The sequence below is a fragment of the Rufibacter sp. JT20002 genome, assembly GCF_056491185.1.
In genome coordinates this window covers 230687-346029 of the sequence record NZ_JBSZJY010000002.1, presented here as the reverse complement: position 1 = coordinate 346029, position 115343 = coordinate 230687, and the positions used below count along the sequence as shown (strand labels likewise).

Sequence of the window (115343 nt, the reverse complement as noted above, 5' to 3'; positions counted from 1 at the left end):
CGGTTGCATTCTGGATGTGATGATGCCTTTGAAAGATGGGTTTTCACTGGCGGCGGACATTAAAAAAGCGAATCCGGCCATGCCCGTGATCTTTCTAACCGCCAAAGCCATGAAAGCCGATATGCTGGAAGGTTTCAGGATTGGTGCCGATGACTACATCACCAAACCCTTTGACTCTGAGATCCTGCTCTGCAAGCTGAAAGCCATTCTGCAGCGCAAGAATACCCCCGCCTTTGCGGAGAAATCAACCGCCACCGAGTTCCAATTGGGTTCTTACCATTTCAACTTCAAAACCCGCCTGATCACGCGCGGCGAAGAAACCCAGAAACTCTCCCCGAAAGAGGCAGAGTTACTTCTCTTGTTGTGCCAATACCTCAATGACGTCCTGCCCAGGGAAGTAGCCTTAAGCAAGATCTGGAAAGACGACAACTATTTCACTGCCCGCAGCATGGATGTATTTGTCACTAAACTCCGGAAGTACCTGAAAGCAGATCCTGGCGTAGAAATCATTAATGTGCACGGAAACGGGTTCCGGCTGGTTGCTCCAGTGAACGAGGCCCAGGTTTTAACACCTTCCATTTAGGTTCAGCTTACAACAGCCCTAAAAAAAGCGTGTTTTCTGCTTTATCTTTCATAATGAGGCAAAAAACACGCTTTTACTATGCACACGATTTGGGAATGTAGGGGCAAATCCTTGTGTTTCCCTTCAAGGTGCAGGACACTAAAGGGCAACCACAAGGGATTGCCCCTACAAATCGTAAAAGTGAAAGGAAAATAGGTTACAGTTTAGGGACTGTTTTCCAAAAAAGGGCTTAAATCAGCAGATGCGGAAACAATTGGATGATTGAAGGGTATAGGGAAAGAATATTTTCAGCATCTTCACCGCTGAAAAAAAACACTGTTCAACTCACCCGTCCTCTTATGAAGCGCATCGCCATCTTCCCCGGTTCCTTTGATCCTTTCACCAACGGACACTTTGATGTGGTGCAGCGCGGCTGTGAATTGTTTGACAACATCATCATTGCCATCGGGAACAACAGCAGCAAGAACCGTTATTTTCCGGTGCAGGAGATGGTTAGCATCATTGAAGGGGTTTTCAAAGACAACCCGCAGGTGTGGGTACAGGCTTACAAAGGCTTAACCGCCGATTTTGCTAAAGAGGTGGGTGCCAAGTTTCTGCTCAGAGGACTACGCAACACCACTGATTTTGAGTACGAAAATACCATAGCGCAGGCAAACCGGCACATCAACCAGGAACTGGAAACAGTGTTTTTGATTACCTCTCCATCTCTGGCGGCCATCAACTCCTCTATTATCAGGGAAATTCACCGGTTTGGCGGAAACGTGCAGGAGTTTATCCCCTTTAGCCTTTCTTCATTGCCTGCAAATAATCCCGGATCACAAACTGAATAGAGGTGTACGACTCCGGTAGCACCTCCAACACCTCGTCTGGGGTCATGAAACGGACTTCCTCAATGAACTCCTCTGCCTGAGGTTTCATGTAGGTATCTTCCAGGCATTGCATGGTAAACCAGCTGGTTTTCTTCAGGATCTTATTTCCTTTATAAGCGTAGGAATGCCAGGTATTGGGCAGCTCACCAGTGATGGCCACTTTGATATTACACTCCTCCTCTACCTCGCGCAAAGCCCCCAGTTCTGTTGGCTCAGACTTTTTAATCTTGCCTTTTGGAAGGTCCCACATGCCCAACCGGTAGATCATCAGGATTTTTCCGTCCTTAATCACCAGGCCGCCGGCCGCTTTGATTATCTTGAACTGATCTTTAAGGTGGGCAATCAGTTTCTTCTTTTTATCGGTGACCAGTGTAAGAGACTCCAATTTCTTGAGTTTCTTAACCTCCATGAGCCGCACTAAGCGGTCAATCAAGGCTGAATCCACATCGCGGATCAGCACATCGCCCACCAGGTCCTTGGAAGTAAACTGATCGTCTTTACCGAGCACTAAATCGTATTTGTGCTTAAAGATCTTTTCACTGCTTTTTTTAATAATCAGTGGGATGTCGTTGATAAAGACATTCATGAAGTTGTCGCTTATGTAAGGCGAATAAAGAGGTACAAAATAAGAAAGAATTTTCATAGGGCACAAGCCGTGCTGACAAGGAAAAGATTACTACTATTTGTGTAATTTCGCCCATGCCACACACAGAAACCGCCGCCCAGATTGCGGCTTACCTCCTTGAAACCCAAGCAGTGCGTCTTCGGCCCGAGCAGCCGTTTAAATGGAGCTCCGGCTGGAACTCCCCTATTTACTGCGATAACCGCGTGACGCTTTCTTTTCCGCATATTCGTTCATTCATTAAAAATGCTTTAGCGCAGGCCCTTAAGGACCAGTTCCCGGGGGTTCAGGCCATTGCCGGTGTTGCTACTGCGGGTATTGCCCAGGGTGCTTTAGTAGCAGATATACTGAACTTGCCGTACTTATACGTACGCCCCGAACCAAAAAGCCATGGGATGGGCAACCAAATTGAAGGAAAATTAGAGAATGGCCAGCGGGTAGTACTGATTGAAGACCTCATCTCTACCGGAGGCTCTTCTTTGAAAGCTGCGAAAGCAGTTCAGGCTGCCGGAGGCGAGGTCATAGGAATGGCCGCCATTTTCACCTATGGTTTCAGCCAAGCCGATGAAAATTTCGCCGCTGCTGGTATCCCCACTGTGTGCCTGAGCAACTACAACGCCCTTCTGGAAACCGCCGCCACCCAGGGCTACATCTCCCAAGAAGCCATCACCACCTTGGAGCAATGGCGCCAACAACCCGAGACTTGGGGAAAATAGATTATTAAAGGAGTGATTGAGTGGAGGAGTGAATGGAAAGATAGGAAAGTGAAGAGATTGATAGGCAATAGTTAAAGCTATTTTTGCCTTATTTTCCAGATAATTGGCTTAAAACCTAATTCTACCCGTATTTCTCATTCAACCAAAAACTCAATCACTCCTTATGAAAATTGGCCTGCTCTCAGACACCCACAGTTACCTGGATGACCGTATTCTGGCGCTTCTGCAGGGATGTGATGAAATCTGGCATGCCGGAGATTTTGGGACAGCAGCAGTTTCTGAAAGGTTGGCCCAAGTAGCACCGGTGCGAGGGGTATACGGAAACATTGATGCGGGTGACGTGCGCGCTTTGCACCCTAAGAATCTAAGGTTCACTTGCGTTGGGTTGGATGTGCTCATGACCCACATTGGCGGCTACCCTGGTAAATACGCACCTGAAGTACGTGCTATTATCAAAGAAAACCCGCCAGGCCTCTTTATCTGCGGGCACTCCCACATACTTAAGGTGATGCAAGACCCCAAGCATGGCAACTTACTGCATCTCAACCCCGGCGCGGCCGGAAGGCACGGCTTTCACCAGATGCGGACCATGATGCGGTTTGAGGTGGAAGAAGGAAAAGTGCAGAAGCTGCAGGTGATAGAGCTTGGGAAAAGGGCATAAAAAAAGTGTAACCAATAGAGGTTACACTTTCAACTATCGTGTAGTAAGAGTAATCGCGTACAGTTTGCCGAAAGGCAGTAGGCGAACGAAAAAACGCAGAATTACTCAGCGGCTGCAACTTCAGCGTTGGCGGCTGGAGCGGTAGTGAAACGAGCTTTCAGCTCTTCAATATCCACGTTTTTAATTACCGGAGTAGACAACAATTGCTTGATCACGCGCGTCTTGTTGTTCTGTCTTGCTTTATTCTTACGGTCTTTTCTTTTTAATCTAGTAACTGCCATCGGTCAATATTTAAAATTGAATCGCAAAAGTAAGTTATTACTTTTACATTCTCAATAGTTCAGCTTAAAAAAACACATGATTCCTTTGATTGACCTCCGCAGCGATACCGTTACCAAACCTTCACCAGGCATGCTGGAAGCCATGTTTCAGGCCCAGGTAGGCGATGACGTGTACGGCGAGGACCCCACCGTGAACGAGTTACAGGCGTACGGCGCCAGTTTGTTTGGCATGGAAGCGGGCCTTTTCTGCCCTTCCGGCACCATGACAAACCAGATCGCTATCAAAATGCACACGCAGCCGCTTTCTGAGGTGGTCTGCGATCGTTCCAGCCACATCTATGTCTATGAGGTGGGCGGCATTGCGTTTAACTCGGCGGCCTCGGTGCAGTTGATTGACGGGGTCCGCGGCAAAGTCTCCCCAGAGCAGGTAGAGGCCTGCATCAATCCAGACAACATCCACTTTCCGGTGACCAGCCTGGTTTCGCTGGAAAACACCTGCAACAAAGGCGGAGGTTCTTTTTACACGGTTTCTGAAATTGCCGCCATTTCTGAGGTTTGCCACCGAAACAACATCGCCCTGCACTTAGACGGGGCGCGGGTGTTCAATGCCTTGGTGGCTTCGGGGGATGACGCCCGGGAGTATAGCCGTTATTTCAACACCATCTCTATTTGCTTGTCCAAAGGATTGGGCGCGCCCGTGGGTTCTTTGCTCTTGGGGCCGAAACCCCTTATTGAGCAGGCGAAACGGGTAAGAAAAGTTTTAGGCGGCGGTTGGCGCCAGGCAGGCTTTTTGGCGGCTGCGGGTCTTTATGCCCTTCAAAACAACATTAATCGCCTACAGACAGACCATGACCGGGCTACCCAGATTGGAAACGCGTTGCAGCAAGCCTCCTATGTCACCGAGGTAATGCCGGTAGACACCAACATTGTCATCTTCACCTTAGCCCCCGAGGTCAACATGAACGGTTTCCTGAGCTACCTGGAAGAAAAAGGTATTCTGGCTACCTCCTTCGGGCCACAGAAAATCAGGTTTGTAACCCACCTGGACCTCACCAATGAGATGATTACCGCCATCCTTAATGCCTTAACTACTTTCAAAGCTTAATCTACAGAATAAAAAAAACCCGCTTTCGCCTGCTTTTCATGAAAACAGAGTGAAAGCGGATTTTTTTTTATGGATGCCCTTATGCGATTAAGAACGGTTCAATTTCTGTTTGAATCCTTAAAGGCTGATTGCTTTTCCTAAAGTGCGTGGGTTAGCTCCAGTAATACATCATAATACTTTCGCCCTTGCATTTTAGCCTTTAGCCAAGCGTAGAAACTCATAGCTTGCAGGTCTTCCTGTTCGGCCGCCGGGGCAAACTGCAATAGACTCTCCACCTGCTGTAGAAAAGCTTTTCTGGTGGCCATATCTGGCTGGAGAATCAAGTGTTGAATGAGTTGCAGGAAGGAAGCTGCATTTTGGTAGCCTGGTTGAGTAAGCAAGTCTTGGTACGTACGCTGGATGGCCTTCACTTTATCAAGGGCAATGTCCAAGTTGCCAAACTCATATTGGATAATCAACTCGCCCAGGTTCTTCTTCAGCACCCATTCCCTCCCCATTATTTTAGCGCACCATTTGTCTGAATGGTGGATGTACACCAGCATGTTGTTTGCCTTATGGTAATTGTCACTTGCAAAATAAAGAAAGCTTAATCCCAAACGAGCGGTCAGCAGGTCGCGGGGCGAAAGGGAAATGGTTTTAGAATGAATCAGCTCCTCCAAAAGATGGATGGCTTGGGCCAGGTTCCTCTCAAACGCTTCATTGGCGGTTTTCAGAAAGAGGTATCTAGGGTAAAACAAATTAAAATAGCTTCTGCCCTGCCCTTCCAGCACCCCATACATCTCTGCCAAGTATTGATTTGACTGAGAGAATCTACGGTTACGATAGAGTACGTGGGCAATCATGTACAGCAACCTGGTTTTATAGAATTGGTGCTGTGGCTTGGAAAAACCCAGATGGGGAGCCACGGACCGGTAGCGCTCTATTATATAAGGTTCAAAGGAGTAATAATCCTGCCGGGCCAACACCGCGGTGCGGGCAATGGACATCAGTTTGAAGAACAAGGCGGGCCGCTGACTTACTGCCTGAGTAAGCCCATAGGTTTGCAGAACAGTTTGGATGGTAGCCCCAAACTCCAGGTCCCTGCCCTGTTGACGGGACAGTTCAAGTCGTTTGGAGATAATGCTACTGGCAATATTGGCCCGCTCCTCTTCATCGGCGGCGGCTTTGTTCTGGTTTCGTTTTTGAATGATTTCCTCCAAATCGTCTGCAAACTCACTGTCTGCCTTCTCTATTTGAAGGTTATACACTGAATTCAGAAGATCAAACTGCTCATTGGAAGAGGCCAAATGCTCGGCTTTTCGGAGCAGGTTCCAGGCCAACCGGTCTGCCCTCGCGTCAAAAAGGTAGCGTGCCATAGAAAGCGCCCCCAAAATGCTGGACCCCGCCGTAGGGTCTTCCTGCATGCGCTTCAAGACAATGAAGTCGGTAAGATGCTGCATAAGTCGTTTCCGGAGGGCGTAATACGCCGATGGGTTTTCCTCCTCCGGATACAGCTTGGCCATGATTTGCTGCGGACTTAGTTTTTGTTTCTGAAGCAACACCTTAAACAACTCTACATCCTTCCTATCCTTCTGTTTCCGGTGGCGCTTCATAAAAGACGCAAACTCCTTCACATCTTCTGGAGAGAGGGTAGAGATGGTAATCTTCAGGTCATCCATGGTTTACTGTCAGAGATACTCTCTCCTATAAGCATTAATTATAAGTATTATAACAAAAGGTTAATTCACTGAAATTCAACATAATAAAACTAAAAACCACCCAATTCCAAAGTAAGGATTACTTAAATATAGCATTTATTTTATTTTATACAAACCTACCTTCACTACACCCTTATGTGACCTAAAACCAAAGCTTTATGAAAAAAACGCTACTCTTGTTCTTTGTTCTTTTCTCCTGTTTTGCCGCGCACGCGCAGGACATCATCATCAAGCGGAATGGGGAGGAAATCAACGCCAAAATTCTGGAACTAACCCCTGACTTAGTGAAGTACAAGAGAGCAGATTACCTGGATGGACCAATCATCTCCCTTCTGAAAAGGGAGGTGTTCATGATCAAGTATGCCAACGGAACTAAAGAGACGTTTACCTCTCCTACTCCCGCTATTTCCAACCCTTCTCCGGCAAATGGCATACCCGACAATGACCCCGCTTTCCAGCCCCCGGTGAAGTTGAGCGGCCCTAGGTTTGGGTTTACCATCATCTCTGGTTCCTTGGCAGACAGAGCCCGTGAGGAGTTCGGGGTTAACCCTTTCTTAACCCAGTTTGGCTGGCAATTTGAAACCAAGTTGTTTACCACATCTAAGGGCTTGACCGGTTTAGGAGAAGTGATTCCTTTGATTGGAGGCCTTGAACAAGGCAAGTTCATCCCCAGCGTGAATGCCTTGGTTGGGCTTAGAGGACCTAAAGGCTTTGAGTTTGGACTGGGGCCAAACTTATCTCCTGCCGGGGCGGGGTTGGCGTTTGCCCTGGGCACCAACTTCAAATCTGAAGGAATCAATTTCCCGGTGAACCTAGCCTTTGTTCCGAGCAAAGGCGGCATGCGATTCAGTTTGATATTCGGGTTCAACTCCAGAAAACTATAAACGACTTTGCTACTAAAATCATGAGAAATTTTACTCGAGTATTGGGGATTGTCCTGCTTTTCATTTGCCAGCATGCCCTAGGACAGGACGTGATTTTGAAAGTATCTGGCGAAGAGATAAAGGCTAAAGTAAAGGAGATTACCCCGGCACAGATTCATTACACCCAACCAGAGATGTACGCTGACAGTGTACTCTCACTAGCTCGAAGCGAGGTGTTTATGGTAAAATTCGCCAATGGAGAAAAGGAACTAATGCAGCCGGTCACTCCTAGTTCTAACTCCGACACAGTGGTGTTATCTTCTTCTGATCTGTACCAGTTAGGGCAGAAAGATGCCAAACTTTACTACAAAGGGGTGAACGCAGTCTTAGGTTCTATGGGAGCTACTCTCTTATTGGGGCTTCCGGGCACTATATTGGTGGCCGCCATTCCGCCCAAAGTGAACCCCAAGGAAGTCCCCAACCCTACGCTCTTGTCCAATCAATATTATCAAAGTGGTTACCGGGCCCAAGCTCATAAAAGAAAAATAGGGAAAGCTGCCATAGGGGCAGGACTTACGGTCCTTACTCTTGTCACCATCATGACCTCTGCCTCGCTAACGCAGTAAAAAGGTATTAGAACTCTTGGAGAAAAGGAGCCGATATGTTCGAAAAGATCAATAGGCGCATTCAATAAAATTGCAGAAGAGTCAGTCCTTATTTTACAGGTGTTTTCTTGGAAACGCTTCTAAAACAAGGACTGACTTTTTGCCTTTTGTATTCACACAAAGCAATTTTGTTTTAATTGTAAGCCTCTTCTCATAAAACTTTGCTTAGAAGAAAGAGTTCGAAAACCTATTTCGGAAAATGAGGGATTCATCTTTCTGTTTTTCCCTCACTTTTATAAAACAAAGGCAAAAACAATATAAAGTTTTTGCTATCTTTTGTGCTACTTTGCTCTGGTACCCCCCTATCCTGCGATATTCCTGGCTCCTGATTAAAATTGCATAAAGCGATTGTATTTCTATATGCGTGTGTACCTCCGCTTTTTTTTGGTGATGTTGGTAGGGTTGTTCCTGTTGAGTGGTGGGAGCCTTCCACTGAAAGCGAAACCCGTCCGGGATGCTGGAGAGGTACGGTCGCCCAAACTTTCCTGGCCAGTGGGCAAGCATTTATTATCCTCCTTTTCGCTTCCCTACCTTTTCGCCGGACCTGATTCTACCTCCTGCGTACTCCCTTTTACCCGCGCCGGGAACCTTATCTTGATCCAGGCTCGCGCCGATACCACCTCCGGGAGCTTCATTCTGGATTCCGGGGCCCAAAACCTGGTACTCAATATTACTTACTTCCGGGATTACCCCAAGATCAAGGACTCCAATGCCCAAAGAACCAGCGTGACGGGCTCCTCCCCTATGGTGGTAAAAACCATTGTCAAGAATTTCACCCTGGGTACGCTCCAGTACACCCGGGCGAAAGCAGATTTAATCAGTTTGGGGCACTTAGAGAACACCAAGGGTGTTAAAATACTGGGGCTGCTGGGAATGGAGTTGTTCAGGCAGTGCGAAATGATCATAGACTATGAACGAAGCTTGATTTACCTGCACAAAATCGGCAAAAAAGAAAGTGAGACGTACCGCAGCACCCAATTGCAGGACACCTCTTTGTATAACACCATTCCCATTGACCTGAAAGACAACCGCATCATTGCCCATACCGAAATGGCTGGCAAGAAAGTTGATTTCATCATTGACTGCGGGGCCGAAACCAACATTCTGGACAGCCGTCTGCCCAATAAGGTGTTTGAAAACGTAGATATTACGGGTAGGGTTATGCTAAGTGGAACCGGTAACCGGAAGATAGAGGCTCTGCGCGGTACTATGAAAAACATCAGGTTTGGCAACCAGGACATTGCCACCCTGCCAGTCCTGATCACTAGCCTAGAGAATACCTGTTTCTCCTACAATGGGTGTATAAACGGGGTATTAGGCTTTGACTTCCTGTCAGCTAATAACAATAAAATAGGCTTTAATTTTGTGAAGCGCGAATTGTATATATGGAAATAAACACACACCGAGTTACCTGGCTAAGGCTGCTGATTACCTGCTGGTGCGCTATCTTATTGGTAGTTACCCAGCAAGGAGAGAGCTTTGCCCAGGCCTCGGGTAAAAAGTACTCCGTCAAAGACGGAAAAATGATTATTGAACTGAACAAGCACATTTCCACGGCAGATCTTGACACTTTCCTGGTGCACTTCAACCTCACCGATATTGGTATAAAACATTTCTTCCAGACCAACTCCACCGACTCCCTGCGTCAGCAAGGTTGGCAATTGGAGCAGAACAACAACCAGGTGGTGGTGTTCAGCAAGCCGCTGATGGTGTTTGAAGACATCAAGGATCCGGTAGACCGCATTATTTTCAGCGGCAAAGATTTTAAGGAGAGGGCCCTTTACCCCGTCATCAACCAGAATGTGGTTTTAGGCTATAACCGGTTTAAAAACAAAAAGACTTTTCCTGAGCAAGACTCCATCGTCACCTTTTACCTCCGGAATGCTTTACAAGCTAAGAAGGTGTTTCTTGCCGGAACTTTCAATGAGTGGTCCTTAGATAGACAGGCCATGGTTAAAACCGATAGTGGTTGGGTTGCCCGCGTACCCCTGAGGGCCGGTAAGCACTGGTACAAGTTTGTAGTGGACGGTAACTGGACCATTGACACCGATAACCAGCTGCGGGAGAATGATGGCGAAGGAAACGTTAATTCTGTTTATTACAAGACCAACACGGTTTTCAGGCTTCCGGGGTACTTGAATGCCAAACGCGTTTTTTTGGCGGGCTCTTTCAACAACTGGCGTGAACGTGACCTCCTGATGACCAAAACCGCCAAAGGCTGGGAACTGCCCCTGTATTTAGCCCAGGGCACCCACATCTATAAATACATTGTGGACGGAGATTGGCACCATGACCCCACAAACCCAGAGACCGTTCCCAATGAACACAACAGTGTCAACTCCATCCTGCGGGTTGGAAAACCCCGCTTGTTCAAGTTAGACGGTTACACCTCGGCCAAGGAGGTATTTTTGGCGGGGTCTTTCAACAACTGGCGTGATTTTGAGTTGCCCATGAAGAAAACCCCTACCGGGTGGGAGCTACCGTACTCTATTGGGCCAGGAAACTACTCCTATAAGTTTAAGGTGGATGGCAAATGGATTCTGGACCCGGCCAACTCGTTGAAAGTGGACAACTCCGAAGGGACAGGTAACTCTTACCTCATTATCTCCCCCAACTATACTTTCCGGTTAAAGAACTACGGCAAAGCCAAAGCGGCCTACGTTGCTGGGGACTTCAACAATTGGGACCCTAAGGCCCTGCTCATGAGAAAAGAAGGCAATGACTGGTTTTTTGATGTCCACTTACCTGTAGGCAAAAACCGCTATAAATTCTTTGTGGACGGAGAATGGATCATTGACCCAGGCAATAAACTTTGGGAACAGAATGAGTATGGCACCGGAAACTCCATCATTTGGATAGAACAGTAGTTGCTTACATTTAAGGTATTTACCAGGCAGACGTTCACTGCTTTAAGGTCATTTTGCGCAAAACACCCATGAAACAAAACCTTGCCGCTGTACTCTCTTGCCTTCTGCTGAGCGCCTGTACTGTTACCCAACCAGAGGTGAGACCATCCTTAGAACAACACGGGCTCATCACCTTCCAGGATCCTTTGACCCAATCTCTGTTCGCCGATAAGGCCTCTACCATTTCCGAGGAGAATATCCAGCGAATCCTGAGCCGCCCGTACCAGTTACCCGAAACGCTGCGGGTTGCCTTAGTGAACCTGGAAAATGCCTCGATGAAAAGGTACCAATGGAATGATGAAACCTATCAGAAAAGCCAGCAAGCCTATACCGATCTGCTGGAGGATCAGTTGAAAAGATCCGGGAAGGTGACCAAGGTAACCATTGTGCCTGATTTACTGCTGCCCCAGCCCACCTCTTTCACCGGACTGCGGGAAGCTGCCGTAAGAATGCAGGCCGACATGGTGCTCGTTTATTCCACTACCCACGATGTGTACGCCCAATACAAGCTGTTTTCCAAGTCAGACATCAAAGCCTTCGCCACCACCCAAGCACTCCTTTTGGACGTAAGAACCGGCATCGTTCCTTTTTCTGCCATTATCACCAAAGACACCCTCAGTCAGAAAAAAGAAAACGAGGTAGATCAGCAGGAAGCCAGGAGACGCATCCAACAAGAGGCCGTGCTGCTGACGCTCCAGGAAATGGGCCAGCGGCTGCAGGACTTCCTTAAAAGGAACTAAGCTAGCCCAAAAAGCTCCCTCCCAGTAAAGGTCTTCTGCCGGGCTCCTATTAGACTATGGCATTTTAGATCCTGTTTTCCTAAAACCGCCACAAAACGGAGAACTGGGTTCAAGGCGCTTGACTTTCTTGGTAAAGCCAAACATTTTCCCGCCCGTTCCAATAATTTAGAGTAACTTTGCAGTCCATAAGACAAACACTACTTATGGCTTCTGCTAAATACATTTTCGTTACGGGAGGTGTGACTTCTTCACTAGGGAAAGGCATTATCTCCGCTTCATTGGCTAAACTTCTGCAAGCGAGAGGCTTCTCAGTAACCATCCAAAAATTTGACCCTTATATCAACATTGATCCGGGTACGCTTAATCCTTATGAGCACGGCGAGTGCTATGTAACCGAAGATGGGGCAGAGACCGATTTGGACTTAGGCCACTATGAGCGTTTCCTGAATACCCCTACTTCTCAGGCCAACAACGTAACTACCGGCCGAATTTACCACAACGTTATTACCCAAGAGCGCCAGGGTGCTTACCTGGGCAAGACGGTACAGGTAGTGCCTCACATCACCGACGAGATCAAGCGCCGCATGCTTGCCTTGGGCGAAACCGGTGAGTTTGACGTGGTCATTACCGAGATTGGCGGTTGCGTAGGCGATATTGAATCGTTGCCTTTTATTGAATCGGTGCGTCAGTTGCGTTGGGATTTAAACCCCAATGACACCGTGGTGATTCACCTGACCCTTCTGCCTTACCTGAAAGCCGCCGGCGAGCTGAAAACCAAACCAACCCAGCACTCGGTGAAGGCCTTGTCTGAGTCTGGCGTACAGCCCGATATTCTGGTATGCCGTTCTGAGCACCCTATCCCTGCCGAGATGCGCCGGAAGATTGCCTTGTTCTGCAACGTGGCTACTAACTCCGTGATTGAGTCTCTGGATGCAGACACCATCTACGATGTGCCGTTGCTCATGAAAAAGGAGAAGCTGGATGAGCGGGTGATCAAGAAACTGAAACTCACCAGCCGCCAAGAGGTGGACCTTGACTCCTGGAAAGAGTTCTTGGGCCGTTTAAAGAACCCTACGGAAGAAATCACCATTGCCCTTGTTGGGAAATACGTGGAGCTACCAGACGCGTACAAGTCCATTATTGAAGCCTTTATCCATGCAGGCGCGGCCAATGAATGCAAAGTGCACATCAAATCCATCCAGTCTGAGTTCATCACCGCCGAAAACGTGCACATGCACTTGGAAGGCATGAACGGAGTTCTGGTAGCACCAGGCTTTGGCGAGCGCGGGTTTGAAGGTAAACTGGAGGCCATCCGCTACGTGCGTGAAAGCAACATTCCGTTCTTCGGGATCTGCCTGGGTATGCAGTGCGCCGCCGTGGAGTTTGCCCGTAATGTGCTGGGCTTGAAAGATGCCGCTTCTACCGAGATGAACCCTACTACTCCTTATCCTGTTATTGACATGATGGAGGAGCAGAAGAACATCACCCAAAAAGGGGGTACCATGCGCTTAGGCTCCTATATCTGCGACCTTAAAAAAGGCTCCAAAGCACACCACGCCTATGGCAAGAGCCATATCTCTGAGCGTCACCGCCACCGCTATGAATTCAACAACCAGTACCTGAAAGCTTTTGAAGACGCCGGCATGGTGGCTTCGGGTATCAACCCAGATACTGGCTTGGTAGAGGTGATAGAGTTGCAGAACCACCCTTGGTTTGTGGCGGCCCAGTACCACCCAGAACTGAAAAGCACGGTGCTGGCCCCTCACCCACTGTTTGTTCGGTTCATCAAAGCGGCCATCACACAGTCTAAAAACAGAAACAAATAACCCTTCTTATCACTTATGGATAAAAATTCCGCAATAGGCATGGGCCTAATTGCCGCTCTCATACTGGTGTACAGTATTTTCTTTATGAAAGGTCCGGAGCAAAAGCCGGCAACACAAGCATCTAAACCAACTACGGCTGCGGCCGCAACCAAACCTACCATCAATGACTCTGTGGCTACTGCTGAGCGAGTGGCTCAGTTAGGGCCTTTTGGAGCCCTGGCCACTGGTCAAAACCAAACCGTTTCCCTTGAAAACCAGGTGTTGCGGGTATCCCTGGGCAGCCAAGGAGGTAAGGTAGAGGAAGTAGAACTGAAGAACTATAAAACCTGGGACAAAAAGCCTCTGATTCTGTTTGACACCCAGACAAGCCAGCAGGAATTCAGCTTCCAGACCAGAGATGGCCGCACCGTTAGTTTGTCTGACCTGTTTTTCCAGCCATCCGCGGTTACTAACCTGACCGTAAATGACAAGCCAGCAAAGTCCATCACGTTTACTGCGCAGGTGGCGCCGGGCCAATCTATTGAGCAGGTGTACACCTTGCAGGAAGATGCTTATCAAGTGGGCTACCAGTTGAATTTCCGGGGTATGGAAAGCCTGGTGGCGCAACAGCCGGTCATGCTTACCTGGACAGATCAACTGAAACGCCTGGAGAAAGACATCAAGCAGAACCGCAGCCACTCTACCATCAACTTCTACACCGCTGACGAAAGCTTTGACAACCTATCGGCCAGCGCCACCGAAACGGAGACCGAGAAGTTGGAGGAGCCTGTGAAATGGGTGGCTAACAAGCAGAACTTCTTCACGGCTGCCATCATTGCCCAGAATACCTTTGCCAACGCTGAGGTAAGCAGTACTTTGAATGAAGCAGACACTACGCAGGTAAAAACCTTGAAATCCAGACTGTCTATTCCGGTACAGGATGTTTTGGGAGGTAAGGCTACCTTCACGTACTTCTTCGGTCCTAACGACTATGATGTATTGAAGAATGTTACCGAAGGGTTTGACAGAAACTTGGAACTAGGATGGGGTATTTTCTCCTGGGTGAACAAGCTCCTGATTATCCCTGCTTTTGACTTCCTGGAAGATTTTGTACCGTCTTATGGTATCATCATCATCTTGCTGGTATTGTACATTAAGCTGATCTTAAGTCCGCTGACCTACAAGTCATATATCTCCATGGCCAAGATGAAAGTGTTGAAGCCAGAGATTGACGTGATCAAGGAGAAGAACGAGGGGGACATGCAGAAGACACAGGCCGAGACCATGACGCTCTACTCTAAAATGGGCGTGAACCCAATGAGTGGCTGTATCCCTATGTTGCTGCAGATGCCTATCCTGTTCGCAATGTTCAACTTCTTCCCTAACTCTATTGAACTTCGCCAGGAGCCGTTCTTGTGGGCGCATGATCTGAGCACGTATGATGTGTTCGCGCAGCTGCCGTTCACTATCCCGTTCTATGGAAACCACGTGAGTATGTTTACTTTGTTGATGACAGCGTCTACCATCCTGTACACGTGGTCTAACAACCAGGTAAGCACCGTGCAGGGACCAATGAAGTTTTACTCGTACCTGATGCCTGTTATCTTCATGTTCGTTTTGAACAGTTTCCCAGCCGGTCTGAGCTTCTATTACTTCGTGTCTAACATTGTTACTTTCGGGCAGCAGGCCTTGATCAGACGCTTCGTAGACGACGCTAAGATCCGGAAGAACCTGGAAGAATATCAAGAGAAGAACAAAGGGAAAGAGCCGAAAGGCGGCTTCCAGAAGCGCTTGCAGGAAGCCATGAAAGTGGCCGCTGAACAAGAGGCAAAACGTAAGAAAGGCACTAAATAAGAACATCACCCCTCATACAAAAAAAGCCCGGTTAAGCCGGGCTTTTTTTGTTACTAGTCGACAAACACGAAACCATAACTCCCTTTATTTCACATGGATTATACAACATCAACTACAAGGCAACTTTAATAAAAATCGCTTGATCTGAAAAGCTTTAGGGTCCTTGGGATTGCTCATCAAACCAGGATTACCCCATTGTCAAGGGACCTCTGCAAAGCTCCTTTCTCCCTCTTGCATTTAAGGATTTAGCTCAAACATCCATTTTAGGCCCTCTTAGACAAAACATGGCTTGAAACTGATATTTTAGGTTCTTAAACCTAGTAAGAACACCAAAACAAGCGTTTAATTACCAGATTTAGATCAAAGTTTCAACTAGTTCAAACCTTGAGAATTGCCCTTAGTGAAAGATTAATCCAATCTAGGTTTTAGGCTCAGAATACCCGAAACAGCCTCATAACAGGGGACTCAGAACTTAAAGGATCAGTATCATCAAGGCTCTTTCCCGAAAGGGCTAAAAAGATAAAGATCAGGCTTCTACCCTATTTTTCTTAAACCAGTCAACAAACCCAGATTTTACCTGAAAATGGGGATAAATAACCTGAAAGTGTTAATAAGTCGGGGTTCAAAGTCACTTCAAATTACCTTATCTTTGTAAAAGCGTATGCTTAATCTTGTAGTTCAACGTCAACCCTGGCCAAACACAGATGAAAATCACTTATTACGGACAATCTTGCTTTCTCTTCGAAATTGGAGACACCAAAGTACTTTTTGATCCTTTCATTTCCCCCAACCCTTTAGCCTCAGAGATTGATCTTGATTCTATTGAGTGCGACTACATCCTGCTCTCCCACGGGCATGGTGACCACGTAGCAGACGCTGAATACCTTCTGAAGAAAACCGGAGCTACGCTTGTGGCCATCTTTGAGATTGTGAGCTGGTATCAGAAAAAGGGCATTGAGAACGTTCACCCTATGAACACCGGCGGCAAGGTGCATTTGCCTTTCGGGACGCTGAAAATGGTGAACGCCATCCACTCCAGCTCTTTCCCTGATGGCACGTACGCCGGCACTGCCGCTGGTTTTGTGATTGAAAGCGCCGAGAAGACGTTTTACTTTGCCGGGGACACGGCCCTGCACATGGACATGAAACTGATTGGCGACCGCTACAAGATTGATTTTGCGCTGCTACCTATCGGTGACAATTTCACCATGGATGTGGAAGATGCATTGGTAGCCGCCAATTACGTAAATACAAAAAGAATCATCGGGATGCATTATGATACCTTCCCGTACATAGAGATTGATCATGTGGAGGCCCTGGAACTAGCCCGGCGCCAGCAGAAGGAATTGATTTTGATGGAGATTGGTCAAACCATAGAACTGTAACCTGTACAATGGGAAAGATAATTGCCGTTGCCAACCAGAAAGGTGGAGTAGGGAAAACCACTTCGGCCATAAACCTGGCAGCCAGCTTAGCCGCTTTAGAATATAGAACCCTGTTGGTAGATGCTGACCCGCAGGCCAACGCCACCTCAGGCATCGGGTTTGACCCGAAAGACATTGAGAACAGCATCTACGAGTGCATGGTGGACGGCGTAAAAACCGAAGACATCATCCTGACCTCTCCTATTGATTTTCTGGACCTGATCCCTTCGCACATTGACTTGGTAGGGGCTGAGGTGGAGATGATCAACCTGCCTAACCGCGAGGAGAAAATGAAGCAGGTGTTAGTGCCTCTCAAAGAGAAGTATGACTTCATCATTATTGACTGCTCTCCTTCTCTTGGTCTTATCACGGTGAACTCCCTGACTGCCGCTGACTCGGTGATCATTCCGGTGCAGTGCGAGTACTTCGCCTTGGAAGGATTAGGAAAGCTCCTGAACACCATCAAGATCATCCAGTCGCGGTTGAATCCAGACCTGGAAATTGAAGGCTTGTTGCTGACCATGTATGATGTGCGTCTGCGCCTTTCAAACCAGGTGGTAGAGGAAGTGAAAATGCACTTCCAGCAGATGGTGTTTGACACCATCATTCCAAGAAATGTGAAGTTGAGTGAATCTCCTAGCTTTGGAGTACCGGCCATTCTCCACGATGCCGAAAGTAAGGGAGCCATCAGCTACCTGAACCTGGCACGTGAAATTGTGGAGAAGAACGGTGTGGCAGTTGCCCAATAGTACCATAAGACTAAAATACCTACATGTCTGATAATTCAGCCAAAAAGAAAGCAGGAGGCCTTGGAAGAGGCCTCAATGCCCTTATCACAGGGCAATATGATCGTAAAGCCCCAGCAGAATCAACAGAAGAAACATCATCCACCCTTAGCGCTGTCAACACCATCGCAGATATCAAATTAACCCAGATTGAGACCAACCCTTTCCAGCCGCGTACCCACTTTGACCAAGTGGCGCTGGAAGAATTGGCTGAGTCTATCCGCATTCAGGGTATTATCCAGCCCATCACGGTCCGGCAGTTAAGTGCCGATGCTTATCAGCTTATTTCGGGGGAGCGCCGTTACCAAGCCGCCAAGCTTGCTGGATTAGAGACTATTCCTGCGTACATCCGCAAGGCCGATGACCAGCAGATGCTGGAGATGGCCTTGATTGAGAACATTCAGCGGGAAAACCTCAATGCCATAGAGATTGCCTTGAGCTACCAGCGCTTGCTTTCTGAATGTAACCTGAAGCAAGAGGAACTGGGTGAACGCGTGGGCAAGAAGCGGACCACAGTTACCAATTATCTGCGCTTGCTAAAGTTACCGCCAGACATCCAGATTGGGATCAGAGACAACCTGATTTCAATGGGTCACGCCCGCGCCGTCATCAACATTGACGACGTGGAGAAACAGCTGGAGGTGTACCGCAAGATTGTAAACGAAGAACTGTCGGTGCGTAAAGTGGAGGAATTGGTGCGTAACATCAACCTGGCAAACAAAAAGCCAGACCCACAGACCAAACTAGATCTTCATCCGTTAGAAAACGAAGTGAAACGCGTGGAATCAAGATTGTCTTCCTATTTTGGAACCCGTATTCACGTGAAAGCCTCTCCAGAGGGCAAAGGGGAAATCAAAATCCCGTTTGTGTCTGTAGATGAGCTGAACCGTATTCTGGAAATCTTAAACTACGCCTAACATGCGGCAGCTAGCGGCCCTGTTCTTCTTCCTAGTCCTTTCATGTAGCTATTCTTTAACTGCCTCGGCGCAAGTAATTACTACCGGACCAGATTCTGTTCAAGTTGCTACTTCTCCCGTAGTTTTAGATAGTACCAAGCTTGGTCGCCCAAAACACTTGAAGGAAGCCATTGGAAGATGGAGTAAGCCTGCTCAAGCTGCTTTCTATTCTGCCATTCTACCTGGTTTGGGTCAGGTTTATAACAGAAGTTACTGGAAAGTTCCGCTTATTTACGCTACTGGTGCCGTTATAGGCTACTTCATTTATGACAACAACCGTAAGTACCAGGGATTTCAGGAAGCCCTGGATATACGGCTTGATGGCAATGCTGAAACTGTAGACCAGTACGCAGACAGCAACACTTATGCCGTAGGAAGACCCAATGATCAGGGAACTATTAACCTTCGTAGATCCCGGGACTTTTTCCGGAAATACCGTGACCTGGACATTATCCTGGGAGTAGTAGCTTGGGGCCTTAACGTCATGGAGGCCCACGTGCATGCTCACCTGAAAGCCTTTGATGTCAGCGATGACTTATCTCTTGAGTTAAAACCCACTTGGCAACCTATTGCCGGTACCCCCTCTTACTCGGCTGGTTTTTCCCTCCAACTGAACCTTAAATAAAACTATGCGCATATTACTCATTGGGTACGGCAAAATGGGCCAGACAATTGAGCGTTTGGCTTTGGCCAAAGGTCATGAGATTGTAGGGGCCCTTACCGTAGAAGATACCGGTAAACTATCTTCCTACACGGCCGATCAGGTGGACGTAGCCATTGAATTCACCAGCCCCGATGCGGCGGTTGGCAACATCTTAACCTGCTTTGAAAAGAAAATACCAGTAGTGGTGGGTACCACCGGATGGTTACAGCAGTTGCCTCTCATAAAGGAGAAGTGCCAGGAGCAACAGGCAAGCCTTTTCTATGCCTCTAACTTCAGCGTGGGCGTGAATCTCTTCTTCCACTTCAATGAATATGTGGCCAAAAAGATGCAGCAGTATCCTGAGTATGGCGTGCAGGTGAAGGAGATTCACCACGTGCATAAACTGGATAAGCCCAGCGGAACAGCCCTATCTATAGCTGATGGCATTCTGAAGCATTTTCCTGAAAAACATGGATGGGTAAATGAAGTCTCTGACGAACCAGAGCTCTTAAGCGTAGTTTCTGAAAGAGAAGGTGAAGTTGTGGGGACTCACATTGTGCAATACACCTCAGAAAACGATACCTTTGAGCTACACCACATTGCCCAAAGCAGAGAAGGGTTTGCCTCCGGCGCTCTATTGGCAGCCGAGTGGTTACCCGGTCGCCAAGGTATTTACGGAATGACCGACCTGCTACAACTCTAAAACTAGACTGCATGAGCATCCGTTTTTGGACCAAGACCGACACCAAGCCTAAAAAGAAAAAAGGCTTTTTCAGAGAATGGGGAGACGCCATTCTTTTTGCCGTTGTAGCGGCCACCCTTATCCGGTGGGCTACCTTTGAGGCGTACACCATCCCTACTCCGTCTATGGAGAAGTCTTTGTTGGTGGGTGATTACCTTTTTGTGAGCAAACTGCATTATGGGCCCCGCACGCCCATTACCCCCTTGCAGGTACCTTTGACCCACCAAACCATCTGGGGCACCAACATTCCTTCTTATTCAGATGCCATCCAGTTGAAGTCTTACCGATTGCCAGGTTTCACTTCCGTGAAGAACAATGACGTGGTGGTATTCAACTGGCCGGCAGATATCAACCACCCTACTGACCTTAGGATGAATTACATTAAACGCTGCATTGGCATTGCGGGTGATAAGATTCAGATGCGAGACATGAAGGTGTACATCAATGATAAGATGGTGCCAGAGCCAGATCGGGTACAATACGCCTATGGCCTGTTGACCACCACGCCCATCAACGAGAAGTTCTTCAAGGAAAACGACATCACCGATGTACAGATGGCGTTTGGCGGGGTTGGCTACGTGATCAACACCACCCCGGCCACCGCCGAGAAACTGAAAGGCTTTGACTTTATTAAGGAGGTGGTTCTGTACAAAGACAGCATTGGGTCTGTTAGAGCAGATGTTTTCCCGTTCAAACCTTCCATGTACCCTTACAACAAGGACAATTTCGGTCCTTTCATCATCCCTAAAGAAGGCATGACCGTGGACATCAACCCGCAAACCATTCCTTTCTACGAGATGGCAATCCGGAAATACGAGGGATTTGAGAAAGAAGCGGTTGTGGTCTCTGACGATAAAATTTTGATCAATGGGCAGGAGATAAAGCAATACACCTTCAAGCAGAACTACTATTGGATGATGGGGGATAACCGCCACAACTCAGAAGATTCACGGTACTGGGGCTTTGTTCCCGAGGACCACGTAGTTGGCAAGGCGGTTCTGATCTGGATGTCTGCTGACCCCACTGAAACATTGTTCAACAAAATCCGCTGGAGCAGAATTTTCAAAGGCATTGAATAAACCCTCACTGTTTTGATGTCATTTTGTCCAAAACAGACCTAAAAAGCACCTGATTTAAAAAGAAAAGCCGGCTAAAATTTAGCTGGCTTTTCTTTTTTGATAATTTCTTAAGCTTAAAAGAAGAATCAGACATTCAGTTTAGGGACCAATTCTTTAAAACGGGCTCTAAAAGCACTCTAACCCTACCACTCTATTTCTGGCCGGCCATGCTCGCGCAGATAGGCGTTTGTTTTACTGAAATGCCGCGTACCAAAAAAGCCTTTGTCTGCTGCGAACGGTGACGGATGCGCCGCTTTCAAAACCAAATGCTTTCTTTCGTCAATGATCAAGCCTTTCTTCTGGGCATAAGCTCCCCATAAAAGAAACACCACATGCTCTTTCAGATCAGATACCTTTTGAATGACGGCATCGGTAAACTCCTCCCACCCTTTTTTCTGATGAGAGCCTGCTTGGTGTGCCCTTACGGTTAAGGTGGCGTTCAACAACAATACCCCCTGCTCTGCCCACCGTTCCAGGTTGCCTGACCTTGGAATAGGCTTGCCCAAATCTGCCTCTATTTCTTTAAATATGTTTAATAGAGAGGGTGGGGTGCGCATGCCTTCTGCCACCGAGAAAGCCAAACCATTTGCTTGGCCTTGCCCGTGGTAAGGGTCTTGCCCCAAAATCACTACTCGCACTTTGTCAAAGGGGCATTCTTCAAAGGCGTGGAATATTTGTTTGCCCGGCGGATATACTTCTATAGAACTGTATTCTGACTTCACAAACCCAATAAGGTTCTGAAAATACGGTTTCTCAAATTCATCTTGCAGCACCTGTTGCCAGCTACTTTCTATTTTTACCTGCATATGGGAGGTATCAGTTAATGGTTTTTAGCGTATTTTTACTTTAGAATCCGGCTGGCAAAACTAAAACGCCAGAAAGCCTGTTCCATTTATACCAAATTAAGGCACGCATGGATACGAAAACAACCCAAGGAGTCACTGTCAACGTCACGACAAATTACCTCCCTGACTATTCCAGTCCGGCACAACAGCACTTTGTCTTCGCTTACAAGATTACTATCCAGAATAACAGCGAATTTACAGTAAAGTTATTACGCCGCCACTGGCATATATACGATTCAAACAACGAGGTACGGGAAGTAGAGGGCGAAGGCGTAGTAGGCCAGCAACCGGTACTGGAACCCGGCGAAAGCCACCAATACGTATCGGGCTGTAATCTCAAAACCAGCATTGGTAAAATGGCCGGAACGTACCTGATGGAACGTTTGGTAGACGGCCGTCAGTTTTACGTGACAATACCTGAGTTCACGCTCATCATTCCTTATAAACTAAACTAATCCCGCTTCTGGCTTTGCAGCACGCCGCCATGATCTACAGGTACGCCTCCTTCTGGTGGCGTTCGGGGAATGCGCATGGTCTGCACTCCCCTTTTGTTTTCAATTTGTATTGCCACATCATTCATCATGAAGGCCACTTTCTGGCGTATGATGCGGTGGAATCTTTACGGGAAGAGCTCTTACAGGACCAAACCGTACTGAATGTCACTGACTTTGGGGCAGGTTCCCACTCGGGGGCTACCCGGCAAAGAAAGGTAGCTGACATCGCCCGTACTGCTGCCAAGCCAGCTCGTTTAGGACAGTTGCTGTTCCGGTTAGCCAACCATTTCAAACCCGCCACTATCCTGGAACTTGGCACCTCTCTGGGGTTAACCACGGGGTACTTAGGCCTGGCCCGAAAAACTGCTGACCTGTACACCTTTGAAGGATGCCCTGCTATTGCTGGTCAAGCCCGTAAAAATTTCCAAAAGTTGGGATTAGAGAAAGTGCAGTTAGTAGAGGGCAACCTGGACCAGACACTTTCTCAAACGCTCAACCACCTAGACAAAGTGGATTTTGTGTTCTTTGACGGAAACCACCGCTACGAACCCACCCTTCGGTATTTTGAGCAATGCCTGGCCAAGGCCCACGAGGGCAGCGTATTCATTCTGGATGATATTTATTGGTCTGGGGAAATGGCGCAGGCCTGGAAAAAAATAAAGCAGCACCCGCAGGTGCTGCTCACTGTTGATCTCTTCTACATAGGTCTGGTCTTTTTCAGGAAAAACCAACCCAAACAGCATTTTACGTTAAGGTTTTAACCCGTTCAGATAAAATCCTCTTCGGGCCTGTATTTAGGAAAACAGGTCCAAAGGGGATTTTACTATTGCTACCGGATTGCCTCTCTTATCCTGATCAGGCGTCGCATCAAACCTTCTAATTGCGCCAGCGGCAGCATATTAGCCCCGTCTGAACGTGCGGTCAAAGGTTCTGGGTGAGTTTCAATAAACAAACCGTCTGCTCCAACGGCGATGGCGGCTTTGGCAATGGTTTCAATCAAAGCGGGCTTTCCGCCGGTCACCCCAGATGATTGGTTGGGTTGCTGCAAGGAATGTGTCACATCCATGACCACCGGAATCTGGTTTTCACGCATAATGGGAATGTTCCGGAAATCCACTACCAGATCTGAATACCCGAAAGAGTTTCCTCTGTCTGTCAGGATCACGTTGTCGTTACCAGATTCTTTTATTTTCTCAACGGCAAACTTCATGGACTCCCCTGAAAGAAACTGTCCTTTTTTGATATTTACTACTTTGCCGGTCTGGGCAGCGGCAATCAGCAGATCCGTTTGGCGGCAAAGGAAAGCCGGAATCTGGAGCACATCTACGTACTCAGCAGCCATCGCAGCTTCGTGCGTCTCATGGATATCGGTCACAGTTGGCACTCCGAAGGTCTCACTCACTTTGGCCAAAATCTTAAGGGCTTTCTCGTCTCCAATCCCTGTGAAAGAATCTTTTCTGGAGCGATTGGCTTTGCGGTAAGATCCCTTAAAGATCAGGGGTATTTGCAGGCGGTCAGAAATCCCGACAAGTTCTTCGGCGATGCCCATGGCCATGTCTTCTCCTTCAATGGCACAAGGACCCGCCATCAGGAAGAAATTACCGGAGGCGGTATGCTGAAGCTTAGGAACAGTAATCATCATAAATATTCTAGCTTAAAATTCTATAAGGTGGTATTCTTACAAAAAGACCGCAAAACTCCTGAGTCACCCATCATCTCAGCTAGTAGTTTCTAAGCCGTTTAGACAAAACAGCATGAAAATAGCGAGCAAGATTAAACAAGGTGGTGAAGTTTCCTTCCAGTCCTTTCGTCTAAGTTCTCAAAAGTACTGAATTCTACGCGATAAACTGCGGCCGCTCCCGGCGTTGTAACACCATAAACAACTCCCTTCCCTGCCTTGGCTTAACAGAGTTTTTGCAGGGCTCAAAATGCTGGAAGTGAAAATACGGCTCAAAGTAAGCCTGGTATTCCATGGCTGAACCTCCAAACGATGGGCCTGGGTTCTGGAACTCCTCTGAAAACAAGACTCCCACCAGTTTGCCTTCGGGCTTCAGGATCTCAAACATCTTTCGGGCATAGTGGGAACGCAGCTCTCTGGGCAACGCGCAAAAGAACGTTTGCTCTAATACCAGATCGTACTGCTGCGGCGTTAAAGAAAAGAAATCTTGCTGCAACAGATGATCATGGGGGAAAGAAGGAACCCGTTCCTGAAAGTTGCTCAAGGGGCCTGCGGCAAAATCCAGGAGATAGACCTTGGCAAACCCGTTCAAGTGCAGGTATTCTGCTTCGTAGCCGTTCCCGCCACCCGGAACAAGTACCTGTAAGTCTTTCTCTTTCAGTTGGTCAATATAGGACTTTAATGGAGGGGTGATTTCGCCAACATCCCATCCGGTGCGATTCTGCTGATACCTTTGCTCCCAATATTCCTTGTCTAAATTGTCTTTTTCACTCATGCGCTGAAGTAAGTATTTTACCGGCTTATTTGCAAAGGATAGATAGAAGCGTATTTTTGTAAGAATAGGTATTGCCCAAAAACCCTTAAACACTCTTAATCCGCTATGGCGACTGAAACACCCGAAAAGGATAGTAACCGCAAATTGTTAGTAGTAGGCCTAATTATAGTGCTACTCAGCATTAACGGTATCCTTATCTACATGCAGCAACAGAAAACTCAGGAGAACGAGGAGCAAAAGGAAATCATCAAGGTGAAGAGTACTGAATTGGAAAACCAAATCAAAGTGTACGAAACCCTTAAAGCTGATTATGAGCGGCAAAGCGCTGAACTAAGCGCCATGGGCCTCACCAATGACTCTCTTGAATCCAGAATTGCCGCCATCAATGCAGATCTAGCCCAGTTACGGTCTTTCAGAAACAGCTCGTTCACAGTGGCCGACCAGAAGCGCTTCCAACAGCGCGCTCAAAACTTGGAACTAGCCCTTCGCAAGAAAGACGAGGAAGTTGCCAAATTGCAGGACGATAATGAGGAGCTGTTCACCGAGGTAAAAGGTCTCAAAACCACCCAGAACAAACTGTCTGATTCTATCACTACGCTCTCCAGCAACAACAAGGAACTGGCCGAGAAAGTGAGCCTGGCTTCCAAACTGGAGGCCCAGAACATCATGGTTACGGTCATCAACGCCAAAGGAAAAGAGAAAGAGGAAACCGATGAAGAGTACAAAGCCAAACGGGTAGACAGAATCAAACTTACCTTCCGGTTAGGGAAAAACGAAGTAGCTCCTAAGGAGAACAAGGAAATCTTAATGCGTTTGATCGAGCCAGATGGATCTGCGCTGTACAACCTTGCTACGGGTTCAGGTACGTTTGAATTTGAAGGCAAAGAACAGTTCTACACCGCCAAACGCGACATCGTTTTTGACAACACCCAGCAGCAGGTTTCTTTCATTTATTCCAAGGGCACTCCTTACAAAACTGGCAAGCACCTGATCGAAATCTACTCAGATGGTTTTTTAATTGGCACCACCTCTTTCACTTTGAAATAGGGTTTTCAGTCTAGTTTCATACAAACGGCCCCTAAACGTTGAAGCGTTTAGGGGCCGTTTCCTTTTAGGGTGTGCTACGAAAGAACCCTATCAAATGAAAAGCCCCTCTTATGGGTAAGAGGGGCTTTTCATTTGAATGACTATATTAGATACTAATCAACCAACACGCGGCGGTCCTGGATCACTTTGAAGTTTTCAATCATTTTGATTGCTTCCGGAATGTCTTCGGAGAAAATAGTGATAAATGAATTTCGCTCGGCATGTTCCAAGGCATAGGCAATGGCGACCATTTCCTGCTCAATTACTTTAAAGTTTTTGTTAGGATCCACCTGCATGATGCCTTCTATCACGTTCCGGTTGATCTCTTCTGCGGTGCGACCTCTTAAGTCTCTATCAGAGCGGATGATGATTTCGTCAAACATCTGAGCGGCCATTTTTCCTAACTCCACCATGTCCTCGTCACGGCGGTCACCTACCCCAGCCACAATGCCAACCCGCTTCCGGGCGTCTACATTCTGTAGGAAATCAGCGACCCCTTTCATACCAGCCGGGTTATGCGCGTAATCCACTAGTACCTCAAAGGTTGGGAATTTGAACATGTTCATTCGGCCCGGAGTCTTGGTTGCCGAAGGCACAAAGGTGCGCAGGGCGGTTTTGATTTCCGAGATTTCGAAACGGGAGATATAACCAGCCAAGGTGGCCGCCAATACGTTCTCAATGTTAAACTTGGCGCGTCCTCCAAAGGTAAGCGGAATGTCAGCCACCCGGTCGACCCGAATTTTATAGGTGTTCTTGAAGATGGAAATGAACCCGTTTTCAAAAACCGCCGCCAAACCACCCTCTGCCACATGCTTTAAAATGCGCGGGTTTTCCTCATCCATACTGAAGAAGGCCACCTTGCATTCAAGCTCCGCCGCCATGTTGAAGACATTGTCATCATCGGCGTTGAGAATGGCGTACCCTGTTTTGCTGACACTCTTAGGCACAACTGCCTTCACCCGGGCCATGTCTTCCAAGGTATTGATGTCGCGGAGACCCATGTGATCTTCGGCTACGTTGGTCACAATCCCGATGTCACACTGCTGGAAGCCCAATCCGGAACGCAACATCCCACCTCTGGCGCATTCCAACACCGCAAAGTTGACGGTAGGGTCGCGCAACACAAACTCAGCACTTTTTGAACCCGTGGTATCCCCTTTCTCCACCATAGTGTCCTGTATGTAGATACCGTCTGTGGTGGTGAACCCCACCTGGTACCCTACTGATTTCACCATGTGAGCAATGAGCCTGGTGGTAGTGGTTTTCCCGTTGGTACCCGTAATGGCAATGATTGGAATGCGGGAAGGGCAATTGTCTGGGAAAAGCATTTCAATTACCGGGTCCGCCACGTTACGGGGCAAACCTTCTGTAGGGGCCACGTGCATCCTAAAACCGGGGGCAGCATTCACCTCAATAACGGCTCCCCTAGCCTCGGGTAACGGAATGGCAATATCTGAGGTCACCACGTCAATCCCACAGATATCCAACCCTATGGTTCCGGCAATCCGCTCGGCCATTAAGACGTTGTAAGGGTCAATTAAATCAGTTACGTCAGTGGCCGTACCTCCGGTAGAAAGGTTGGCGGTACTTTTCAGGAACAGTTCCTCACCGTCTTCAATAACAGTGTCCAAGGTATAGCCTTTGCTTTCTAGGATGCCGTTGGTGTCTTTGTCTACCGTGATTCTGGTCAGGACCTTTTCGTGCCCTACCCCGCGGCGTGGATCGGCGTTCACCTTGTCAATCAACTGCTGAATGGTAGAAATTCCATCGCCAATTACCATGGCGGGGGTCCGTTTGGCCGCGGCAATAAACTTTTTATTGACCACCAGTAAGCGGAAATCATAGCCCCTGATGAATTGCTCCACAATTACGGCCTTTTCTGCCTTGGAGTACTTCAAAGCTGCTTCAAATCCCGCTACGGCATCATCCCAATTGTTGATGTTGATACCAGCTCCTTTTCCGTGGTTTCCGTCAAGGGGCTTGGTCACGATCGGATAGCCAAGGTACTGGACGGCTTCTCTTAGCTCGTCCAGGTCATACACAATCTCGCCTTTAGGCACCGGCACCCCGGCTTCTGCCAGCATGTCTTTGGTGGCACTTTTATCGCCGGCGATCTCCACTGCAAAAGCCGCCGTCCGGCAGGTCATGGTGGCCTGGATTCTTTTCTGGTGTACCCCGTACCCTAATTGGATAAGCGAACTTTTGTTAAGCCGGATATAAGGGATACCCCGGGCAACTGCCTCTGACACGATGGAGTAGGTACTAGGCCCTATGTGTTCATCCTCCCTTATTTCGTGCAGTTCATCAACATCCGGGGTAATGTCATATGGTTGGTTATTGGCGAGAGCCGTCGTTATTCTAATAGAAGCATGGGCGGCGTACTCTCCTGCTTTTTCTTCCTGGTAAGAGAAAACCACATATTCAAATCCTGGTTGGGGAGCTGGATACGTTCGGCCGAAGCCCGAGTTCATACCGCCCAGAGTCTGAAGTTCCAAAGCCACGTGTTCTACCACGTTGCTTAGGGGCACCCCTTCTTCTCTCACTCTTCTAAGGTAACCACCTTCCTCTCCGTGCGTGCTACGGTGTAGTACCATGCCCGGGAACATGGTTTCTAATCTCTGAGCGAATCCTGGGATATCTGTGGTGAGCACACCAGCAAAATTGTCCATGTCCAGTTTCAGCACTACAATTTTCGGGTGTTTTACAGACCAATAGTTTGGTCCACGCATAATGCGTAATTCTGCGATTTTCATAGATTATCTAATCTAATATGAATGCGGGGTTGTGTTGTAGGTTTAAATTAGTTCAAGCGTGTATGTATCTCCTTTCCCAAGAAGATGCACCTTCAGGTCTCTCATGGTGACAGGAACTCCTTCCTCCACCTCGTATATATTGCTACGTGTGCTGCTTCGTCCGTCAACTAAAATAACCAGGCCGCTTCCTATTACTTCCATCTCCTGCCCCTCCTTCACTACAATGCCGGTATCTTCCTCCAGGCCTACGCCAATGAAGGTAGGGTTGGTTGCCAACATTTGAGCCATGCGTACTATACGGCCTCTACTAATAAAGTGGGTGTCTATGGCAACATCATCCAGTAATTCAAGCCCGGCGGTAAGGCTAACCGACCCCTTAATGAAATCAGAACCCTTCCTTCCCTGATAGATCATTTGGGTAGACATAGCCGCAGCTCCGGCACTGGTACCGGCCACTACTATGGAGTCATTATAGTACCGTTCTTTTAAAACCCGCATGAAATCGGTACCACCCAGAATGGACGTGAGTTTAAGTTGGTCGCCACCGGTGAACATAATACCTGCTGCCTTCCTGACAAGTTCTAGATATTCTTCTTTACAGGCGTCTTCCCGGGTCCGGATATCTAGCACCTGTACATTCTTCACCTTTAATTCAGAAAATACTTTCACGTAAGACTCCCCCATTTCTTCTGGGATGGAAGAAGCAGTGGGAATAACTATAACCAGCGGATTTGATCCTTTTAATTCCTCTACAAACCGTGACAGGATTTCGGTTTTCTCAAAGTTGGCATTGCCTGAATCCTTTGACTCTTCCTCCGGCTCCTCACCCTTGTTTTCCGCTCCCCCTATGGCGATTAATGTTCCTTTGGGAATTGGGCGCTTTATGGCTTGAGGTGGATTAGCACTCTCTGATGTTTCTTTCTTTGACTGTTTTTTGCTCATATAACTGCAATTTCTGTATGTCAAAACCCTCTTAAGGTATTTCTTATACTTCTTCCTTACTCGCTTTAATTAACAAGAAAATTCGATTGGTTTCTTTTCGGTCAGGGCTTAGGAAAGATGTCTCGACATACGGATTTACAAGCCAAAAGATTAGGTATTTAAAATATATGGGATTTACCGAAACAAGGTGCGTTAACTACTTACAGGAAATTTTTAAAATGCAGGTATAAAAATATGGGATACCCTAAAATATACGTACTTGGTTGAAAAAAGTGCAATAGATTTTCCTAAAGAGAGCCCCATATTGATAATATTAAAAATTATTACATCACTCAGGCTAGTCTGGCTATTTGTTATGAAAGTTTATTGTGGGGCAAGAACCAAGTTATAATCTGCAAAAACCTGCTATGCTTTGTAACACAGCAACTTATACTAATTTAGATTTTATAAAGGATTATAAGTGACAATTAATTTAATAAAAACGATGATAATATGCCGGTAATTACTAATGAATGCTAGACCTGGATTTCCCTACTAAATGGAAATTCTTTACAGTAAACAAATAAGAAAGTTTAAATTAAATATTGGGGAAGGAGAAGGTTGGAAAACCCAAGGAGGAAGGTGTTTTGATCATAAAAAAAGAAAGCCTGCTAAAAACTAGCAGGCTTTCTTGGGATGAGGTAACGAGCGGATTCGAACCGCTGTACGAGCTTTTGCAGAGCTCTGCCTAGCCACTCGGCCACGTTACCGTGATTGGGAGTGCAAATATAGTCAGGAACTGTTACTATCCCAATTTTGAAGCAAATTTTTAATAAGAGGCATAAAAAAAGAGCCTCTTTGCAGAGGCTCTTTCCTGTAAATAAGGCAGTTACCTACCCAAAAAATTATTCAGCTGATTCAGTTGCGTCAGCATCAGAAGCACCAGCAGATCTGTCAGCACGGGCTTGGGCAGCCGCGGCTAATTTTCTCTCACCAGCTTCTTTCTCACTTTCCATCATTTGATCTTTCAAAGCAGAAAGAGCATCAAGATCACCTAAGGTAGAACGAACTTCGTCTTTCTTAGGAGCGGCCGGTGCAGCGGCTGCTTTAGGAGCACCAGCGGCAGCCGGAGCATCTTTCTTCTCGAATTTCTTACGCTTGGCATCTTCTGGCTGGGCAGTGTGTACCGCAGTGTGAGACAAGATGATCTTACGATCTTCTTTAGAGAACTCAGTTACTTTGAATTCTACTTGCTCACCTGCTTCTACAGAAGTTCCGTCTTCTTTAGAAAGACCTTTAGGGAAGGCAAACCCTTCAATACCGTAAGGCAGTTCCAGTGTAGCGCCACGGTCAGATTTCTCTAACACAGTAGCTCTGTGTACTGAACCTACGTTGAATACAGTAGCGAATGTATCCCATGGGTTCTCTTCCAGTTGTTTGTGACCAAGGGCCAGACGACGGGCAGCAGCATCAAGCTCCAGAACCACTACGTCTAATCTGTCACCAACTTTCACGAACTCAGATGGGTGCTTAATTTTCTTAGTCCAAGACAAGTCAGACACGTGAACCAAACCGTCTACGCCTTCTTCCAACTCAATGAACAGACCAAAGTTTGTCAGGTTTCTAACCACACCAGTGTGCTTAGTTCCAACGGCATACTTAGTCAATACATCTTCTTTAGTCCAAGGATCTTCGGTCAGTTGCTTAATGCCCAGAGACATTTTGCGCTCGTTACGGTCCATTGTCAACACAACTGCCTCAATTTCGTCACCTTGTTTGATGAAGTCTTGTGGGTTGCGCAGGTGCTGAGACCATGACATTTCTGACACGTGGATCAAGCCTTCTACGCCTGGCATCAGTTCTAAGAACGCACCGTAATCGGCTACGTTCACGATTTTGCCGCTCACGCGTGAACCAACTTCCACCTCGGCAGGAAGAGCATCCCAAGGGTGAGCAGTCAATTGCTTCATGCCCAAAGAAATACGTTTCTTGTCGTCGTCGAAATCCAATACTACCACGTTTACTTTCTGGTCTAGCTCCAACACCTCTTGCGGGTGGTTGATGCGGCCCCATGAAATATCGGTGATGTGCAACAGACCATCTACACCACCAAGGTCGATGAACACACCGAAGTTGGTCATGTTTTTGATCACACCTTCCAGTACCTGACCTTTCTCAAGGTTGTTCAGGATGGCGGCACGTTGCTGCTCAAGATCTTTCTCGATCAACACTTTGTGCGATACTACTACGTTATCAAAAGCGGCGTTGATTTTCACCACTTTCACTTCCATCTTACGACCAACATAGATGTCGAAATCGCGGATAGGTTTCACGTCAATTTGAGAACCTGGCAAGAAGGCTTCTACACCGTAAAGGTCGGTGATCAAACCACCTTTGGTTCTGCGTTTCACTACACCTTCTAGTACAGTGTCGTTCTCCAAAGCGCCGTAGATCATTTCCCATGCCTTCACGATTTTGGCTTTCTTACGGGACAGGATCAATTGACCGTTAGGATCTTCCTGGTCTTCAATGAATACCTCCACCTCGTCACCAATTTTCAGATCCGGCATGTCACGGAATTCAGAAACTGGAACCAGACCATCAGACTTAAAGCCGATGTTCAGGATCACATCGCGATCAGTGATACCAACAACGGTACCTTTGATCACTTCCTCTTCCTGAACGGTGTTCAGGGTGTCGGCATACATTTGCTCTAGTTCAGCTCTCTGCGCAGGAGAGTAGCTTCCACCAAAGCCCTGAGATTCGAATTGGTCCCAGTTAAAATCATCTACATTTGCCATATTGCTATGCTGGTTCACGAAATATAACGCCTAGGCACAGAACCACTTACCTTTGCGTAGCTTCTTTTACATACCCGTTTTCCAACTCAGAAACCGGAGCATTCACCTTGAACGCGGCGCGAAGGTACAAATATTTGCTTAAATAATTAGGATAGCCCTTGTGAATTTCTCATGATCTTCCTGATTATCAACCAGATCATAGCAATTCTAAAAACAAGCAGGGGTTTAGAGGCTGTTTTGTAGAAAACTGGCCCTAAACCCCTGCTTGTTATTTAAAAAGGTTGGTTACTTATTTTCTTTCAGCTGGCGGAGCACTTCCTGCTCCTTTTCTGGCGCGAACGTGATCAGTATTACCCCGTTTCTTCCTTCCTCTTTAAACCTCTTTTCAGCTTCCGGGCCTTTTAGTACGTCAATGGATTTTATCCACTCGGGATTGATGCTGGAGATCTCTTCCTTGGTAGCCGCCACTTCACCCGTCTGGGTTTTGACAAGGTATAAAGGTACCGGCAAGGCTAGCCCGGTGCTTCCATCCAGGTTGGTGGCTACTTCCTTTTCTGAAGCGTTTTTTTGATTTTCAAGTTGATACAAAGCGGCCTGTTCTTGCTCTGGTTTTAATTCAATCAGCACTACCCCGTTCTTTGCATGGGCCCCAAACTGTTTTACACCCTGGTTGCCTTTCACCACCGAGATAGCCTTTATCCATTCAGGCTTGAGGCTTTCCATGGCACCTTTACTAATCGCCACGTTGGAAGAACCTGTTTTCAGGTAATACAATGGGTTGCCGGTAGAAGTCACCTTCACGACGGAATGGTTTTTCGCGCCTAGGGTTTTCTTTCCAGGAAGCAAGTCCTGTGCATCAGGTCTAAAAGGAAGAAAGGCCACTAACGCTATGGTAAGGCTGAGTAAAAAGGGCTTTTTCATGAAGGTGACTGTAGTGAAACGTTAGGCTCGGGCTTTATCCCTTAAAAAAGGAATCCAGGCGTGGTCTGTATCCTGGATGCTGTCCCGCAGAAAAGAAACCAAAGATGGTTTAAACGGTTTTGAGGTTAACTTCATGGATACTTCCTCGGGGGTACGGTCTCCTTTTTTGGAGTTGCAGCGGGCGCAGGCGGTAATGAGGTTGTACCAGGTGCTTTCCCCGCCTCTTGACCGGGGCAGCAGATGATCCAGCGTAAGGTTTCTGGTGGACCCGCAGTATTGGCATCGGTTCCGGTCACGGCGCATGATGTTCTGGCGCGTGAGGGAGATGCCTTTGTAAGGTACCCGCACGTAGCGGTGCAGCCTGATCACCAAGGGCCGTGGATACGTCTGGCGCACGGTGCGTAACACATTTAGTTGGTCTTCCGCAATAAGTTCTGCTTTCTGGAGATAAATCAAGACAAAAGCCTTATGCAAACTGCATGTGGCTATGGCGGAGTAATCTTGATTAAGTAAAAGTACCTTATCATTCATACGAAATCCTGCTCAGTAGATCCTTCTGTAAGATACGGAAAATAACCTTACAACAGATTTTACTAACTGATTTTCAGGGCTTCGTGTTACAAGAATTTACTCAGGAAGGATCCGTTTGATGATGCGGAGCTTGTGGGAGTAGCGTTTACGGTCGCGGTTATAGATGCCGTGGTGATCCAGTTGGTCTATGCGCACCTCGCCAGAAGCATGGATGATCTTCTGGTCTTCCAACACAATGCCTACGTGAATGATGCGTCCCTCCTCATTGTCAAAGAAGGCGACATCGCCGGGACGGGTCTGGCTCACGAAATGCACCTCCTGGCCATGCTCCACCTGCTGGTAGGCATCCCGCCGAAGCTGGTACCCGCAAACCCCGTACACCTGCTGCACAAATCCTGAGCAGTCAATGCCGAAAATAGATTTACCACCCCACAGGTACGGCGCGCGTAGAAATTGTAAAGCCATTTTCTGCAGGAAGTTTTCACGGTAAGGCAAGCCAGGATTGGAAGCCCGACCATTGTACAGCATCCGGTCCTCTCCCACCCGTATGCTCATGCCATCAAAGAAAGGCAACACGCTTCCAAGACCAATGGGCGTCACGGCGTCATTTCCGCTCACGGTCTGCACAATATCCATGGAACGAGCATGGGTGGTTTCTCGCCACTCTTGAAAATAGGCATCAGAAACCGGGAAGTGTTGCTTGAAGTCTATCCAGCCCTCGTAGTCATCGGCGGCGTTTTTCACCTGAATCCATTTCTCCTGGGTTTGCATCACCTCATAGCACTCGCCGAAAACCAATTGGGTGATCTGTTCGCTTCTGTCAGAGGGTTCCCGGCGCACTGGCACCAGACTTAATTTGCAAATCCCGAAGTTCAATGTAGTAAGGAGTGAAAGAGTGGTTGATGGAATAAGTGAATAGCAGGGATAGGGTTTGCCAATTTTCAGAAGGAAGGCACCCCCTAATGATTTTGGTGCCGTTTAAGGAAAAGAGGCTTGAAACAGTTAGTAGCGCTCACGAGCCATTTCGCGTTTGACATCGCGTTCTTTGATGTCTTCGCGCTTGTCATAGAGCTTTTTACCTTTAGCCAAGGCAATCTCTACTTTCGCGAAGCCACGGTCTGATATGAAAAGTCTGGTTGGGATAATCGTGACGCCTTGCTCCTGGGCCCCTTCTTTCAGCTTCTTTAACTCACGCTTGTTTAACAGCAGTTTGCGGTCACGGGTGGGTTCGTGGTTGTAGTGGGTTCCCTCGGTGTACTTAGAGATGGTGACCTGGTGCAGCATCAATTCGTTTCCGTGGAAAGTACAGTAGCCGTCTGAAAGGTTTACGTTCCCTTCCCTGATGGATTTGATTTCGGTGCCCCGCAGCATGATGCCGGCGGTGTATTTGTCTAGAAACTGGTACTCATAGGATGCCCGCCGGTTAGAGATGTTCACCGTTTTCTGCAACCTGTCTTTCTCTCTTGATTTCGCCATTTAGTTTCTACTGTTCGTCAAAAGTCGGTTGATCTTCTCTTTTTTCAAAATTTTTTGGCCGGTTTGCCCGGTGGCCACCAGCCGTTGGCCTGCCTTTACGGTGATGTCACATCGTAGTTCGTTCTGGAGCAAGGTTTTGAACGTAGCCTCAATGAATAACATCTCTCCCGCAAACGCTGGGCCGTGGTGGTCTATGTGCACCATGGTACCAATGCCTTCTTCATCGGCCTCCTTCATCTCCAGCACAAACAACCGCGAGGCCCATTCCATCGCTTGCGCCAAGGCAAAGGTAGAGCAGACCGGGTGCACTAACCCTGCTTCAAACCGGGCAAAATCAGCTTCGGTCACTAGTTTCTGGTACTGTTTGGTGTCTCCTGCTTGAAACGGGTTTTGCATAAATGGTTTAATCTGGGACCGAAGATTAAAAAATTCTACGCATATTCAGCCCCGTACGTCTACATATCCTGTATTCCAATGAAAATGTCACTTCTGGGACTAGGCTTGCTTTTCCTAGGCTCCACCTTGGCATCGGGCCAAGCGAAAACCGATAAATTCCTTTCCCAACTTCTAGAAAAGCACCCCAAGAAATTCAAAACTCTGCTGGAGCAACCCGAGAAATACCGGATTCAGATTCTGTATACCCAAATAGACCGGGACAAGAACAATACGCCTTCCTTCAAGACGTACCGCTACAGGGTAAACGCGCAGGAGTACTTCAACCCGGCCAGCACGGTGAAATTCCCCGCCTCTCTGATGGCCCTGGAGAAGATCAACACCTTGAACATTGCCGAGCTCTCTAAAGAAACCGTGATGCTCACCGACAGTGCCTTTCAAGGTCAAACAAAGGTGCTGATGGATTCTACCTCCGCCAATGGGTTTCCGTCCATCGCTCATTACATTAAGAAGATTTTGGTCACCAGCGACAATGATGCCTATAACCGGCTCTATGAGTTCATTGGTCAGGAACCTCTGAACGAGGGGCTCAAGGCCAAAGGTTATTCCAGTGTGCGGCTGCCCATCAGGTTATCCAGGTTTCTGCCCATTGAGTTGGACCAGTACACCAACCCCGTCCGGTTTATGCAGGCTGGGAAAGTGGTGTACCAGCAAGGATTGGTAAAGAGCACCAAAAGCTACCAAAATCCCACCCCTATTTTGATGGGCAAAGGCAACATGACCAATGATGATAAACTGGTGATGGAACCCCGCAATTTCGCCTTATCCAATACGTTTGCCTTAGAGGACCAGCACCAGATGCTGCGGGCCATTCTCTTCCCTACCTCGGTTCCGGCCAAAAACCGCTTTAATCTAACCCAGCAAGATTACCGGTTCCTGTACCAATACATGTCGCATTTGCCGCGCGAGACAACGCACCCCCACTACCCTGAGAAGGAATACCCCGACTCCTTTGTAAAGTACCTGCTGTACGGCGGCCCAACCCGGACCGAGAGAATCCCTGATCATATCCGGATCTTCAACAAGATTGGCCAGTCATTCGGGTTCCTAACGGATAACGCTTACATTGTGGATTTCAAAAACAACGTGGAATTCATGCTCACCGCCACGGTACACGTCAACGAAGACGAGATTTACAATGACGGTAAATATGAATATGACACCATCGGGTTTCCGTTCCTAAGGGACCTGGGCCAGGTGGTGTATGAGTATGAATTGCAGCGTAAACGGAAACACAGGCCAGACTTGAGCGGTTTTAAGCTCAGTTATGACAAACCTGCCCAAAACTAACCAAAAAGCAAAGGCCCCGCCTGAAACCAGGTGGGGCCTTTGCTTTGAAAGAAGTTCCTTAACGGCTACCGGTTGAGCTGCCGTCTACATCTCCTCCATCTTCCACGCTGATGTTCCCTCTGCGGCCACTAGCACTAGGAATTACTCCTGGGCTGTTTTCAATGTAGCTTGGGTCATCGTTCACATCCGTAGGCAGGGGCAGTTTCCCGATGGCTTCCGGCACACGGCCAGCTTCTGCTTGGTTACTTACCGTATTCTGATTGTTGTCCAGGTTTTTATTTTTTTCGTTCTCCATGTCAGTTCAGCTTAGGTGAAAACTCATTTAAGGTAAATACGGGTAAGTCACCAGAACGGATACCAGTTTAAGTACGAAAGAACTCAAGGCAACCTATCTAAAAGCGTTTTAGATCTATTTTGGGCAAACCAAGCTTAAATTAGAATAGCGGTAACTTTTAAATCCTACTAACCATCCTAAATCACTTCTCGGGAAAAGAGCAGCGGTTCTCCAATGGCTAACTCTTCCAGGTTGCCAGGAATTTTACCTGCCGCTTCCATTTGCTTTAACCAGCGCACCGGTTCACTGATGGGTTCATCAGACAAATCAAAGGTGCCGTAATGCATAGGAACCAGGGTACTTCCCTTCAGGTCTGAAAAGGCCTGTACTGCCTCAGCGGGGTTGGTGTGGCTGGGCTTCATAAGGAAAGCCGGACTGTAAGCCCCTACCCCTAGTAGGCAGGTATCTATTTTGGGGAACAGCTTCTGGATTTCCTTAAAATGCTGGTCATAGCCAGAGTCGGCACCAAAGTACAAGGTGTGCTCGGGAGTCTGCAGCAGAAAACTGCCCCAAAGGATTTTGTTGTTGTCCGTAACGCCCCGTTTGTGCCAATGGAAAGCCGGCAGGTAGAAAGCCTTGGGTTGGTTTTCCGGCAAGGCATACTGTTGGTACCAACCGGCCTCGTACACGGGCATATCCGGAATCCATCCTTGAATTAGCTCCTTCATTTTCAAAGAAGTCAGGACAGTGAACGCGTGGGTTCTGCGTAAGGCTTTGAAGCTTGCTTTGTCGCAGTGATCAAAATGCCCGTGAGAGAGCAGCACATAGTCAATATGGGGCAATTCTTCGGGTTTTACCGGAAAAGGCACTTTCCGCTTATGGGTAGTTAATCCGTAGAACAAAGGATCTGTCAGGAAAGAAACGCCGCCTAACCGAATAAAAAATGTGGCGTGCCCTAACCATACTAACCCATCCTGTTTACTCTTGAAAAACTCCCGCGGGTCTAGCACCGGCGGCAACCAGGTATCCTGCTTCTTTTCATCTTTCTGCGGATTGGCTGATAACATCCAACGCAGAGCCAAGGCCATGGATTGGTTTCCTTGTTTGAATTCACTCTGAAACTGTCCGTTCCGGACCAGGTTGCCTTTCCAGTCTGGACGGATGATGGGGAGATCTGGGTTGTACAAAAAGCTATCTGCCATATTAAAATTATACTGAACTAAGAAACAGCACCTCTTAGCAAGGCACCCACAGAAGTTGTTCTACCTAGAAATAAGGCAGTATGTTGTTTAATTCTATGTACATACCTTCCATTTTCTTTACGTAAATCAATAAACCCCTTTATTGCATTCTACTGCATTATTTCTAAATTATATCAAAATCCTTACTCTACTCACTAATTCAACCGCACATGAAAAAACTCTACAAACTGTTCCTTTTCTTTTGTGCCTTTTGTTGCATGGAAGAACTGGCTGCCCAGAACCGGCAAATAACCGGCAGGGTGTTGTCCTCGGCAGACGGCACCCCGGTGATAGGAGCCAGTGTGGTGGTGAAAGGTACCACCAACGGCACCAACACCGATGCTTCAGGGAATTACACCCTATCTGCCCCCGCCTCTGCCACCACCTTGGTGGTCTCTTTCATTGGTTTTACAACCCAGGAGGTACCTATTAACGGAAGAACCACAGTTCCTATTTCGCTGCAGCCCGATGTGCAGGTATTAAATGAGGTGGTTGTGACCGCCTTCGGCCGCGAGCAGGAAAAAAGAACTCTGGGCTACTCGGTGCAGGAAGTAAGCGCTGCCCAGATTGCCCAGACCCAAAACCCCAACGTGGTGAATGCCTTGCAGGGCCGCGTGGCCGGGGTGCAGGTGTTGGGGGCTGGCGGAACACCTGGCGCAGGTTCCCGCATCCAGATCAGGGGGATTAACTCCTTAAACCCTGGTGCCAACAACCAGCCATTGTTTGTGATTGACGGGATTCCCATCAGTAATGAGACCATTGCCGGTAACCAGTTGCCCAGCGCCGGTACGGTAGCCACCGCCGAAGCAGGCGGAAACGAGCAGTCTTTTGCCTTCACCAACCGGGCCGCGGACATCAACCCCGAAGATGTGGAGAGCATGACGGTCTTGAAAGGGGCTGCCGCTACCGCGCTTTATGGTATCAGGGCGGCCAACGGTGCTATTATCATTACTACCAAGAAAGGCCGTGCCGGAGCAACTACTGTGAATTTCAGCTCGAACTTCGGGATAGACAACATCAACAAGACCCCTGAGTATCAAACCAGGTACCGTGAAGGCCTGGGCGGAAGACTGAGATACACTACTGCAGGTGCTCCTAACCGCTTCCAGACATTTGGTCCGCCCGTGACAGATGAGCCTTTCTATGACAACTTCAAAAACTTCTTCCAGACAGGCACCCGGTTTGACAACAACCTGAGCGTTTCTGGGGGGAATGAGAAAGCCACCTTCCATACGTCTGTCTCTCACTTCAATCAGGAAGGAATTGTGCCCAACTCTGACTGGTCCCGTAGCACGGTCAAGTTGGGCGGCACCGTCAATGTCTCTCCTAAAATTGGGGTAACGGGTACCGTGAGCTACAGCCAATCAGGTGGAAACAAAGCTGCTTCCGGGGACAAAGGCATCATGTCTGCCCTCACGTACCACACCCCCACGTTTGACGTGAATGACTACATCAATCCTAACGGAACCATGAAAGTGTATTCTCCGGGCGTGATTGACAATCCTCGTTACCTGGCCGAGCACAGCACCTTGAAAGATGATGTGAACCGTATCATAGGTAACATTGGCTTTAACTATGACTTTCTGCCCTGGTTGCGGTTAAACTACAAAGTAGGTGCTGACTTGTACAGCGACAGCCGCCAGCGCCTAGTGCCTGGCCCAATCTTCCCGGGTGCACCAACGCTGGATATTGCCGCCGGTACCGGTGGGTTCTTAGTAGAAGAGCGGGTGAATTACCGCGAGCTGACCTCCAACGCTTTCTTAACCGCAGAGCATGATTTTTCAGATGACTTCCATGGTTCCTTGATGCTGGGTAACAGCGTAGAAAGCCAGTTTTCTGATATCTTGAACACCCGCGGCGAGCGTTTTGGTGTGCCCCTGTTCTACCACTTATCTAACACCTCCAACATTTTCACGAGCAACGCCATTAGTGAACGCCGCGTGATTGGTGCTTTCTTTGACGCGAAAGTTGATTATAAAAACATGCTGTTTGTCAACGTAACGGGCCGGAATGACTGGACTTCTACATTACCAAAAGAGAGCCGCTCCTTCTTCTACCCTTCCGTGAGCACCAGTTTTGTGTTCAGTGAGTTGCTGGGTCTGGAAGACAACCGGTTCCTGAACTATGGCAAAGTAAGAGCTTCCTGGGCTCAGGTAGGGAAAGACACCCAGCCATACCGGGTAGGTACATATTTTGGTTCAGCAGCAGGTTTCCCATTTGGGGCAAGAAACGGGTTTGTGGTCAGCACCACTCAGGGTGATCCAAATCTGAGACCTGAAAGAACCACGTCCATTGAGTTTGGTACCGAGCTGCAGTTCTTACAAGGCAGGCTTGCCGTAGACGCTACCTGGTACAGAGCCAACAGTAAAGACCAGATCCTGGCCATTCCTACCAGCGTTACGTCTGGGTTGCTGAGCTACATCAGCAATGCTGGAGAAATACAGAATACCGGGGTAGAGTTGCTCGTTTCTGGTTCACCAATCAAGACAAACAACTTCAACTGGGAAGTGATCCTAAACTGGTCACGTAACCGCAGTGAAGTGGTGTCCATCAATGAGGCGGTAAGTGAAATCATCTTCCAGGATGACCGTATCATGAACAAACTGGTAGTAGGTGGTTCGGCGGGTGATTTGTATGGCCGTGTATTTACCCGGGACGACCAGGGCCGTCTCATCATTGGCGCCAACGGCTTTCCCATTTTAAGTCCAGCTGCCCCGCTGGTGAAAGTAGGCAACGCCCTTCCAGATTGGCAAGGCGGCATCACCAACACCATTTCTTATAAAGGAGTAAGCTTGACGGCTTTGCTGGAGGTTCGCCAGGGCGGAGATGTGTATGATGTAAGTATGCGTAACCGCATCCGGAACGGAATTGACGTTAGAACCGGTAACCGCTATGAGCAATTAGTTTTCAACGGGGTAAAAGCCAACGGTGAACCAAACACCACCCCAGTTATTTTGGATGAAAACTTCTACCGCAACTCTGGTGGTTACAATGATGCGGCAGATGTACTGTTGCAAGATGCCTCCTGGGTACGTTTGAGAAATGCCCAGCTCGCTTACACCTTACCAACTAGCCTCATCGGGAAAACTCCTTTCAAAACTATCAGGGTCAGCGTAACCGGTAACAACCTGTTCCTGATCACGCCTTTTGAAGGCTTTGACCCAGAGACGCCTACCTATGGTGCTGGCAGCAATGCCCTGGGCTATACCGGCTATGGTATACCGGCAGTGAGGAGCTATGTTTTTGGTTTAAACATCACACTTTAATTTTTACATGATGCTTAGTTTTTCTAGACGATATATTTCCATTGGGTTGCTGGCTTTGCTTCCCATGGGCGGCTGTGATTCTTTCCTGGACATCAACGATGACCCAAACCGGGCAGCGGCGGTCAGTTCAGATGCCTTGCTCTCCCCTGTTCAGGTAACTACCGGCACGGCCCATTATGAACTGGGACTCCATACCAGTCTCTTCACGCAGCAAATGGCAGCTTTTCCCTCCGGTCCTCAACAGATTGACCGGCATATTGATGTCCGGAGCAACCGGGCCTGGAACATGATTTACCTGAACAATCTGACCAACCTTAACCTCTTGGTACAGCAAGCCACGACCGAAGGCTCGTCCCACTACGTAGGCATTGGGAAGATTTTACAGGCCCTGAATCTGGGATTACTGGCTGATGCCTGGGGAGCTGCTCCTTTTTCTCAGGCATTTCAAGGTGCTACAGAGTTAACGCCTGCCTATGACCAGGAAGAACAACTGTACATCACCATCAACCAACTGCTAGATGAAGCTTTAGTAGAACTGGCGAAACCAACGTCTACCCTGCGTCCCGGCGCCGATGACCTTATTTATGCGGGAACCATCGCCAAATGGATCAAAGCAGGAAATGCCTTGAAAGCCCGTTATGCTATTCACTTAGTAGAGAAACAAGGCACAGCGGCGGCTACTGCGGCATTGGGTTTTGTAGCGAAGGCGTTTGAAAATAACACCGATGATCTGCAGATCGTGTACAATGACAAAAACCTGAATCCCTGGAACCGTGAAATTGCCATAGGAATTACCACCGGTAACTTCATTATTGCGCCTTCTCAAACCCTGATTAACTTGATGAATGGCCTTACCTACGCCAACTTGATTGATCCACGCCTGCCGTTCATGGCTGACAGAGGAACTTCCACGGCTAATTACGCGGGATATAGAAATGGAGCGGGCACCGGAGGAAACACTAATCTTACCGGCAATACTTTCTATGCCAAACCAGCTTCACCGGTATTGATGGTCACCTTCAGTGAGATGAAATTCATAGAGGCGGAAGCCCGCTTTATAGCAAACGGAGGCACCCGCACCTCTACAGGCAGCACCGAAGAAGCGTACCAGGCCTACTTGGCCGGTATAAGAGCCCACATGGACAAACTGGGCGTAGGCGCCGCGGACCGGGAAGCTTATCTGACAAACCCTCGGGTAGCTGTTGGAGCCGCAAACCTTACTTTGTCCCTGATCATGAAAGAGAAGCTCATTGCCCTGTACCTCAACCCTGAAGCTTGGGTGGATGTACGCCGCTATGACTACTCACAGTCTATCTACCCTACTATGGAACTTCCTTCTGAGCACAATCCTGCCTTAAATGGCCAGTTTATCAGAAGAGTTCTTTACCCTGAGTCTGAAGCAGCCCGCAACGCCAATAATGTAAGCCAGGTAACAAAAGGCCTAGCCGAGAAAATGTGGTGGGATCTATAATCTTTCAAAAGAACAACGAAATGAAAAAAATAGCTTTATATACTTGTCTGCTGGCCTTTGGGGCTATGTCATTGACGTCTTGCTATGATGAACCAGATTTCATTGCTGACAATACCACGCCTACGGGCTTAGGCAGTGCTCCGGTCAGCGCTAATGATTTGTTTGACCTGGCTACTAATACCACCATCTCTACAACTAATAACGCCAACACCCGGCAATACGCGCCAGGCACCGAAATCAGATATGAACTACAATTCTTCTCTGAGTCTCCGGTGAAGGAAATCAACGTGTACCAAACAGTGGGTACCACTGCCAGGACCAAGGTAAAAACCTACCCGTACGCGCCCGCCTTCTCCAAAACTGACCGCACAGACACCCTGGTGGTTTCCTACACCGTTCCACAAGCGCCGGAGGGAACCAACGTAAGAATAGAAACCGAGGTCCTGAACCAAAATAACCTGAACGTGATCAGAACGCTTTGGATCAGAATCAGGCAATAGGCCTACACCGGGACAAAAAGCAAAAGGGCTTCCATTTCTGGAAGCCCTTTTTTGTAAGAACAAGTGATATCAGTTTAGGTTAAGTTTTTCCGAAAGGGTTCCTAAACTACCTATTAATGGAAGAACAGGTACGCGAGCCAGATAGCTGCCACAATCCCAACCAAATCGGCAATGAGGCCACAAACCACCGCATAACGGGTATTCCTGATGCCCACTGATCCGAAGTAAACGGCCAGGATATAGAAAGTAGTTTCTGTGGAGCCTTGAATAACCGCTGCTACGTTCCCCACGAAAGAATCTACCCCATACGTTTTCATGGCATCTACCATTAACCCTCGGGCTCCGCTGCCGCTCAAAGGTTTCATCAAGGCCACCGGAAGAGCGGGTACAAAATCAGTGTTAAAGCCAAGCCAGCCAAAAAGAGCGCCTATTCCATTTACCAGAATATCCAAAGCACCAGACGCTCTGAATACCCCAATAGCCACCAACATAGCCACCAAGTAGGGAATGATGGACACGGCTACGCCGAAACCTTCCTTGGCGCCTTCAATAAAAGCTTCGTACACGTTCACCTTCCGCACCAAAGCAAGGGTGATAAAGGAGATGATCACTGAGAAAAGGATGATGTTACTGGCTACAGAGGAGATAGTAGCAATTCGTTCCTGAGAAATAGTGCTGAAATAATAGATTAATCCACCTATCAGAAGACCCAACGTTCCTAGGTACAAAAGCACTACACGGTCTAATAAGTTGATGCGCTGGTAAATGGCTACTGCTAGTAGACCTCCCAAAAGGGAGAAAAAGGTACCCAGTAAAATAGGCATGAACACCGCTGAAGGATCAACGGAGCCCATCTGCGCCCTGAACACCAACACACTGATGGGAATTAAGGTGAGTCCCGCGGTATTAAGCACCAGGAACATGATTTGGGCATTGGAAGCGGTGTCCTCGCTGGGGTTCAATTCCTGCAACTCTTTCATGGCTTTCAGCCCAAGGGGCGTAGCAGCGTTGTCCAATCCCAACATGTTCGCCGAGAAGTTCATCAGGATAGATCCAAACACCGGGTGGTTTTTGGGCACCTCGGGAAAAAGGCGGTTAAAAAACGGACCTACCGCTTTGGCGAAAATAGCAATGATACCGCCGCGCTCTCCTACTTTCATCAAACCCAACCACAAGGTCATCACCCCAGTCAACCCTAGGGAGATCTCAAAACCAGTTTTGGCACTATCAAAAGTACTGGACACCATTTTCTGGAAGATCTCTACGTCTTGAAAGAAAATAAGCTTAAACAACGCAATGCAGAAGGCAATCAGGAAAAATGCCGCCCACAAATAATTTAAAACCATGCGAGATGAATGTGTGAAAGGGTGATGGAGAGAATGCGTGACTATTTATTTACTCTTAGGCGGAGCCAGTACTTTTCCGCCTTATTTGAAGACAAAACGAACCGAAAGATACACAGCCAAAAAATAAAAACCGCAGGTCCGTCTTTCCAGACCCGCGGTTTTGAAGAAAGGAATGTTTCAGAACCTTGTTTTAAGCCTACTTTCCCTTGGGCTTGAGTGGCAGCTTCGGGGCCAGTTTTGAAAAAAACCTAAAAAGGGTTCATCAAATTCGTTCTACTCCTAGGCCTGCTTTCCCGTTGGGGCGCATAATGCCTTTTTCCAGGAGAAACCCACCTGAGACTACATCACGGGCCAGGTCAAGGCTACCATCCAAGTCTATGAAACGGGTGTTCGCGCAGGAGAAAGCGGCGTGCAAGGCGGCTGAGATGCTGATAATGCTTTCATCGTTACAGCCCCACATGAGGTTAATATTAGCCTGCTGGGCGATAGTTGCGATCTGCCGGGCGGCATACACGCCACCACACTTCATCAGTTTGATGTTGTAAATGCCACAGGCACGGGGCGCAGAAGCCAAATGAAAGGCATCTAGAGGAGTCAGAAGCGACTCGTCAGCGGCCACAAGGTCTTTCACGGCCTCGGGAAGCTCCCGCAGGTCATCTATCATAGCTGCGGGCAGCGGCTGCTCAATCAATTCGATGTCCAAGGGTTGAGCCTGCGTGCAGAAGGTAGCCAAGTCATAAGTGGTCCAGCCTTGGTTAGCGTCTATCCGAATGGTGATTTTGTTTCCGTAGGCTTCTCTTAATTTCACCAAGCGTTCCAGGTCCTGCTCTACGGTTTCGCCTACTTTCACTTTTAAGTGCGTAAAACCACGGCCTACGTATTCCTCGGCTTCCACCAGGGTCTCCTCCACGGACTTAATCCCAATGGTAATGGAGGTGGGCAGTGATTCCAGGCGTTGCCCCAGAAAAGTCACCAGAGGCACGTCCAGGTACTTGCTGAAGGCATCATGCAGAGCAATGTCCAGGGCGGCGCGGGCGGCGGGGTTGTGGGGCATGCGCTGGGGCAACTCGTCGCAGATTACTTTGAAGCCGCGGAGGTCCCGACCAATAATCCACTCCAGGTTTTCGGGTTGGAGTACGGCCAAGGTTTCAAAGAGCTTCTCTCCCACTACTTCTGAACTGGGGTTTCCGGCCCCAATTCCCACCAGTCCGTTATCGGTGATAATTTCCACGATGACATTCTCCACGGCGGAAACTGTTTTAAAGGCAATGGTATAGGGACGGGTTAACTCCAGATTGGCTTTCCGGACGTTGATTTCCTTTATCTTCATACGGTGGTTTTCTCTTTCTCCAGAACTTCTTTCACCAGCTCAATGATGGGCTCCACGCCATCTTCCAGGGGAAGAATCACGGGTAATCCCAACTCAGCCTGGTATTCTTTCTGGTACTGGCGGGCCTGCTCCAGGGTAAGGCCAGCTGTGTTCAAAGTCACGGCCATTACTTTGGAGCCATACAATTCTATTAACTGGATCTCGGTGGACACCGGCGGGATTTTGATCCCCAACTCCTCGTTGTCATCAAAGTACACGCGGGCGGGCGCGTGTTGCAGCACCACGTACTTCATCTGCCCAGAAACTAAATACTCAGAACCGCAGGGGCCACTGGGGTTCCGGAGGGCGGCCTGTCCTTCCACGAAAAACACATCAGGTTGGTGTTCTTCGTAGCTGGCCAGAATAGCGTGCTCCAGTTCGCCGGAGACAAAGTCGTTGTAGGTAGAATCCAGGATAAAGCCTTTGCCGCGGCCCTGCATCCAACCGGTTTGGCCGGTAAAGATCATCTGGGCTTTGAGGCCGGCTTTCTCGGCGGCTTGCGTGAGTAGGCGGGTGGTGGTCCGCTTGCCCATCCTGACATCGGTGCCCAAGACGGCAATCCGGGGAGCCGGAATGTCCTTGATGTTGCCGGTCCAGAAATGCAGTTCGCTTTTAGGTTTTGGTTTGCGCACGTCTATCAGATTCACCCTGTGTTCCTGCGCCAAAGAAGCCAGTTCGGGCATGTCACTCAGGTATTCATGCAGGCCGCTCACAATGTGCATTCCCTGCCGAATGGCTTCGGAGATGGTCTCTTTCATGCTGGCGGGTAGTTTTCCGCCTTTGGGCGCAATGCCTACCAAACAGTACTGGGCTTTTTCGGGGCTGTTTTCCAGGAAAGTGGCAAGATCTGCATAGACCGGGATGTTCCGTTTTTTTCCGTCTACCACTTCGCCGGCGTCTTGCCCGGCCGACTCTGCGTCAATCACGCCAATGATGTTGAAACGCTCGGTTCCCCTGATAAGGCCGTGCGCGGTTTTCGCCGGATACTGTTTCAGCAATCCGTCGGTAAGGATAATGGCATTCCCATCCATTTCTAATAGGGGTTTAAAAGAAGATGAAGTTTGGCTTATGTACGCTGTTTCCGAGGTGATTCAAAGAAATCACCTCGGAAACAGCGTGTTATTTAGAGAACCAGCCCGTGGAAAAGGGCAGGTTTGTCTTTGGTCAAATCGAAAATGAACCCGTTCACGATGGCGTAACGCACCTGCCCCTCGGGAGTTTGTAGGGTAAAATTGGCGCCCCGATCCAAGGCAAGACCGTGATTTACCCGGCCAGAAACCCCCACCACATTCAAAGGCAGTTCCACTGGATTGGAGCTGGAAGGCATTCTTTCCAACTTCACGGTGGTGTACCCGGCCGTCAGTAATTCCAGGGTACGCTCCGGGGTCAGGGCCTCGGTGTTGGCGAGCGGCGTTTCGTAGACTTTTCCGGGCACCAGGTACAGTCCCTCGGCCTGAAGTTCTTCATAGCCGCTGAACACGCTCATGTCCCCAATCTCTTCCACGGTGCTGCGGTGATAGAAGCCCTGCGGAATGTTGGCCGTGGCCTCGTTTCGGTTGATGCCTACGTCCAGCAGGGTGTCGCGGCCTTTGTCGCGGTAACGAACCTTGCGGAGGACTACATCATACAGGTAGCGTTCGTTTTCCGGAATCTTGAAGTAATCTTTGGTGGAGAACTTCTTGTACCCGCCCTCCCCGATCAGTTGCAGCGCCGAAAGAATGGCCGCGTAGTTCAACTGCCGGATGTACTGCTTCTCAGGGTCCCCGTGGTACCCACCCGATTCAATTAAAATAAGGCTGGTGCCCCACTTCTGGATGTTGTCACCGAAGGCGCGGGGTTCGTGCTCATCAGAATATTTGGCCACCTGCCCGGGAATGAACTGCTGGATGCTTTCATTCATCCCCACGATGGTCCGCATGGCCCGCTCGCGCACCTCGTTCACCGTTTGAGCGTGGTTGAAGGCCGGCGCCAGGAAAGAAATGGTAGCCGGTTTGCCGGTGTTGCCAACGGTGTAAAGCCGGCTTTGGTCGTGCAGGTTGAACCCAAAATCAGGCTTGATGCTATCGCGCAGGCTTTTGAGCAACTTGGCCTCGGGGCTCTGCAGGCGCAGGGCATCGCGGTTCAAGTCAATATCTAGAGCATTCCTACGCCGGAACACCTCGGCCCCGTCTGGGTTGAGCATGGGCACGAAGTAGAGGGTGTTGTTTTTCAGGATTTCCTGCCGCAGCGGGTCCAGCTCATCTGACTGTTGCAGAAAGTTGAAGATGTCCAGCAGGGCCATGGTGGCGGTAGACTCATCGCCGTGCATCTGCGACCAGAGCAGGACCTTGTTTTTCCCGGTTCCGGCCTTTATGAGGTAGATATCGCGCTGCTCCACCGATTTGCCCACCACCTGCACCTCGAACAAGGAGTTTTGGCGGAGTTTCTCTAAAAGCGGCACTAAATCTCTGTGCTTGAACCGGCGATGGGTAATACTGGCCTCTTTGAATTTTGCGTGTTGGTCAAAGACCTGCCGCATCATTGGGAGCGGGTCCTGGCTCTGGCCGTACACCTCGCTATTATGGCTTTGGCCACCCAGAAGTGTCATGAACGTAAAAATAGATATGAGGGATTTTCGCATTGTACCACAGTTTTTAGGTGGTGGCAACCCAGCAACGCTACAGGAGCAAATATCTTGTAGGTGCAACTAGGCTATTCTGCCGGTCAATGTAAGTACGAAATCCGGGTTCCGGAAAAGTTTTCGTCAGAAATTGCCCTACCTCCTTGCTATGGAAAGCCAGCCAGTGGTTTACAGGTACTTTTGAAATTTCCTGCTAAAAAAGGAATCCTGTTATAAGAGCATTTTACAGAAAGAAGGCCTGAAACCGGGAGAGCCTTACACTTTTAACCGGGGGTCTGGACTGGCGTATTGCGTGGTGAAGTCTCCGGCCAGGTACTGGTAATGGGCGGCGATGGCTATCATGGCAGCATTATCGGTGCAGTACTCAAAGGCCGGAATGTAGACGTTCCAGCCGTGGCTTTGGGCGTACTCCTGCAAGGTTGCCCGTAAACCCGAGTTGGCCGAAACTCCGCCTGCAATGGCAATCTCCTTTATCCCCAATTCCTTGGCGGCCAGCACCAGCTTTTTCATGAGGGTCTGAATCAAGGTCCACTGGATGCTGGCGCAGATGTCAGGCAGGTTCTCCTGGACAAAGTTGGCGTTGGCGGCGGTGTTCTTCTTTACAAAGTTGAGGATAGACGTTTTAATGCCGCTGAAAGAGAAATCGTACCCGTCCATGTTCACGATGGGAAAGGGAAACTTAGCCGGGTTTCCGGTAGCCGCCAGCTTGTCCAGCATGGGTCCGCCCGGGTACGGCAAGCCCAACAACTTGGCAGATTTATCAAAGGCCTCGCCTACAGCATCATCGGTGGTCTGGCCCAGCACTTCCATGTCCAGGTGGCTGCGCACCAGCACAATCTGCGTATGGCCGCCGCTCACAGTCAGGCACAGGAAGGGGAAGTTGGGCTTAGGATTGTCAATGAAATGAGCCAGGATATGGGCTTGCATGTGGTTCACTTCAATAAGCGGCAGATTGAGGCCTAACGCAAAGGATTTGGCGAACGAACAGCCTACCAGCAAGGCTCCTAAAAGTCCTGGCCCGCGGGTAAAAGCTACGGCATCTAATTGGCTTTTTGCTATATTTGCTTTTTGCAGCGCCTGAGAAACCACAGGAATGATGTTTTGCTGGTGAGCCCTTGAGGCTAACTCTGGTACCACTCCGCCGTATTGCTCATGGATTGCCTGCGTGGCTACAATGTTTGACAGCACCTGGCCGTTTTGAATGACGGAAGCCGAGGTTTCATCACAGGACGATTCAATTGCTAATAGTGTAGGGTTCATATTCCGTTGGAGACGCAAGACCAAGAAGAAACGCAAGAAAAAAAGAAAAACTACCCGCAAGTTATAGCAAAAGCTCTGTTAAAAATAATCTTGGGCGTGCTAATCGTGGTGGTTTTGCTGGTGGGAGGTCTCGCCCTGGCTTTGCGTTTTCCGGCCGTTCAAACCAAAGTAGCCCAAAAAGCCGCCAGCGTTCTCTCCGAAACCATCCACCACCAGGTCACTATTGGGCGGGTTGACATCCGCTTCTTTAAAAGTGTTTTGCTAAGCGAGGTACGGGTGCAGGACCGCCAGAAAAAGACCCTCTTTTACGTGGGCCAAGCTGATGCCGATATCAGCTTCTTCAACCTGTTCAAGCCTAACAAACTGCACATCGCCTCGCTTACCCTCACCCGTCCCGAGGCGAACCTCATCAAATACGCAGGCAAGGACACGCTGAACATGAGCACGTTCATCACGGCGCTGTCAAACCTGGTCACCAAAGACACCACCAAGGCCAAAACGCCCTTTGACTTCAAGATAGAAGAGCTTGTTCTGAAAGATGGGCTCTTCACCTACCACAACTACAACAGCCCGCGTACCAGCTATGGCCTGGACTACCAGCACATGGACTTGGAGCGGATTAACGGCCGTTTTTCAGAAATCGATATCAAAGGAGACACCATCCACACGGTGGTGACCAGCCTCACCACCATTGACCGGACGTCTAAAACCTACCTTAAAGACCTGGACACCCACATGACCTTCGCCCCTACTTTCTGGGAGTGGGACCGCCTGAACCTGCGCGTGAACAATAGCCACCTGGCCAACTACGTGCGCTTTGACTACCGGATCTTCTGGAATTTCAAGGAGTTCAATGACAGCATGAACGTGACGGCTTCCTTTGACAGTACCTACGTGACCTCAGATGACATTGCGTTGTTTGCCCCCGTGCTCAAAGACTGGAACGAACAGGTGCTGCTCTCAGGTAAAGTGAAAGGAAAGGTGAGGAATTTCCATGCCGAGGACGTGGATATCCAGTACGGGCAGTACACCCACATCACCGGTGACATTGCCGCCGACGGGCTTCCTAACTTTAGAAACACCTTCGCCGATCTGCACCTGAAACGCAGCACCATCAATGCCCGCGACATAAAGAAGTTTCTTCCCAAGAAGGCCTATGACATGGCGGCCCGGGCCGGTACTGTGCGCTTGGAAGGGGAATTCACCGGATTCTACAATGACTTTGTGGCCAACGGCGCCTTCCAAAGTGCCTTGGGCAACGTGGTGTCAGATATCAACCTCAAATTTGACAAGAACAACATAGATCGCTCGGCGTACCGCGGGTACCTCAGGACCACTGGATTTGACGTAGGTGGCCTGCTGGGCGACCGTAGCGTGCTGAAACGAGTGGCCATGGATGGCCGGGTACAGGGCAGCGGCTTCAGTTTGGCCTCGGCTCGCCTAAACGTAGATGCCACCATCAACGCCCTGAACCTGAACAATTACAACTTCAGGAACATTGTGGTGAACGCCGACCTGAGCCGCCAAACGTTCAATGGAGACCTCAGCATCAATGATCCTAACTTGAAGCTTTCGGCCACGGGGCAGATCAACCTGCAGAATAACCGGCAAGTGTTTGACCTGCGAACAAACGTAAAAAGTGCCGATCTGCGCGCCTTAGGGTTCACCAAGCAAGGCGTTGTTCTTTCCACCAACGCTGATGTAGATTTCACCGGCATTCAACTGGATGAGATAGCAGGCTTGGCTAACTTTAAGAACACCACCCTCACCTATAGCGGCAAAACAGTCAACATAGATTCGCTCACGGTGGAGTCACACTTCCATGATGGCATCAGGGAGCTGCACGTGGGCTCTGAGGTGCTGGCACTGCAGGCAGGCGGAAATTTTCTTTATTCCAGGTTCTTCCAGGATCTGCAAACGCTGTATGAGGAGTACCGCCTGAACCTGGAAAACAACCCGATCAAAATTGAAAACTACTACCGACGCAAATCGGCAGCACCGCCTGCTTCCTATGAGGTGGATCTGGATGTGCATCTGCGCCGCATCAACCCGGTGCTGCACGCCTTTGCCCCGGACATTTCCATCTCTGATTTCTCCACCATGGAAGGTACCTTCCGGAATGGACCTACTTCGGTGTTAACCCTTATCAGCCAAATAGATACCATCTATTACGGAAAGAACGAGTTTTACCAAAACAACCTGGAAATCACCTCGTCTAAACTTTGGAATACCCCAGACGTGCTAGCCAACGCCATCATCACCTCTGAGCGGCAGAAACTAGGTAGTGCTGGCGACACCGAGAAACTCTACGTGGAAGGTGTTTGGAATGAGCGCCTCATCAGCTTCTCCAGCAACATCGCCCAGACCGGTACCACCAATCGCGCCACCATCAGCGGGAACGTGTCCTTTGAGCGTGACCAGATTCAGATTGTCTTCAACCGGTCTAACATCAACGTGCTGGACAAAGTCTGGAATATCTCGCCTAATAACACCATTGTGTTTGATGATGGGGCCGTGCGCTTTGACAATGTTACGCTCTCTAACGGTCCCCAGAGCGTGAACATTTTTGGGGTACTTTCCAGAAATCCACAGGATTTACTTACAGTAAGCCTTGCCAATTTCAGGCTGGAGAACCTGAACCCGCTCTTGCCCGACAAGATTGACGGCCGCCTGAACGCTGAACTGCAACTGAGAGACCTCTACAACGAAATACAAATGACTTCCACCCTGGCTGTGGACACCTTCATGATTGGAAATCAGCTGATAGGCAACGTGGCCGGAACTACCAATTGGGAAAGCCGCCAAGACCGCATGAACGTGGATTTGGGTATCAGCCGAGATAACAAGAAAGTATTGTCGCTTACCGGTACTTATACCCCCAGCGGCGGAAACCAAGAACTTGACTTATTAGCCGTCTTGGATGATGCCCAGTTGAAATTGGTGGAACCGGTGCTTAAAACCATCATGTCAGACCTTGGCGGAACCATGGATGGACGGGTCCGGATCTCAGGGAGACTGACGGGGCCCATCTTGAAGGGCTCCGTGATGGTGACGGATGGCTCTTTTGTCTTCAACTATCTCAATACCAAATACACCTTCTCTGACCGGGTCTTCTTCACCGAGAACGACATCTCTTTCCAGAATGTACGCATCAGGGATATTTATAACAACACGGCCGTTCTAAACGGGGGTATCTTCCATGACGGATTCCAGAACATGGTGCTGGACCTAAGAGCAAGGTTTAACCGGTTCATGGTCCTGAACACCACCCGCGCCGATAACCCCTTGTACTACGGCACCGCCTTTGCCACCGGCGAGGTCACCGCTTTAGGGTCCACCTCTAACCTGCAGGTGAATATTACGGCTCGCAGCGAAAACAACACCAACATAGCCATCCCGCTGGACAATACCACCTCTTTAGAGCGACAGAACTTTATCACTTTCGTGAACAACAACCCGGCCAAGCAGGACTCTGCGGCAGCCGCCACCCCCATTGTGAAAAGAGGGGTGGATCTGAGCGGAATCCGGCTGAACTTCAACCTGGATGTAAATGAGAACGCCTACATTGAATTGATTTTTGACGAACGAACCGGCGATATCATCCGGGGCAAAGGACGCGGCAACATCCGAATGGAGATTGATACTCGCGGCGAGTTTGCCATGTACGGGAACTACGAGATTGTGCAGGGACGCTACAACTTCACCATGCTGGGCGTCATCAACAAGGAATTTAACGTGCGGCCGGGCGGCACCGTGACCTGGAACGGGGACCCACTAGACGGACTCCTGAAGATCACCGCCACCTACACGCAACGGGTGTCGCTTGCTCCCATCCTCGCTGATCTGAGCGAACAGCAGCAGCAATCGGCGGCGGCCCGTTCTCGCTACCCGGTAACGGCTGTAATGGACCTGGACGGACCTTTGACTACCCCGCAGATCAGGCTCAACCTGGAGTTTAATGATACCCCGAGCTTGCTGGAAGACCAGATTACCCGGTACCTCAACAACATCCGGAACGATGAACAGGAGCTTAATCGCCAGGTATTTTCCCTTCTGGCTTTCAAGCGCTTATCGGCTCAGGATGAATTACAGGTGGGTCTTGGCGTTGGGGATTTGGGCAGCAGTGTGGGCGAGCTTTTCTCCAATCAGCTCAGCTATTGGCTTTCGCAGATTGACACCAACCTGGAGGTGGACATTGGGGTAAGCGGCTACGGAAACCAGGTACTGGACGATGTACAGCTTCGGTTAAGCTACACTTTCCTGGAAGGCCGCCTAAAAGTAACCCGCGAGGGAAGCGTGAACAACAACCGCTTGGGGAACAACCGGTCCACCGCCGCCGGAGACTGGGCTGTGGAATACTACTTGAGCCAAAGCGGGCAGCTGCGGTTACGTGCCACCTATGAGACCACTCCCCGGGACTTTGAGGCCAACGCCACCGCCAGTCGGCAAACCGTAAGTGTGCTCCACCAGGCTAACTTTGACCGATTTGGCGAGATTTTCCGCCGTAGAAGACTCAGTAAACGCGCACAACGGGCCGCGGAAAGGGAGCAGATGCTACGCCTGGAAGATGACACCCCTACCACCATCCAAGACCTGTAGAAAGGATGTTTCGGTCTTGGATTAAGCAAAACAGGCTTAAAACTCTTTCTATTTTTAAGGGAATTCGCAATTTAGAAGATAGAAGTTTACAGTACTTCACCGGCATTCAGCACATCCCTTACTAACGCTGTTTAAGCCTTGTTTTTGTAGAAATTAGGTTAAAATAGTCGGGGCGGCCGTTCTTCTTCTAAATTATTACTATTTTTGCCGGCACACGTTTCTATGGCTGCAAAACCGCTTAAACATACCCGCAAGAAAAAGCTCGGCAATTACCCGCATACCATGGTGATCTTCAGTATCACGCTGGCTTTGTTTGTAATTGGGTCCTTTGGGCTTCTGCTCATCCATGCCGGCAAGCTCTCTAACCTGGTAAAACAGAACATTGAGGTGCAGGTGTACCTTGACCGGGAGATTTCGCCCTTAGAAATTGAAAAGCTCCGGAAAACGCTGGCCCGCAAAGAGTACATCGCCTACGAGGAAAGCAAACCGCAGGTCACCTTCATGTCTAAGGAGCAGGGAGCCAAAGAATTCATTGACGAAAGCGGCGAGGATTTCCTTACCTTTTTAGGCGAAAACCCTTTGCGTGATGCCTTCATCCTGCGCATCAACCCAGAATTCGCGACCTCGGCCCAGCTGAAAAACATCAAACAGGACCTCCAGAATACACAGGGCGTGTACGAGGTTGATTACGTTGAAAGCCTAATTGACTCCATCAACCATAACCTGAGACGCATCAGCATTGTGCTGCTGGCCTTTGCCGGGATTCTGGTACTGGTGGTGATCATCCTGATTAACAATACTATTAAGCTAGCCCTTTTCTCGCAGCGTTTCCTGATCAGGAGCATGCAATTGGTGGGCGCTACTTCTTTTTTCATCCAGCGACCATTCTTGAATAGAGCCACTTTCCAGGGGCTGGTGAGCGGGGCGTTGGCCTCTCTCCTGCTGTATGGTATGCTGCAATATGCCTACCATGAAATCAGTGAGTTGTACCTGCTTCGCGATGAAAAGCAGATGCTCATTCTCATGGCTACCCTGCTTGTTTTAGGCGGCGTACTGGGCTTTTTCAGTTCTTACCGGGCGGTGAAGAAATACCTCCGCGCTTCATTAGACGATTTATATTAAGAGATATCCTTTATGGACAACAAGACCCCCACTCCGTTTTCGTTCGGGCGACGCAACTACCAGATCATGCTGGTAGGATTAGTTGTAATGGCTATTGGCTTCATTTTGATGGCCATGGATTCAGAGCCGTATGGTTATGGTTTTCTGGGCCTCACCTTGGGCCCCATTGTATTGGTAATTGGTTTTATCATTCAATTCTTCGCCATTCTGGCCAAACCCCGCAAGAACGTTTAAATGAGTATCTGGCAAGCCATCATCCTGGCCATAGTGGAAGGGTTGACGGAGTTTTTACCAGTATCTTCTACCGGGCACATGGTGATCGCCTCCAGCCTGATGGGAATCAGTTCCTTTGAGTTCACCAAGATGTTCACCATCTCCATTCAGTTTGGGGCCATCTTGTCGGTAGTGGTGCTGTACTGGAAGCGGTTTATCAATTCATTTGACTTTTATAAAAAGCTGATGGTAGCCGTGATCCCGGCCTTGGCCATTGGCTTTGTGTTGAAAGACCTGGTGTACTCCATGTTGGAGCGCATTGAAATTGTCGCCATCAGTCTTTTGCTGGGCGGTGTCCTCCTCATCTTTATTGATAATTTGTTCAAGAAGCCCGAAAGACCGGTCACCACACCAGGCTATAGACATGCTTTTGTGATTGGCCTGTTCCAATGCATTGCCATGATCCCCGGGGTGTCCCGTTCGGCTTCCTCTATTATTGGGGGGCTCGCCCAAGGCATGACCCGCAAAGCGGCCGCTGAGTTCTCCTTTTTCATGGCTGTACCCACCATGTTGGCCGCTACCGCTTACAGCGTGATCAAAGACCTTCTGCACCTAGAGATTTCAGACGTGGTAAAGTTTAACCTACCCAAGATCCAGGCTGGTTTTGCAGCAATTAATTCCCAGGAATGGCAGGTGCTGTTGGTGGGCAATGTGGTTGCTTTTATTGTAGCCATGGCCGCCATCAAGTTCTTTGTTGGCTTTCTAACCAAATACGGTTTCAAGCTGTTTGGCTATTACCGCATTGTGGTAGGGCTGGTGATTTTGTTTTTAATTTCCATGGGGGTTGATTTACAATTAATCTGATGCAGGAAACTCCTTATGACTTTGAGGCCGGGGCCATTCTCCTTATAGACAAGCCCCTTACCTGGACTTCTTTTGATGTGGTAAAGAAAACCAAATTCGCGCTCCGCATCAAAAAGATTGGACACGCCGGTACCTTAGACCCGCTTGCTACGGGACTCCTCATTCTGTGCACGGGTAAGTTCACCAAACGCATCGAAGAGATTCAGGCCCAGGAAAAAGAGTACACCGGAACCTTTGTTTTAGGGCACACCACCCCTTCTTTTGACCTTGAAACCGAGATTGACAGCTCCTCACCTACCGATCACCTAACGGAGGATTTACTGCGGGAGACGGCTGCCTCTTTCCTGGGGGAAATAGACCAGACCCCTCCCATTTACTCGGCCGTGAAAGTAAACGGCGAAAGAGCCTATGCCTTGGCCCGCCGGGGCGAGGATGCGGAGATCAAATCTAAACGCATCACTATTAAGCAATTTGAGCTTACTTCTATAGAGGGCAACCAAGTCCACTTTAAGGTAGTATGCTCAAAAGGCACTTATATCCGGAGTTTAGCCCGGGATTTTGGGCTTAAGTTAGGTTGTGGCGCCTATTTGTCAAAGCTGGTCCGGACCCGTATTGGGGACTATCGGCTAGAAGATGCCATGGACTTAACCCAGCTACAGGAACTCCGCGCAAAACAATTGGCCCACCATGATCGTCATCCGGGAGCTTAGCCAATTTCCTTCCCTTTCGCATGCCGTGGTTACCTCCGGCACGTTTGACGGCGTCCACATCGGTCACCAAAAAATCCTTTCCCGGTTGATTGAGACCGCCCGGCAAAACGATGGGCAGAGTGTGGTCATTTCGTATTGGCCCCACCCGCGCACCGTTTTGAACCCCAATGATGATTCGCTGCGCCTGCTTTCCACCATTGAGGAACGCATTGAAGCGCTTCGGGCATTTGGGGTGGATTACCTTTTGTTACTTCCTTTCACGAAAGAATTCGCGCAGCTCACCTCTGAAGAGTACATCCAGCAGATCTTGATTCAGGCCATTCAGGCCAAGAAGCTGGTGATTGGGTATGACCACCGTTTTGGGAAAAATCGGGAAGGAGGCTTTGATTACCTGCAACAGAACGCCTCCCGCTATGGCTTCACCGTAGAAGAGATTCCGCGTCAGGACATTGATGCCGTGGGCGTGAGCTCCAGCAAAATCAGAACTGCCTTGGAACACGGTGATGTGAAAACTGCTGCCCGTTATCTCGGTCGGCCTTATTCCCTGACCGGCACCGTAGTCAAAGGAAAACAATTAGGACGCACATTGGGGTACCCTACGGCTAACTTAGAGCCCCAAGAGAAATTAAAATTAGTGCCCGCCCAAGGCATTTATGCGGTTACAGTCCAAACCCCAACCGGCCTTTACAAAGGCATGCTGAGCATCGGCACCAACCCTACCGTGCAGGGTACCCACCAGACCATTGAGGTGAATATTTTTGATTTTTCCGCTGACCTTTACGGTCAAGAAATCACCCTTTTCTTTGTTTCTTACCTTCGGCCTGAAAAGACCTTTGATGGGCTGGAAGCCCTCACCCAACAGCTTCACCAAGACAAATTAGAAGCCTTACAAGTGTTAGGATAACCCGCGTAAATCCGTAACTTCACCTCAGGCTTTCACGAAAAAGGAAGTGGGGAAGGAAGCCTGGAGTTGGTTCGTTATCTAACACAAGACTGTTCTATGTTCAGAAGCATGCTAGCTGTTTTGGGCGGAGTCGCCATTGGCGTATTTACCATTAGCTTGATTCAGGCCATGAGTCAGCAGTTCTACCCCGCTCCCGCACAGATCAATGTTCCGGAAGTAGATATGGCAAGTGGAACTCATCCGGGCTATCCAACCAGTGGCTTGCTTTTGAACTTAGCCGGTTATGCTTTTGGCTCTTTTTTCGGAGGCATGGTGGGGGCTAGGGTCACGCACCACAAACTGGTTCTGCATGCTTTGCTTGTGGGAATTCTACTGCTGGGCTTAGGCTTGGCCAACCTTTTGCCTGCCTCTTACCCGCTTTGGTTTAAGATAGTCGCTTTCCTGCTCTTCCTGCCCATGGCATATTTCGGCGGGATGATGTCGGCGCGGCGCATGCTTTAACATCAGGCTGATTTAGACCCGTTTTCTTGAAGAGAAGCTTATAACAGGAATAGAGCCATAGGGCTCATCCTCCCATAAAATAGTTAACCTCCACCACAGAATCTATCCTACTCTTATGATCAATAAAGTAGTGCAAGACGCAGCCTCGGCTTGTGCAGACATCCCAGACGGTGCCACCCTCATGCTAGGCGGATTTGGCCTGTGCGGCATCCCCGAGAACGCAATCCAGGAAATCCTGCGCAAAGGCATCAAAGACCTAACCTGTATCTCCAACAACGCCGGGGTAGATGACTTTGGCATCGGGCTGATGCTGCAGCGGCGCCAGGTAAAGAAAATGATCTCCAGCTACGTGGGTGAAAATGCTGAATTTGAGCGCCAGCTGCTTTCCGGAGAGTTGGAGGTGGAGCTGATCCCGCAGGGCACGCTGGCGGAACGCATCCGGGCGGGCGGCGCCGGCATCCCGGCTTTCTTCACCCCTGCCGGCTATGGCACTGAGGTAGGCGAAGGCAAAGAAAGTCGCGAGTTCAACGGCAAAATGTACCTCATGGAAACCTGGCTTAAAGCCGATTTTGCTTTGGTCAAAGCCTGGAAAGGTGATACGGCCGGCAACCTCATCTACAAAGGCACTGCCCGCAACTTCAACCCCATGATGGCTACTGCCGGCACCATCACCATTGCCGAGGTAGAGGAACTGGTGCCCGTAGGGGAACTGGACCCCACCATGATCCATACCCCCGGCATCTACGTCCAGCGTATTTTCCAAGGCAAAGACTACGAAAAACGCATTGAGCAAAGAACGGTGCGGCAAGGCTGATGAAGGATGGGTTAGAAACCATTTGGTGTTTACCACCTCTTTTCATGAAATTACCTTAAAAGCATATACAAGGTGAACGCTCCTTAGCCGGTAACCTTAGAAAATTATCCGTGCTTAGCACAATCAAAATCAGCGCAACAAAGATGGCATTAGATAAACACGGCATTGCCAAAAGAATAGCAAAAGAACTGCAGGAAGGCTTTTATGTAAACCTTGGAATCGGGATTCCTACCCTGGTGGCCAATTACATACCCGAGGGAATGAACGTAGTGCTGCAAAGCGAAAACGGATTACTGGGCATGGGCCCTTTCCCTACCGAGGAGCAAGTAGACCCAGACCTGATCAATGCTGGCAAGCAGACCGTCACCACGTTGCCGGGGTCCGCCATTTTCAGCTCCGCAGAGAGCTTTGCCATGATCAGGGGGGAACACGTGCACCTAACCATTCTGGGAGCCATGGAAGTCTCTGAACGGGGCGATATTGCCAACTGGAAAATTCCCGGTAAAATGGTGAAGGGTATGGGCGGGGCCATGGACTTAGTGGCTTCAGCTAAAAACATCATTGTGGCCATGCAGCACACCTCCAAAGACGGGCAGTCCAAGTTGTTGAAAGATTGCAGTCTTCCCATCACTGGTTTGCGGTGCGTGAAGAAGATTGTCACTGATCTGGCTGTTTTGGAAGTGACAGAAGACGGGTTTAGATTGTTGGAGCGTGCCCCTGGGGTGAGCGTGGAGCAAATCAAAGCCGCTACCGAAGGGAAATTACTGGTGGAAGGTGAGATCCCTGAAATTAATGTGTAACTAATTTTGTTACCCATCAGCAAAAGGCCTATCCTAGCAGAAGCTGTTTTGCTTTTTTTGCCTGATTTACCTGAAGGAAGGCAAAAATCCCGTATACGTTCACCACACCCTAGCTAAAAAGCATTTGTAACCTTGACAAAATGCCTCTCCATTTGCCTTATCAAACAGGCAGGAAGCATTTTCGCATGAATTTTATTGAAGATGAGTGAGAATACCGAACATAAATTAATCCTTCGTCAGCTTACCATTTCTGATTACAAGGAAGTAAAACAAATCATGGAGCTGGTTTACACCAACATTGGTGGATCCTGGACCCAAAAAGAATTCTCTTCCCTTTTAAAGCGCTTCCCCGAAGGCCAGCTTTGTATTGAAGACAAAGGAAGGGTGGTAGCAGCCGCGCTAAGCCTCATTGTGCAATACTCTGAGTACGGTGACAAGCATACCTACGAGCAGATTGTGGGCGGCGGAAAGTTTGACACCCATGATTCTGACGGGGACACCCTTTATGGGGTAGACGTGTTTGTGCACCCAGAATACCGCAACCTGCGCCTAGGCCGGCGTTTGTACGATGCCCGGAAAGAACTTTGCGAGAACCTGAACCTGAGAGGCATTATCCTTGGTGGGCGTATCCCTGGCTACAAGGAGCACTCTGATAAGATGACTCCCGGCAAGTACATTGAGCAGGTGCGCAACAAAGAGATCTACGACCCAATCCTTACGTTCCAGTTGAGTAACGGCTTCCACGTACGGAAGATCATCAGAGGGTACATGCCGCAGGATAAGGAGTCAAAAGCCTATGCTTCTTTGCTGGAGTGGATCAACGTCTACTACGAAGAGAAAGAAACCCTGGTGGGTGGTACCAAGCGAGTTGTCCGGATTGGGGTAATTCAGTGGCAAATGCGCCAAATGACCTCCCTGGAAGACTTTGAGCAGCAGGTGGAGTTCTTCGTGGATACTGTAAGTTCCTACAAAGCCGACCTGGTGATGTTCCCAGAGTTCTTCAACGCCCCGTTGATGGCCCTTTCTGACGAAACCACCCCCTCTGCGGCTATCAGAAGATTGGCGGGCTACACCGATGGCATCAGGGAGAGATTGATTCACCTGGCCTTGGCGTACAACATCAACATCATTGCCGGCAGTATGCCAGAGTACATTGACAACAAACTGCACAATGTAAGCTATCTCTGCCGCCGCGATGGTACCTATGACAAGCAGTACAAACTGCACGTAACCCCAGATGAATCACAATATTGGGGTATGCGCGGCGGAAACAAGCTGAGTGTCTTTGATACTGATTTCGGAAAAATAGGCCTGCTGATCTGCTACGACGTGGAATTCCCAGAACTGGCCCGTATGTTGTCTGACCAGGACATGAAGATCCTCTTTGTGCCATACCAGACCGATACCAAGAATGCCTACCTGCGGGTACGTCACTGCGCCCAGGCCCGGGCTATTGAAAACGAATGTTACGTGGCCATCACGGGTAGCGTGGGTAACTTACCACGGGTTGAGAACATGGACATTCAGTATTCGCAATCGGCGGTGTTCTCCCCTTCCGATGTGGCTTTCCCGCACGATGCCATCATCGCCGAAGCCACACCTAACACCGAGATGACGCTCATAGCCGATTTGGACCTGGATTTGTTGAAAGATCTTAATACCACCGGTAGCGTGCGAAACCTGAGAGACCGCCGGAAAGATCTTTACAACTTGAGCTGGTTGCACCAGAAAGAAGACGATTTAACCGAGATTTAAGGAAAACAGCATAAAAAAGGAAGGCCGGTTTGTACCGGCCTTCCTTTTTTATGCTGTTCCTATGATGTAATCTAAAAGCTTTAATGATACTGAGTAATCCTAACCTTAACGGAAAGAGCTAGTTCTCGTGAGGCGTCTTCGCTCCTGCCCCAAGGCTATTAAGAACGCCAGCAGGAACCCTCCTACAGCCCCAAAAAAGAGATACCACTTCAGCTTTGGTCCGGTGGGGTGTAACAATGGGGCGAAGCCTACCACCACCTGTACCGTCTCCAGTTCTTTCAGCTGGGCCTCTAATTTAGTTTGGGTCTCAAACAGTTCGTTGCTTTGTTTGTAGAGGTTGGTGGGGTCCAAGGGTTCACCATAGACAAAGCCGTTGGCGGGTCCTCTCAATGTCACCGCGGCTTTTTTAATGCTGTCAATGGAAGCAATGTCTTTTTTCAGCTTGGCAATTCTATCCTGCAGCAACTCTTGTCTCGCTTTGATGCTTCTGGAGAAATACGGGTTTCGGTTAAAATAACCAGTAAGCGCCTCCTGAAAGGGAGCAAAGTATTGGTTGTCGTACAACTCAACGTCTAACCTGAAAGGCACTCCAACTAAAACACTGTCTGCCTCTATATCTACCGCAGCGGTATTGACATACTTTATGGCTTTGATGTTGGAAGCGTTCTCGGGGCTAATCTGCAGGTCATTGGCGACTTGCTCCCGGTTCCCGTCCAAAACCAAACTAGCCAAGCGGGTAACCTGCTCCTCAAAAAATTCATTCCTAATTTCGGCCGGGGCAATGGTGAGAGAAGACCGGTAGAAAGGCCGTTTGGATTTAAACATCATAAATCCCAATCCAATCCCCAGTAAAGTAATTGCTAGCACCAAAGGCCACTTGCGTAAAAGCATGAAAAAGGTGCTTTGGAAAGCGCTTAGCACCTTTCTCAAGATAGAGCCTAGTTTCCGGAAAACTACTCGTAAGTCAATTTCGTCGTTGATTCTTTCCTCTCTCAGAGTTGGTTTGTCCATGGGGCGCTTCATTGTACTACAGCGCTCAAAAATAGAAAAATCTGGCAAAATGTTTCCTAAAAGCTTTGCAGGCGCCGAGCCGCTGAGTTTGGTGCTTCGGATTATTAAAGAGTACCTTTACCTTCGGTTTTATTAGGCCCTTTGCTTATGGTTCAGGTGAATTTCTTTAAAAGGCTGATAAACCCTAATTTGTTTTAGTGCACTTTTTCAAATTCTTGCATTAAATAGCGGCTCTGGGTGAATCGCTTTGATTAGACTTAAAGACCTCCCTTTGATAAAGATACTGGACAGCGGCAAAGACTCTATTGGTGGCAAGATCTTAAAGAATCTGGCCTCCTTGGGTTCTTTGCAGTTACTCAATTTTCTTATCCCATTGGTACTCTCGCCGTATCTGGTGAGGGTGATTGGTCTTGAAAACTTTGGCCGAGTAGCAGTAGCCCAAGCCATCATCACTTATTTCAACATAATCACCGATTACGGGTTCTACATCACTGCCACAAAGGAAATCTCGCAGAACCGAACGAATAAAGAGGTAATTGGCGCCCTGTACAATGAGGTGCTTACCACCAAATTCGTGCTACTGGGTCTCAGCTTTTTGCTGCTGTCGGTACTAGTGATTCTTTTTAGCGGACCGGAGACCAATCCCTTCCTCTATTTTCTTTCGTTTTCATTGGTGATTGGCCAGGCTGCTTTTCCGGTATGGCTTTTCCATGGATTGGAAGACATGAAGTATATCACCATCGTCAACACGGTTTCTAAGGTGTTTTCGGTGATTCTGATTGTGCTGTTAATTACCGAACCCGAGGATTATATCTTCATCAACTTTTTCCTTGGGGTGGGCACCATTTTGGCAGCCGGGGTTAGCTTGCTGTTCATCAAAAGAAAATACGGCTTGGTATTTTATCAGGCCCCTTTCAGCAGGGTTAAGCACCACCTAAGGGAAGGAAAAGACATTTTCATCTCCAATTTCGCGGTGAATCTTTATTCTAATTCTAATATTCTTATCCTGGGGCTTTTTGCCAACGTGCAGGTTGTTGGGTTCTACAGCGTGGCCGAGAAAATCATCAATGCTGTACGGCAGCTGTTGGGCGTATACTTCCAGGCCATTTACCCTTCCATGTGCAACCTGGTGGACAAATCGAAAAAGGAAATCCTGGAGTTCACCCTCCGTCTGCACCTTCCGTTTTCCTTGGGCATTTTGTTTTTGTGCGCTTGTCTCTTCTTTTTTTCTGAGCAACTGACCATCTACTTCTCCGGCACTTCCACCCCGGAAATCATCTATTTGATTCAACTATTAAGCTTTGTTCCTTTTATTGTAGCCCTCAACATACCGTCAAACCAACTGCTGCTCATTTATGACTACAAGGAAAGTTACCGGACTACCCTGCTGTTAGGCTCTTTCCTAAACCTTCTGTTAAACTCGGTTTTGAGTTATCTTTACCAGGCCCAGGGCACTGCTATTGCTGTCATCCTCACGGAAGTCTTCATCACCGGTGGGCTGATCTTTGTGCTAGAAAGAAAGAACCCGGTTTATAGCTTCCTTTTCTTAAAACAGCCCCTAAATGGAATGTAAAACCTGATGGTATTTTGGATAGGCTTTGTACACAAGGAGCGTTTAGCTTCTAATTATAGCCATGCCAAAGTTTAAAACTACCACCAAATCTTACCCGGCTTAAAAACTGAAATGTTGTATTCCAATAAAGAGAACACGGCGGGCGTGGTGGTACTTTACCACCCGGAGGTGGAGGTCCTCACCAACATTGCCTCCTATTTGCTCGAGTTGGCCGTTCTTTATTGCATTGATAATTCAGAAACCAAAAACTTTTCGCTAGTAACTCAATTACAGACAGAGCCCAAGATCCACTACTTCGCAAACCAAGGAAATGAAGGGTTGGCAGCAGCTTTAAACCAAGGGGCTTCACTGGCTATACAAGGTGGGTATCAGTGGTTATTAACCATGGACCAGGACAGCAAAGCCGATGCAAATATGTTGAGTTTGTTACGAAAAGCCCTGCAGGAGAAAGACGATGAGACTATTGGGATTGTGGCTCCCTTCCAACTTGACAAAGACAACCAGCACCAAACCTTGAAGGAAACGGTAGAGCAGGTACCTGCCGTTATGACCTCCGGAAACCTTCTAAGTCTTGCCGCTTTCTCCCAAATAGGGCCTTTCAGAACCGATTTCTTTATTGATTACCTGGATTATGAGTACTGCCTCCGGCTGAGGCTACATGGTTTTAAGATATTACAGGTACAGAAAGCCATTTTATACCACCAAGTAGGAGAAATCACGTTGAATTCTCTTTTAGGAACACAGGTCACCGCCTCCAACCACTCCGCCTTAAGACGTTACTACATCACGCGCAACAGGCTACAGGTAATAAAAATTTACGGCAAGCATTTCCCTGATTTTGCCAAACAAGACACGTTGGACCTGCTCAAGGATGTGGTCAGAATCACCTTCTTTGAGAAAGATAAGTTGAAGAAGCTCCGGTATATGGCGTATGGGCTAAGAGACTACAGAAAGAATAAATTTGGCAAGTTCAGTCCTTGATAGGCTGGAGCAATATTTTCCCCTTTACGACCTGGTTTCATTAACTTGACCCTCTACTTTTGCCTTACTCCTATCCTTCGCGAACAAACCTCATGAACACCCCTTCCGGACAGCCTTGGGTAAGTATCATTGTTTTAAATTACAATGGCTTTGAAGATACAAAGGAGTGCCTGGAGAGCCTTTTCAAGCTGGAGTACTCCTCTTTTTCCATCATTGTAGTAGACAACGCCTCCCCTGATAAGTCACTTGAGAAAATCAGGGAATGGTTGCAGAAGGTTGATCTTTCAAGAGTTGGAGCAGACAAGGTTACTGGTTCCTTTGAAGCCTTCCATCACCAGTGGGAGTTTGAAAAAAATAGGGATTGGCCGGAGGTCTCTAAAGAAAAAGCATTTGTGACCACCCTTCAGGTTGGCGAAAACCGAGGCTTCTCAGGCGGCAACAATGTGGGAATCCAGTACGCGCTCCGTCAGTTCTCCCCAGACTTTCTTTGGCTCCTGAACAATGACACTGTGGTAGCCCCGGATGGTCTACACCAATTAATTCAAAAAGCCTCAGCTGATCTGTCCGCCGGAAGCAAGATTGGAATTTGGGGCTCTAAACTCCTATATTACCATCAACCCGATACGATTCAAGCCATTGGGGGAAAACTAAACCTTACGACTTTCACCACCAGCCACATTGCTGAGGGCGTAAAAGACACTCCCTCCAAAGCTCTGGAAACTCCGACCCCAGACTATGTGGTGGGGGCTTCTCTTTTTGTATCCAGAAAGTTCATTCAGGAAGTTGGTCCCCTGAGCGAAGATTATTTTCTTTACTTCGAAGAACTGGACTGGGCTAAAAGGGGCCAAAAAGCAGGATTTTCCCTTGGTTGTGCTCCTGACAGCAAGGTGTACCACAAAGAAGGTAAGTCCATTGGGTCCAGTTCAGCAGGTAAGCAAAAAAGCGATCTCGCAGACTTTCACGGAATTAGAAGCAAAATCATTTTCTTCAAGAAGTTCTACCCAGAGAAGACTTTCCGACTTTACTCGCTTCTGTTGGCTTCTGCCCTGCTGCGATTTGGTAGGTTTCAGTTTAAAAGAGGCTTGAGGGTACTCCGTTTGATAGGGCGCACACCATGAAAATGACATTCAACCCCAGAATCTCCGCTTCCTATACCCTTCTGGTGTTCTTTATCATTGCGCTTTTGTTTAGCGGTTTTATAAAGAATTTCCTTTCTTTTTCAGCCCTTAGCTTGGGGACAGTGCTGGTGGACTTTTTAGTAGGGGTTCAGTTACTGTACACCTTATTAGCAATTGCCTATTACTATTACTCAGGTAAGAAAATTGACAAAGAATACGTCTTTTTCGCCGCTTTCTGGCTTCTCTTGTTGGTTTTAACCTTAGGCAAGCTCTTCTTCATAGATAACAATCCGGTGCGCGAAAGGGTATTAGGGTTGCGCAATAACCTCTTCTACTGCTTTCCAATCCTCTATATTCCGGTTCTGCTCAAAAAGGAAAAACACGTAGCCAAAAGCATCCATTTTCTTTTGGGGGCGGGCTTCCTCCTGTGCCTGTTTGCAATCTTCCAATACACCTTTGCGGCTAAATTACCCCTCTCCTTTCTGGCCCTCAAAGGGGAAGGCGCTTTCAGTTTCTATGAGCAGGAAATCGTTAGGCCTACTGCTCTATTAGGGAATACCATCATCTTCGCCAGTTTCACCTTGATCCTGTTCTGCCTCGTTTTTACTAAATACACCGCCAAAAGAAAGAAGAGGTACCTGCTCTTTATGGCCCTCATCCTTACGGCCAATATCATGACTTTCACCAGAGCCACCTTGGTTGGTTTTGTGTTGTCTGGGGGCGCTATTCTGGTCTTGTACTACGGCAGGTTTACTTTGCTTTACACCATCAAACTGGCATTTGTCTCCACCTTCCTGCTTTTACTAACCATTCTGCTAGGGTATCACTACAAAGACACATTCTTGGTGAAACGGATGACCGGACGGGAGATGAGCACCATTTCCTCCAATGAGGGACACTTCAGCATGATTGATAACTCCATCCTCTACCTGAAAGAACATTACTTGGCGGGCTCAGGGGTAGGATCACAGGGGCCCAGCGGGGATCCCGAGAAAGTCATCATCACCGATGGGTACTGGTTTCAACTGTTTCTGGAGAACGGATTTCCTTTGGGTTTGCTGTACCTGGCCTTTTACCTTCTCTGCTTTTACTATGTGTTGGAGGCTCTCTTCAGAACCGAGAATGTTCTCCTTAAACAGCTCTGCTTAGCCTTCATTGGTACCACTGTGTACTTTTACGCCGCCTCCTTCATCAACTCGGCCTTCATTGGCCGTGTTAATTTCATCTTATACTGGATTCTGTTTGGCTTAATCATGGCCCAGCGGCTGATCACTAAAAAGATACCCGATGCCCTCGCTAGTCATTGATGCCCGGATGATCCACGCCTCGGGCATTGGAGTCTACCTGAAGAATGTCATTCCGGCGCTCACCTCTTACTTTGAGGTGACGCTTTTAGGGAAAGTAGAGGAGCTGAGACCTTTGCAATTAGTGCCAGAGAAGGCCATCATTCCTCTGGATTCCCCCATTTATTCGATACAAGAGCAGTTAAGCTTATTTGCTAAGATCCCAGCCTGTGACCTTTTCTGGTCGCCTCAGTACAACATTCCCCTTTTGCCCATCAAAGCCAAAAGAAGGGTCGTGACCATCCATGACACCTACCACCTAGCGTATAAACACACCCTTTCCTTAGCGCAAAAGGCGTACGCCACCCTCCTGTTGAACGCCGCGGTAAGGCGCTCAGACAAGGTAGTCACCGTTTCACACTTCTCTGGGCAGGAGATCAGAAAATACACCCACTGCCCCGCAGGGAAGATCGAGGTGGTGTACAACGGAGTAGGCCATCGCCTGTTTAATCCCGATTCTCCTGAAAACGGAGCCAAAACGCTTTGGGAACACCTTCCCTCCCTACCCCAGAAGTACCTGCTGTACGTGGGCAATGTAAAACCGCACAAGAACCTGATCACGCTGCTGAGAGCCTATGCGCAGCTTTCCCCCGAGATCCGAAAACAATATTGCTTGGTGATAGTTGGAAAGAAGGAAGGCTTCATTACCCCTGACACAGAAATTGAGCGATTTCTAAAGCAGGAACCTTCCGTAGCGCCTCATGTCCAGTTCACCGGATTTGTCCTTGATAGCCTTTTGCCATTACTCTATAAATACGCATCTTTGTCAGTTTTCCCGTCTTTGTATGAGGGATTCGGCCTTCCGCCGCTTGAGTCTATGGCGTGTGGTTGCCCGGTTTTGGCCTCTACTTCGGCCAGTATTCCGGAGGTTTGCGGACAGGCGGCTTTGTATTTCAAGGCTCTTGATGTGCAGGACCTCACGAATCAGCTGGAGAAGGTATTACGCAGTGAAGCATTGCAAGGTGATTTGAAGCAAAAAGGCTTCCTGCAGGCAGGGAAATTCTCCTGGGAAACCTCGGGGAGAGAGCACCTGCAATTGTTTAGAGAACTTACAGCGGCGGTATAGCCCAAGTACGCTTTTGAATTATTTTCCTGAAAAGAGAAGCGAACGCAGATAGATCAGAACCAGTCAATTAAAAGTTTGTGAAAGTAGCGATTGTACATGAGTGGTTCGTAGATTATTCTGGGTCTGAAAAGGTGGTAGAGCAGCTACTGACGGTATTCCCGGAGGCTAGCTTGTTCTCGGTGATTGACTTCATGCCTCAACATCTGCAGAAGCACATCTTCCACAAGCCGGTAACCACCACGTTTATCCAAAATCTCCCCTTTGCCCGGAAACATTACCGAAATTATTTTTTCCTGATGCCCCTGGCCATGGAGCAACTGGATGTATCGGGTTTTGATGTGGTTATTTCCAGCAGCCACGCCGTTTCTAAAGGGGTTCTGACCCACGCAAACCAACTCCATATCTGTTATTGCCACTCCCCCGCCCGGTATGCCTGGGATCTGTACCACCAATACCTCAAGGAAACCGGGCTCACCAAAGGACTTAAAGGATTCTTGGCGAAACTGATCCTGCATAATTTCAGAAGCTGGGACTTGGCCACCGTAAACCGGGTTGATTGCTTTGTCGCTAACTCCAACTACATTGCCCGCCGCATAAAGAAGACCTACAACCGGGACTCCACCGTCATTTATCCTCCGGTTGATATTGAGCACTTCACCATTGCGCCGGTAAGGGAGAACTTCTATCTTACCGCCTCCCGGATGGTGCCTTACAAACGGATAGACCTGATTGTGGAAGCCTTCAAAGAGATGCCAGAAAAACAGTTGGTAGTCATTGGCGAGGGCCCCGATTTCCAGAAGATAAAAGCATTTGCCTCACCTAATGTCACCTTGTTGGGGTACCAGCCCTTCGAAGTACTGAAGAATTACATGCAACGGGCCAAGGCGTTTGTTTTTGCCGCCGATGAGGACTTTGGCATCACACCCGTGGAAGTGCAAGCCTGCGGCACCCCGGTCATTGCCTTCGGGAAAGGAGGCGCCTTAGAGACCATTTCTCCGACCTTTGGCACTTTCTTTTACTCCCAGGACAAGGACGCCATCAAAGAGGCAGTACTTAGGTTTGATAGGGTAAATTTCCCGTATGACAAACAAACCATTAGGGCATCTGTAGAAAAATTCAACCAAAAAAGATTTCAGGAAGAGATACGGAAGTTTGTTTTAGAGAAATACGATGAGCTTAAGCAAAGTTTCTAAAGAGAAGAATCGTTTCTGGGAAGAGGCTTACGTGTATTTGATTTACCTCTATTCTGTTTTCCTTCCTTTAAGATTTAGCTTTAAAAACGTTGCCTTATTCCTGCTAATCGGGACCTTTATTTACCAGGCTATAAAAAATAAAAGCTTCCCTACTTCTATCTTCCGAAAACATTCTTACAAAGCTATTCTTACCTATTTGGCCTTTTGTGTGTTTTCATTGCTTTACACCCAGAACCAGAAGGACACTTTACAATTCTTAATATTACAGAGTTCTATTTTTGTTCTTCCTATCCTCTTTTACAAACAACTTTCTGCAAAACAAATCCAAAACGCTTTATTGCTTTTCTCCTTTAGTTGCTTCCTCCTTACGCTTTACGCTTCCGTGCTCACTGGCCGGCAATATATGGCGGAGATGCCGTCAAATACTCAGACCTTTTCTACTTTTGACTGGGTGTTTGTCTCCTATAATTTACCACAAAATATTAAATTTCACGCGCCCTATTACAGCTTGTATATAGGAGTTTGCTTGCTCATCCATTCCTGTTTTCTTTACAACAAGAGGTATTCAGAGGATAAGGCAAGCTACTTCCTTCATCTATTTCTTTGGCTATTTTTCTTTGGCTTTTTAGCTCTCCTTTCCTCCAGAACCGCTTTAGTTTCCACTTTAGCTGTTCTTCTATTAGTTATTGCTTATCTGATGGTTAAGGCAAGAAGGTACTTACTTCTACTTTCAGTGGTGCTCGTCACCGCTGGAGCCAGTATTTTGATCTACCAGAAAGTAACGTATCTGCAGATGAAACTAAAGGAAAGTGCCGGGGTCTCTCAACGAAAGATGATGTGGCTTTCTGCTTTAGACATCATCCAGGAAAACCCAGTTTTAGGTATTGGGACAGGAGATAACAAAGAAGCACTGACAGAAAGCTACAAGAAAAACAATTTCATTGAGGGTACTCAAGAAAGGTTTGATGCCCACAACCAATACATTGCTCTTGGCATTTCAATGGGCATTCCTGGGGTTCTGGTTTTTATGCTTATTTTGTTCTTGTTATTGAAAGAAGGGTATACCCAGAAAAACTTTATCCTCTTTTCCTTTGTAGCCGTTTTTGCTCTTTGTTGTCTTACAGAATCATTGCTTCAACGGAGAGATGGTGTTTTACTTTTTTCTTTCATTGTTTCTTTGTTACTCATCTCAAAAAATGAGCTCCAATCTACTCCTAATAGTAACAGCAGGAAGGCAGAGGAAATACCAAGTTAATTCTTGTAATTACTTCGGCAAAGAGAAACCATACAAGACATTTTTAACCCATTTTTCGAATTACAAAATAATAAAAGCTAACCATGAAGGCTTTCATTTTAACTCAAAGAAGTCATTCTGATTCTCAGAGTAATTTAATCTAAATTCGATAATTTATTTCCTATTTGCTGCCTCTTTTCCAAAACGAAACACAAAACCTACACCTAAGCTACCCTAGGCTCCAAGCTTAATTCATTTTTGAAATTGCTATCTTCGCAGCATTAGCAAGAATAGCATGAGCCAAGACAAACCTTCTATCCCTAAGGGCACCCGCGATTTTGGGCCAGCCACGGTGGTAAAACGCAATTACATTTTCTCCGTCATCAAACGCACCTTTGAGAAGTTCGGGTTTCTCCCCTTGGAAACACCAGCTATGGAAAACCTCTCGGTGCTTACCGGAAAATACGGGGATGAAGGAGACCAATTGATTTTTAAGATTCTCAACTCCGGCGATTTCCTGAGCAAGGTTTCCGGCCAAGACCTGGAGCAAGGCTACAAGCCGCTCACCCGCAAGATTTCTGAAAAGGCTTTGCGGTATGATTTAACGGTGCCTTTTGCCCGCTTTGTGGTGATGAACCGCAACGAGATCGCTTTTCCGTTTAAGCGGTACCAGATCCAGCCGGTTTGGCGCGCCGACCGTCCGCAGCGGGGCCGCTACCGTGAGTTCTACCAGTGCGACGCCGATGTGGTGGGCACCAACTCCCTGCTTTGCGAGGCCGAAATCATTCTCATGATTGATGAGGTTCTAAGCTCCTTAGGCCTGGAAGATTTCACCATCAAATTCAACCACCGGGGATTGTTGGCCGGCATTGCCGAGGCCATTGGGGCTAAAGGACGGGAGGCTGACCTGTGCGTAGCCATTGACAAGCTAGATAAAATCGGGCAGGAGGCCGTCAACCAGGAACTTCGGCAGAAAGGCATTGCCGAAGAGGCGGTGGGTAAACTTCAGCCGATTTTCAACCTAACCGGTGACATTGCCGATCTGCTTCCGCAGTTAGACACCTTGCTGCAAGACTCAGAAGAAGGAAAACGGGGCTTACAGGACATCCGCAGCATGTTGTCGTTCTTGGAGAGTTTTTCCATAAAGAAGGCAAAAGTACAGCTGGATGTGACGTTGGCCCGCGGCCTCTCTTACTACACCGGCTGCATTTTTGAGGTGAAAGTAAACAACGTGCAGATGGGCAGCATCAGCGGCGGCGGCCGTTATGATAACCTAACCGGCATGTTTGGCTTACCAGGTGTATCTGGGGTAGGTTTCTCCTTTGGGGTAGACCGCATCTTTGACGTATTGGAGGAATTGAACCTGTTCCCGCAGGAAAGCCAAACAATTACGCAGTTGCTAATCGTGAATTTTGACGAGGCCTCCATGCGGTACTCCCTACCTGTGCTACAGACCTTGCGGGAAGCGGGTATCTCGGCGGAGTTGTACCCAGAATCAGCCAAACTGAAAAAGCAGATGGCGTACGCCGACCAGAAAAAGATTCCGCATGTACTCCTAATTGGGTCAGAGGAAATCGAGAGCGGTTTGCTGAACCTCCGGAACATGCGGAATGGCCAACAGGAAAAACTTCCCTTGCAGCATATTGTAGAGATCCTTCAACATAATCCCACCGCTTGATGGCCGGACAGCACCTAGTTTCACTGGAACCACTCTCCCTGAGTAATCTAAAGGATATCCTGAAAAGCAGGGCTACCCTGGCGCTTTCAGAGGAAGTGGAAGCCCGGATCAAAGCCAGCCATGCCTACTTGCACCAGCATTTGGCCTCTTCGCCAAACCCGGTGTATGGCATCAACACTGGGTTTGGGGCGCTGTGTAACACCAGCATCTCTTCTGAGAACCTGGAGACGTTGCAACGAAACCTGGTGATGTCGCATGCGTGTGGCACCGGGGAAGAGGTTCCTGCCGAGGTGGTGAAACTGATGCTGTTCTTAAAGGTACAGTCGTTGGGATACGGGTACAGTGGTGTGCAACTGAGCACGGTGCAGCGGTTAATGGCTTTCTTTAACCGCGAGGTGTACCCAGTCGTGTACCAACAAGGCTCTTTGGGGGCAAGCGGCGACTTGGCTCCCTTGGCCCATTTATGTTTGCCCTTGATTGGCTTAGGAGAAGTACGTTTCCAAGAATTTAAGCTGAAAGGCCACGAGATTCTGGATATCTTCAGCTGGGACCCGGTCAGGCTACAGGCCAAGGAAGGGCTGGCGCTGCTGAACGGCACCCAGATGATGACTGCTTACGGGGCATTGATTTGCCTGCGGGCACGCCAAGTATCGGCGGCAGCCGAGGTTCTAGCAGCTCTCTCCCTGGATGTTTTTGATGGGCTTAGCGCTCCGTTCTTCCCCCAGATTCACCGGGTAAGGCCCCACGGAGGACAAGTGAGAACGGCAGCCCGCATCCTTCATCTGCTGGGAGGCAGTGAGCTACAGCAGAAAGAGAAACTTCAGGTACAGGACCCCTACTCTTTCCGGTGTGTGCCACAGGTGCACGGTGCAAGCCTTGACGCACTTGAATACGCTGAAAAAGCCATTACTACTGAGGTAAACTCGGTTACCGACAACCCCAACATTTTCCCTGAGGAAGAACTGATTCTTTCGGGCGGCAATTTCCACGGGCAGCCTCTGGCCTTGGCTCTGGATTTCCTGAGCATCGCTTTGGCAGAATGGGGCAGCATCTCAGAACGCCGTACGTTCCAACTGCTTTCGGGGCAACGTGGCTTGCCGCAGTTCCTCATCCAGGAACCGGGTTTGAATTCTGGGCTCATGATTCCGCAATACACCGCCGCCTCCATCGTTAGCCAGAATAAGCAACTGTGCACCCCCGCCAGCGTAGATTCCATTGTTTCCTCTAACGGGCAGGAAGACCACGTGAGCATGGGGGCCAATGCCGCCACCAAAGCCTACAAGGTGGTGGAGAATGTGGAGCGGATTTTGGCCATAGAGTTGATGGCAGCCGTGCAGGCCCTGGAGTTCCGGCGCCCGCTTCGTACCTCAGCGGCGTTGGAAAGGTTAGTGGAAGCTTACCGGGCTCAGGTTGCCCCGTTGGACCAGGACCGCGTTTTGCAGCCAGATATAGAGAAAAGCATCAAATTTATCCAGGACTTTCCTTTTGAGGAGTTGATGACGTGAGAAACAGGTTTGCACTTCTGCTGTTTTGGTTAGGGGTTACTATCAATGGCTGGGCCCAACAGGCCCCTTGCTTTCTCGCTTTTAAGCAGTCGTCGCCTAACCAACCTGTGGAAACCTTCTGCGTTGGGGAAACCATCATCTTCAAGGATAACTCCGGCAGGCCCAACGTTACCGAGTTTTATGACTTCGATGATCGGGATGGAGTTAACCCAGACCAATTACCTACCCATGTTTTCAATACTCCGGGAACCTACAGGGTTACTCAACTAACCGGGGTGGGCAACCTTTGTCCCCGTACGTTTGTGGTAAAAGCCGCCGCCCCGCCTTCGGCGCCGGTCATACAGAAAATAACTCTTCAAGGGACAACGATCCAGCTTCAGCTGCAAACCTCAGGGGTAAATGACCTGGTAGTGGAAAGTGCTTCTTCCCCTTCGGGCACCTTTACTGCATTGGAAAACTTAACCAATGTACCGGCGGGTTCAAGTCAGCATACCATCAACACGAACCTGGCCTCGGGTTGCTTTAGGGTACGAGTGACCAACATCTGCTCAGGCCAGGAAGATATTGTCTCCAACACGGTTTGCTCCCAAAACCTGACAGTGTCTGCAGGAGACCGGCAGAATGTACTCACCTGGAGTAACAACCCAAGTCCGGGTACCGTCACCGGGTACCAACTGCTGAGAGGCGGACAACTCTACCAAACGCTGTCTGCCTCCCAAACCTCCTTTACTGATGTGCAGGTTGCTTGCGGCCGTCGGTACACTTATCAATTAGTCGCTTTATTACAAAATGGAATTGAGAGCGCCTCTGTACCGGTGGAAGTTGAAACGAGAGGCACGACACCACCAGCGGCTCCTTTTCTGGTTGCCAGCTTTGACCTACAGAACAGAGTTACGTTAGAGACGATAGTTCCACCGCAGGAAACCTTTCTGGAGCAGACCCTCTACAAAAGCCAGAACGGAGGCAATTACAGCTCGATTTTAGAAAAACAGCCCAAAAGCACTTTGGATGCTGCCTCCGCAGGAAACCTTTCTGTTCCGGTTTGCTACCAAGCCGTTTACACAGATTCCTGTAATCTTACCTCACCTAGAAGCAACACTGCGTGTCCTACCATTTTAACGGCAGTTTTGCAACCAAACGGAGGCGTCCAACTCACCTGGAGCCCGTACGAAGGTTTTCCCCAAGGGGTGGGAACTCAGACCCTGCAATTGCTGGATGAACAAGGAAACGTGTACTGGAGCACCCAGGTCAGCGGTCAAAACTATCTGGATGCCCAACCCCAAACCCGGTACCAGCGACTGACATATAGGCTACTCTCAAACGCCCAAAATGAGCCGTACCAAAGTTTTTCCTACAGCTTTTCCATAGACCAGGGATTTCAATTCACTTTCCCAACGGCCTTTACCCCCAACAATGACGGTTTGAACGATGTATTCCGGCCCGTGGGTGCACCCTTCGCCTCCTCCTTCATCCTACAAGTCTTGAACCGGTGGGGCCAGATTGTTTTTGAAAGCAAAGACCCCAAAGCCGGTTGGAACGGTACGCACGGCGGCAAGCCCTCCCCTCCTGAAACCTACATCTTCCGGATGGAGGCCGTGGATGTAAATGGCAAAAAGATCACGCAAAAAGGAACCGTCACCTTGATTCGGTAATGGGTTTAAGCCTGTTTTCCGGAAAACACCACCAAAGCAGGGACTCTGTTTCCTTCCAATTTCAGCAGCTTGCCGGTGGGTACAGGACCAGGCAACAACATTAAAGTAAATCCTTTACTTTTGGACCCGGAAACAACAGCAGCCTGGTATCTTCTGCCGTTGTTTCCCCGTTAAGCTGATAAACTATAAAAAGAGAAAGTTATGTTTGACATGTTCGGGATGATGAATAAGGTGAAGGAGATGCAGGCCAAAATGAAAGAGGCCCAGGATAATCTCAAGCACATACAGGTATCTGCCGAGGCCGGAGCCGGCATGGTGAAAGCAACCGCCAGCGGTGACCGCCGGTTACTGAAAGTGGAGTTTGACGAATCGCTCATGAACCCCAATGACAAAGAAATGCTAGCAGACCTGGTGGTGGCTGCCGTGAACAAAGCCTTGGACGAAGCCGGAGAACGCGCCAAAGAGGAAATTAAAAAGAATACCGAAGGCATGCTTCCCAACATCCCTGGTTTAGATCTGAGCAACTTTGGCTTATAATTCCCCTACAGTGGCGGTGGTCATCCTCAACTGGAACGGCCGCCGTTGGTTAGAGCAGTTTTTACCTTCGGTCCTGCAATACAGTACCGGGGCCGATGTAGTGGTGGCTGACAACGCCTCCACCGATGACTCCCTTCCCTTTCTTCAGCAGCAGTATCCGCAGGTAAGAACCATCTGCTTGTCTGAAAACTATGGATTTTGCGAAGGGTACAACCAGGCTCTGCGGCAGGTGGAAGCCACCTATTACGTGCTCCTTAACTCAGACGTGGAGGTGACTTCCAATTGGCTAAACCCTTTGGTAGAGTTATTGGAAAACAACCCCAAAATCGCCGCTTGCCAACCTAAAATTAAATCCTTTCACCAACGCACCCATTTTGAACATGCAGGAGCGGCCGGAGGTTTCTTAGATGCCCACGGGTATCCTTTCTGCCGGGGCAGGGTATTTGACACCCTAGAAGAAGACCAAGGCCAGTACGATGATGTGGTTCCGGTATTCTGGGCCACCGGGGCCTGCCTCTTTATCAAGGCAAACGCTTACTGGGAAGTCGGTGGACTGGAAAAGGAATTCTTCGCCCACATGGAAGAAATTGACTTGTGTTGGCGGTTGCAGAACCTGGGCTACCACATTTATTATCAAGGACACAGCACCGTGTACCACGTGGGTGGTGGCACCTTGCCCAAAGCCAACCCCAAGAAAACCTTGCTCAACTTCAGGAACGGGGCTGCCCTTCTTTATAAAAATTTGGCCGATCAGGAGTTAAATAAAATTTTGTACACCCGCTTAGTTTTAGACGGAGTAGCTGCCACGCAGTTTTTCCTGAAAGGCGAATTAAAAGAGGTGCAAGCCATTTGGAAAGCCCACCGTCAATTCTTTGCCTTGAAGCCTTATTTAGACACCAGAAGGGAAGAGATCAAAATCAAGAAGCCCACGTCCCAGTTAACGGGCTGGAGTCAACAAAGTGTGGTTTGGCAGTATTTTGTGAAAGGGAAAAAGAAGTTCTCCTCTTTAGACATCCCAAACGGTGCTCCGCTCCCGGCGTAGGTGTTTGCGCACATTAAGCCAGAAAGCCATGATCAAGTACACCAACACAGGTGACCCGAACGTTAGGAAAGAAAGGTAGATAAAGTACAAACGAATGCTGCTGGTCGCGAAACCTAACTTTTCCCCTACTTTGGTGCAGACCCCAAAGGCTTGGCTTTCCAGGAAATACTGAATATTTTTCATGGTTTGAAAAGTTAAAGACCTAAGATAAATAAATATACAATTTCTACCGTAACTTTCCCATTGAAAAGGCTCCATTTGAGTCTGGTAACGTTTCTATACGTTTGTTGTTGTTGTTAAGATATGCCTTTATTGCCTCCCCGCTCCCTTTCCGCTTCTGGTTTCCTGCTTGCCCTCTCCCTTCTTTCTGGCTGTACCCTTTCTAAAATGGCTAAAAAGGCCGAGAAAGGCCAAACCATTACCGCCCAACCAGAGACCTTGATGGTACGCGGAAACCAGGTACCCGTAGAAGTACAAGCCCAGTTGCCTAAAAATCTGCTTCGGGACAAGTACCGCTACGGCATCAGGGTGTATTACAAGGCAGAAAAAGGCGTGGAAGAGCATGTAGGTTCTTTGGGCTTTGATTTCGGAAACTACAATTTTGTGGAAGGCAAACCCACCATGGGAAGCTCCTTTTCATTTCCCTACACTCCTTCCAAGATAAGAGGGCAGCTAATGGCCCAGGGAGTAGTCACAGATCCTAAAGGACGTAGGAAGTACACCAAGAGCAAGGTGCTGGCGCAAGGCATTATTACCACGCCGCAACTGATCCAGACCATGCATGCCCCGGCCTATGTTGAGGAAAACTTCAAAAATGAGGCTCCGGGTCCTTTGCGTTTCCCTATTTACTTTGACCAGGGACTGGCCACATTGCGTCACGGGTACGGCACCAACCTGCAGTTACTGGAGGATTTCATCAAATCAAACCAGAAAACCCAAAAAATAGAGATTCTGGCCATGCATTCCCCGGACCAGATGGAAACCACCACCCGTAACCTGGCTACCAGGAGAGCAGTGGCGGTGGAACGGTTCATTAAGCAGAAGATTGAAACCGAGGTCTACAACAACACCGTGGCAGCCATTGATTTTGACACGCGTACCCTCCAGAAAAACTGGGATGCCTTCATTGCCCGGGTACAGAACTCAGCCCTTCCGCAGGAGCAAAAACAGCAGATCCTAGACGTGGTGAACGGTCCGGGTTCTTATGATGAGAAGGAAACCCAACTGCAGTCCCTTCCCTCCTATGATTACCTGGAAATGTACGTGTACCCGGTGTTGCGTTACGCCGAAGTCACCATTGACTACCAGCCTAACCTCAGACGCGACTACGAGATTTACCTGCTGGCCAAAAAGATTGTAGAGAACCGGGCCAACGCCGATGCTCTTACTGCTGAGGAAATGCAGTATGCGGCTAACCTCACTCCTCTGCTGGCTGAGAAAAAGCGCATCTATGAATCTGCCGTGGAAACGTACATGAACTGGCAGTCTTTGAATAACCTGGGCATGGTGTATTTTGAACAGGCCCAAAAGGAACTTAGACCGAAGGTGAAGCAGAAATTACTGGAAAGCGCTATCCTAAACCTTCGGTACGCGGCCCACCGCAAGCCAGAGGCGCAGCAGTTTTATAATTTGGCTGTAGCCCACCACCAGCATGGCGACGTCTTGGAGGCCCTGCAAAGCTATGATTACGCCATCAGGCAAGGAGGCTCGTTGCCCATCCTGCAGCAGGTTTTCTCGGACAAAGCAGCCCTGGAGTTAAGCGTAGGCCAGTACGATGATGCCGTGCGCAGCCTCTCCTTTGCCGGTAAAGGGTATGCCGCCCAATTTAACTTGACGCTCCTTTATTTCTTAAAGGAAAACTACGAAGGAGCTGCAGAGTTGGCCCAGAAGCTACTGGCTGAATATCCGCAGGATGCCAACTCCCATTACCTGATGGCCGTGATTGCCGCCCGAAGTCAGAAAGAAAACCTCATGGCCCAACACCTGCAGCAAGCGGTTAAAATTAAACCAACTCTGGCGGGCAAGGCCATTGACGACCTTGAATTCAAACAATACCAGAAAGGGGCAGCTTTTGCCAAGGCCTTGAAACAGTAGAGCCTCGTTTACCGCCCTCTTCCTGAAAACCGAACCCAAAACAGAAACCAAATTCATTGATTTTCCCTTAAGGCAGATGCGTTTTTTTATTTGTGCCGCATGTCTTAATTTTACCCCTTAGATAGACGAAGAAAAATCTTACTATGCGAACCATACAATTCAGAGAGGCATTGCGTGAGGCAATGAGCGAAGAAATGCGCCGCGACCCAAAGGTGTTCCTGATGGGCGAGGAAGTTGCCGAGTACAATGGTGCTTACAAAGTGAGCCAGGGCATGCTGGACGAGTTTGGGCCAGAGCGCGTGATTGACACGCCTATTGCCGAGCTGGGCTTTGCCGGTATTGGAGTAGGTGCCGCCATGAACGGTCTTCGGCCTATCATTGAGTTCATGACGTTCAACTTCTCATTGGTAGCCATTGACCAGGTGATTAACTCCGCCGCTAAAATTATGTCTATGTCTGGCGGGCAATACTCTGCCCCAATGGTGTTCAGAGGACCAACCGGTAACGCCGGCATGTTGTCTTCCCAGCACTCTCAGAACTTTGAGAATTGGTATGCCAACACCCCAGGTTTGAAAGTGGTAGTTCCTTCTAACCCTTATGATGCCAAAGGTCTGTTGAAGTCGGCCATCCGTGACAACGACCCGGTGATCTTCATGGAGTCTGAGCTTATGTACGGAGACAAAGGCGAAGTGCCAGAAGAAGAATACCTGATCCCGATTGGAGTTGCCGACACCAAGCGCCAAGGCAAAGACGTGACCATCGTGTCTTTCGGTAAGATGGTGAAACTAGCGCTTCAGGCCGCTGAAGAGTTAGCCAAAGAGGGCGTAGACGCTGAGGTAATTGACCTGCGCTCAGTACGTCCTATTGACTATAAAGCCATTATTGAATCTGTGAAGCGTACCAACCGCTTGGTGGTGGTAGAAGAAGCATGGCCATTGGCCTCCATTTCCTCTGAGATCGCTTTCCACGTGCAGCACAACGCTTTTGATTACCTGGATGCCCCGGTGAAGCGCGTGACCGCCCGTGACGTTCCGTTGCCGTACGCCCCTACCTTGATTGAGGCTTCTTTGCCAAACGTGAAGCGTATTATCCAAGCCGTGAAAGACGTAACTTACGCAAAAGCGTAGTCTGCCTACAATAAACCACAGGAGCCGACCTTTATAGCAATGGTCGGCTCTTGCTTTTACAGGCATTTCACGCTTGTTTTCTTAAAAGAGCCCTTAAACAGGATGATCCAAAATTATTTAAAAGCCTCTATCGCCGCTGCCTTTGTGTGCTTGGTTAGCTTGGCTTCTTGTAACGAAACATCTGAGTTACAGGAGGTGGTGTTACCCGTTCCGGCCGAGGAAACGGCTGGTTTCCCCCGGGTTCCGGTGAAAGTAGACACCACGCTTAACCTTAGAGTACTTTACCGCCCTGATAACGGCTGCGGACGTTTCTCCCGGGTAGATTCCGTTAAATCAGGCTTAAGGACCGACATTACCATTTACGCTGCCTACCCCGCAGAAGACCAAGAAGCCGTCTGCGCCGATATCTCTAAACTGGTAACATTCTCCTTTAGGTACAGGCCTACCGCCCCGGGCATCCACCGGTTCCGTTTCTGGCAAGCTGACAATTCTTACCTGCTTGACTCAATAGAGGTAAGATAGAAAGTAAAAGATAACACCAAGGCCCCGTTTATCCGCTGTTTTATTATAAAGGGCGGGTAAACGGGGCCTTGGTGTTTTACCTAAGGTTAGGTTAACGTAAGCCGGGCGATGTAATGGTCATCCTCTTCCTGTAAAAGCAATTCGGCATGGAAGCCCGCTTCCTCTGCGTACTGCTGCAGGAGATCGAAATCAATGAAAAGCCAGGGGAAGGGATCAGTCCTCTCTTCGCCAAACTCCATCATGTAAGTTAGTTCTCCGTAATAGGCGCCATTCAGGTCCAACAGCACAGACCCGTCTTCCTCTTCGTAGAGGTAGAGAATGTCTGAGGACTCAAGCAGGATTTGTCCGCCGGGCGCCAACCAATTTTTACAGGTAGCCAGGAAAACAGGCAGGTTCTCCAGGGTACCCGCCAAGCCTACGCCGTTCATGAGCAGCAGAAGCGTATCATGGGGCTTAGGATCCAGGGTAAAGAAATCCCCCACCAGAATGTTTTCCACGCCCCGGGCTTTCTGAACCTGGGCAGCTCTTTCCGATATTTCCAAGGCAGTTACCTTTAATCCTTTCTCCTGAATGGCCAAGGCATGTGAACCAGCCCCCGCCCCGATGTCCAGCACGCGGCCCCGCGCTTCCTGCAAGGCAAACTGCTCACGCTCGGGCATCTCTGAAAAGGAGCGGAAAAGGTAAGCGGCGGGCAGTTCATCGGCTTCCATCTGGTCTGAGTACACCATGATAGTGGCGTCTTTGTTTCCTTCCCAAAAAGCTTGGATGGCCCCACCCATGGGATCTGGTTTTTCTTTCAACATGAGGTCTTTCGTAAAACCCAAAAGTACGCAATATGGGGCAGGCAGAGGTACCCTCCCGGGTTAAAACCTTTATTCAAAAAATTCTCAGAATTAGATTACAACGTGCATTAATCGCCACTCATCGAAAACAGGCGGGTTAGCAATATGATTTTAAGAATTTTAAGTCCGTCTTTGTTTTTTGGCGGCTTCTAATGGCCAATTCAAGATCTAATAGTAATTTTAAGACTGACCGTAACCGGAACCCTCTTATATTTAGGAAATCACCGCATTTGCGTCTCGCAAAGGAAGTGCAGACACCCCAGTCCTCCTTCTGGAGAGGAAAACCTATGAAATTAATCACGACCATCTATACAGTTATTGGCGTCATCCTGGCCATGTTCTGTATTGTAACCTTGGGCTATTTACAGCAAACCCGGAAGGTAAAAAAGAGCATAGAGGATGTACTGTACACCTCCAGCGTCATCAGGGAGGGCGAACGAGCCCAGAAACTGATTCTGGATATGGAAACCGGTCTGCGGGGTTACCTGCTGACGGGGCAACAACCTTTCCTAGAACCCTACTATGAAGGACAGGAAAAATTTGCCGCCAGCATCTCCCACCTGGATTCCCTTACCGAGGAGTACCCCGAGCAGAACCGGTTGGTTCACCAAATCAAGGCAGATGCCCAATCCTGGCTCACCACCTTTGCCGTTCCGTTGCTAAAAAGCAAGGAACAGGAAAAAACCAGCCCTGCCCATAAAGCACATTATGATTCTCTCTTTAACTCCACCGCCCAGCAAGGCACCGGTAAACGCATCATGGACAAGGCCCGCCAACGCTTTGAACTGATTAAAAAAGAGGAAGAACAGATAAAAGAAACCAGAGTGGAGGAAATGAACACTTCGCTCCTGCGGACAAACGAGATTGCCGTTGGCTTAACGCTTTTAGCTATTCTGGCGGGTGGGTTTATGGCCTTTATTTTGGGAAGTACCATCAAAAAGCGTTTCCGGCGCATGAATGACCTGGCCAACAGCATTGCCCAAGGAGATTACAGTGTTTCTCTGGTAGACAAACGGAACGATGAGATCAGCAGCCTTACGCAGTCACTGAACCAGATGGCGGGCAAACTGCAAACCAGTTTCAACCACCTCACCAAGATGAACAATGAGCTGGACCAATTTGCCTATGTGGTTTCCCATGACCTGAAAGCTCCCCTCAGGGCCATCAACAACCTGGCCGAGTGGATTGCGGAAGACTTGCAGACAGATGACCCAGACATTATCAAGAACCTATCCATCCTGCGCGGCCGGGTGCACCGAATGGAAAACTTGATTAACGGGATTCTGGCCTACTCCAGGGTAGGAAGACAAACCTTGCCTTCTACCAATTTCTCTGTGAAAGAGGTTCTAAAAGAAACGCTAGACAACCTGGCTCCCCCGGCTACCTTTAGCATCCGGACGCTGACGCCCCTCCCTACTTTAACCGGAGAGCGCACCCTATTCTACCAGGTTCTGTCAAACCTGCTCAGTAACGCCATCAAGTACCATCACACCCAGAACGGCAGCATAGAAATCAGGGCCAAAGAGCTACCCGACTTTTACCAGTTTGAGGTGAAAGACGATGGACCCGGCATCCCTAAAGAATACCAGACCAAAGTTTTCGGCATCTTCCAGACCATGGAGGCCCGTGATGTAAAGGAAAGTACCGGCGTAGGGCTTTCTATTGTGAAGAAGATTGTAGAAGAAAAGGGCGGCCAGATCTGGATAGAATCAGAGAAAGGAAAAGGAACCTCTTTCCTGTTCACCTGGCCAAAAGCCCCGATTAATACCCCCACTTCAAACCCCATAGACTCATGACGCCCGCGAAACCTACCTGTGAACAGCAACTGGATGAACTCAGAAAGGAATACGAGGAATTCGCTTACATCGTGTCCCATGACCTGAAAGCCCCTTTGCGGGCCATCAACAACCTCTCTGCCTGGATTGGGGAAGACTTAGCCGATAGCCTAACCCCTGATGTCCGGAACAACCTCCAATTGCTGCAGAACCGGGCCGAACGGATGGAACGCATGATCACCGGGCTCTTAGACTTCTCCAGGGTACCACGGTATGACCTGGAAGTGCGGGAGATAAACCTAAAAGAACTAGTAGAGCAAGTAGCAGCCCAGGTGGGGCAAAAGCACCCAATGGTGCTTCATGCTTCTTCCCTTCCTACGTTCAGAACATATGCCAAAAAACTGGAACAGGTGTTCTACCATTTACTCCAAAACGCCGCAACCTTTAATGACCAGGAAACCCGTGAAATCTGGGTGGAAACGGAAGAACAGGAGGAGGTGTATCAGTTTAAGGTGAAAGACAACGGCATCGGGATTTCAGAGGATGCGCAGGGAAAAGTATTCAAGATGTTTTACTCGGTGCAAGCCAAAGACCACCATGAAGGTCTTGGCGTGGGTCTTGCCCTTGCCCGCAAGATTGTCCGGTTTGTAGGCGGTACCATTTGGGTGCAATCGGTGCTGGGGCAAGGATCAGAATTTATCTTTACCTGGCCCAAAGCCGTTTAAGCAGGCTAATTGGCAACAGCAATTTATTGAAGACTATCAAAGGAGCAACCTCTGTCCTCTTAACGGGCGCCTGGTTCTCCCACTAAAAAGACAACATGGAAGAGAAAGAAGTAAACATTCTACTGGTTGAAGATGACGAGGTAGATATCATGAATGTGCAGCGGGCATTTAAAAAGAACAACATCACCAATCCGCTCCACATTGCCCATAACGGCTTAGAAGCCCTTGAAATGCTCCGGTCGGGGTCCATACCCATGCCTCCCATTATTATCCTGGACATTAACATGCCCAAAATGAACGGCATTGAATTCTTGCAGGAAATCCGGAAAGACCCTTCCCTAACCCGCATCAGTGTCTTTGTGATGACCACCTCCAACGAAGACAGTGATAAAATTAACGCCTACAACCTCAACGTAGCAGGCTACATTCTCAAGCCTTTATCGTTTGAGAAGTTCCTAACCTCTGTTGCTACACTAAACAGATATTGGAAATTATGTGAACGTCCCTAAGCAGAGTGCAAGAAATTGTGTATTTTTAAAGCCCCCTCTGCTTACCCTTATTTCTAAAACGTTTTGAAAACTACACACGCCCATATTCTGCTAGTGGAGGATGATCCGCAGGATGTAGCCTCCACTAAACGCGCTTTTCAGGCCCAAGGCATAGAAAGCCCTATCCATGTTGCGATCAATGGAAAAGTGGCGCTGGATATGCTGCAAGGAAGGGGCATGCCGGCACTAAACCCAACCCCAAAAATCATTTTACTGGACCTGAACCTGCCAGAGATGGGAGGTCTGGAATTCCTGAAAGAACTCAGGAAAGACCCCAAACTGAAAGCCTGCAGCGTTTTTGTCATGACGGGGCAAAGCTCAGAGAAAAATGTGTTGGAGGCGTATGACTTGAATGTGGCCGGCTACATTGTAAAGCCTTTCCAATACAACTCGTTTTTAGAGGCAATTGCCACCCTTAACTCTTTCTGGAATCTCATTGAATTACCCAACTAACGATTTCCCTCTCATGGAGCCCGCCGTAAAGCTTCTGATTGTTGATGACGATGAGGTGGATCGCATGATTATTAAGCGGTCTTTGCGGACGGCGCAATTGGAGGCATCCATCAAGAACTCCACCCTGGGTTCAGAGGCACTGGGTCTGTTGGCCCAGGAAACATTTGACTTTATCTTCATCGACTTCATGCTCCCCGATATAAACGGGCTGGAGTTGTTGCAGAAAATACGGGAAAACGGCATCACCACCCCGGTCCTGATTGTCACCTCACAAGGCGATGAGCGCATTGCCGTAGAGGCTATCAAAACTGGGGCTTCTGATTACCTGCCCAAAACCCTGCTTACCCCGGAAGGTATTTCCAAAAGCATCCGGTCGGCCATTCGGTTGCACAAGATAGAGCAGGAACGGCTCCAGACCCAGGAACAGCTGATAGGCACCCAGAAGCAACTGGAAACCGTGATTAACGGGGCTCCTATCATTCTGTGGGCCGCAGACCAAAACGGGATCTTCACCATGGCGCGCGGAAAAGGCCTTTCGCTCATCGGAAGAGAAGAAGCCCAATCGGTGGGCAGTTCCCTTTTTGACATCTACGCCGATTACCCTCCCATCATCACGTGTGTGAAGCGGACACTCAAAGGAAACCAGGCCAAGTGCACGGTCAATATTCGGGGCGTTTGGTTTGACTGTCTGTTCCTGCCCATGAAGCAGCCTAACGGCACCGTCAGCGGAATCATTGGGGTTTGCTATGACATCACCGAGCGGATCATGATTGAGGAGCAGCTTAAGCAGGCGAAGGACGAAGCCTTGAGCATGGCCCAGGTGAAAGAGCAGTTCCTGGCCAACATGAGCCACGAGATCAGAACTCCCATGAACGGAATTCTGGGTTTAAGCGAGGTTTTGGCAAAAACCCCTTTAAACGAACACCAGAAAGAGTACCTGCAGGGCATCCACGCTTCGGCCAACAACCTCATGGTTATCATCAATGACTTGCTTGATTTCTCCAAGATTGAAGCCGGCAAGATCACCTTTGAGGTTATTCCATTTAACTTAAAGCAAACCATCAAACAGTTGTTGGACATCTTGGAAATCAGGGCGAAAGAGCGGCACAACTCTTTAAAACTCCTGTTTGACCACGAGATTCCGGAGATAGTGGAAGGCGATCCGTTCCGGTTAAGCCAGATTCTAAACAACCTGCTGGGCAACGCCCTCAAGTTCACTGAGAACGGCTCGGTCCGCCTGAATGTGGAGGTTATTGCCCAGGAAGGAAACCAACTACAGCTAGAGTTTTCGGTTAAAGACACCGGCATTGGTATTCCGCAGGAGAAACTGGAAACCATTTTTGAGAAGTTCACCCAGGGCAGCAATGACACTACCCGTAAGTTTGGCGGTACTGGTCTGGGCTTGTCCATTGCCAAAGAACTCATTGAAGCGCAGGGCGGGCAGATCTTTGTGGAAAGCGAAATGGGCCGCGGCAGTACGTTCCGTTTTGTGCTGCCTTTCCAGAAAGTAGAGGAAAACCTTGAGCAACCGTTTAAAACAAATTCACCGGCAAACCTAAGCAATCCGGTGCTACGGCACGCCAGAATCCTGCTGGCCGAAGACAACTCTGTGAACCAGATGTTGGTGAAGAAGGTGCTTCAAGACCAGGAAGTAAACCTCACCATCGTGAACAACGGGCGCGAGGCGTTAGAGGTGCTTCAGGAGCAATCCTTCGACCTCATTCTCATGGACATGCAAATGCCCGAGATGGATGGGTACGAGGCCATGCACCACATCAGGGAAGAGATGCGGGCGCACAAAGATATCCCTATAATTGCTCTAACGGCCCACGCCTCGCAAGGAGAAACCCAGAAGTGCCTGGCCGCAGGCGCCAATTCCTTTATTTCCAAACCGTTTAGGGCCGAGGATTTATTGGATCAGATCACGGGTTTTCTTCAGGCCAAAAGATCGGATACTATTTCAGAGGAATCTACTTCTGAGACGGAGGAAGTTCAGATTGACTTGACTTACCTGCAGAACTTCGCCAATGGTAACCAAGAGTTCATGCGCGACATACTGCAGCTGTTCATTGACCAGACCCCGCGCCTGGTACAGGACCTGGCCAACGCGGTTTCAAATTCCAATTGGCCCGAGACCAGAACCCTGGCGCACAAGATAAAGCCTTCCATAGCCTTGGTGGGTATCCGGCAACTGGAAGACCTGAACAACACCATTGAACAATCTGCCTTGAACCGCACCAATACCGAGGCTTTACCAGCCTTAGCCGAGCAATTGGTTTCATTGGTGAACCGGTCTATCCGGCAGTTGAAAGTGGAACTGAAGAACCTTCAGGCGAAATTGGTTTGATGCATCTTCTGGTTTAGGGTAAATATACAGGAAATTGCCCCTAAACTACTTACACTCGTAAGCCAATGGTCATTAATACGCAACTAGCAGCCACCTTTGAACTACTTGAAAAGCAGCGGGAGGAATTCAGCCGTTGGGTGGAAAGTGCCCCTGAACCCACCCAGCACCAAAAACCCGCAGAAGACCAATGGTCGGCGGCTCAGGTGCTGTACCACTTGGCCAGAGTAGACCAACAGGTGGTGCAAGGCCTTGAAAAGAGGTTAAACAGTGGCAAACCCTTGCGGCCCCGCCGATTGGGCACCTGGGTAAGGTCTTTCCTGCTGAACCTTTTCTTGCGGCTTCCTCTAAAATTCAAGGCCCCGGCTGCCGTAAGCGAAGTACCTGAGCAAGTGGTGGTGAAAGAGGTAATCAGGCAATGGCAGGAAACCCGTGAGCGGCTTCGGGCACTTATTTCCGCATTCCCAGACCAGCAGTTAAACAAAGAAGTTTTCTTTCACCCCAGATCGGGGATGATCACCCTGCCCCAGACCCTGCGCTTCATGGTAGAACACACCGAGCACCACCGCCGGCAAATGAAACGGCTTCTTTCTTAGCGTGCCTTTCTTATCTTTGCAGCCCTTTTGCGGAAAAACCGCGTATTTACGTTAACCACAAACTCGCTACACCCCATGGCTGATACCACCTCGTCTAAAGAAAACTTCATGCGCGAAGCCATCCGGCTGTCCATCGAAAAAATGAGAGAAGGCAAAGGCGGTCCGTTTGGGGCCGTGGTAGTGAAGGACGGAGAAATCATCGCGCGTGGTTTTAACAACGTCACGTCCAGTAATGACCCCACCGCCCACGCCGAGGTTGACGCCATCCGGAAGGCTTGCCAGACTTTAGGCACCTTCCAACTTACCGGTTGCGAACTCTACACCAGCTGTGAGCCCTGCCCCATGTGCCTGGGTGCTATTTACTGGGCTCGCCCTGATAAAGTGTATTATGGCAACACCAAAGCAGACGCCGCCTCCGTAGGTTTTGACGATGCCTTTATCTATGAAGAACTGGAGTTGCCCCTGCATTCCCGCTCGCTCTCCATGGAACAGCTCCTGCGAGAAGAAGCCTTAGAAGGCTTTAAGGCCTGGGAGCAGCACGAAGGAAGAACCGATTACTAATGGTGTTTGTAAGGTTCTTTCTGAAAACTAGCCCCTAACCTTGCAGATATCTTTAAGCCTCTTCCTAAGAAGAGGCTTTTTAGTGCCAACCAGTTAGAGATAGCTTTGCACTCCTACCCTACCACGTAATTGCCGTAAGAATAGGACGACCTAAAAAGACGGCCTATGAAACTTACATACCCACTCCTATTCGCCTTTATGCTTTTCACCTCCTGCGGCGGAAACAACACTGATTCTTATGTAAAAGCCCCCGGGGGAGAGAAAACTACCAAAACGAAGGTACTGGAAGCCGGTGCCGATGTCCTGCAAAAGAAGACGCCGCTGTCCAAAATAGATGCCTACCTCAACGGCTTCCACTTCTACAACGGCAACATTCAAGGCCAGATGGAGGCGCATCACTACGTTACCCAACTGAACGAAGACCTGCACCAAGCCGTGATGTATGACGGAAACGGGCCCAATGCCAAGCTGATGGGCGTGGAATACATCATCTCGGAACGGCTCTTCAAAACCTTGCCGTTAGAAGAGCGCAAACTCTGGCACAGCCACCACTATGAGGTAAAATCAGGGGAACTGATTGCGCCGGGCATCCCTGATGTAGCAGAACACGAGTTAATGGAAAAACTGGTGAGCACCTACGGCAAGATCATCCACACCTGGCACACCGACCGTGACTTGGAACTTCCCTACGGCAGTCCCATGGTCATGATGGGTTTCACCAAAGACGGGCAATTAAAACAAGAATTAGTAGCTGACCGAGACAAACGTTTTGGAGTGTCTATGATGGAGAAACGCAAACAGCGCGAAGACATACCCATGCCCAAGGTAGTGGAAGGAGCTAATGCCTGGGAACAAGGAGACGTGCGGCAACTTCAGATCACCAACAAGTACGAAGCGCCCGAGCACCAGCACTAACGTTTTAGGTCTGGTTTCTAAAATTCAGGTCTGAATCATAAAGCCTACTTGGGTTCATAGATCCTGAACTGTCCGCTGCAATGGAGCAAACTCATCATATAAAGCAAGCCTCCGTAATAACGGTCGCCCACGGTATGAGGAACCGGTAAGTTCCAAAGCGCCTCGACAAACTCTTTGGCCATAGGATGCGTGGCAGCCAAACTTACAGTAGCGTTGGTAGACACCAACCCCGCAGATGGGCCGGGACTTACTTTTTTCCCGTCAAGCGTGTAGATGTGTCCATAGCTGGTGAGTCCCTCAGAAGCGAAGAAGGCATGTATTCTGTTGCTGAGTTCCTGCTCTCTGGGGTCTTTCTGCCACCAGGCCCAATCGACGCTCCAGTTCATGGCCGTACGCCAGGAGTCATAGGCAAAGTGATGCGAATTGGGGTTGAAGGGCGTAGTCACCTGCTTGCCGTCAAATTGCGCGTAATCAGGGGCTAAGCCGGTCACCGGGTGCGTGGTTTTATGGAAGAAGGCCCGGCTGGTATCAGCGGCGGCTTTCCAGAAACCCCGGTCCTGATCTGGTCCCCACAGCGCCCACAGTTCATAGAATGCGGGTAAATGGTACGATGGATCGGTGAACTTGCGGCCTTGGTTTGTAGGTACGAAGAGAATCATCTTGTGCTGCTCATTCACCATGGGACCAGAGGTCTGCGGCCCGAACTTGGTGGTACCAGAAGTCTCAGGATGGTGCCGCATGGTGGTCAGGATCTTATGGGCCCACTCCTTATAGTTGTAAATGCCTTGGCCATTACCCCATCGGCCGGAGGCAAAATACAGGGCGGTCACAAAGTACTCTTCCCCATCCGGAGCCGGTCCTTCTGAATTGCGCGTGCCATCAGGCTTCACCGACCAGGCAAAATACCCTTCGGAGGGGTGCCCCGGCTGATCCATATACATGTGCGTCATGGCATAGTTCCAGAGGGCATCAAACTCGGCTTTCTTGTCCATTTGCACGGCTATCATCATCCCGTAAGACATGCCTTCACTGCGCACGTCTTTGTTGTACACGTCATAGATGTAAGCTAGTGGTCCTTTCTCGTTCTTACCCGCACCAAAATAGATGGCCTGCGTGGCAGAGTCTCCCTGAAATAACTGCTGATAACCAGCTTGTAGCTTCCGTTGGATTTCTTCCTCTGCATGCTCGTTTTCTTTAAAGAGATTCCGGTATTGCTTGGTAGCGTAGGCTCCTTTTCCCTTCCCTACTTTCTCAGTTTGTCCAGCGTGAGTAGAGGAGTTTGCCCCAGGAGTACAGGACATCACCGATACCAATAGACTACAACCCAACATAAGAGGAACAGCAGCTTTGAGCCACATAGTACTAGAATTGAACCTGGACAAATCTGCTTTCATAGGATAGATGTAGTATGGGTAAGACCCCGAAGATTACTTAAGCCTCCTTGAAGACAAAATCTCCTTATGCTTTTTGGGGCTATTTTCCGAAAGATAGCTTAAAAACAGAAAGGCTCGCACCGGGGTGGTACGAGCCTTTCTCTAAAACCTTATTGATGTAAAGGAGCGACGATTAACGGCGTCCCATCATGCTGCCTAACTTGGCAAGTCCGCCTTTAGTGCCGGCCATCTTGTTCATGCTGCGCATCATCTTACGCATATCATTGAACTGCTTCATGAGGTTGTTCACCTGCTGAATGGTAGTTCCTGAACCTTTGGCGATACGGTTACGGCGGCTGCCGCTGATCATATCTGGGTTCTGCCGCTCTTCCTTGGTCATGGACTTGATGATAGCCTCAATTGGCTTGAAGGCACTCTCGTCAATTTCCACGTCTTTCAGCATTTTGCTAACGCCTGGGATCATACCCACTAGGTCTTTGATATCACCCATTCGCTTGATTTGCTCCAACTGCGACAAAAAGTCGTCAAAGTTGAACTGGTTTTTGCGGATGTTCTTGTTGATACGCTTGGCTTCTTCCTCGTCAAAGGTTTGCTGCGCACGCTCCACCAGGGAGATTACATCACCCATCCCCAAAATACGCTGGGCCATCCGGTCTGGATAGAACAGGTCCAAAGCTTCCATTTTCTCACCGGTAGAGATGAACTTGATTGGTTTCTCTACTACGGCTCTGATGGAAAGGGCGGCTCCACCTCTTGAGTCACCGTCCAGTTTGGTCAACACCACGCCGTCAAAGTTGATGCGCTCGTTGAAGGTTTTGGCGGTGTTCACGGCATCCTGACCGGTCATGGAATCCACCACGAACAAGGTCTCGGTTGGCTTGATGGCCTCCTTGATGTTGTAGATCTCTTGCATCATCGCCTCATCCACGGCCAAACGACCAGCGGTGTCAATGATGACTACTTTCTTACCGGTTCTCTTGGCGTGCTCTACCGCGTTGCGGGCAATGGAAACCGGGTCTTTGGATTCACGCTCGGCGTAGAACTCTACTCCCACTTGGTCGGCTAGCACGTTCAGCTGGTCTATCGCGGCCGGACGGTACACGTCGCAGGCAGCCACCATCACGCCTTTTCCTTGTCTTTTCAGGAAATTGGCCAGTTTACCGGTGAAGGTGGTTTTACCCGATCCTTGCAGACCGGCAATCAGAACAATAGCCGGGGAACCGTTGATGTTGATGTCTTTCTTCTCGCCACCCATCAACTCGGTGAGTTCCTCGTGCACAATTTTCACCATCAACTGGCCCGGGGAAACCGCAATCAGAACGTCACGGCCCATGGCTTCGTCCTTGATCTTGTCGGTCACGGTCTTGGCCACCTTGTAGTTCACGTCGGCATCTACCAGGGCGCGGCGCACTTCTTTGATGGTCTGGGCAACATTGATCTCGGTGATGCTGCCTTGGCCTTTCAAGGTCTTGAAGGCACGGTCCAGCTTGGTACTTAAGTTCTCAAACATGTGTGGTATATGACTGAGTTATGTAAAATTCAATGTATGACAAAGACAAAAATAAGCAGAATTTGCCGAAGTTCACCATCTTTTACCTAGAGGTACGTATATTCGGACTTAACTATACAGTTGCTGAACCGCAAATCTGTTTTTGTGCTGTTTTCTGTTAAACATCCCAGATACGGTTTCCGTTCGCTTCTTATCCTGTAATACCTGAAGACAGAAAGCTTTTGAAATCCGCTGGCACTCAAACTCCTCAATCAGCCTTATTGATCACGTATTACTGGCCACCCTCCGGGGGCGCCGGCGTGCAGCGTTGCCTTAAATTTGTGAAGCACCTGCCCGAGTTCGGGGTGAAGCCCACCGTAGTCACCGTTGATGAAAAGCAGGCCTCCTACCCCGTGCTGGACCAAACGCTGCTGGCCGAGGTCCCGGCGGAGGTACGCGTGATCAGGACTTCTACCCGCGAGCCGTTTGAGTTTTATAAGAAACTGACCGGCAAGAAAGACATCCCGTTCGGAGGCTTTGCCAACACCGGCCAGGAAAGCTGGAAACAAAAGCTGTTCAAGTTCCTGCGCGGCAACCTGTTTATCCCAGACCCGCGGGTGGGCTGGAACAGGTTTGCTTTTGCCGCCGCTAAGAAGGCCATCCAAGAACAACAGGTGAAAGCGATTGTCACCTCCAGCCCGCCGCACTCCACCCAGCTCATCGGGTTGAAGTTGAAGAAGCAGTTTGCCAGCCTCCGCTGGATTGCCGATATGCGCGACCCTTGGACTGACATCTATTATTACCAGGACCTGAACCATACTGCCCTGGCCCAGAAACTGGATGCCAGATACGAGCGTGAGGTCCTGGAACAAGCCGATGCTGTAGTTGTGGTCTCTGAGGACATGAAGCGCCTGTTCCTGAACAAGTCCACCACCATTGACCCCAAGAAGATCCACGTGATCCCGAACGGGTACGATGAAGCCGACTTTGTGCACTCCTCCATTCCTTCTAAAGAAGAGTTTATCATTACCTACACCGGCACGCTTACCGAAGCCTACAATGTGATTGGCTTCTTCCAGGCGGTGTGTGAAGTCATGACCAAAAACCCGCTCATGCGCTACCGCCTACGGTTTGTAGGGAAAGTATCCGCTGAGATCAAGCACCAGATTGAGGAAGCCGGGTTGCCCTTGATCACCGAGTACATTGACTACGTGCCGCACGAAGTATCTATTAAGTACCTCATGGCCAGCACTGTCCTGTTCATGGCCATCCCGGATGTGCCCAACAACTTCGGGATTCTGACCGGCAAGCTGTTTGAGTACTTAGCCTCCAATAAACCCATCATCTGCATCGGGCCCATCCACGGAGACGTGGACAAGATTCTTGACGAGTGCGGGGCCGGACGGGTGTTCCATTATTCGGGGTATGAGCTGATGGTAGATTACCTCATGCAGCTGAGTAAAACCTGGAAGGTGAACCACAACCTTGATCTGCCTTTCATCAACTACACTCAGTATTCGCGCCGTTCCCTTACTGAGCAACTGGCAAAACTAATTCACCAGAAATAGAGCCGTTTAGGGGCTGTTTTGCCGAAACTGCCCTCAAAACCATACTTAAACCTGAAAAGGCCGCGTTTTAAACCGTGTATAACTTCTTTGAATACGTCCTTTTCCATTTCCAGCGGCTGTACCACCTGCCTTCTCCCCTGGAGGTAAGCTACGGCTTGGACGGTAAAAGCAGGGTGCAAATAACGGCTACTTCAAGCACCTTTTTTGAGCAAGAACAGCCCCAACCCGTGCAGGTAGTCTGGAAAGAAGGACAAGGCACCAAAATCCCCCTCTTCTTTGATGAGTCTACTGACCAGCCCTGGTTTACCCAAAATGAGCAGGGACAGGTGATTGTCCAGTATGATTTGGTGGCCTCGGCCTTTTACCTGTTAAGCGGCTGGCAGGAATATTTCGGGAAAGACCGTGACCGGTTTGGCCGGTTCCCATACCGAGCTTCGTTGCAAAACCGGCATCGGTGTATTACCAAACCCTTGGTGAACTACTATCTTGAAATTCTCAGCGAAGCAGTTGAACTAGCCTACGGGCAAACGGTTTTGCCTAAACTATGGAACGGAAAACCCTTTGCTACCTGCCTCACCCATGACGTGGATTACCTGCAGAGCGCCTGGAAAGTAGCCGGCAAACCCGCCCTGCAAAAAGGGAACTTGGGTACCTTTTTGAAGCTGGCCCAGCAGAAATTCACCGGAGAAGATGCCTGGTTTAACCTGCCTCAGGTAGAAGAGGAACTGCAGAAACTAAATGCCAAAGGCACCTTTTTCTTCCTCCCGGAAGCTGCTCCTTTTGAGGGACACCCCAACGCTGATTATGACGTTTCCGCTCCGAAAATCCAAAAAGAGATAAAAAGGCTAGCTGAGCAAGAACACGAGATCTGCGTTCACGGAAGTCACGGCACTGGGATCAAGCCTCGGCAACTTCAAGCAGAACTGAAGAAGCTTCCCTTACCCGTGCAAGGAAACCGCTTTCATTACCTCCGATTTGATCTTGTGAAATCACCGGCTATTCTGGAAGAACTTGGCTTCAGCTATGACAGCAGCTTGGGCTTTCCAGAGCATTATGGATTCAGGAACAGCTACTGCCATCCTTTTAGGCTATATGATTTCAAGGCCCGACGTATGTCGAAGACCTGGGAAGTTCCCCTGAATTTGATGGATGTGACCCTAAACCACCCCAATTATCTGCAGCTTTCCCCGATGAAAGTGTTGCCCGCCATAACGCCTATGTTGGAGGAAATAATCCGGTTCCATGGCGTTTTCACGCTGCTGTGGCACAATGAAAATTTCAGTGACTACGGCATGCCAGGCGGACGGCAGATCTTTCATGAAATTACCCAGTTTCTGCAGCACCGGCAGACAAGTTTTCTAACCATGGGTGAGGTGGTGCAATTCTAAGCCTACAACTCAGCTTCACTCATTTTGGGGCATATAGCGAAAGCCACGGCAGAAGCTGTTATTTTTGCCCGCAGGCCGAGGCTGTAAATGGCCTTGTTTTAGAAAAGCAGCCCCAAAACGCCGCACGCACTCCATGGATGTCATCCGAAAGCAGGGTTATCTGAATACCATCATCTCCACTGTGGGCATGGTGGTGGGCTACCTGAATACAGTTTTAGTTCTCCCCTATTTCCTGGGTGATCCGGACAAAGTGGGGCTTACCCGATTTCTGCTAAGCGTATCACCCATGTTCGCGCAGTTTGCCGCCCTAGGGTTCACCAATACCAGTGCCCGCTTTTTCCCCTACTTCCGCGACCGAGACAAACAGCACAACGGTTTCCTGTTCCTGATGCTGGCCATTCCCATGCTGGGTTTCGCGGTGGTGACGGTTTTGTTCCTGCTCCTGAAGCCGGCGGTCTTTGAGGTGTACAGGGTTACCTCGCCGTTGGCGGTGGAGTACTATTACTACATTATCCCGCTCAGCTTTTTCACGCTGCTGTTCCTGCTCTTGGATGCGTACCTGCGGTCGCTCTACAAAACCATTGTGCAGACTTTCCTGCAGGATTTCCTGGTACGCATTTTCACCATGGCCTGCGCGGCGCTCTATTTCTGGGGATGGATAGACTTTCAGTGGTTTGTGATTCTGTTCATAGCGGCCAATTCCAGCACGGCTTTGATTTGCATTGTGTACCTACTGTGGCTTCGGCAGTTCTTTGTGCGGCCCGGCCGGAACATGTTCCAGATCGTGCCCATCAAGGAAGTGGTGCAGTACGGCTTGTATGCGTTCCTGGGGAACATCTCCGGCACCATCGTCACCTTCACTGATACAGCCATGATCATGATGTACCGGAGCCTGGCCGATGTTGCGTTCTACACTACAGGCTACTTTATCACCAGCGCTATTCTGGTGCCCTACCGGTCCATGAACAAGATTCTGAGTCCGCAGGTAGCCGATCTGTTCAAACTGCAGGACATGGCTGCCCTGGCGCAACTCTACAAGAACATGACCCGCGTGAACCTGCTCATTGGCTTGCTGCTGTTTTTGGGCATCTGGTGCAACGTAGACAATATCTTCGCCTTCATGCCCGCCGAGTACAGCGCCGGCCGCTACGTGATTCTGTTCATGGGCATAGCCCGTATTTTTGAATTGGCCACCGGCCTGAATGCCATGATTCTGGTGACCTCGCACAAGTACCGCTATGACCTTATTCTGAACGTGCTCATGGTCATTCTGGTCATCTTCACCAATTACCTGCTTATCCCAGAATACGGCATCAACGGCGCCGCTTTCGCCTCTATGCTGGTCCTCATCTTCATCAATGTTTTCCGGGTGGCGTTTGTGGGCTATTTTTTCAAAATGCAGCCCTTTGGGTGGGACTCCCTGCTGCTGCTGCTGATCGCCGGGGCAGCTTACCTGGCTTCATGGCTTCTTCCCCAACTTCCTCACCTGCTTCTGGATATTGCCGTGCGTTCCATCCTGATCACAGCGGTGTACGGAGGATTAGCCATCGGCCTGAAGGTCTCGCCAGAACTGATTAATGGGTTGGTCAAACTTAAGGCAAGATTCATTTAGTTCACTACCTTCTGTTGTAAATACCTTCTATTAAGCTATATTCCAAAAAAATAATATTTCTTAATTCTACCCAGCTTACTAAGGATTAAACATTCTATCTCCTGTACCCTATAATGAAAAGAATTGCCCTGTTGTGTGTTGCCCTCTTCGTACTTATTGCCCCATCTTTTTCCCAGACCTCGGTAGAAAAACTCATTGCTCACTTTCCCTTTGATGGTAACGTAAGAGACGTTAGCGGCAATAATCACCAGGCCACGATAAGGGGAGCCACCTTAACAACAGACAGGTTCAACACCCCCAACCGCGCCTATTATTTTGATGGCCTTGATGACAATATTGTGTTGGGGAGCAGTTTTGACCTTATACCCAAGACCATCAGTTTCTGGTTTAACGCCCACACCATAGATGCAAGCTCCAGGGTTATCTACGCCTCTGATAACCCAGATTTAAACTATGGCATCACGGCGGTGGAAATTAAAAAAATTGCCGGCCTTCCTAAATTAGCCACCCATATCACCAGTTCAAGAGACACCGCTAATGTTGTGGTTAACACCTGGCATTTCTTCACCATTACCGTGAACGAAGATTCTACCCACTTCTACCTGGATGGGGTTAAATTGAAAAGCAGAGAGCGGACCGGGTATCCAAAATCAGATACGGGGGTACCGCAAACCATTGTGGGGTCACATAGACAAGGGAACACCGGCAGTCTTTTTTTCCACGGCAAGATAGATGATGTAAAGATCTATAACCGGGAACTAACAAAGGAAGAAGTGAAAGTCTCTTACCTCGGGCTCTCCATCAATTTAGGCGAGGACTTCTGTATCAAAACGAATCAGATAGGCTTGGTGCCAGCCATGGGTTTTGAAAGCTATTTATGGAGCAATGGCTCAACAGAGCCTACTTTAAGGGTGACCCAACCAGGCAATTACAGCCTCATTGCTACAGATAGACTGGGAAACAAATATTACGGTGAAATAAAGATTTCCGCCTGCCCTCAGCCTGATTTTACCTACACGTTTGACTGCAAATCCAACACGTTCACTTTCTCCCCCATCCTGAACTTTCCCTATGATCGTTTTCATTGGAAATATGACCAGCAGATTGTACCCAATATTTTATCGCCGGTGCATAAATTCTCCACAGAAGGGGTAAACCAGGTTTCATTGAACGTGTATTATAAAGGAGAAGAATACACCATTGACAAGTTCATAAACTACACTCAAAGTGTAACTCCTTACCTGGGCAACGACACTACGCTCTGCACAGGGAATACGCTTACTCTTCAACCCGAAATTCTAAAAGGCACTGCCCTTAAATGGTCAGATGGCTCTACTGGAATATCTCTGGTTGTTTCTTTGCCGGGCACCTATTGGGTAGATGCCACCCGGGGAGATTGCGTCATCAGAGATGAAATTGTAATCAGCAACACAACCTGTCAGGAGGAAACTATAAGACAGGTGATGATTCCGAATATCTTTACCCCGAACGGCGATGGACAGAATGATTTCTTTCTAATACAGAACCTTAACGCTTCTGTCAAAAATAAATTAACAGTCTACAACCGCTGGGGCCAACAAGTATTCCATTCCCCTGATTACAAAAACGAATGGACCGGTTCTAAACAGGAAGGCGTGTTTTACTACGTGTTAACCTTGGGCGAAAAAGGTGACGTTTACAAAGGATGGGTGGAAGTAATAAGGTAACCTTTCCTTTTACCCGATTGATAGAATAAATGCGGCCTGTATCTGTAAAGATCTCAGGCCGCATTTATTTTACCAGGTTCCAGATTTCTTGATACATGAACATCAGTCATAACGTGATGTCAATTGCCTCAGCAATCCCAGCAGCTCTGTCTCCCGGCGTTGTTCCGGATAGTTTACTTTAATAATATTCCTTGCGGTTAAGGCTCTTTGGCTATTGTCAGAGGTAAGTGCCGTTTTCACCAAGGTTTCCAGCAGTTCCACATTTCTTTGGGCCAGTACATAGCCGCTGCCTTGAATGATATCTGCCATACCTCCTACCTGGCTTACCACCGGTACGCAGCCACACAGCATACTTTCACTGAGTGCATTGGGGAAGCCTTCAGACATAGACAATTGCATATAGAAGGTATGTGCGCTGTAGACGGCTCCCAAATCATGCAGAGACATTTTGGGCAGCAGTTTCACGTTGGCTGGTTGTTCCGGAAACCGGAAGCCGGCTGGCGCTCCTACGATGGTGAAAGTAGCCTCTGGCACCCGGTTAGCTACCTCCAGAATCAAATCCAATCCTTTGAGCCGTTGGGTGAACCGCATGTCTAGGCCCGCACAAACTGTGAGGAAAGCGTTTGGCTGCCTCAATATGGTTGGGACAGGCTGCCAAAAATCGGCATCATAGCCGTTGTAAACAGTAGAGTGCGGGGTCTTGAGGTTAGGGCAATGGAAGCGGAAGCCCTGGTGCGGAAAGTCGCTGGGCTGATAAGTATAGTCCTGCCACACCAGCTTTTCGTGCACCGGCGCGATATGCGCTGCTAACTCATACGACCAGCGGGCGAACTTACCTAAAATAGGATTGGAGAAGACCCCGTAGCCAATGCTAGGGAAAGACACACAGTCAGTGCCACCGGCCACGATCAGGCAGGGCTTTCGGGCCAGTTTTCCCAAAAGGGCCGGAAAAAAGGAATGGTATCCGGCAAACATGCAGACCAAGGCTTCGGCTTGCCAGATGTGATGCAGAAGAAAGAACATTTGCCCGAGCCACACCAAAGGCGTCTGCCACTTTTTGGCTGGCAAAAAACCTTTGTGCCGAACCTCGTACTGCTGCTCCATCAGCCGCAGGTCTTTCACTACAAATGAAGACTGGGCAGGATAGAAATAAAGCAGAACAGGTTTACGCGCCGACATGGGTAAAAAAGCAGTTAACGGCCTACAGCCACTTGGAGGATAAGTCCTGCAGTTTTAAGTCTACTTTAGATTTGGGCTGCACCTTCTCCGGTACCAGACGCTGCTTCAGAACCATCCATTGGTAATCTTCCACCTGCGAGAAAAGCGAATAGCTCTCCAGTTTGTGCAGGTACAAACCAGCGGCGTAGGTGTTGCGCAGCAGCTCATCGGTGTGGATGGGTTGGTCAATTACCTGTAGCAACTCCGGTTGATGCTCGCGCACCCACGTCAGGTACAACGGGTGCGGAATATTGATGGTCACCACCGATTTAGGGTGCAGGTGCTTCGCAATGACCTGAAACAGATTGGGGTGCTGTTCCAGCGGAATATGCTCAATCACATCGGGTAACACCACAAAGTCAAACTTCTCCGGACGCTGGAAATCGGTCATGTCGGACACGGCGAACTCTACGTGGTTGAACTGCTGGTTAAACCGGCGGGCCATGTCAATGCTCTTCGGGCTGATGTCTACGGCCAGGACTTTCCCCTGCGGCGTGGCTTTGGCCAGCAAGTGCGTCACGGTCCCGATGCCGCAGCCAATCTCCAACACCCTTGAATCAGACTTCAGCCCTGCTTCTTTCAGGTTTTTCAGAATAGTCCGGTGCCGGATGTGGATTCCTTTTTGGAACTGCTGCTCGGTGTATTCGTCGTAAAAATTTGATACTGACATAGTCTTTCCCGTGGCTCTTAAGCCCTTACTTCTTCAATGCGTAAATGCGTTCAATGATCTCCACTACTTTAAGTCCTTCCAAAGCATTGGTGGTGGCGAAAGTTTTGCCTTTGAGGGTGTCAATCACGTTCTCGAAGATGAAGTGGTGATTGGCGGCACTACCTTTGTAGTGGCCGTAGTCGTTGGCGGGGCTGCTAGGCGGAAGTTCGGGCATAACGTAATCCTGCACGTGGCAATATTCTACCTCGTTCATGTACTGACCGCCTACCTTGATGCTCCCCTTCTCCCCGATGATAGTCATGCTGCTTTCAAGGTTCGTGTCCCAAACAGCAGTGGAATAGTTGAGCGTACCGGCGCCTCCGTTCATGAAATCAAAATGGATGAGGCCACTGTCTTCAAAATCAGTCAGGTGCTGGTGGTTGAAATCCATGAACCGGCCGTGAATGTTCTTGATATCCCCAAACAGCCAGTACATGATATCAATAAAGTGGCTGAACTGGGTGAACAAGGTACCGCCATCCAAGGCCTGGTTTCCCTTCCAGGTACCGGCTTTGTAGTATCGGTTGTCACGGTTCCAGTAGCAGTTGATCTGTACCAGGAAGATCTCGCCCAAGCGCTTCTCAGAAATCATCTCTTTAAGCCACAGCGAGGGCGGACTGTAACGGTTCTGCATCACGCAGAAGACTAGCTTAGACGTCTGCAGTGATTTGTAGATGATGCGCTCGCAGTCGGCTTTGCTCAGGGCCATGGGTTTTTCGCAAACCACGTGGCAGCCATTTTCCAGGGCCAGCATGGCTTGGTCGGCATGGAAGCCGTTGGGCGTGCACACGCAGATAACATCAGCCTTTGGGCCAGAAGCTAGGTACTCTTCCATGCTGGTGAAGAAAGGCACGCCAAAAGGCTCCACCTCATCCAACCGGGCCGGGTCGGTGTCTACCATGGCCACTAATTCTCCCTCGGGATGGCGCTGTACCATGGTGGCGTGGCGCTTGCCAATGTGGCCCGCTCCTATTACTGCAAACTTTATCTTTTCTGACATTAGATGCCTTCTATTCGTTTTAATCTCCTTTCCCGGAATTTTGCCCGAAAACGGAGCTCATTTGTTTCTTTAATGTAAGCTGATGCCGAGGGTAGAGTTAGCTTTTAAAGAAGTTCACCACCGCCTCGGCAATGTATTGTTGTTGCTCCTCGGAGAGTTCTGTGTGCATGGGCAGGGAAATCACCTTTCCGCATAGCTCCTCAGACACCGGGAAATCACCTGCTTTGTAGCCCAGATAAGCATAGGCCTCGTGCAGGTGCAACGGAACCGGGTAATAGACCATGCTGGGGATTCCTTTCTCTTGCAGATAAGCTTTCAACGCATCGCGCTGGTCGGCTGGCACCTGTAAGGTGTACTGGTGGAAAACATGGCTGCTGTAGGTTGCCAGGGCCGGAATCTTAATCTGCTCAACCTCCGCAAAGTAGGCATCATACACTCCAGCCGCTTTCTGACGGCGGTAAATGAAATCATCCAGTTGGGTGAGTTTCACATCCAGCAAGGCGGCCTGCAGGGTGTCTAAGCGGGAATTAACGCCTACGAGGGAGTAGTGGTATTTCTTGTGCTGGCCGTGGTTGGCAATTTGCTGCAAGGTTTTCGCCAGTTCCTCGTCCTGCGTGAAAATGGCCCCACCATCGCCCATGCAGCCCAGGTTCTTGGACGGGAAAAAGGACGTGGTTCCGATATGCCCGATGGTTCCGGCAAAGGAAGTTCCGCCCTCAGCATCCACGTACTGGGCACCAATGGCCTGGGCATTGTCTTCAATCACAAATAACTCCTGCGCGATGGCCAGGTCCATGATCTCCTCCATAGGCGCGCACTGCCCAAACAAGTGCACCGGCATAATAGCCACCGTTTTCTCTGTAACCGCTAAACGGGCTTTGGCCGGATCAATACAGAACGTATCAGGTAGCACGTCTACAAACACGGGCTTTAAACCCAGCAAGGCGATTACCTCGGCAGTAGCCACGTAGTTGAAAGCAGGTACAATCACCTCTCCGCCCGCGGGTAAGTCCAAGGCCATTAACGCGATTTGCAGAGCATCGGTGCCATTGGCACAAGGAATTACGTGGTTCACCTGTAAGTACTGGGCTAGGTTAACGGCGAAGGTTTTCACCTGTGGTCCGTTGATGAAAGCGGTACTGTCTACCACGGCTTGCATGGCGGCATCAATCTGGGGTTTCAGACGCTGGTATTGACCTTTCAGGTCTACCATCTGGAGCTGGTTCATGGATTCTGTTGAAAAGACAAATATAGGTTTTGTGAAGAGAACCATGTGCACGTTCGTCGGAATATTCCCATGTTCCTTTGGCAATTCTATTCAACACCAAACTCCACATAATACAATTACCATCTCCCTACAAGGAGTCTTATAATTAATGTGAAACCTCTAAAATTTAATCTCGTTTAACATAAAACCAAAAATTAATAGGGAAACAAAACAGACTTACGACTATGAAAATGTACAATAACTTAAAAAAACATACGCTATTTGTAGCGGCCTCCTTCACGTTGGTTTTTACCCAATTCTCCTGTGCCCGTACTGACAGTGCTAACACTTCAACCGGAGTTTCCTCTACCTCCTCTAGTTCAGCTGCCGTTTCTGACACCTATGGACAAACTAACCAAAGTGCCGGAATGACTAGCTCTCATACCAGTGGGTTAGATGAAAGCAAAGTCGCCTCTTACACTTCTACTGACATCCGGAAGGCCTATGAAGACTTCGTAGCCCACGTAGAGGCGCATAAAGCTGGCTTCAGCAACAACGACTGGGATACCGTTGAGAAATACTGGAATCAGTTAGATGACCGTAAAAACGCAATCCAAGACCAGCTGACCGACAAAGACAAGTGGGAAATTGCTAAAGCCAAAACCAAATACGTGGCCATAAAGAACGCCAACAAAGCTGGCAACACTGCCGGTAAAGTTGGGTCGGATCTGAAAGAAGTAGGGAAAGATATCTCGAACAGCAAGGCTGGAGAAGCCACCAAAGAAGCTGCCCATGATGTAGCGGTCGGTGCCAAAGAAGTAGGAAAAGACATTTCCAACAGCAAAGTTGGGGAAGCTACCAAGGAAGCAGCCCATGACGTGGCCTCCGGAGCGAAAGAAGTAGGCAAAGACATTTCTAACAGCAAAGTAGGAGAAGCGACAAAAGAGGCAGGTAAAGATGTGGCTTCGGGTGCTAAGAAAGCCGGAAAAGCAGTAAGCAAAACTGCTAAGAAAGCTGCTAATAAAGCCGAGAAAGCTGTCAAAGACGACGATAATGACTAAGGCTTCCATAGAGTAATTGAAGCAAAGAAGCCTTTCCGTTTGGAAGGGCTTTTTTTATGAATGCTGTTTAGGTCTTCTTTTCAGTAAAGGCACCAAAAAGCGCCCTTTACTTCCGCAAGTACATATCCAACAGCAACAGCCGGTAAAGATCAAATAAGCGAAGGTGAGGTTTCCTGGAAACTAGGTTGCGCTTCAACAAAGGGAAAAGCCACTGCCGGTTTTCCTGGAGAAGGGTTCCTATCTTCCACTTTTTGAGTTTTCGGTAGGCCTTGAACAACTTGGAGTCCTCGCCCACTTGGTAGCGCTGGTGAAGCAAAACCAGGTTATGGATGGCCTGTTGCGTTTTAAGGAGGTACACCTCACTAGGCTCCAGTCCCAGATGCCAAACCGGGTTGTCAATGTGCAGGACAGGAATGTTCTTCTGCTTCAGCCGCCAGGCAAACAAAGTGTCTTCGTGGCCATAACCCTGTATTTCGTTATGTGGAAAGTGCTCCAGAAAAACCGATTTAGATACAAGCAGATTACTGGAAAACACCCGTTCATAAGGGGCTTTTTGCCGAAGGTGAGCCGCCTCTTCCTCGCGTGCTTTGCCGTACACCCAGCGCAATTCTGAACCAGGAGTTGGAGGTTCCTTTTTGTAAGCCACTCCGCCAACCACTACTCCGCTTATTGCCGTAGCCAGATACCGCTGTAAAAAATCTGCATGCACCGGCAGTACGTCATTGTCCAGGAAGAGAAGGTATTGGTACTGTGCTTCCTGGGCAAGCCGGTGCCTAATTTGAGAACGGCCTAGGTTCTGAGGCAGTTTTAGGTAAACCACCTCAGAAATTGATTGCAGGGATTGGTTCTGGTCTAACGTGATTTGATTTGAACCATCGTCATAGACCCTTATTTCAAAAGTAATTGGAAGAGAAAGGGCCTGCTGGTGCAGGGTCTCCACTAAAGGGAGAATGTTTTGGTTGTAAACGGGGATGAGAATGGAAAGCTCAGATAACATCTGTCAGCGAGAACTGTTCGCGGGCAGAATCCAGAACGCGGCCCTTCTCGCACTTCAGAATACGGCGAGGATAACGCTGCAGAATGTGGTGGTTGTGGGTGGCCATCAAAACCGCTGTCCCGCTGTTGTTGATCTCCTGAAACAGATCCATGATGCCTTGGGTCACATCGGGGTCCAAGTTACCGGTAGGCTCATCGGCAAAAAGAATGAGCGGCTCATTTAATAATGCCCGGGCGATCACCACACGCTGTTGCTCCCCACCCGAAAGCTGGTGAGGCATTTTGTTAGCCACGGCATCCAAGCCTACCCGCATCAATACCTCTGATATCCGGTTTTTGATTCTGGACTTATCGTTCCAGCCGGTGGCTTTGAGCACAAACTTGAGGTTATCGGCTACGGTACGGTCAAAGAGCAACTGGAAATCCTGGAACACGATTCCAATCTTTCGCCGAAGGAACGGCACCTGGTTCCAAGTAAGGGAATGGATATTAAACCCAGCTACCTGCGCGGTGCCCGCTTTCAGGGGCAGATCAGCGTATAGGGTTTTCAGCAAAGAACTCTTACCACTTCCGGTACGGCCTACTAAGTACACAAACTCCCCTTTCTCAATGGTACAGGTGACATCAGCCAAAATAGTATTGACATCCTGAAAGATAGAAACTTTGTGCAGCAGGACCACTGGGTTAGACGAGAATTCCATAGCAGGGTAAGAGAAAAAGGTAAACACTGCCTAACGGCAGCAGGTAATCATAATCTAAAAACTAAGGATACTCTGGTAGGTATTCCAAAGCGCCCAATTCAAGCATTCTCCTAAAGAGAGGCTTAAATCTCCAATTTCTGAAGTTTTCCAAACTCCAGCCCGGCAATTACGGAGGCTAACTCTTCCTCCTTGCTTTCCAGGCCGTAGCGGTCCAGGTTTTTCAAAGGGCGGTCGGCCCGGAAGTAGGCAATCAGCACGAAGTTCTCATCGCGCAACTGAATATAATCCGGAATCTTGGCCTTGCCTTTAACTTTGATGATGTACACTTCTTATGAATTAAAAATTAGAAATTAAAAATGATGACATTCAGAAAGGGCGCGGCCTACTTCTAAACCCAACCATCTCTAATTTCTAACTTTGAATTTTTACTTGATTTAGGCGTTCACTTTTTTGTGGTCAGCCAGGAACTTCGCCAGACCGCTGTCAGTCAAGGGGTGGTTCAGAAGGCCGGTGATCACGTTTAATGGGCAAGTCACCACATCGGCGCCAATCTCGGCGCATTTCACCAAGTGCATCACGTGACGAACAGACGCGGCCAGTACCTCAGTTGCGAACCCGTAGTTCTGGTAGATGTTCACGATCTGGTCAATCAAGTCCAACCCATCTGTCCCGATATCGTCTAAACGGCCCACAAATGGAGACACGTAGGTAGCACCGGCTTTAGCGGCCAAAATGGCCTGACCCGCTGAGAAAACGAGGGTGCAGTTGGTTTTGATGCCTTTGTCAGTGAAATATTTAATGGCCTTCACGCCGTCTCTGGTCATGGGCACTTTCACCACAATGTTAGGATGAAGCTGGGCTAGCTCCTCTCCTTCTTTCACCATGTTCTCGAAATCAGTGGCAATTACCTCCGCGCTGATGTCTCCGTCTACAATCTCGCAGATGGCTTGGTAGTGCTTCATGACATTGTCATAGCCTACAATGCCTTCTTTGGCCATGAGCGATGGGTTGGTGGTGACGCCATCCAACACGCCTAAATCATGGGCTTCGCGGATTTCGTTCAGGTTAGCGGTATCAATGAAAAATTTCATAGTTCTAATGTGTTTGGATCACAAATCTAGTTCAATCTTGTTTAAAACCGAACCACCCTATGAAGTATTTTACGCTTCCTTACTAAGGCTAAAAGGCCCCTTGGAATTCTGCTGTATGCAAAAGCAAGCCAAGGGCTTAGGAAAGGCTTTCCAAATAGAAGCTCTTTCTTTTCTAGGTATTTTAAGGGACTTTCGCCAAAAAGGTCTCCAAAACATGTTTAGTCTTGGCTGCGCTCAAGCTCAATAAAGAAAGTGGTACCCACGTTTTCCTGGCTTTCCATCCAGATTTTGCCTTGGTGCAAGTCAACGATCTGCTTCACGATAAAGAGCCCCAGACCGGTGGTTGATTCTCCTTCGGTGCCTTGCCGCTTGGCATTGGTGAACTTATCAAATACGGTAGCTTTCAGCTTATCAGGTATCCCGATGCCGTTATCACTGATCTGAAGCAGTACTTTGTTGCCCTGCTCGGTTAAGGAAATGCTTACCCTACCTCCGGGTTTGGTGAATTTGACCGCATTAGTAAGCAGGTTTTCCAAAATTCTGGGAAACTTTTGTTGGTTGATAAGGGCATAGACCGGCGAGTCAGGATGAACAAAGTTTACCTCAACCCCTTTCTTTTTTGCATCTATTCCCAAACCGGCCAGTTCTGCTTGCACAAAAGTGTTCAAATCGGCTTTCTCCAGATGGACACTCTGGTTCATGTCTCCTATGAACAGCAAGTCTTTAATGATGGCGAAGGTCTTTTTACAGGTTTCGGAGATCAAATTCACAAACGTGAGATTTTCCTTCTTATCACCGCCTACTATTTCCTGGGCATTCTCCAGATTTTCCTTCAGGTATTCTGTTAAAAGGCTGATGTTGTTGAGGGGATTCTTTAAGTCATGGGCGACCATGTGCAGAATGGTTTCCTGGGCTTCGTACAATCTCTTCAGATTCTGTTCCAAAGCTTTTCGTTCTTTGATATCCTCCACTATGGTGTACCCCAAGGTAGTATCATTGTCCTTGAAAATCATGGAGGTAACCTGTACCCAAAGGCCGCTTCCGTCCTTCTTCAAAAGACAGGTTTCAATTTGAAAGGAAGGGATTTTCTTTGTCCACAGATTGTCTTGCAGGTCAAGCCAATGGCAAACGAAATCTGGATGGGCAAAGTCAATCACCTTGGAGCCTACCAGTTCTTCTTCTGAGTAACCCAGCATGTTTATCAAGGCTTCATTTACCTGAATGATTTTCAGATCTGGGGCAATGATTTTATTTCCAAGCTTAGACTGACTGAAGATGGTCTCAAAACGCGATTGACTCTCTTGATACCTAACTTCAATAGCGATTTGCTCCTTATGCCTACAAAGCGCCTCCCCTGCGTCTGTCCGCAATTGCCTGTTCTCTAACCGAAGAAGCCGGTTCTCTTCCTCCAAATGCCGGAGTTTGTCATTAATGATTTCCTCGTGTTCGGCCTGGGTAGACATAGGGTTAGTTTAAGGTAGGTTTTAGGAGAAAAGCAACTCCCAGAAATAACTTGTAAGCGAATCTAGGACACGCCCAATGGTAATGGTCACGCACCTAAGAAGTTTCAGATTATCTGTTAGATCTGTGCGTCACTTGGTTACCCCCATTAGCTGAAGTTGCGTTTTCAGAGGTGAATACGGCTTTTGTACTAAATTGATGCCTTTACTGTCTTCCAAAGCCAACAAAATACCAATGCAGCAAGGGGTAAGCTGATCTTTTCCCAAAATCAGGCAGCAACTTCTTTGGCTTAAACTTTAGAAGGCTCACAAAGAAATGAATTCGTTTAAAGGCCTAATTTAGAAAAGAGCCTTAAATCACGCTTGAAGAAGTAGAAGGTATAAAGAAGCGGAAGAGAATCCGTTGGGGTATGGGCAAAAAAAAGCGGCAAACCGAGTATCGCGCCGCTCAACCACCTACCCTTGCTCCCTTCCGGGCCTGGGGGAGTTCAGCAGGAGCTGGCCGTACCGATTTGCCGTTGCAAAGATACGAAGCCTTTTATTCAGCGCAAGCTGTTTTTAGCTTAATTTTATGAAATTGGCCCAACAAAGAGGTAAGTATCCTAGTTATCAGGGAGGTTAATTTTGAAATAGGCCACCATACCTTATTATGGGGTGTTTTTAAGCTTCCTTTGGCAAACAAGTTTTCCCTCTCCCCGCCCCTTCTTATTTTAATGTATGAAAGGCTTTGCTCGTGCACCGCTCATGAATAGATTTAGTTTACTGCTTCTGCTCTTCCTACAACTTACCTTAGCGTCAAACGCACAGGTGGTCTTCCATTCATTGGAAGAAGCCACGGCCTATGCCCAGAAGAACAGGCCTGACCTCCATAACCAGGAGCTTGCTCAGCAAGTAGCAGAACAGCAGGTGATAAGGTCAAAGTCGGCTTTATACCCACAGGTAAAAGCAACAGCAGCCTTTGACGATTACCTGGCACTGCCAGTACAGTTGATTCCGGCGGAATTCTTGGACGGAGCACCGGGTGAGTTTATTGCGGTGCAGTTTGGCACCCAATACAATCTTTCCTTCGGGTTAGAGGCGGCCTTGCCCCTGGTGAATGCCCAAGCTTGGAAAAACCGGCGCATTGCAGAGGCCGAACTGCAGTACAGCCAGTACAGACAGCAGGATGCCCTGCAACGCGCCGCCGAGGAGATTGCCAGGGTTTACTATCTCTGCCTCCTTAGCCGGGAAGCCATTCTGTTGTCTGAGGAGAACGCGCGCGTGAACGATACCTTGGTCTTAACTTCTGAAGAACGGTTCAAAAACGGATTGGTGGAGCCGCTGGAAGTAAACCGATTGAAGGCCCTGCAACTAGAAAGCCGGCAGCAGCTTTCAGACAACCAGACCACGTACAGTAACAATCTTTCCCGCTTGAAAATGCTTTGTGGCCTGAATCCAGGGGAGGAACTCCAACTCACCGAGGCGTTGAGCGACCAGGCTCTTTCCGCTGCCCCTCTTGCCACCCCAGTAGAGCAGTTAGGCTTGTACCGGGCTCTGCAATGGCGCATCCGGTCGGCCGAAGAGGAAAAGTTGAAACAGAAATTGAGCTGGCTACCTGAAATCTCGGCGTACGGCCGGTTCACGCAGCAGGCACAGCGCAATACTTTGAATTTCACAGACTCAACTTACCCTTGGTACCAGGTGGGCTTATTGGGTCTTAGGGCCGATTGGGTACTGTTCAGCGGCTTCAACCGCTCGGCGGAACTAAGACGCGCCACCCTGCAGAAGCAAATGGCCGAAAATGAATTGAAGCACTTTTCTCTGCAAGCCAGCCAGGAAGCCCAGGAGATCACCGATAATTTCCAGAATGCCCGCCAAAGCTTGCAGACCTACAAACAACATTATGGGCTTTACCAGGAAAACTATGAACTAGCCCGCTATAAATATACGCAGGACGTGTACTCCGTAGACCAATTGCTTCAAGTCTATACCGAGAAGCTCAAGTCTCAGAACCTGTACCTGAGTGCCATGGCCAATTATTACGTGAACCGGGCACTTCTGCAAATTAAACAGCAATTTGCCCAACCAGACCCTTCGCTCCCAGATGAAAACTAAGAACAGAAAGTACCTGGCTTTTACTTTCGTAACACTGGCTTTCAGTACCACCGCCCTGTTGTACTGCAACCAGAAACCAGAAACAATTACCCCGGAAATAAAGCCCCTAACCGAAGCCGTGTATGCCTCGGGGCACGTGGTCTCAGACCAGGAGTACCAGATCTTTGCCCAAGCAGAAGGAGTGTTGGTAAAACAGTTGGTGCAGGAAGGGCAACCGGTACAAAAAAACCAAGCCTTGTTCGTATTGGAGAGCCCCCAGCAAAACGCCCGTACCCAGTTCGCCCGCGAAGCCTACAACATGGCCAGCACCAATTACCGCAACAACAGCCCGGTTTTGAAAGAAGCCCAGGCAGCTTTGCAGGCGGCCCAGGCCAAACGCGCCTATGACTCCACCAACTTTGTCCGGTACCGGAACTTGCTGCAAAACCGGGCGACCTCCAAAGCCGAGTACGACCGCTTTGCCTTGGCCTATGAAAACAGCCGCAATGAATACCAAGCCCATCTGAGCCGCTACAACAAACTGAAAAACCAACTCTACCTGGATCTACAAAATGCCCAAACCAACTTACAGGTGGCCCAGGAGGAAAGCGGAAACTTCACGGTGCGCAGCAGCATCAATGGCACGTTGCTGAAACTGCTCAAAGAACCCGGTGAACTGGTGCGCCGCAGCGAACCTATTGCCGTTGCTGGACAATTAAATCAATTCTATTTAAAACTGCTGGTAGATGAGCTGGACATCCAACGGGTAAAGGAAGGCCAGAAAATATTGGTAAAAATAGACGCTTACCCAGACAAAGTGTTCAACGCCCAGGTGGCAAAAGTCTACCCCATGGTAGATCCGCAGAATCAATCCCTGCGGGTAGACGCCACGTTAACCGAGACGCTCCCGGGCTTTTACTCTGGCCTGGCGCTGGAAGCCAACATCATCACCCGGCACAAAGCTAAAGCCCTGGTTATTCCGCGGGCTCTGCTCCTGCCCGGCGACTCAGTGGAAATCCTCCAGGATGGAAAACCCACCAAGGTGAAAGTGGTTAAGGGCGTGGAAACGCTGAACGAGGTGGAGATCTCCAGAGGGCTCACGGCACAGACCCAACTGGTAAACCCATAAGGTATGAACTTAGCTTTTAGGATAGCCAAAACGCACCTGCTGGCCAAGCCCAAGCAAACAATTGTGGCCATGCTGGGAGTCACCTTCGGGATTGCCATGTTCATCACCATGGTGGGCCTGATGACGGGCTTGAACGACTTCACCGAGGAACTCACCATGACCTCTACCCCGGATATTAGGATGTTCCATGATGTGACCGAGCCCCGGCGTAGCATTCTGGAGGAGCAAAACCATGAGGGGTTGGTGGTGGTCCATCACCCAAAACCCAAGCAGGAAACTCCCAAAATCAGGAATGCCTTTCAGATTGCCGAGCTGTTGCGCAAAGATCCAACAATTATGGGAGCCGCGCCGCTGTTGAGCACACAGGTATTTTACAACTACGGTCCGGTGCAGTTGAACGGGGCTTTGGCTGGGGTAGACATCCTGGAGGAAGACAAGCTGTTTAACCTCCGCCAGAAAATTAAGTCCGGTAGCTTGGAGGATTTGCTGGAGTCTCAGGACGGCATTATCATGGGCACGGGTCTGGCCAAAAAGCTAAACACCCGCAATGGAGACCGTGTGGTGATTACTACGCCCCAGGGCTATACCATGACTTTAAAAGTGGTGGGTACCTTTCAGATGGGCCTCGGGTCTATTGACAATTCTAAAGCTTACGCCAACATTGGTACGGTGCAGAAGATCCTGCAGAAAGACCAAAGCTACGTTACAGACATTAACGTGAAACTGCGGGATCTTAACCAGGCCAAGGCCAAAGCCGAAGAACTGCAGCGCATCTACGGGTACAAAGCCGAGGATTGGGAAACTGCCAATGCCACCTTTCTTACCGGCTCCATCATCAGAAACATTCTCACGTACTCGGTTTCCATTACCCTGCTCATTGTGGCCGGATTTGGGATTTACAACATCTTGAACATGACCATCCACAACAAGATGAAAGATATTGCCATTCTCAAAGCCACCGGGTTTGCCGCCAAAGACGTGCGCAACATCTTCCTGATCCAGTCTATGGTGATTGGCTTGCTGGGTAGTGTGCTAGGGCTAGCCGTTGGGTTGGGCCTCTCCTATTTGGTTTCACTGGTGCCCTTCAATGGCGGCGACATTGTGACCATGGACACCCTCCCGGTGACGTTTAACCCTAAGTATTACCTGATCGGGTTAGTTTTTGGTAACGCCACCACCGCTTTTGCCGGGTATCTCCCCAGCCGGGTTGCGGGGCAGGCAGATCCTATTGAAATCATAAGAGGTCAGTAATCGGTTAATTTTTCCACGCTTTCTCACCACATGAATCCCATTCTAAGAACCCAAGGACTGAACAAGTATTTCTATGAGCCGGAGAAATTTCGGGTACTCACGGATATCAATCTGGAGGTGAACAAGGGGGAATTTGTCTCGTTGGTGGGGAAATCTGGCTGTGGTAAGTCTACCTTATTGTACTTGCTTTCCACTATGGACACCGACTATGAAGGCTCTCTGGAGATTAACGGTGTCACGCTTACGGGCAAAAAGCAGAATGAACTGGCGCAGTTCAGAAACGAGTACATTGGGTTTGTTTTTCAGTTCCACTTCCTGCTGCCCGAGTTTACAGTGCTGCAGAATGTCATGATTCCGGCCCTCAAGCTTGGCAAATACCCCGAGAAAGAGATTGAGCAAAGAGCGCTGGGAAAACTGAACCTCCTGGGGGTGGAAGAGCAGGCCCATAAAGCCGCTAGTAAACTCTCGGGCGGACAGCAACAGCGGGTAGCTATTGCCCGGGCCCTCATCAATGACCCCAGCATCATCATGGGCGATGAACCTACCGGCAATCTAGACAGCCACAACACCCATATCGTCTTCGATATTTTTCAGCAGCTAACCCAGGAGTTTGGCCAAACCATTATCTCAGTGACCCATGATAACGAGTTCGCCGCCAAGTCGGATCGTATTCTGGAGATGAGCGACGGGCAGATTATTAGCAACATCAGAAACAAGGTGTAGGCTTTGCGGTGTAGTAATTCGTTTTGCACTTCTTTTTTAAAACAGCTCTAAAGCTCACTTACCCCTTTTAACCCTAGGAATAAAATTCTGGCTTCAACCCCAAATACCCATCAAAGAAAAAACCCGTTTAGAAGTTGTTTTGGTGAAAACAAAGCCTAAACGGGTATTAAGAATTTCTGGTGAAGAGGAGGTTATTCAGCTCTGAAGCCTCTTATATTTTCAAACGTGATGTTCAGGTTCCGGCTAGAACCACTTTGCTTCAGAGCGTTTCCGGCCCGGTTAGGGAAAGAGTATTCTGGCACGTAGTATTCCAAACCCAGTTTCAGATTGGCTACTGATCCGGTGAGCACTTTGGAGGTGGCATTGTATTGCAAGGTGGCAGTTCCGTCTAAAACGGTGACACAGCCCGGCGACATGGCCCCGCTTCCGTCAGAAAAGGTCTGG

General features: G+C 49.0%; 103 protein-coding genes, 1 tRNA gene and 1 other RNA gene (2 of these 105 running past the window's edge). 67 read left to right on the top strand and 38 right to left on the bottom strand.

The features are described from left to right. Together ACW9SV_RS10950 and coaD are read left to right on the top strand one after the other, a co-directional pair. Positions 1-583: the 3' portion of a response regulator transcription factor gene (locus ACW9SV_RS10950; protein WP_479556802.1), read on the top strand. It extends 155 nt beyond the left edge of the window; the window shows 583 of its 738 coding nt (coding positions 156-738); its start codon lies off the left edge, out of view; the stop codon is at positions 581-583. Positions 584-921: 338 nt separating this feature from the next. Further along, positions 922-1413, top strand: coding sequence for a pantetheine-phosphate adenylyltransferase (gene coaD, locus ACW9SV_RS10945; protein WP_479556801.1), 492 nt, complete (start codon positions 922-924; stop codon positions 1411-1413). Here coaD and ACW9SV_RS10940 read toward each other — a convergent pair. After that, positions 1364-2095, bottom strand: coding sequence for an NUDIX hydrolase (locus tag ACW9SV_RS10940; RefSeq protein ID WP_479556800.1), 732 nt, complete (start codon positions 2093-2095; stop codon positions 1364-1366). The two genes, coaD and ACW9SV_RS10940, sit on opposite strands and share 50 nt — an antisense overlap. A 56-nt stretch (positions 2096-2151) precedes the next feature. On the opposite strand from ACW9SV_RS10940, the gene pyrE reads away from it, so the two are divergent. Continuing rightward, positions 2152-2790 carry an orotate phosphoribosyltransferase gene (pyrE, locus tag ACW9SV_RS10935; RefSeq protein WP_479556799.1) on the top strand — a complete coding sequence of 213 codons (639 nt, stop codon included), beginning with the start codon at positions 2152-2154 and terminating at the stop codon, positions 2788-2790. A 163-nt stretch (positions 2791-2953) separates the two neighbouring features. Beyond that, on the top strand, positions 2954-3451 hold the full coding sequence (locus ACW9SV_RS10930; RefSeq protein WP_479556798.1) for a metallophosphoesterase family protein: 498 nt from the start codon (positions 2954-2956) through the stop codon (positions 3449-3451). A gap of 101 nt (positions 3452-3552) precedes the next feature. On the opposite strand, the gene ACW9SV_RS10925 is transcribed toward ACW9SV_RS10930, so the two are convergent. Further along, a complete protein-coding gene (locus ACW9SV_RS10925; protein ID WP_479556797.1) occupies positions 3553-3732 on the bottom strand; it encodes a hypothetical protein in 180 nt (59 codons plus the stop codon). A 76-nt stretch (positions 3733-3808) separates the two neighbouring features. Here ACW9SV_RS10925 and ltaE point away from each other — a divergent pair, with 76 nt between their 5' ends. Beyond that, complete coding sequence (gene ltaE / locus ACW9SV_RS10920) at positions 3809-4837, top strand: low-specificity L-threonine aldolase (protein WP_479556796.1); 1029 nt, start codon at positions 3809-3811, stop codon at positions 4835-4837. 137 nt (positions 4838-4974) lie between these two features. On the opposite strand, the gene ACW9SV_RS10915 is transcribed toward ltaE, so the two are convergent. After that, positions 4975-6495 carry a hypothetical protein gene (locus ACW9SV_RS10915; protein ID WP_479556795.1) on the bottom strand — a complete coding sequence of 507 codons (1521 nt, stop codon included), beginning with the start codon at positions 6493-6495 and terminating at the stop codon, positions 4975-4977. 197 nt (positions 6496-6692) lie between these two features. Between ACW9SV_RS10915 and ACW9SV_RS10910 the strand changes: the two genes are divergently transcribed. From ACW9SV_RS10910 to lepB, 13 genes are all read left to right on the top strand, one after another. Next, positions 6693-7418, top strand: a complete 726-nt coding sequence (locus tag ACW9SV_RS10910; RefSeq protein WP_479556794.1) for a hypothetical protein — start codon at positions 6693-6695, stop codon at positions 7416-7418. A 20-nt stretch (positions 7419-7438) separates the two neighbouring features. After that, entirely contained in the window at positions 7439-8023 is a 585-nt protein-coding gene (locus ACW9SV_RS10905; RefSeq protein WP_479556793.1) for a hypothetical protein, read from the top strand. Between the two features lie 399 nt (positions 8024-8422). Beyond that, positions 8423-9457 carry an aspartyl protease family protein gene (locus tag ACW9SV_RS10900; RefSeq protein WP_479556792.1) on the top strand — a complete coding sequence of 345 codons (1035 nt, stop codon included), beginning with the start codon at positions 8423-8425 and terminating at the stop codon, positions 9455-9457. Further along, the gene (locus ACW9SV_RS10895) at positions 9448-10929 is read left to right on the top strand and encodes a glycogen-binding domain-containing protein (RefSeq protein ID WP_479556791.1); all 1482 of its coding nucleotides are present in this window, start codon (positions 9448-9450) and stop codon (positions 10927-10929) included. The genes ACW9SV_RS10900 and ACW9SV_RS10895 overlap by 10 nt, the downstream gene beginning before the upstream one ends. 68 nt (positions 10930-10997) lie before the next feature. Beyond that, entirely contained in the window at positions 10998-11708 is a 711-nt protein-coding gene (locus tag ACW9SV_RS10890) for a hypothetical protein (protein ID WP_479556790.1), read from the top strand. 203 nt (positions 11709-11911) lie between these two features. Continuing rightward, complete coding sequence (locus ACW9SV_RS10885; RefSeq protein WP_479556789.1) at positions 11912-13534, top strand: CTP synthase; 1623 nt, start codon at positions 11912-11914, stop codon at positions 13532-13534. A gap of 15 nt (positions 13535-13549) precedes the next feature. Beyond that, positions 13550-15367, top strand: coding sequence for a membrane protein insertase YidC (yidC, locus tag ACW9SV_RS10880; RefSeq protein ID WP_479556788.1), 1818 nt, complete (start codon positions 13550-13552; stop codon positions 15365-15367). A gap of 704 nt (positions 15368-16071) precedes the next feature. Next, positions 16072-16752, top strand: coding sequence for a metal-dependent hydrolase (locus ACW9SV_RS10875; protein WP_479556787.1), 681 nt, complete (start codon positions 16072-16074; stop codon positions 16750-16752). 8 nt (positions 16753-16760) lie between these two features. Further along, positions 16761-17540, top strand: coding sequence for a ParA family protein (locus ACW9SV_RS10870; RefSeq protein ID WP_479556786.1), 780 nt, complete (start codon positions 16761-16763; stop codon positions 17538-17540). A 23-nt stretch (positions 17541-17563) separates the two neighbouring features. Continuing rightward, entirely contained in the window at positions 17564-18493 is a 930-nt protein-coding gene (locus tag ACW9SV_RS10865; RefSeq protein WP_479556785.1) for a ParB/RepB/Spo0J family partition protein, read from the top strand. Between the two features lies 1 nt (position 18494). Then, positions 18495-19157 (top strand): DUF5683 domain-containing protein, encoded by a 663-nt coding sequence (locus ACW9SV_RS10860; RefSeq protein ID WP_479556784.1) that lies wholly within the window; start codon positions 18495-18497, stop codon positions 19155-19157. 4 nt (positions 19158-19161) lie between these two features. Beyond that, a complete protein-coding gene (dapB, locus tag ACW9SV_RS10855) occupies positions 19162-19878 on the top strand; it encodes a 4-hydroxy-tetrahydrodipicolinate reductase (protein ID WP_479556783.1) in 717 nt (238 codons plus the stop codon). Between the two features lie 11 nt (positions 19879-19889). After that, a complete protein-coding gene (gene lepB / locus ACW9SV_RS10850; RefSeq protein WP_479556782.1) occupies positions 19890-20996 on the top strand; it encodes a signal peptidase I in 1107 nt (368 codons plus the stop codon). 182 nt (positions 20997-21178) lie between these two features. On the opposite strand, the gene ung is transcribed toward lepB, so the two are convergent. Further along, complete coding sequence (gene ung, locus ACW9SV_RS10845) at positions 21179-21841, bottom strand: uracil-DNA glycosylase (RefSeq protein WP_479556781.1); 663 nt, start codon at positions 21839-21841, stop codon at positions 21179-21181. 107 nt (positions 21842-21948) lie between these two features. Here ung and apaG point away from each other — a divergent pair, with 107 nt between their 5' ends. Both apaG and ACW9SV_RS10835 read left to right on the top strand, forming a co-directional pair. After that, positions 21949-22335: a Co2+/Mg2+ efflux protein ApaG gene (apaG, locus tag ACW9SV_RS10840; protein ID WP_479556780.1), complete on the top strand. Its 387-nt coding sequence runs from the start codon at positions 21949-21951 to the stop codon at positions 22333-22335. 29 nt (positions 22336-22364) lie between these two features. Continuing rightward, entirely contained in the window at positions 22365-23135 is a 771-nt protein-coding gene (locus ACW9SV_RS10835; RefSeq protein ID WP_479556779.1) for an O-methyltransferase, read from the top strand. A gap of 68 nt (positions 23136-23203) precedes the next feature. On the opposite strand, the gene kdsA is transcribed toward ACW9SV_RS10835, so the two are convergent. Beyond that, positions 23204-24013, bottom strand: a complete 810-nt coding sequence (kdsA, locus tag ACW9SV_RS10830) for a 3-deoxy-8-phosphooctulonate synthase (protein WP_479557381.1) — start codon at positions 24011-24013, stop codon at positions 23204-23206. Between the two features lie 196 nt (positions 24014-24209). After that, positions 24210-24827: a methyltransferase domain-containing protein gene (locus ACW9SV_RS10825; RefSeq protein ID WP_479556778.1), complete on the bottom strand. Its 618-nt coding sequence runs from the start codon at positions 24825-24827 to the stop codon at positions 24210-24212. A gap of 105 nt (positions 24828-24932) precedes the next feature. On the opposite strand from ACW9SV_RS10825, the gene ACW9SV_RS10820 reads away from it, so the two are divergent. Then, positions 24933-25874 carry a hypothetical protein gene (locus tag ACW9SV_RS10820; RefSeq protein WP_479556777.1) on the top strand — a complete coding sequence of 314 codons (942 nt, stop codon included), beginning with the start codon at positions 24933-24935 and terminating at the stop codon, positions 25872-25874. A 152-nt stretch (positions 25875-26026) separates the two neighbouring features. Here ACW9SV_RS10820 and cphA read toward each other — a convergent pair whose 3' ends face one another. The 9 genes from cphA to ACW9SV_RS10775 all read right to left on the bottom strand — a co-directional run bounded on the left by cphA (position 26027) and on the right by ACW9SV_RS10775 (position 35712). Continuing rightward, positions 26027-28666 carry a cyanophycin synthetase gene (gene cphA / locus ACW9SV_RS10815; RefSeq protein WP_479556776.1) on the bottom strand — a complete coding sequence of 880 codons (2640 nt, stop codon included), beginning with the start codon at positions 28664-28666 and terminating at the stop codon, positions 26027-26029. Positions 28667-28708: 42 nt separating this feature from the next. Further along, positions 28709-29608 carry a cyanophycinase gene (locus ACW9SV_RS10810; RefSeq protein WP_479556775.1) on the bottom strand — a complete coding sequence of 300 codons (900 nt, stop codon included), beginning with the start codon at positions 29606-29608 and terminating at the stop codon, positions 28709-28711. A gap of 678 nt (positions 29609-30286) precedes the next feature. Then, positions 30287-30357 (bottom strand) — tRNA-Cys (locus tag ACW9SV_RS10805). A gap of 135 nt (positions 30358-30492) precedes the next feature. After that, the gene (gene rpsA, locus ACW9SV_RS10800) at positions 30493-32388 is read right to left on the bottom strand and encodes a 30S ribosomal protein S1 (RefSeq protein WP_479556774.1); all 1896 of its coding nucleotides are present in this window, start codon (positions 32386-32388) and stop codon (positions 30493-30495) included. A 285-nt stretch (positions 32389-32673) separates the two neighbouring features. Next, positions 32674-33309: a hypothetical protein gene (locus tag ACW9SV_RS10795; protein WP_479556773.1), complete on the bottom strand. Its 636-nt coding sequence runs from the start codon at positions 33307-33309 to the stop codon at positions 32674-32676. Positions 33310-33330: 21 nt separating this feature from the next. Next, on the bottom strand, positions 33331-33840 hold the full coding sequence (locus ACW9SV_RS10790; RefSeq protein WP_479556772.1) for an HNH endonuclease: 510 nt from the start codon (positions 33838-33840) through the stop codon (positions 33331-33333). 96 nt (positions 33841-33936) lie between these two features. Next, positions 33937-34716 carry a C40 family peptidase gene (locus ACW9SV_RS10785; RefSeq protein WP_479556771.1) on the bottom strand — a complete coding sequence of 260 codons (780 nt, stop codon included), beginning with the start codon at positions 34714-34716 and terminating at the stop codon, positions 33937-33939. 126 nt (positions 34717-34842) lie between these two features. After that, positions 34843-35316 carry an SsrA-binding protein SmpB gene (gene smpB / locus ACW9SV_RS10780; RefSeq protein WP_479556770.1) on the bottom strand — a complete coding sequence of 158 codons (474 nt, stop codon included), beginning with the start codon at positions 35314-35316 and terminating at the stop codon, positions 34843-34845. Continuing rightward, positions 35317-35712 carry a thioesterase family protein gene (locus tag ACW9SV_RS10775; RefSeq protein WP_479556769.1) on the bottom strand — a complete coding sequence of 132 codons (396 nt, stop codon included), beginning with the start codon at positions 35710-35712 and terminating at the stop codon, positions 35317-35319. Positions 35713-35790: 78 nt separating this feature from the next. Here ACW9SV_RS10775 and ACW9SV_RS10770 point away from each other — a divergent pair, with 78 nt between their 5' ends. Then, positions 35791-37059, top strand: coding sequence for a serine hydrolase (locus ACW9SV_RS10770; RefSeq protein WP_479556768.1), 1269 nt, complete (start codon positions 35791-35793; stop codon positions 37057-37059). A gap of 58 nt (positions 37060-37117) precedes the next feature. On the opposite strand, the gene ACW9SV_RS10765 is transcribed toward ACW9SV_RS10770, so the two are convergent. Then, entirely contained in the window at positions 37118-37354 is a 237-nt protein-coding gene (locus tag ACW9SV_RS10765; protein ID WP_479556767.1) for a hypothetical protein, read from the bottom strand. Between the two features lie 176 nt (positions 37355-37530). Further along, a complete protein-coding gene (locus ACW9SV_RS10760; RefSeq protein ID WP_479556766.1) occupies positions 37531-38535 on the bottom strand; it encodes an MBL fold metallo-hydrolase in 1005 nt (334 codons plus the stop codon). Between the two features lie 209 nt (positions 38536-38744). On the opposite strand from ACW9SV_RS10760, the gene ACW9SV_RS10755 reads away from it, so the two are divergent. The 3 genes from ACW9SV_RS10755 to ACW9SV_RS10745 are packed head-to-tail and all read left to right on the top strand — an operon-like array spanning position 38745 to position 43811. After that, complete coding sequence (locus tag ACW9SV_RS10755; RefSeq protein ID WP_479556765.1) at positions 38745-41840, top strand: SusC/RagA family TonB-linked outer membrane protein; 3096 nt, start codon at positions 38745-38747, stop codon at positions 41838-41840. 7 nt (positions 41841-41847) lie between these two features. Then, positions 41848-43311 carry a SusD/RagB family nutrient-binding outer membrane lipoprotein gene (locus tag ACW9SV_RS10750; protein WP_479556764.1) on the top strand — a complete coding sequence of 488 codons (1464 nt, stop codon included), beginning with the start codon at positions 41848-41850 and terminating at the stop codon, positions 43309-43311. Between the two features lie 20 nt (positions 43312-43331). Continuing rightward, the gene (locus ACW9SV_RS10745) at positions 43332-43811 is read left to right on the top strand and encodes a hypothetical protein (RefSeq protein ID WP_479556763.1); all 480 of its coding nucleotides are present in this window, start codon (positions 43332-43334) and stop codon (positions 43809-43811) included. 113 nt (positions 43812-43924) lie between these two features. Here ACW9SV_RS10745 and ACW9SV_RS10740 read toward each other — a convergent pair whose 3' ends face one another. The 5 genes from ACW9SV_RS10740 to tsaD all read right to left on the bottom strand — a co-directional run bounded on the left by ACW9SV_RS10740 (position 43925) and on the right by tsaD (position 50406). Next, positions 43925-45157 carry a nucleoside recognition domain-containing protein gene (locus ACW9SV_RS10740; RefSeq protein ID WP_479556762.1) on the bottom strand — a complete coding sequence of 411 codons (1233 nt, stop codon included), beginning with the start codon at positions 45155-45157 and terminating at the stop codon, positions 43925-43927. Positions 45158-45419: 262 nt separating this feature from the next. Beyond that, positions 45420-46487: a mandelate racemase/muconate lactonizing enzyme family protein gene (locus ACW9SV_RS10735; RefSeq protein ID WP_479556761.1), complete on the bottom strand. Its 1068-nt coding sequence runs from the start codon at positions 46485-46487 to the stop codon at positions 45420-45422. Then, positions 46484-47557, bottom strand: coding sequence for an N-acetyltransferase DgcN family protein (locus tag ACW9SV_RS10730; RefSeq protein ID WP_479556760.1), 1074 nt, complete (start codon positions 47555-47557; stop codon positions 46484-46486). The genes ACW9SV_RS10735 and ACW9SV_RS10730 overlap by 4 nt, the downstream gene beginning before the upstream one ends. A 92-nt stretch (positions 47558-47649) precedes the next feature. Further along, entirely contained in the window at positions 47650-49146 is a 1497-nt protein-coding gene (locus ACW9SV_RS10725) for a M14 family metallopeptidase (protein ID WP_479556759.1), read from the bottom strand. Positions 49147-49401: 255 nt separating this feature from the next. Continuing rightward, complete coding sequence (gene tsaD, locus ACW9SV_RS10720; RefSeq protein WP_479556758.1) at positions 49402-50406, bottom strand: tRNA (adenosine(37)-N6)-threonylcarbamoyltransferase complex transferase subunit TsaD; 1005 nt, start codon at positions 50404-50406, stop codon at positions 49402-49404. Positions 50407-50412: 6 nt separating this feature from the next. Between tsaD and ACW9SV_RS10715 the strand changes: the two genes are divergently transcribed. From ACW9SV_RS10715 to ACW9SV_RS10670, 10 genes are all read left to right on the top strand, one after another. Further along, positions 50413-55005, top strand: a complete 4593-nt coding sequence (locus tag ACW9SV_RS10715; RefSeq protein ID WP_479556757.1) for a translocation/assembly module TamB domain-containing protein — start codon at positions 50413-50415, stop codon at positions 55003-55005. Positions 55006-55227: 222 nt separating this feature from the next. Continuing rightward, on the top strand, positions 55228-56127 hold the full coding sequence (locus ACW9SV_RS10710; protein WP_479556756.1) for a cell division protein FtsX: 900 nt from the start codon (positions 55228-55230) through the stop codon (positions 56125-56127). 12 nt (positions 56128-56139) lie between these two features. Continuing rightward, a complete protein-coding gene (locus ACW9SV_RS10705; protein WP_479556755.1) occupies positions 56140-56361 on the top strand; it encodes a DUF3098 domain-containing protein in 222 nt (73 codons plus the stop codon). Continuing rightward, the gene (locus ACW9SV_RS10700) at positions 56362-57204 is read left to right on the top strand and encodes an undecaprenyl-diphosphate phosphatase (RefSeq protein ID WP_479556754.1); all 843 of its coding nucleotides are present in this window, start codon (positions 56362-56364) and stop codon (positions 57202-57204) included. It begins immediately after the preceding gene. Further along, a complete protein-coding gene (gene truB / locus ACW9SV_RS10695; protein WP_479556753.1) occupies positions 57204-57914 on the top strand; it encodes a tRNA pseudouridine(55) synthase TruB in 711 nt (236 codons plus the stop codon). Before ACW9SV_RS10700 ends, truB begins: the two co-directional genes overlap by 1 nt. Next, positions 57892-58818 carry a bifunctional riboflavin kinase/FAD synthetase gene (locus ACW9SV_RS10690; RefSeq protein ID WP_479556752.1) on the top strand — a complete coding sequence of 309 codons (927 nt, stop codon included), beginning with the start codon at positions 57892-57894 and terminating at the stop codon, positions 58816-58818. The genes truB and ACW9SV_RS10690 overlap by 23 nt, the downstream gene beginning before the upstream one ends. Before the next feature lie 108 nt (positions 58819-58926). Beyond that, positions 58927-59319 carry a hypothetical protein gene (locus tag ACW9SV_RS10685; protein ID WP_479556751.1) on the top strand — a complete coding sequence of 131 codons (393 nt, stop codon included), beginning with the start codon at positions 58927-58929 and terminating at the stop codon, positions 59317-59319. A 115-nt stretch (positions 59320-59434) separates the two neighbouring features. Then, entirely contained in the window at positions 59435-60133 is a 699-nt protein-coding gene (locus ACW9SV_RS10680) for a CoA transferase subunit A (RefSeq protein WP_479556750.1), read from the top strand. A gap of 143 nt (positions 60134-60276) precedes the next feature. Continuing rightward, positions 60277-60933: a CoA transferase subunit B gene (locus ACW9SV_RS10675; RefSeq protein WP_479556749.1), complete on the top strand. Its 657-nt coding sequence runs from the start codon at positions 60277-60279 to the stop codon at positions 60931-60933. Positions 60934-61134: 201 nt separating this feature from the next. Then, positions 61135-62688, top strand: a complete 1554-nt coding sequence (locus ACW9SV_RS10670; RefSeq protein ID WP_479556748.1) for a GNAT family N-acetyltransferase — start codon at positions 61135-61137, stop codon at positions 62686-62688. A 105-nt stretch (positions 62689-62793) separates the two neighbouring features. On the opposite strand, the gene ACW9SV_RS10665 is transcribed toward ACW9SV_RS10670, so the two are convergent. Further along, positions 62794-63699 carry a hypothetical protein gene (locus ACW9SV_RS10665; RefSeq protein ID WP_479556747.1) on the bottom strand — a complete coding sequence of 302 codons (906 nt, stop codon included), beginning with the start codon at positions 63697-63699 and terminating at the stop codon, positions 62794-62796. Positions 63700-63970: 271 nt separating this feature from the next. Between ACW9SV_RS10665 and ACW9SV_RS10660 the strand changes: the two genes are divergently transcribed. The 12 genes from ACW9SV_RS10660 (at position 63971) to ACW9SV_RS10605 (ending at position 78621) form a co-directional block, all read left to right on the top strand. Next, positions 63971-65272, top strand: coding sequence for an oligosaccharide flippase family protein (locus tag ACW9SV_RS10660; RefSeq protein WP_479556746.1), 1302 nt, complete (start codon positions 63971-63973; stop codon positions 65270-65272). A gap of 111 nt (positions 65273-65383) precedes the next feature. Then, positions 65384-66253: a glycosyltransferase family 2 protein gene (locus tag ACW9SV_RS10655; RefSeq protein WP_479556745.1), complete on the top strand. Its 870-nt coding sequence runs from the start codon at positions 65384-65386 to the stop codon at positions 66251-66253. A gap of 92 nt (positions 66254-66345) precedes the next feature. Then, positions 66346-67371, top strand: a complete 1026-nt coding sequence (locus tag ACW9SV_RS10650) for a glycosyltransferase family 2 protein (protein ID WP_479556744.1) — start codon at positions 66346-66348, stop codon at positions 67369-67371. Further along, positions 67368-68678 (top strand): O-antigen ligase family protein, encoded by a 1311-nt coding sequence (locus ACW9SV_RS10645; protein WP_479556743.1) that lies wholly within the window; start codon positions 67368-67370, stop codon positions 68676-68678. The genes ACW9SV_RS10650 and ACW9SV_RS10645 overlap by 4 nt, the downstream gene beginning before the upstream one ends. Continuing rightward, complete coding sequence (locus ACW9SV_RS10640) at positions 68659-69780, top strand: glycosyltransferase family 4 protein (protein WP_479556742.1); 1122 nt, start codon at positions 68659-68661, stop codon at positions 69778-69780. Before ACW9SV_RS10645 ends, ACW9SV_RS10640 begins: the two co-directional genes overlap by 20 nt. Positions 69781-69857: 77 nt before the next feature. Next, on the top strand, positions 69858-70973 hold the full coding sequence (locus ACW9SV_RS10635; protein ID WP_479556741.1) for a glycosyltransferase family 4 protein: 1116 nt from the start codon (positions 69858-69860) through the stop codon (positions 70971-70973). Continuing rightward, positions 70951-72228 (top strand): O-antigen ligase family protein, encoded by a 1278-nt coding sequence (locus ACW9SV_RS10630; RefSeq protein WP_479556740.1) that lies wholly within the window; start codon positions 70951-70953, stop codon positions 72226-72228. The genes ACW9SV_RS10635 and ACW9SV_RS10630 overlap by 23 nt, the downstream gene beginning before the upstream one ends. Before the next feature lie 274 nt (positions 72229-72502). Then, positions 72503-73885 (top strand): histidine--tRNA ligase, encoded by a 1383-nt coding sequence (gene hisS / locus ACW9SV_RS10625; protein WP_479556739.1) that lies wholly within the window; start codon positions 72503-72505, stop codon positions 73883-73885. Further along, positions 73885-75390 carry a histidine ammonia-lyase gene (gene hutH / locus ACW9SV_RS10620; protein ID WP_479556738.1) on the top strand — a complete coding sequence of 502 codons (1506 nt, stop codon included), beginning with the start codon at positions 73885-73887 and terminating at the stop codon, positions 75388-75390. The genes hisS and hutH overlap by 1 nt, the downstream gene beginning before the upstream one ends. A 107-nt stretch (positions 75391-75497) precedes the next feature. After that, positions 75498-77042 (top strand): gliding motility-associated C-terminal domain-containing protein, encoded by a 1545-nt coding sequence (locus ACW9SV_RS10615; protein ID WP_479556737.1) that lies wholly within the window; start codon positions 75498-75500, stop codon positions 77040-77042. Between the two features lie 201 nt (positions 77043-77243). Further along, complete coding sequence (locus ACW9SV_RS10610) at positions 77244-77579, top strand: YbaB/EbfC family nucleoid-associated protein (protein WP_479556736.1); 336 nt, start codon at positions 77244-77246, stop codon at positions 77577-77579. Beyond that, positions 77569-78621, top strand: a complete 1053-nt coding sequence (locus ACW9SV_RS10605) for a glycosyltransferase family 2 protein (RefSeq protein ID WP_479556735.1) — start codon at positions 77569-77571, stop codon at positions 78619-78621. Before ACW9SV_RS10610 ends, ACW9SV_RS10605 begins: the two co-directional genes overlap by 11 nt. On the opposite strand, the gene ACW9SV_RS10600 is transcribed toward ACW9SV_RS10605, so the two are convergent. After that, positions 78586-78804: a PspC domain-containing protein gene (locus tag ACW9SV_RS10600; RefSeq protein ID WP_210464525.1), complete on the bottom strand. Its 219-nt coding sequence runs from the start codon at positions 78802-78804 to the stop codon at positions 78586-78588. The genes ACW9SV_RS10605 and ACW9SV_RS10600 overlap by 36 nt on opposite strands. A 120-nt stretch (positions 78805-78924) precedes the next feature. Between ACW9SV_RS10600 and ACW9SV_RS10595 the strand changes: the two genes are divergently transcribed. The 3 genes from ACW9SV_RS10595 to ACW9SV_RS10585 all read left to right on the top strand — a co-directional run bounded on the left by ACW9SV_RS10595 (position 78925) and on the right by ACW9SV_RS10585 (position 82364). Continuing rightward, entirely contained in the window at positions 78925-80715 is a 1791-nt protein-coding gene (locus ACW9SV_RS10595; protein ID WP_479556734.1) for a tetratricopeptide repeat protein, read from the top strand. A 143-nt stretch (positions 80716-80858) separates the two neighbouring features. Beyond that, positions 80859-81842 carry a pyruvate dehydrogenase complex E1 component subunit beta gene (locus tag ACW9SV_RS10590; protein WP_479556733.1) on the top strand — a complete coding sequence of 328 codons (984 nt, stop codon included), beginning with the start codon at positions 80859-80861 and terminating at the stop codon, positions 81840-81842. 102 nt (positions 81843-81944) lie between these two features. Continuing rightward, positions 81945-82364 carry a hypothetical protein gene (locus tag ACW9SV_RS10585; protein WP_479556732.1) on the top strand — a complete coding sequence of 140 codons (420 nt, stop codon included), beginning with the start codon at positions 81945-81947 and terminating at the stop codon, positions 82362-82364. A gap of 86 nt (positions 82365-82450) precedes the next feature. On the opposite strand, the gene ACW9SV_RS10580 is transcribed toward ACW9SV_RS10585, so the two are convergent. After that, positions 82451-83167 (bottom strand): class I SAM-dependent methyltransferase, encoded by a 717-nt coding sequence (locus ACW9SV_RS10580; protein ID WP_479556731.1) that lies wholly within the window; start codon positions 83165-83167, stop codon positions 82451-82453. 326 nt (positions 83168-83493) lie between these two features. Between ACW9SV_RS10580 and ACW9SV_RS10575 the strand changes: the two genes are divergently transcribed. The 8 genes from ACW9SV_RS10575 to ACW9SV_RS10540 all read left to right on the top strand — a co-directional run bounded on the left by ACW9SV_RS10575 (position 83494) and on the right by ACW9SV_RS10540 (position 91123). Then, positions 83494-85002 carry an ATP-binding protein gene (locus tag ACW9SV_RS10575; RefSeq protein WP_479556730.1) on the top strand — a complete coding sequence of 503 codons (1509 nt, stop codon included), beginning with the start codon at positions 83494-83496 and terminating at the stop codon, positions 85000-85002. Beyond that, the gene (locus ACW9SV_RS10570) at positions 84999-85706 is read left to right on the top strand and encodes a sensor histidine kinase (protein ID WP_479556729.1); all 708 of its coding nucleotides are present in this window, start codon (positions 84999-85001) and stop codon (positions 85704-85706) included. The genes ACW9SV_RS10575 and ACW9SV_RS10570 overlap by 4 nt, the downstream gene beginning before the upstream one ends. A gap of 95 nt (positions 85707-85801) precedes the next feature. Continuing rightward, positions 85802-86215 (top strand): response regulator, encoded by a 414-nt coding sequence (locus ACW9SV_RS10565; RefSeq protein WP_479556728.1) that lies wholly within the window; start codon positions 85802-85804, stop codon positions 86213-86215. A 63-nt stretch (positions 86216-86278) separates the two neighbouring features. Then, on the top strand, positions 86279-86707 hold the full coding sequence (locus tag ACW9SV_RS10560) for a response regulator (RefSeq protein WP_479556727.1): 429 nt from the start codon (positions 86279-86281) through the stop codon (positions 86705-86707). A gap of 13 nt (positions 86708-86720) precedes the next feature. Beyond that, the gene (locus ACW9SV_RS10555) at positions 86721-89054 is read left to right on the top strand and encodes a hybrid sensor histidine kinase/response regulator (RefSeq protein ID WP_479556726.1); all 2334 of its coding nucleotides are present in this window, start codon (positions 86721-86723) and stop codon (positions 89052-89054) included. 65 nt (positions 89055-89119) lie between these two features. Continuing rightward, positions 89120-89647 carry a DinB family protein gene (locus tag ACW9SV_RS10550; protein ID WP_479556725.1) on the top strand — a complete coding sequence of 176 codons (528 nt, stop codon included), beginning with the start codon at positions 89120-89122 and terminating at the stop codon, positions 89645-89647. Between the two features lie 75 nt (positions 89648-89722). Next, on the top strand, positions 89723-90208 hold the full coding sequence (locus ACW9SV_RS10545) for a nucleoside deaminase (protein WP_479556724.1): 486 nt from the start codon (positions 89723-89725) through the stop codon (positions 90206-90208). A gap of 165 nt (positions 90209-90373) precedes the next feature. Then, positions 90374-91123 carry an OBAP family protein gene (locus ACW9SV_RS10540; protein ID WP_479556723.1) on the top strand — a complete coding sequence of 250 codons (750 nt, stop codon included), beginning with the start codon at positions 90374-90376 and terminating at the stop codon, positions 91121-91123. A gap of 44 nt (positions 91124-91167) precedes the next feature. Here the strand turns inward: ACW9SV_RS10540 and ACW9SV_RS10535 are convergent, their stop codons facing one another. Together ACW9SV_RS10535 and ffh are read right to left on the bottom strand one after the other, a co-directional pair. Then, positions 91168-92517, bottom strand: a complete 1350-nt coding sequence (locus tag ACW9SV_RS10535; RefSeq protein WP_479556722.1) for a family 8 glycosyl hydrolase — start codon at positions 92515-92517, stop codon at positions 91168-91170. A gap of 172 nt (positions 92518-92689) precedes the next feature. Then, a complete protein-coding gene (gene ffh, locus ACW9SV_RS10530; protein WP_479556721.1) occupies positions 92690-94027 on the bottom strand; it encodes a signal recognition particle protein in 1338 nt (445 codons plus the stop codon). A 221-nt stretch (positions 94028-94248) separates the two neighbouring features. Here ffh and ACW9SV_RS10525 point away from each other — a divergent pair, with 221 nt between their 5' ends. The 4 genes from ACW9SV_RS10525 (at position 94249) to ACW9SV_RS10510 (ending at position 100280) form a co-directional block, all read left to right on the top strand. Next, positions 94249-95574 carry a glycosyltransferase family 4 protein gene (locus tag ACW9SV_RS10525; protein WP_479556720.1) on the top strand — a complete coding sequence of 442 codons (1326 nt, stop codon included), beginning with the start codon at positions 94249-94251 and terminating at the stop codon, positions 95572-95574. A 74-nt stretch (positions 95575-95648) separates the two neighbouring features. Continuing rightward, positions 95649-96962 (top strand): polysaccharide deacetylase family protein, encoded by a 1314-nt coding sequence (locus tag ACW9SV_RS10520; protein ID WP_479556719.1) that lies wholly within the window; start codon positions 95649-95651, stop codon positions 96960-96962. A gap of 133 nt (positions 96963-97095) precedes the next feature. Further along, positions 97096-98574, top strand: coding sequence for an oligosaccharide flippase family protein (locus ACW9SV_RS10515; RefSeq protein WP_479556718.1), 1479 nt, complete (start codon positions 97096-97098; stop codon positions 98572-98574). 113 nt (positions 98575-98687) lie between these two features. Further along, on the top strand, positions 98688-100280 hold the full coding sequence (locus ACW9SV_RS10510; RefSeq protein ID WP_479556717.1) for a T9SS type B sorting domain-containing protein: 1593 nt from the start codon (positions 98688-98690) through the stop codon (positions 100278-100280). Positions 100281-100382: 102 nt separating this feature from the next. Here ACW9SV_RS10510 and ACW9SV_RS10505 read toward each other — a convergent pair whose 3' ends face one another. From ACW9SV_RS10505 to ACW9SV_RS10490, 4 genes are all read right to left on the bottom strand, one after another. After that, entirely contained in the window at positions 100383-101459 is a 1077-nt protein-coding gene (locus ACW9SV_RS10505) for a glycosyltransferase family 4 protein (protein WP_479556716.1), read from the bottom strand. A gap of 22 nt (positions 101460-101481) precedes the next feature. After that, positions 101482-102168, bottom strand: a complete 687-nt coding sequence (locus tag ACW9SV_RS10500; protein WP_479556715.1) for a class I SAM-dependent methyltransferase — start codon at positions 102166-102168, stop codon at positions 101482-101484. Between the two features lie 25 nt (positions 102169-102193). Further along, the gene (locus ACW9SV_RS10495) at positions 102194-103207 is read right to left on the bottom strand and encodes a Gfo/Idh/MocA family protein (protein WP_479556714.1); all 1014 of its coding nucleotides are present in this window, start codon (positions 103205-103207) and stop codon (positions 102194-102196) included. 97 nt (positions 103208-103304) lie between these two features. Next, a complete protein-coding gene (locus tag ACW9SV_RS10490) occupies positions 103305-104435 on the bottom strand; it encodes a DegT/DnrJ/EryC1/StrS family aminotransferase (RefSeq protein WP_479556713.1) in 1131 nt (376 codons plus the stop codon). A gap of 230 nt (positions 104436-104665) precedes the next feature. Between ACW9SV_RS10490 and ACW9SV_RS10485 the strand changes: the two genes are divergently transcribed. Continuing rightward, positions 104666-105475 (top strand): hypothetical protein, encoded by an 810-nt coding sequence (locus tag ACW9SV_RS10485; RefSeq protein WP_479556712.1) that lies wholly within the window; start codon positions 104666-104668, stop codon positions 105473-105475. 106 nt (positions 105476-105581) lie between these two features. Here ACW9SV_RS10485 and ACW9SV_RS10480 read toward each other — a convergent pair whose 3' ends face one another. From ACW9SV_RS10480 to ffs, 6 genes are all read right to left on the bottom strand, one after another. After that, a complete protein-coding gene (locus ACW9SV_RS10480) occupies positions 105582-106472 on the bottom strand; it encodes a glycosyltransferase family 2 protein (protein WP_479556711.1) in 891 nt (296 codons plus the stop codon). Further along, complete coding sequence (locus ACW9SV_RS10475; RefSeq protein ID WP_479556710.1) at positions 106462-107172, bottom strand: cell division ATP-binding protein FtsE; 711 nt, start codon at positions 107170-107172, stop codon at positions 106462-106464. Before ACW9SV_RS10475 ends, ACW9SV_RS10480 begins: the two co-directional genes overlap by 11 nt. A gap of 122 nt (positions 107173-107294) precedes the next feature. Then, complete coding sequence (locus tag ACW9SV_RS10470) at positions 107295-107498, bottom strand: fructose-6-phosphate aldolase (RefSeq protein ID WP_479556709.1); 204 nt, start codon at positions 107496-107498, stop codon at positions 107295-107297. Between the two features lie 108 nt (positions 107499-107606). Then, entirely contained in the window at positions 107607-108263 is a 657-nt protein-coding gene (fsa, locus tag ACW9SV_RS10465; protein ID WP_479556708.1) for a fructose-6-phosphate aldolase, read from the bottom strand. 218 nt (positions 108264-108481) lie between these two features. Continuing rightward, the gene (locus ACW9SV_RS10460; protein WP_479556707.1) at positions 108482-109726 is read right to left on the bottom strand and encodes a sensor histidine kinase; all 1245 of its coding nucleotides are present in this window, start codon (positions 109724-109726) and stop codon (positions 108482-108484) included. A gap of 417 nt (positions 109727-110143) precedes the next feature. Next, positions 110144-110243: signal recognition particle sRNA small type (gene ffs / locus ACW9SV_RS10455), an RNA gene on the bottom strand. Between the two features lie 224 nt (positions 110244-110467). Here ffs and ACW9SV_RS10450 point away from each other — a divergent pair. From ACW9SV_RS10450 to ACW9SV_RS10435, 4 genes are read left to right on the top strand one after another with little or no spacing between them, the layout of a single operon-like run. Continuing rightward, a complete protein-coding gene (locus ACW9SV_RS10450; RefSeq protein WP_479556706.1) occupies positions 110468-111817 on the top strand; it encodes a TolC family protein in 1350 nt (449 codons plus the stop codon). After that, entirely contained in the window at positions 111807-112925 is a 1119-nt protein-coding gene (locus tag ACW9SV_RS10445) for an efflux RND transporter periplasmic adaptor subunit (protein WP_479556705.1), read from the top strand. The genes ACW9SV_RS10450 and ACW9SV_RS10445 overlap by 11 nt, the downstream gene beginning before the upstream one ends. 3 nt (positions 112926-112928) lie before the next feature. After that, positions 112929-114176: an ABC transporter permease gene (locus ACW9SV_RS10440; protein ID WP_479556704.1), complete on the top strand. Its 1248-nt coding sequence runs from the start codon at positions 112929-112931 to the stop codon at positions 114174-114176. A 30-nt stretch (positions 114177-114206) separates the two neighbouring features. Then, entirely contained in the window at positions 114207-114899 is a 693-nt protein-coding gene (locus ACW9SV_RS10435) for an ABC transporter ATP-binding protein (RefSeq protein WP_479556703.1), read from the top strand. A 191-nt stretch (positions 114900-115090) separates the two neighbouring features. On the opposite strand, the gene ACW9SV_RS10430 is transcribed toward ACW9SV_RS10435, so the two are convergent. Next, positions 115091-115343, bottom strand: partial view of a hypothetical protein gene (locus ACW9SV_RS10430; protein WP_479556702.1) — the 3' end only. Its footprint extends 410 nt past the window's final position; the window shows 253 of its 663 coding nt (coding positions 411-663); its start codon lies off the right edge, out of view — the gene reads right to left on this strand; it ends in the stop codon at positions 115091-115093.

Bases quoted from the DNA above. Each gene is read 5' to 3' on its own strand.
- coaD (WP_479556801.1), top strand. From the start codon at position 922: ATGAAGCGCATCGCCATCTTCCCCGGTTCCTTTGATCCTTTCACCAAC.
- ACW9SV_RS10940 (WP_479556800.1), bottom strand. From the start codon at position 2,095: ATGAAAATTCTTTCTTATTTTGTACCTCTTTATTCGCCTTACATAAGC.
- pyrE (WP_479556799.1), top strand. From the start codon at position 2,152: ATGCCACACACAGAAACCGCCGCCCAGATTGCGGCTTACCTCCTTGAA.
- ACW9SV_RS10930 (WP_479556798.1), top strand. From the start codon at position 2,954: ATGAAAATTGGCCTGCTCTCAGACACCCACAGTTACCTGGATGACCGT.
- ACW9SV_RS10925 (WP_479556797.1), bottom strand. From the start codon at position 3,732: ATGGCAGTTACTAGATTAAAAAGAAAAGACCGTAAGAATAAAGCAAGA.
- ltaE (WP_479556796.1), top strand. From the start codon at position 3,809: ATGATTCCTTTGATTGACCTCCGCAGCGATACCGTTACCAAACCTTCA.
- ACW9SV_RS10915 (WP_479556795.1), bottom strand. From the start codon at position 6,495: ATGGATGACCTGAAGATTACCATCTCTACCCTCTCTCCAGAAGATGTG.
- ACW9SV_RS10910 (WP_479556794.1), top strand. From the start codon at position 6,693: ATGAAAAAAACGCTACTCTTGTTCTTTGTTCTTTTCTCCTGTTTTGCC.
- ACW9SV_RS10905 (WP_479556793.1), top strand. From the start codon at position 7,439: ATGAGAAATTTTACTCGAGTATTGGGGATTGTCCTGCTTTTCATTTGC.
- ACW9SV_RS10900 (WP_479556792.1), top strand. From the start codon at position 8,423: ATGCGTGTGTACCTCCGCTTTTTTTTGGTGATGTTGGTAGGGTTGTTC.
- ACW9SV_RS10895 (WP_479556791.1), top strand. From the start codon at position 9,448: ATGGAAATAAACACACACCGAGTTACCTGGCTAAGGCTGCTGATTACC.
- ACW9SV_RS10890 (WP_479556790.1), top strand. From the start codon at position 10,998: ATGAAACAAAACCTTGCCGCTGTACTCTCTTGCCTTCTGCTGAGCGCC.
- ACW9SV_RS10885 (WP_479556789.1), top strand. From the start codon at position 11,912: ATGGCTTCTGCTAAATACATTTTCGTTACGGGAGGTGTGACTTCTTCA.
- yidC (WP_479556788.1), top strand. From the start codon at position 13,550: ATGGATAAAAATTCCGCAATAGGCATGGGCCTAATTGCCGCTCTCATA.
- ACW9SV_RS10875 (WP_479556787.1), top strand. From the start codon at position 16,072: ATGAAAATCACTTATTACGGACAATCTTGCTTTCTCTTCGAAATTGGA.
- ACW9SV_RS10870 (WP_479556786.1), top strand. From the start codon at position 16,761: ATGGGAAAGATAATTGCCGTTGCCAACCAGAAAGGTGGAGTAGGGAAA.
- ACW9SV_RS10865 (WP_479556785.1), top strand. From the start codon at position 17,564: ATGTCTGATAATTCAGCCAAAAAGAAAGCAGGAGGCCTTGGAAGAGGC.
- ACW9SV_RS10860 (WP_479556784.1), top strand. From the start codon at position 18,495: ATGCGGCAGCTAGCGGCCCTGTTCTTCTTCCTAGTCCTTTCATGTAGC.
- dapB (WP_479556783.1), top strand. From the start codon at position 19,162: ATGCGCATATTACTCATTGGGTACGGCAAAATGGGCCAGACAATTGAG.
- lepB (WP_479556782.1), top strand. From the start codon at position 19,890: ATGAGCATCCGTTTTTGGACCAAGACCGACACCAAGCCTAAAAAGAAA.
- ung (WP_479556781.1), bottom strand. From the start codon at position 21,841: ATGCAGGTAAAAATAGAAAGTAGCTGGCAACAGGTGCTGCAAGATGAA.
- apaG (WP_479556780.1), top strand. From the start codon at position 21,949: ATGGATACGAAAACAACCCAAGGAGTCACTGTCAACGTCACGACAAAT.
- ACW9SV_RS10835 (WP_479556779.1), top strand. From the start codon at position 22,365: ATGATCTACAGGTACGCCTCCTTCTGGTGGCGTTCGGGGAATGCGCAT.
- kdsA (WP_479557381.1), bottom strand. From the start codon at position 24,013: ATGATTACTGTTCCTAAGCTTCAGCATACCGCCTCCGGTAATTTCTTC.
- ACW9SV_RS10825 (WP_479556778.1), bottom strand. From the start codon at position 24,827: ATGAGTGAAAAAGACAATTTAGACAAGGAATATTGGGAGCAAAGGTAT.
- ACW9SV_RS10820 (WP_479556777.1), top strand. From the start codon at position 24,933: ATGGCGACTGAAACACCCGAAAAGGATAGTAACCGCAAATTGTTAGTA.
- cphA (WP_479556776.1), bottom strand. From the start codon at position 28,666: ATGAAAATCGCAGAATTACGCATTATGCGTGGACCAAACTATTGGTCT.
- ACW9SV_RS10810 (WP_479556775.1), bottom strand. From the start codon at position 29,608: ATGAGCAAAAAACAGTCAAAGAAAGAAACATCAGAGAGTGCTAATCCA.
- rpsA (WP_479556774.1), bottom strand. From the start codon at position 32,388: ATGGCAAATGTAGATGATTTTAACTGGGACCAATTCGAATCTCAGGGC.
- ACW9SV_RS10795 (WP_479556773.1), bottom strand. From the start codon at position 33,309: ATGAAAAAGCCCTTTTTACTCAGCCTTACCATAGCGTTAGTGGCCTTT.
- ACW9SV_RS10790 (WP_479556772.1), bottom strand. From the start codon at position 33,840: ATGAATGATAAGGTACTTTTACTTAATCAAGATTACTCCGCCATAGCC.
- smpB (WP_479556770.1), bottom strand. From the start codon at position 35,316: ATGGCGAAATCAAGAGAGAAAGACAGGTTGCAGAAAACGGTGAACATC.
- ACW9SV_RS10775 (WP_479556769.1), bottom strand. From the start codon at position 35,712: ATGCAAAACCCGTTTCAAGCAGGAGACACCAAACAGTACCAGAAACTA.
- ACW9SV_RS10770 (WP_479556768.1), top strand. From the start codon at position 35,791: ATGAAAATGTCACTTCTGGGACTAGGCTTGCTTTTCCTAGGCTCCACC.
- ACW9SV_RS10765 (WP_479556767.1), bottom strand. From the start codon at position 37,354: ATGGAGAACGAAAAAAATAAAAACCTGGACAACAATCAGAATACGGTA.
- ACW9SV_RS10760 (WP_479556766.1), bottom strand. From the start codon at position 38,535: ATGGCAGATAGCTTTTTGTACAACCCAGATCTCCCCATCATCCGTCCA.
- ACW9SV_RS10755 (WP_479556765.1), top strand. From the start codon at position 38,745: ATGAAAAAACTCTACAAACTGTTCCTTTTCTTTTGTGCCTTTTGTTGC.
- ACW9SV_RS10750 (WP_479556764.1), top strand. From the start codon at position 41,848: ATGATGCTTAGTTTTTCTAGACGATATATTTCCATTGGGTTGCTGGCT.
- ACW9SV_RS10745 (WP_479556763.1), top strand. From the start codon at position 43,332: ATGAAAAAAATAGCTTTATATACTTGTCTGCTGGCCTTTGGGGCTATG.
- ACW9SV_RS10740 (WP_479556762.1), bottom strand. From the start codon at position 45,157: ATGGTTTTAAATTATTTGTGGGCGGCATTTTTCCTGATTGCCTTCTGC.
- ACW9SV_RS10735 (WP_479556761.1), bottom strand. From the start codon at position 46,487: ATGAAGATAAAGGAAATCAACGTCCGGAAAGCCAATCTGGAGTTAACC.
- ACW9SV_RS10730 (WP_479556760.1), bottom strand. From the start codon at position 47,557: ATGGATGGGAATGCCATTATCCTTACCGACGGATTGCTGAAACAGTAT.
- ACW9SV_RS10725 (WP_479556759.1), bottom strand. From the start codon at position 49,146: ATGCGAAAATCCCTCATATCTATTTTTACGTTCATGACACTTCTGGGT.
- tsaD (WP_479556758.1), bottom strand. From the start codon at position 50,406: ATGAACCCTACACTATTAGCAATTGAATCGTCCTGTGATGAAACCTCG.
- ACW9SV_RS10710 (WP_479556756.1), top strand. From the start codon at position 55,228: ATGGCTGCAAAACCGCTTAAACATACCCGCAAGAAAAAGCTCGGCAAT.
- ACW9SV_RS10705 (WP_479556755.1), top strand. From the start codon at position 56,140: ATGGACAACAAGACCCCCACTCCGTTTTCGTTCGGGCGACGCAACTAC.
- ACW9SV_RS10700 (WP_479556754.1), top strand. From the start codon at position 56,362: ATGAGTATCTGGCAAGCCATCATCCTGGCCATAGTGGAAGGGTTGACG.
- truB (WP_479556753.1), top strand. From the start codon at position 57,204: ATGCAGGAAACTCCTTATGACTTTGAGGCCGGGGCCATTCTCCTTATA.
- ACW9SV_RS10690 (WP_479556752.1), top strand. From the start codon at position 57,892: ATGATCGTCATCCGGGAGCTTAGCCAATTTCCTTCCCTTTCGCATGCC.
- ACW9SV_RS10685 (WP_479556751.1), top strand. From the start codon at position 58,927: ATGCTAGCTGTTTTGGGCGGAGTCGCCATTGGCGTATTTACCATTAGC.
- ACW9SV_RS10680 (WP_479556750.1), top strand. From the start codon at position 59,435: ATGATCAATAAAGTAGTGCAAGACGCAGCCTCGGCTTGTGCAGACATC.
- ACW9SV_RS10675 (WP_479556749.1), top strand. From the start codon at position 60,277: ATGGCATTAGATAAACACGGCATTGCCAAAAGAATAGCAAAAGAACTG.
- ACW9SV_RS10670 (WP_479556748.1), top strand. From the start codon at position 61,135: ATGAGTGAGAATACCGAACATAAATTAATCCTTCGTCAGCTTACCATT.
- ACW9SV_RS10665 (WP_479556747.1), bottom strand. From the start codon at position 63,699: ATGGACAAACCAACTCTGAGAGAGGAAAGAATCAACGACGAAATTGAC.
- ACW9SV_RS10655 (WP_479556745.1), top strand. From the start codon at position 65,384: ATGTTGTATTCCAATAAAGAGAACACGGCGGGCGTGGTGGTACTTTAC.
- ACW9SV_RS10650 (WP_479556744.1), top strand. From the start codon at position 66,346: ATGAACACCCCTTCCGGACAGCCTTGGGTAAGTATCATTGTTTTAAAT.
- ACW9SV_RS10645 (WP_479556743.1), top strand. From the start codon at position 67,368: ATGAAAATGACATTCAACCCCAGAATCTCCGCTTCCTATACCCTTCTG.
- ACW9SV_RS10640 (WP_479556742.1), top strand. From the start codon at position 68,659: ATGCCCTCGCTAGTCATTGATGCCCGGATGATCCACGCCTCGGGCATT.
- ACW9SV_RS10630 (WP_479556740.1), top strand. From the start codon at position 70,951: ATGAGCTTAAGCAAAGTTTCTAAAGAGAAGAATCGTTTCTGGGAAGAG.
- hisS (WP_479556739.1), top strand. From the start codon at position 72,503: ATGAGCCAAGACAAACCTTCTATCCCTAAGGGCACCCGCGATTTTGGG.
- hutH (WP_479556738.1), top strand. From the start codon at position 73,885: ATGGCCGGACAGCACCTAGTTTCACTGGAACCACTCTCCCTGAGTAAT.
- ACW9SV_RS10610 (WP_479556736.1), top strand. From the start codon at position 77,244: ATGTTTGACATGTTCGGGATGATGAATAAGGTGAAGGAGATGCAGGCC.
- ACW9SV_RS10600 (WP_210464525.1), bottom strand. From the start codon at position 78,804: ATGAAAAATATTCAGTATTTCCTGGAAAGCCAAGCCTTTGGGGTCTGC.
- ACW9SV_RS10595 (WP_479556734.1), top strand. From the start codon at position 78,925: ATGCCTTTATTGCCTCCCCGCTCCCTTTCCGCTTCTGGTTTCCTGCTT.
- ACW9SV_RS10590 (WP_479556733.1), top strand. From the start codon at position 80,859: ATGCGAACCATACAATTCAGAGAGGCATTGCGTGAGGCAATGAGCGAA.
- ACW9SV_RS10585 (WP_479556732.1), top strand. From the start codon at position 81,945: ATGATCCAAAATTATTTAAAAGCCTCTATCGCCGCTGCCTTTGTGTGC.
- ACW9SV_RS10580 (WP_479556731.1), bottom strand. From the start codon at position 83,167: ATGTTGAAAGAAAAACCAGATCCCATGGGTGGGGCCATCCAAGCTTTT.
- ACW9SV_RS10575 (WP_479556730.1), top strand. From the start codon at position 83,494: ATGAAATTAATCACGACCATCTATACAGTTATTGGCGTCATCCTGGCC.
- ACW9SV_RS10570 (WP_479556729.1), top strand. From the start codon at position 84,999: ATGACGCCCGCGAAACCTACCTGTGAACAGCAACTGGATGAACTCAGA.
- ACW9SV_RS10565 (WP_479556728.1), top strand. From the start codon at position 85,802: ATGGAAGAGAAAGAAGTAAACATTCTACTGGTTGAAGATGACGAGGTA.
- ACW9SV_RS10555 (WP_479556726.1), top strand. From the start codon at position 86,721: ATGGAGCCCGCCGTAAAGCTTCTGATTGTTGATGACGATGAGGTGGAT.
- ACW9SV_RS10550 (WP_479556725.1), top strand. From the start codon at position 89,120: ATGGTCATTAATACGCAACTAGCAGCCACCTTTGAACTACTTGAAAAG.
- ACW9SV_RS10545 (WP_479556724.1), top strand. From the start codon at position 89,723: ATGGCTGATACCACCTCGTCTAAAGAAAACTTCATGCGCGAAGCCATC.
- ACW9SV_RS10540 (WP_479556723.1), top strand. From the start codon at position 90,374: ATGAAACTTACATACCCACTCCTATTCGCCTTTATGCTTTTCACCTCC.
- ACW9SV_RS10535 (WP_479556722.1), bottom strand. From the start codon at position 92,517: ATGAAAGCAGATTTGTCCAGGTTCAATTCTAGTACTATGTGGCTCAAA.
- ffh (WP_479556721.1), bottom strand. From the start codon at position 94,027: ATGTTTGAGAACTTAAGTACCAAGCTGGACCGTGCCTTCAAGACCTTG.
- ACW9SV_RS10515 (WP_479556718.1), top strand. From the start codon at position 97,096: ATGGATGTCATCCGAAAGCAGGGTTATCTGAATACCATCATCTCCACT.
- ACW9SV_RS10510 (WP_479556717.1), top strand. From the start codon at position 98,688: ATGAAAAGAATTGCCCTGTTGTGTGTTGCCCTCTTCGTACTTATTGCC.
- ACW9SV_RS10505 (WP_479556716.1), bottom strand. From the start codon at position 101,459: ATGTCGGCGCGTAAACCTGTTCTGCTTTATTTCTATCCTGCCCAGTCT.
- ACW9SV_RS10500 (WP_479556715.1), bottom strand. From the start codon at position 102,168: ATGTCAGTATCAAATTTTTACGACGAATACACCGAGCAGCAGTTCCAA.
- ACW9SV_RS10495 (WP_479556714.1), bottom strand. From the start codon at position 103,207: ATGTCAGAAAAGATAAAGTTTGCAGTAATAGGAGCGGGCCACATTGGC.
- ACW9SV_RS10490 (WP_479556713.1), bottom strand. From the start codon at position 104,435: ATGAACCAGCTCCAGATGGTAGACCTGAAAGGTCAATACCAGCGTCTG.
- ACW9SV_RS10485 (WP_479556712.1), top strand. From the start codon at position 104,666: ATGTACAATAACTTAAAAAAACATACGCTATTTGTAGCGGCCTCCTTC.
- ACW9SV_RS10480 (WP_479556711.1), bottom strand. From the start codon at position 106,472: ATGTTATCTGAGCTTTCCATTCTCATCCCCGTTTACAACCAAAACATT.
- ACW9SV_RS10475 (WP_479556710.1), bottom strand. From the start codon at position 107,172: ATGGAATTCTCGTCTAACCCAGTGGTCCTGCTGCACAAAGTTTCTATC.
- fsa (WP_479556708.1), bottom strand. From the start codon at position 108,263: ATGAAATTTTTCATTGATACCGCTAACCTGAACGAAATCCGCGAAGCC.
- ACW9SV_RS10460 (WP_479556707.1), bottom strand. From the start codon at position 109,726: ATGTCTACCCAGGCCGAACACGAGGAAATCATTAATGACAAACTCCGG.
- ACW9SV_RS10450 (WP_479556706.1), top strand. From the start codon at position 110,468: ATGAATAGATTTAGTTTACTGCTTCTGCTCTTCCTACAACTTACCTTA.
- ACW9SV_RS10445 (WP_479556705.1), top strand. From the start codon at position 111,807: ATGAAAACTAAGAACAGAAAGTACCTGGCTTTTACTTTCGTAACACTG.
- ACW9SV_RS10440 (WP_479556704.1), top strand. From the start codon at position 112,929: ATGAACTTAGCTTTTAGGATAGCCAAAACGCACCTGCTGGCCAAGCCC.
- ACW9SV_RS10435 (WP_479556703.1), top strand. From the start codon at position 114,207: ATGAATCCCATTCTAAGAACCCAAGGACTGAACAAGTATTTCTATGAG.